Source organism: Streptomyces sp. NPDC002669 (assembly GCF_042889165.1).
In the GTDB taxonomy this organism is placed as follows: Bacteria; Actinomycetota; Actinomycetes; order Streptomycetales; family Streptomycetaceae; genus Streptomyces.
Genome location: NZ_JBIAQQ010000012.1, coordinates 141,342 through 234,376, shown reverse-complemented (window position 1 = coordinate 234,376; position 93,035 = coordinate 141,342). Strand labels below are relative to the sequence as shown.

At 72.5% G+C, this 93,035-nt stretch carries 67 protein-coding genes and 1 other RNA gene; 45 read left to right on the top strand and 23 right to left on the bottom strand.

What is annotated here, in order from left to right; all coding sequences use genetic code 11:
- Nucleotides 1-306: 306 nt before the first annotated feature.
- Both ACFYW1_RS20250 and ACFYW1_RS20245 read left to right on the top strand, forming a co-directional pair.
- Nucleotides 307-714: a YciI family protein gene (locus ACFYW1_RS20250; RefSeq protein WP_388994546.1), complete on the top strand. Its 408-nt coding sequence runs from the start codon at nucleotides 307-309 to the stop codon at nucleotides 712-714.
- A gap of 8 nt (nucleotides 715-722) precedes the next feature.
- Nucleotides 723-1,868, top strand: a complete 1,146-nt coding sequence (locus tag ACFYW1_RS20245) for an RNA polymerase sigma factor (RefSeq protein ID WP_388994594.1) — start codon at nucleotides 723-725, stop codon at nucleotides 1,866-1,868.
- 24 nt (nucleotides 1,869-1,892) lie between these two features.
- Here the strand turns inward: ACFYW1_RS20245 and ACFYW1_RS20240 are convergent, their stop codons facing one another.
- The 5 genes from ACFYW1_RS20240 to ACFYW1_RS20220 are packed head-to-tail and all read right to left on the bottom strand — an operon-like array spanning nucleotide 1,893 to nucleotide 7,316.
- Entirely contained in the window at nucleotides 1,893-3,203 is a 1,311-nt protein-coding gene (locus ACFYW1_RS20240) for a DUF58 domain-containing protein (protein ID WP_388994543.1), read from the bottom strand.
- Between the two features lie 10 nt (nucleotides 3,204-3,213).
- The gene (locus tag ACFYW1_RS20235; RefSeq protein WP_388994539.1) at nucleotides 3,214-4,215 is read right to left on the bottom strand and encodes an AAA family ATPase; all 1,002 of its coding nucleotides are present in this window, start codon (nucleotides 4,213-4,215) and stop codon (nucleotides 3,214-3,216) included.
- Entirely contained in the window at nucleotides 4,212-5,408 is a 1,197-nt protein-coding gene (locus ACFYW1_RS20230; RefSeq protein ID WP_388994536.1) for a DUF4350 domain-containing protein, read from the bottom strand. The genes ACFYW1_RS20235 and ACFYW1_RS20230 overlap by 4 nt, the downstream gene beginning before the upstream one ends.
- The gene (locus ACFYW1_RS20225; RefSeq protein WP_388994534.1) at nucleotides 5,405-6,094 is read right to left on the bottom strand and encodes a DUF4129 domain-containing protein; all 690 of its coding nucleotides are present in this window, start codon (nucleotides 6,092-6,094) and stop codon (nucleotides 5,405-5,407) included. The genes ACFYW1_RS20230 and ACFYW1_RS20225 overlap by 4 nt, the downstream gene beginning before the upstream one ends.
- 4 nt (nucleotides 6,095-6,098) lie before the next feature.
- A complete protein-coding gene (locus ACFYW1_RS20220; protein WP_388994532.1) occupies nucleotides 6,099-7,316 on the bottom strand; it encodes a hypothetical protein in 1,218 nt (405 codons plus the stop codon).
- A gap of 140 nt (nucleotides 7,317-7,456) precedes the next feature.
- Between ACFYW1_RS20220 and mtnA the strand changes: the two genes are divergently transcribed.
- From mtnA to ACFYW1_RS20185, 7 genes are all read left to right on the top strand, one after another.
- Nucleotides 7,457-8,605, top strand: a complete 1,149-nt coding sequence (mtnA, locus tag ACFYW1_RS20215) for an S-methyl-5-thioribose-1-phosphate isomerase (RefSeq protein WP_388994530.1) — start codon at nucleotides 7,457-7,459, stop codon at nucleotides 8,603-8,605.
- 4 nt (nucleotides 8,606-8,609) lie between these two features.
- Complete coding sequence (mtrA, locus tag ACFYW1_RS20210) at nucleotides 8,610-9,299, top strand: two-component system response regulator MtrA (protein ID WP_187438793.1); 690 nt, start codon at nucleotides 8,610-8,612, stop codon at nucleotides 9,297-9,299.
- A gap of 1 nt (nucleotide 9,300) precedes the next feature.
- The gene (gene mtrB, locus ACFYW1_RS20205) at nucleotides 9,301-11,307 is read left to right on the top strand and encodes an MtrAB system histidine kinase MtrB (RefSeq protein ID WP_388994527.1); all 2,007 of its coding nucleotides are present in this window, start codon (nucleotides 9,301-9,303) and stop codon (nucleotides 11,305-11,307) included.
- Nucleotides 11,308-11,406: 99 nt separating this feature from the next.
- Nucleotides 11,407-13,176: an LpqB family beta-propeller domain-containing protein gene (locus tag ACFYW1_RS20200; RefSeq protein WP_388994591.1), complete on the top strand. Its 1,770-nt coding sequence runs from the start codon at nucleotides 11,407-11,409 to the stop codon at nucleotides 13,174-13,176.
- Nucleotides 13,177-13,245: 69 nt separating this feature from the next.
- Entirely contained in the window at nucleotides 13,246-13,986 is a 741-nt protein-coding gene (locus ACFYW1_RS20195; protein ID WP_388994525.1) for a ComF family protein, read from the top strand.
- Between the two features lie 321 nt (nucleotides 13,987-14,307).
- Nucleotides 14,308-14,997, top strand: a complete 690-nt coding sequence (gene hpf / locus ACFYW1_RS20190) for a ribosome hibernation-promoting factor, HPF/YfiA family (RefSeq protein ID WP_388994522.1) — start codon at nucleotides 14,308-14,310, stop codon at nucleotides 14,995-14,997.
- A 185-nt stretch (nucleotides 14,998-15,182) separates the two neighbouring features.
- On the top strand, nucleotides 15,183-15,935 hold the full coding sequence (locus tag ACFYW1_RS20185; protein ID WP_148838266.1) for a response regulator transcription factor: 753 nt from the start codon (nucleotides 15,183-15,185) through the stop codon (nucleotides 15,933-15,935).
- Between the two features lie 179 nt (nucleotides 15,936-16,114).
- Here the strand turns inward: ACFYW1_RS20185 and ACFYW1_RS20180 are convergent, their stop codons facing one another.
- Together ACFYW1_RS20180 and ACFYW1_RS20175 are read right to left on the bottom strand one after the other, a co-directional pair.
- Nucleotides 16,115-17,290 carry a winged helix-turn-helix domain-containing protein gene (locus tag ACFYW1_RS20180; protein ID WP_388994518.1) on the bottom strand — a complete coding sequence of 392 codons (1,176 nt, stop codon included), beginning with the start codon at nucleotides 17,288-17,290 and terminating at the stop codon, nucleotides 16,115-16,117.
- Between the two features lie 78 nt (nucleotides 17,291-17,368).
- A complete protein-coding gene (locus ACFYW1_RS20175) occupies nucleotides 17,369-17,941 on the bottom strand; it encodes a GNAT family N-acetyltransferase (RefSeq protein ID WP_388994515.1) in 573 nt (190 codons plus the stop codon).
- Nucleotides 17,942-18,179: 238 nt separating this feature from the next.
- Between ACFYW1_RS20175 and secA the strand changes: the two genes are divergently transcribed.
- Nucleotides 18,180-20,996 (top strand): preprotein translocase subunit SecA, encoded by a 2,817-nt coding sequence (gene secA, locus ACFYW1_RS20170; RefSeq protein ID WP_388994512.1) that lies wholly within the window; start codon nucleotides 18,180-18,182, stop codon nucleotides 20,994-20,996.
- A 676-nt stretch (nucleotides 20,997-21,672) separates the two neighbouring features.
- On the opposite strand, the gene ACFYW1_RS20165 is transcribed toward secA, so the two are convergent.
- Nucleotides 21,673-22,101, bottom strand: coding sequence for an Rv3235 family protein (locus tag ACFYW1_RS20165; protein ID WP_388994509.1), 429 nt, complete (start codon nucleotides 22,099-22,101; stop codon nucleotides 21,673-21,675).
- Between the two features lie 291 nt (nucleotides 22,102-22,392).
- On the opposite strand from ACFYW1_RS20165, the gene ACFYW1_RS20160 reads away from it, so the two are divergent.
- Both ACFYW1_RS20160 and ACFYW1_RS20155 read left to right on the top strand, forming a co-directional pair.
- A complete protein-coding gene (locus ACFYW1_RS20160; RefSeq protein ID WP_388994506.1) occupies nucleotides 22,393-22,899 on the top strand; it encodes a DUF6912 family protein in 507 nt (168 codons plus the stop codon).
- 122 nt (nucleotides 22,900-23,021) lie between these two features.
- A complete protein-coding gene (locus tag ACFYW1_RS20155; RefSeq protein WP_388994503.1) occupies nucleotides 23,022-23,693 on the top strand; it encodes an HAD family hydrolase in 672 nt (223 codons plus the stop codon).
- Between the two features lie 64 nt (nucleotides 23,694-23,757).
- On the opposite strand, the gene ACFYW1_RS20150 is transcribed toward ACFYW1_RS20155, so the two are convergent.
- The gene (locus ACFYW1_RS20150) at nucleotides 23,758-24,327 is read right to left on the bottom strand and encodes a DJ-1/PfpI family protein (RefSeq protein WP_388994500.1); all 570 of its coding nucleotides are present in this window, start codon (nucleotides 24,325-24,327) and stop codon (nucleotides 23,758-23,760) included.
- 393 nt (nucleotides 24,328-24,720) lie between these two features.
- On the opposite strand from ACFYW1_RS20150, the gene ACFYW1_RS20145 reads away from it, so the two are divergent.
- Nucleotides 24,721-29,730, top strand: a complete 5,010-nt coding sequence (locus ACFYW1_RS20145) for an NAD-glutamate dehydrogenase (RefSeq protein ID WP_388994497.1) — start codon at nucleotides 24,721-24,723, stop codon at nucleotides 29,728-29,730.
- A gap of 133 nt (nucleotides 29,731-29,863) precedes the next feature.
- On the opposite strand, the gene ACFYW1_RS20140 is transcribed toward ACFYW1_RS20145, so the two are convergent.
- The 4 genes from ACFYW1_RS20140 to ACFYW1_RS20125 all read right to left on the bottom strand — a co-directional run bounded on the left by ACFYW1_RS20140 (nucleotide 29,864) and on the right by ACFYW1_RS20125 (nucleotide 34,563).
- Nucleotides 29,864-31,711 carry a protein kinase gene (locus ACFYW1_RS20140; protein ID WP_388994494.1) on the bottom strand — a complete coding sequence of 616 codons (1,848 nt, stop codon included), beginning with the start codon at nucleotides 31,709-31,711 and terminating at the stop codon, nucleotides 29,864-29,866.
- A gap of 88 nt (nucleotides 31,712-31,799) precedes the next feature.
- The gene (locus ACFYW1_RS20135) at nucleotides 31,800-32,822 is read right to left on the bottom strand and encodes a serine/threonine-protein kinase (protein WP_388994490.1); all 1,023 of its coding nucleotides are present in this window, start codon (nucleotides 32,820-32,822) and stop codon (nucleotides 31,800-31,802) included.
- Between the two features lie 78 nt (nucleotides 32,823-32,900).
- Nucleotides 32,901-33,680, bottom strand: coding sequence for an ABC transporter ATP-binding protein (locus ACFYW1_RS20130; RefSeq protein WP_388994487.1), 780 nt, complete (start codon nucleotides 33,678-33,680; stop codon nucleotides 32,901-32,903).
- Nucleotides 33,673-34,563, bottom strand: a complete 891-nt coding sequence (locus ACFYW1_RS20125; RefSeq protein ID WP_388994588.1) for an ABC transporter permease — start codon at nucleotides 34,561-34,563, stop codon at nucleotides 33,673-33,675. The genes ACFYW1_RS20130 and ACFYW1_RS20125 overlap by 8 nt, the downstream gene beginning before the upstream one ends.
- Before the next feature lie 181 nt (nucleotides 34,564-34,744).
- Between ACFYW1_RS20125 and ACFYW1_RS20120 the strand changes: the two genes are divergently transcribed.
- Entirely contained in the window at nucleotides 34,745-35,350 is a 606-nt protein-coding gene (locus tag ACFYW1_RS20120; protein ID WP_388994484.1) for a TetR/AcrR family transcriptional regulator, read from the top strand.
- A gap of 162 nt (nucleotides 35,351-35,512) precedes the next feature.
- Here ACFYW1_RS20120 and ACFYW1_RS20115 read toward each other — a convergent pair whose 3' ends face one another.
- The gene (locus ACFYW1_RS20115; protein ID WP_388994481.1) at nucleotides 35,513-39,058 is read right to left on the bottom strand and encodes a CDP-glycerol glycerophosphotransferase family protein; all 3,546 of its coding nucleotides are present in this window, start codon (nucleotides 39,056-39,058) and stop codon (nucleotides 35,513-35,515) included.
- Nucleotides 39,059-39,168: 110 nt separating this feature from the next.
- Here ACFYW1_RS20115 and ACFYW1_RS20110 point away from each other — a divergent pair, with 110 nt between their 5' ends.
- The 5 genes from ACFYW1_RS20110 to ACFYW1_RS20090 all read left to right on the top strand — a co-directional run bounded on the left by ACFYW1_RS20110 (nucleotide 39,169) and on the right by ACFYW1_RS20090 (nucleotide 48,548).
- Nucleotides 39,169-41,421, top strand: coding sequence for a CDP-glycerol glycerophosphotransferase family protein (locus tag ACFYW1_RS20110; RefSeq protein WP_388994478.1), 2,253 nt, complete (start codon nucleotides 39,169-39,171; stop codon nucleotides 41,419-41,421).
- 164 nt (nucleotides 41,422-41,585) lie between these two features.
- Complete coding sequence (locus ACFYW1_RS20105; protein WP_388994585.1) at nucleotides 41,586-45,143, top strand: CDP-glycerol glycerophosphotransferase family protein; 3,558 nt, start codon at nucleotides 41,586-41,588, stop codon at nucleotides 45,141-45,143.
- 162 nt (nucleotides 45,144-45,305) lie between these two features.
- A complete protein-coding gene (locus ACFYW1_RS20100; RefSeq protein WP_388994475.1) occupies nucleotides 45,306-46,535 on the top strand; it encodes a hypothetical protein in 1,230 nt (409 codons plus the stop codon).
- Between the two features lie 62 nt (nucleotides 46,536-46,597).
- Complete coding sequence (locus ACFYW1_RS20095; RefSeq protein WP_388994472.1) at nucleotides 46,598-48,112, top strand: methyltransferase domain-containing protein; 1,515 nt, start codon at nucleotides 46,598-46,600, stop codon at nucleotides 48,110-48,112.
- Between the two features lie 70 nt (nucleotides 48,113-48,182).
- Nucleotides 48,183-48,548, top strand: coding sequence for a hypothetical protein (locus ACFYW1_RS20090; RefSeq protein ID WP_388994469.1), 366 nt, complete (start codon nucleotides 48,183-48,185; stop codon nucleotides 48,546-48,548).
- A 77-nt stretch (nucleotides 48,549-48,625) separates the two neighbouring features.
- Here ACFYW1_RS20090 and ACFYW1_RS20085 read toward each other — a convergent pair whose 3' ends face one another.
- From ACFYW1_RS20085 to ACFYW1_RS20070, 4 genes are all read right to left on the bottom strand, one after another.
- The gene (locus ACFYW1_RS20085) at nucleotides 48,626-49,546 is read right to left on the bottom strand and encodes a carbohydrate ABC transporter permease (protein WP_388994466.1); all 921 of its coding nucleotides are present in this window, start codon (nucleotides 49,544-49,546) and stop codon (nucleotides 48,626-48,628) included.
- Nucleotides 49,543-50,937, bottom strand: a complete 1,395-nt coding sequence (locus ACFYW1_RS20080; RefSeq protein WP_388994463.1) for a carbohydrate ABC transporter permease — start codon at nucleotides 50,935-50,937, stop codon at nucleotides 49,543-49,545. Before ACFYW1_RS20080 ends, ACFYW1_RS20085 begins: the two co-directional genes overlap by 4 nt.
- Before the next feature lie 4 nt (nucleotides 50,938-50,941).
- The gene (locus ACFYW1_RS20075) at nucleotides 50,942-52,297 is read right to left on the bottom strand and encodes an ABC transporter substrate-binding protein (protein ID WP_388994460.1); all 1,356 of its coding nucleotides are present in this window, start codon (nucleotides 52,295-52,297) and stop codon (nucleotides 50,942-50,944) included.
- A 142-nt stretch (nucleotides 52,298-52,439) separates the two neighbouring features.
- Nucleotides 52,440-56,087, bottom strand: coding sequence for an FHA domain-containing protein (locus ACFYW1_RS20070; RefSeq protein ID WP_388994456.1), 3,648 nt, complete (start codon nucleotides 56,085-56,087; stop codon nucleotides 52,440-52,442).
- A gap of 501 nt (nucleotides 56,088-56,588) precedes the next feature.
- Here ACFYW1_RS20070 and ACFYW1_RS20065 point away from each other — a divergent pair.
- The 4 genes from ACFYW1_RS20065 (at nucleotide 56,589) to ACFYW1_RS20050 (ending at nucleotide 62,252) form a co-directional block, all read left to right on the top strand.
- Complete coding sequence (locus ACFYW1_RS20065; RefSeq protein ID WP_388994452.1) at nucleotides 56,589-58,253, top strand: serine/threonine-protein kinase; 1,665 nt, start codon at nucleotides 56,589-56,591, stop codon at nucleotides 58,251-58,253.
- Between the two features lie 217 nt (nucleotides 58,254-58,470).
- On the top strand, nucleotides 58,471-59,706 hold the full coding sequence (locus ACFYW1_RS20060) for a serine/threonine-protein kinase (RefSeq protein ID WP_388994449.1): 1,236 nt from the start codon (nucleotides 58,471-58,473) through the stop codon (nucleotides 59,704-59,706).
- A 148-nt stretch (nucleotides 59,707-59,854) separates the two neighbouring features.
- Entirely contained in the window at nucleotides 59,855-60,961 is a 1,107-nt protein-coding gene (prfB, locus tag ACFYW1_RS20055; protein ID WP_388994446.1) for a peptide chain release factor 2, read from the top strand.
- Nucleotides 60,962-61,364: 403 nt separating this feature from the next.
- Nucleotides 61,365-62,252, top strand: coding sequence for a hypothetical protein (locus ACFYW1_RS20050; protein ID WP_388994443.1), 888 nt, complete (start codon nucleotides 61,365-61,367; stop codon nucleotides 62,250-62,252).
- A gap of 139 nt (nucleotides 62,253-62,391) precedes the next feature.
- Here ACFYW1_RS20050 and ACFYW1_RS20045 read toward each other — a convergent pair whose 3' ends face one another.
- Nucleotides 62,392-62,592 (bottom strand): hypothetical protein, encoded by a 201-nt coding sequence (locus tag ACFYW1_RS20045; RefSeq protein ID WP_388994440.1) that lies wholly within the window; start codon nucleotides 62,590-62,592, stop codon nucleotides 62,392-62,394.
- Nucleotides 62,593-62,862: 270 nt separating this feature from the next.
- Here ACFYW1_RS20045 and ftsE point away from each other — a divergent pair, with 270 nt between their 5' ends.
- From ftsE to ssrA, 5 genes are all read left to right on the top strand, one after another.
- Nucleotides 62,863-63,552 (top strand): cell division ATP-binding protein FtsE, encoded by a 690-nt coding sequence (gene ftsE, locus ACFYW1_RS20040; RefSeq protein ID WP_148838248.1) that lies wholly within the window; start codon nucleotides 62,863-62,865, stop codon nucleotides 63,550-63,552.
- 23 nt (nucleotides 63,553-63,575) lie between these two features.
- Entirely contained in the window at nucleotides 63,576-64,493 is a 918-nt protein-coding gene (gene ftsX, locus ACFYW1_RS20035; RefSeq protein WP_388994435.1) for a permease-like cell division protein FtsX, read from the top strand.
- Nucleotides 64,494-64,561: 68 nt separating this feature from the next.
- Nucleotides 64,562-65,758, top strand: coding sequence for a S41 family peptidase (locus ACFYW1_RS20030; protein ID WP_388994432.1), 1,197 nt, complete (start codon nucleotides 64,562-64,564; stop codon nucleotides 65,756-65,758).
- A gap of 18 nt (nucleotides 65,759-65,776) precedes the next feature.
- Nucleotides 65,777-66,265 (top strand): SsrA-binding protein SmpB, encoded by a 489-nt coding sequence (gene smpB / locus ACFYW1_RS20025; protein ID WP_388994429.1) that lies wholly within the window; start codon nucleotides 65,777-65,779, stop codon nucleotides 66,263-66,265.
- 140 nt (nucleotides 66,266-66,405) lie between these two features.
- Nucleotides 66,406-66,775, top strand: a transfer-messenger RNA (tmRNA) gene (gene ssrA, locus ACFYW1_RS20020).
- An 82-nt stretch (nucleotides 66,776-66,857) separates the two neighbouring features.
- On the opposite strand, the gene ACFYW1_RS20015 is transcribed toward ssrA, so the two are convergent.
- The gene (locus ACFYW1_RS20015; RefSeq protein WP_388994426.1) at nucleotides 66,858-67,268 is read right to left on the bottom strand and encodes a GNAT family N-acetyltransferase; all 411 of its coding nucleotides are present in this window, start codon (nucleotides 67,266-67,268) and stop codon (nucleotides 66,858-66,860) included.
- A 158-nt stretch (nucleotides 67,269-67,426) separates the two neighbouring features.
- Nucleotides 67,427-68,707 carry an MFS transporter gene (locus ACFYW1_RS20010; protein ID WP_388994424.1) on the bottom strand — a complete coding sequence of 427 codons (1,281 nt, stop codon included), beginning with the start codon at nucleotides 68,705-68,707 and terminating at the stop codon, nucleotides 67,427-67,429.
- An 82-nt stretch (nucleotides 68,708-68,789) separates the two neighbouring features.
- On the opposite strand from ACFYW1_RS20010, the gene ACFYW1_RS20005 reads away from it, so the two are divergent.
- The 4 genes from ACFYW1_RS20005 to ACFYW1_RS19990 all read left to right on the top strand — a co-directional run bounded on the left by ACFYW1_RS20005 (nucleotide 68,790) and on the right by ACFYW1_RS19990 (nucleotide 72,335).
- The gene (locus tag ACFYW1_RS20005; protein ID WP_388994422.1) at nucleotides 68,790-69,794 is read left to right on the top strand and encodes a LysR family transcriptional regulator; all 1,005 of its coding nucleotides are present in this window, start codon (nucleotides 68,790-68,792) and stop codon (nucleotides 69,792-69,794) included.
- A 316-nt stretch (nucleotides 69,795-70,110) separates the two neighbouring features.
- Complete coding sequence (locus ACFYW1_RS20000) at nucleotides 70,111-71,229, top strand: uroporphyrinogen-III synthase (RefSeq protein WP_388994582.1); 1,119 nt, start codon at nucleotides 70,111-70,113, stop codon at nucleotides 71,227-71,229.
- A gap of 79 nt (nucleotides 71,230-71,308) precedes the next feature.
- Nucleotides 71,309-71,677 carry a DUF4259 domain-containing protein gene (locus tag ACFYW1_RS19995; protein ID WP_388994419.1) on the top strand — a complete coding sequence of 123 codons (369 nt, stop codon included), beginning with the start codon at nucleotides 71,309-71,311 and terminating at the stop codon, nucleotides 71,675-71,677.
- A gap of 73 nt (nucleotides 71,678-71,750) precedes the next feature.
- On the top strand, nucleotides 71,751-72,335 hold the full coding sequence (locus ACFYW1_RS19990) for a GNAT family N-acetyltransferase (protein WP_388994416.1): 585 nt from the start codon (nucleotides 71,751-71,753) through the stop codon (nucleotides 72,333-72,335).
- Between the two features lie 83 nt (nucleotides 72,336-72,418).
- Here ACFYW1_RS19990 and ACFYW1_RS19985 read toward each other — a convergent pair whose 3' ends face one another.
- On the bottom strand, nucleotides 72,419-72,985 hold the full coding sequence (locus ACFYW1_RS19985) for a GNAT family N-acetyltransferase (protein WP_388994413.1): 567 nt from the start codon (nucleotides 72,983-72,985) through the stop codon (nucleotides 72,419-72,421).
- A gap of 154 nt (nucleotides 72,986-73,139) precedes the next feature.
- On the opposite strand from ACFYW1_RS19985, the gene ACFYW1_RS19980 reads away from it, so the two are divergent.
- From ACFYW1_RS19980 to ACFYW1_RS19965, 4 genes are all read left to right on the top strand, one after another.
- Complete coding sequence (locus ACFYW1_RS19980) at nucleotides 73,140-73,751, top strand: CGNR zinc finger domain-containing protein (RefSeq protein WP_388994410.1); 612 nt, start codon at nucleotides 73,140-73,142, stop codon at nucleotides 73,749-73,751.
- Between the two features lie 149 nt (nucleotides 73,752-73,900).
- Nucleotides 73,901-76,297, top strand: coding sequence for a HelD family protein (locus tag ACFYW1_RS19975; RefSeq protein WP_388994407.1), 2,397 nt, complete (start codon nucleotides 73,901-73,903; stop codon nucleotides 76,295-76,297).
- A gap of 573 nt (nucleotides 76,298-76,870) precedes the next feature.
- On the top strand, nucleotides 76,871-78,307 hold the full coding sequence (locus ACFYW1_RS19970; protein WP_388994404.1) for an NAD-dependent malic enzyme: 1,437 nt from the start codon (nucleotides 76,871-76,873) through the stop codon (nucleotides 78,305-78,307).
- 451 nt (nucleotides 78,308-78,758) lie between these two features.
- A complete protein-coding gene (locus tag ACFYW1_RS19965; RefSeq protein WP_017237029.1) occupies nucleotides 78,759-79,040 on the top strand; it encodes an HU family DNA-binding protein in 282 nt (93 codons plus the stop codon).
- Between the two features lie 255 nt (nucleotides 79,041-79,295).
- On the opposite strand, the gene murA is transcribed toward ACFYW1_RS19965, so the two are convergent.
- Nucleotides 79,296-80,639, bottom strand: coding sequence for a UDP-N-acetylglucosamine 1-carboxyvinyltransferase (gene murA, locus ACFYW1_RS19960; protein WP_388994400.1), 1,344 nt, complete (start codon nucleotides 80,637-80,639; stop codon nucleotides 79,296-79,298).
- 276 nt (nucleotides 80,640-80,915) lie between these two features.
- Here murA and ACFYW1_RS19955 point away from each other — a divergent pair, with 276 nt between their 5' ends.
- The 9 genes from ACFYW1_RS19955 (at nucleotide 80,916) to ACFYW1_RS19915 (ending at nucleotide 92,887) form a co-directional block, all read left to right on the top strand.
- Complete coding sequence (locus ACFYW1_RS19955; protein ID WP_388994397.1) at nucleotides 80,916-81,476, top strand: YqgE/AlgH family protein; 561 nt, start codon at nucleotides 80,916-80,918, stop codon at nucleotides 81,474-81,476.
- A gap of 108 nt (nucleotides 81,477-81,584) precedes the next feature.
- Nucleotides 81,585-81,872, top strand: a complete 288-nt coding sequence (locus tag ACFYW1_RS19950; protein ID WP_148838236.1) for a DUF3039 domain-containing protein — start codon at nucleotides 81,585-81,587, stop codon at nucleotides 81,870-81,872.
- A 214-nt stretch (nucleotides 81,873-82,086) separates the two neighbouring features.
- Nucleotides 82,087-83,391: an extracellular solute-binding protein gene (locus ACFYW1_RS19945; RefSeq protein WP_388994393.1), complete on the top strand. Its 1,305-nt coding sequence runs from the start codon at nucleotides 82,087-82,089 to the stop codon at nucleotides 83,389-83,391.
- Between the two features lie 2 nt (nucleotides 83,392-83,393).
- Nucleotides 83,394-84,365, top strand: a complete 972-nt coding sequence (locus tag ACFYW1_RS19940) for a carbohydrate ABC transporter permease (protein ID WP_388994390.1) — start codon at nucleotides 83,394-83,396, stop codon at nucleotides 84,363-84,365.
- Nucleotides 84,362-85,210, top strand: coding sequence for a carbohydrate ABC transporter permease (locus tag ACFYW1_RS19935; protein WP_388994387.1), 849 nt, complete (start codon nucleotides 84,362-84,364; stop codon nucleotides 85,208-85,210). The genes ACFYW1_RS19940 and ACFYW1_RS19935 overlap by 4 nt, the downstream gene beginning before the upstream one ends.
- 4 nt (nucleotides 85,211-85,214) lie before the next feature.
- Nucleotides 85,215-86,849 carry a beta-N-acetylhexosaminidase gene (locus ACFYW1_RS19930; protein ID WP_388994384.1) on the top strand — a complete coding sequence of 545 codons (1,635 nt, stop codon included), beginning with the start codon at nucleotides 85,215-85,217 and terminating at the stop codon, nucleotides 86,847-86,849.
- A 436-nt stretch (nucleotides 86,850-87,285) separates the two neighbouring features.
- On the top strand, nucleotides 87,286-88,182 hold the full coding sequence (locus ACFYW1_RS19925) for an FAD binding domain-containing protein (protein ID WP_388994382.1): 897 nt from the start codon (nucleotides 87,286-87,288) through the stop codon (nucleotides 88,180-88,182).
- Nucleotides 88,179-90,554 carry a 2Fe-2S iron-sulfur cluster-binding protein gene (locus ACFYW1_RS19920; RefSeq protein WP_388994379.1) on the top strand — a complete coding sequence of 792 codons (2,376 nt, stop codon included), beginning with the start codon at nucleotides 88,179-88,181 and terminating at the stop codon, nucleotides 90,552-90,554. Before ACFYW1_RS19925 ends, ACFYW1_RS19920 begins: the two co-directional genes overlap by 4 nt.
- Entirely contained in the window at nucleotides 90,551-92,887 is a 2,337-nt protein-coding gene (locus ACFYW1_RS19915) for a xanthine dehydrogenase family protein molybdopterin-binding subunit (RefSeq protein ID WP_388994376.1), read from the top strand. The genes ACFYW1_RS19920 and ACFYW1_RS19915 overlap by 4 nt, the downstream gene beginning before the upstream one ends.
- The last annotated feature ends 148 nt before the right edge of the window (nucleotides 92,888-93,035 follow it).

The window sequence follows — 93,035 nt, the reverse complement described above, 5'->3', positions numbered from 1 at the left end:
GGAAGCTAAGCCTTTCAGCGCCGATGGTACTGCAGGGGGGACCCTGTGGGAGAGTAGGACGCCGCCGAACAATCATTCCGGGAAAGCCCCGCACCTGATGGTGCGGGGCTTTTCTGCGTTTGCACCCAGATTCAGGGCCCGGTCAGGTCGGCCGCAGCCGGTCCTCCCCGTCCTCGTGGGCCGGACAGGTGACATCGGATCCAAAAAATCTTGGGCAGTGATGTCGAGAACCCGTAGTTGACTCCGTCTTCGTAGTGAACGCGACCAAGATGGGTCGCAGCCGCATCAGTACCGAGGAGAGACACCATGGCCAAGTACCTGCTGCTCAAGCACTACCGAGGCGCCCCGACCCCGGTCAACGACGTATGCATGGACCAGTGGACGCCGGAGGAGATCTCGGCCCACATGCAGTACATGCACGACTTCGCGGCCCGGTTGGAAGAGACCGGCGAGTTCATCGACGGGCAGGCGCTCGCCCCCGAAGGGGCATGGGTTCGCTATGACGGGGAGGGACGGCCTCCGGTCACCGACGGCCCGTTCGCCGAGACCAAGGACCTCATCGCGGGCTGGATGGTGATCGACGTCGACAGCTACGAGCGTGCCGTCGAGCTGGCAGGGGAACTGTCGGCCGCTCCCGGGGCCGGCGGAAAGCCGATCCACGAGTGGCTCGAGGTGCGTCCGTTCCTGGCCGCGCCGCCCACCATCGCGGAGTGACCACATCGATGAACGAGGTCCTGCTCCGGAGCCTCACACCGAGCGTGCTCGGAATCCTCGTCCGCCGCGGAGCCGACTTCGCGGCGGCCGAGGACGCCGTACAGGATGCGTTGGTCGAAGCGGTCCGGGTCTGGCCGGCCGACCCGCCACGGGATCCGAAGGGCTGGCTGATCACCGTGGCCTGGCGCCGGTTCCTCGACGCGAGCCGGGCGGACGCGGCCCGCCGCCGACGTGAGGACCTGGTCGACGAGGAACCGGCGCCAGGCCCTGCCCCCGCGGTGGACGACACGCTCCAGCTCTACTTTCTGTGCGCCCACCCGTCGCTGACGCCGTCCTCCGCAGTCGCCCTCACCCTGCGCGCCGTCGGTGGACTGACCACCCGCCAGATCGCCCAGGCGTACCTGGTGCCCGAGGCAACCATGGCGCAGCGCATCAGCCGGGCCAAGCGCACCGTCTCCGGCGCACGGTTCGACCGGCCCGGCGACGTCGCCACCGTGCTGCGCGTCCTCTACCTGGTCTTCAACGAGGGCTACTCCGGCGACATCGACCTCGCCGCCGAGGCGATCCGGCTCACCAGGCAGCTCGCAGCCGCGATCGACCACCCCGAGGCGGCGGGGCTGCTCGCCCTCATGCTGCTCCACCACGCCAGACGCGCCGCCCGGACCGCGCCCGATGGCAGCCTGGTGCCGCTCGCCGAGCAGGACCGCAGCCGATGGGACACCGGGTTGATCGCCGAGGGCGTCGAGATCCTGCAGGCGGCCCTCGCCCGTGACCGGCTGGGCGAGTTCCAGGCCCAGGCCGCCATCGCGGCCCTCCACGCCGACGCGCCCAGGGCCGAGGAGACCGACTGGGTACAGATCGTCGAGTGGTACGACGAACTCGTACGCCTGACCGACAATCCGATCGTCAGGCTCAACCGTGCGGTGGCCGTCGGAGAGGCCGACGGACCGCGTGCGGGCCTGGCGGCTCTCGCGGCGCTGGACGACTCGCTGCCCCGCCATACGGCGGTGGCGGCGTACCTCCACGAGCGCGACGGCGATCCGGTGACGGCGGCACGGCTGTACGCCGAGGCCGCCCGGAAAGCCCCCAACCTCGCCGAACGGGACCACCTGACACGCCGGGCCGCCCGCCTCAACACCCATCAGCAGCGCTGATGGCCTCGCGTCGCGGGGCGCGGCTCAGAGCCGCCCGGCCCCCTTGAGGGCGAGATAGGCGTCGGCGAGGGCCGGGGCGAGATTGTCCGGAGTGGCGTCCACCACCACGGCGCCGTGGCGCTGCAGCCGCTCCGCGGTGCGCAGCCGCCCCGCCCTGTCCCGGGCGCCCGCGGCAGCCTCGTAGACCGCGTCCACCGTGCCCCTGGCCTTCGCCATCCGCTCGACATGGGGATCCGCCACGGAAGCCACCAGCACCGTGTGGCGCTGGGTCAGACGGCGCAGCACGGGAAGCAGGCCCTCTTCCACGGGGGCTGCGTCCAGGCCGGTCAGCAGCACCACCAGGGAGCGGCGGGGCGCGCCGGCGAGGACAGCGGCGCTGAGGCCCCGGGCATCGGTTTCCACGAGCGCGGGCTCGACGGGGGCCAGGGCGTTCACCATGGCCGACAGGACCTCGCCCGCAGACCGGCCCTGGACCTGCGCGCGGACCCGGCGGTCGTAGGCGAGCAGGTCCACGCGGTCGCCCGCGCGGGTGGCGAGCGCCGTGAGCAGCAGGGCCGCGTCCAAGGAAGCGTCGAGGCGGGGCACGTCACCGACCCGTCCCGCCGAAGTGCGGCCGGTGTCCAGGACGATGAGGATGTGGCGGTCCCGTTCGGGACGCCATGTGCGCACCGCCACGGCGGACTGACGCGCCGTGGCCCGCCAGTCGATGGACCGGGTGTCGTCGCCGGGCACGTACGCGCGCAGGCTGTCGAACTCCGTGCCCTCGCCGCGGGTGAGCACGCTGGTGCGGCCGTCGAGTTCACGGAGCCTGGAGAGCCGGGACGGCAGGTGCTTCCTGCTCGTGAAAGGAGGCAGCACCCGCACCGTCCAGGGGACCTGGTGATGTCCCTGGCGGGCGGCGAGCCCCAACGGGCCGAACGAGCGGACGGTGACGCGCTCGGCACGGCGATCGCCCCGCCGGGTGGGCTTCAGGAAGGTGGTCAGCCGACGGCGTTCCCCCGCCGGGACCGTCAGCCTGTGGCGGGAGGCGGCCTGCTCCGTCCCCGCGGACCAGCTGCTGGGGGGCCAGGCGTCGCGGAGGTGTGCCCGCAGTCGGCGAGGGGAAGGGTTGGTTACGGTGAGTTGCACCTCGGCGGCCTCGCCGAGTCGAACGTTCGTATCACCGGATCGGGTGAATTGGAGCGTTCGCACTGGTGCAGCCAGGATGTAGTCGCACAGAATTGCGAGAGAGAGCGGTGCGTTGACCGCGAGCAGGCCGGTCCAGCTCGGAGCCAGGATGCCTACGGGGAGTGACCCCAGGGCGGCCAGCAGGGCGGTACGTCCGGTGAGCGCCACGGTCACCGCCTCATCGGGGTACGGGGACGTGGGCGAGGACCGAGGTGATGACGGAGTCGGGGGTGACCCCCTCCATTTCCGCCTCGGGCCGCAGTTGAATGCGGTGGCGGAGCGTGGGGAGTGCCAGGGCCTTCACATCGTCCGGGATGACGTAGTCACGGCCGGTGAGCCAGGCCCAGGCGCGGGCGGTCGACAGCAGTGCGGTGGCACCTCGGGGGGAGACGCCGAGGGCGAGCGAGGGGGATTCACGCGTGGCACGACAGATATCGACGACATAGCCGGCGATCTCGGGAGAGACCTTGGTCCGGGCGACCGCGTCACGGGCGGCCTCGAGGTCGGCCGGACCCGCGACGGGGCGTATGCCCGCCGACTTGAGGTCGCGCGGATCGAAGCCGTCGGAATGCCGGATGAGGACGCTGACCTCGTCCTCCCGTGAGGGGAGCGGCACCGTCAGCTTGAGCAGGAAGCGGTCCAGCTGGGCTTCGGGAAGCGGGTAGGTGCCCTCGTACTCGACGGGGTTCTGCGTGGCGGCGACGAGGAAGGGGTCGGGCAGTCGCCGAGGGGTTCCGTCGACGGTGACCTGGCGCTCCTCCATGGCTTCCAGGAGGGAGGACTGCGTCTTGGGAGGGGTGCGGTTGATCTCGTCGGCGAGAAGCAGGTTGGTGAAGACGGGACCGGGCTGGAAGGAGAACTCCGCAGTGCGGGCGTCGTAGACCAGCGAGCCGGTGACGTCGCTGGGCATCAGGTCGGGGGTGAACTGGACGCGCTTGGTGTCGAGTTCGAGCGAGGCGGCGAGGGCCCGGACCAGGAGGGTCTTGGCCACGCCGGGCACCCCTTCGAGCAGGACGTGGCCCCGGCAGAGCAGGGCGACGACGAGCCCGGTGACCGCCGGGTCCTGGCCGACCACGGCCTTGGCGATCTCGGAGCGCAGCGCTTCCAGGGCTGCGCGGGCCGTGTCGCCGTTCCCGGTGGTCTCGGGGGTGCCGGCGGGCACCGGGGGCGGGGCGCTCATGACGTGCGTACCTCTCTTTCGAGGGTGTCGAGTTGGTCTGCCAGGCGGACGAGGGCGGCGTCGTCGGCCGGAACGGGGCCGAAGAGCAGTGCCTGGATGCTGTCCTCGGTGGTGCCGAGGCGGGTGGAGAGAACAGGGACGAGCACCGAGGGGGAGTGGGCGTCGCGGGAGGGGACGCCGATGAGCGGGGCGATACGGGCACGGGACGCGGCGCGCAGCGAGTCGGCGGCGCGGTCACGGGCATTCGCCCTGCGGTAGAGGCGGGCCCGGCCCTCGGTGGATTCGGAGGCGCGGATGGCCACGGGCAGCCGCTCGGCCACCAGGGGACCCAGACGGCGGGCGCGCCAGACGGCGGCGAGTACGGCGGCCAGGGCCAGCTGGAGCGTGCCCCACAGCCAGCCCTGCGGGATCAGGTCGGTGAAGCTGCTGCCGTCACCGGCTCCGTCGCCGCCGTCTCCGACGGCGGAGGTATCGGCGAGTGAGGGGAGGTACCAGACCAGATGAGGACGGGAACCGAGGAGTTGCAGGGCCAGGGAGGCGTTGCCCCGGTTGGCGAGCCGGTCGTTGCGAAGGAGGTCGGGGGAGCCGAGGAGCACGGTGTCGCCCGCGCCCCGCTCGACCAGGAGCAGGGTCGGAAGGCCGTTGCTCGGGAAACAGGAGGTGGTGGCGGCGGAACCGCCTGCGATGTAGCGGAAGCCCCCTGTCTCGGCATCGCCCGCGGCGCGGGCGGCAGGCAGGGAGCATTCGGGGTCGCGGGGGGCCACGGAGCCGGCGGACTCGGCGCCGACACCGGGCACCAGTGTGCTGACGGAGGAAGGGCCCGCCGCGAGGAGGACGGTGCGGCCCGCCGAGCCCTCGGCCGCAACGCGGAGCCTGTCCTGTTGCTCCGGGGCCAGCAGGTCGGGGGAGGTGACGAGCAGCGTGGTGTCGGGGCCCAGCCGGGCCGTGGCCTCCCGGAGCGTGGTGGCCACCTGGACGGAGACCCCGCGGTCCTTGAGGAGTTCGGCGACGGCCCGGCTGCCGTACCGGTCGGCGGAGCGGGGGTCGAGACGGCCGTGCTGGTCGCCGGAGCGCACGCTCGCCAGGACGATCGCGGCGACGACGAGCAGAAGGAGGGCGAGCAGGAGACCGCGGGCGCGGACCCAGACCTGGCGAGGGGTGAGGGAGGCCGAGGTGGCGGCGACCCGGGTCATTCGGCCGCTCCCCGGGCTGCGGCCGTCAGGACGGGCTTGGCGGTCTCGAGCGCGAGGTCCAGGTCCCGCACGTCCAGGTACGCCCGCTCGTCGGCGGTGCGTCCGCCGTACGTGACGTCGTCGAACTCCTTGGCGGCGGCACGGAGCCGCGTCGCGTGCGCGGGCAGTGAACGGCCCGCCTCGGCGGCGGCCTCGTCGGCGGTGCGTCCGGGGCGGGGGGTCAGCAGGGCGCGTTCCTCCAGGGAACGGACGAGGGCGCGCATGCGCTCCTGGACCGCCTCGTTCCAGCGTTGGGCGACCGCGTGCGCCTCGGCGGCCTTCCGGTGTTCGGCCGCGCTGCGGGGACCGTCGTCGAAGAGGGCCTCCGCGGAACGTACGACGGGACGCGGTGTCCCGAGCCGCCACCAGAGCGCGGCGAGCAGGCCGATGACGACCAGCACGAGCACGACGAGGCCGAGCGGGCCGCCCGGTGCGGCGCCGGATGCCTTGCCCAGGAGGTCGCCGATCCAGTCCCAGAGCCGGTCGAGGCCGCGCTGGAGGAGATTGGGATCGTTCTCGTGGTACATCGGCTTGGACAGTTCGCGCTCGGCGGCCTCCCGGGCGGGAACCCGTGGGGTGTCCACGGGTGTGTCGCCGCTCGCGCGGACCAGTGACCGTACTGCTGTGATGCCCCCCGCTCCCGTCACGGCATCAGTTTCCGGTGTCGTATCCGGGCAGGCCGGCCGCCCGGCCGAGTTCGAGGTCGAGTGCCTCGCGGCGGATGCGCTGATCGATGTAGAGCAGGGCCATCACACCGGCGGAGAGCGGATAGGTGATCGTCGAGATGACCACTTCGCCGATGCCGGAGACGATGAGGAAGGGCCAGCCGAAGTCCATGGACCCGTCCGTGAGGACGGAGCTGATTCCGCCGCCGTCCACGGCCATCGCGATGATGCCGAACGGGATGGCGACGATGAGGGACACGATGAACGTCAGCAGCCAGGTGAGGGCCAGAACGCCGAAGGTCCGCCACCAGGCACCCCCGACGAGCTTCGCGGAACGGCGCATGGAGGCGGCGATCGACTGCCGCTCCAGCATCAGGGCCGGGGAGGCGAGGCTGAAGCGGACCATCAGCCAGATGGTGACGGCGGACGAGGCCAGGAAACCGATGAGGGCCAGGGCCGCGCCGGCGGCGGAGCCGAGCAGGAGTCCCGGCAGGATGCCGACCGTCAGGATGGCGGCGCTGATCAGGGCCAGCAGCAGGGTCAGTCCCAGCAGCTGAGCGAGCCGGGGGCGGGCCTCCGCCCACGCCTCGGCGAGCGTCACCGGGCGCCCCAGCACCGAGCGGCTGATCACCACGGTCAGCACGGAGGTCGTGATCAGTGTGGCGATCATGCCGATCAGCACGGAGGGCAGGCTGCTGATCAGCGTCGACTGCGCCGAGTCGGCGGCCTGTCGCAGCGCCTCCGGGCCGGTGGCGTCCGGATCGATCTCCACGGGGTCCGGCAGCAGGAAGCGCTGTATGAGGATGATCGCGATCTGGGCGATCACGGACACGGTGAGGGTGATGCCGAGGACCGTGCGCCAGTGGGCGCGCATGGTGGAGACCGCGCCGTCGAGGATCTCGCCGACGCCGAGGGGGCGGAGCGGGATGACACCGGGCTTGGCCGCGGCGGGCGGCTGCCACCGGCCGGGGCCGTACGGTCCGGGACCCGGGCCTCCGGCGCCCCAGCTCGCGGCGGGAGGAGAGGTATGGGGACCTGCGCCGGGAGCACTCGGTGGGGACCACTGCCCTGCGGGCGGCTGGGCGGAGGACCAGTTGCCTCCCTGACCGTTGCCGTCGGCGGGCTCGGAAGGCCGTGGGACGTTCGCGCCCTGGCCCTCGGAGGGGGCGGATCCGGGCGAGGCCCAGCCCGGAGTGTCGTTCATTCTCGCTCCTTCACGGTCCTGACCGCTCATCGGGGCAGCAGGTTGGCAGCCATCGTGCCACGCGACGCCCTGCCGTGGACCGGGCGCTCCATCTCCTTCGTACCTTCATCCTCAGGGGCCTCACCGGGCAGACTGGGCGAATGGCTGATCAGGACGAGCAATCGGCGGCGGGCACCGAGTCCCCCGCACCTTCCGTACTCCGCTGGGCCGAGCCTCCGGAAGGACCTGCGCTGGTGCTCCTCGACCAGACCCGTCTGCCGGCGGAGGAGGTCGAGCTGGGCTGCACCGATGTGCCCGAGCTGGTGCGGGCGATCCGGACGCTGGCGGTGCGCGGCGCCCCGCTGCTGGGCATCGCGGGGGCCTACGGGGTCGCGCTCGCGGCCGCGCGGGGCGACGACGTCGCGCGGGCCGCGGAGCTGCTGGGGCGGGCGCGCCCCACCGCGGTGAACCTCGGGTACGGGGTGCGGAGGGCCGCCGGGGCGTACCGCAGGGCCGTCGAGAAGGGCGCGGACCGGGAGCGGGCCGCGGCGGCGGTGCTGGCCGAGGCCAGGGCGCTGCACCGGGAGGACGCCGAGGCCAGCGGGCGCATGGCCCGGTACGGCCTCGCCCTGCTGGACGAGCTGCTGCCAGGCGGGGACGGGCACCGGCTGCTGACGCACTGCAACACGGGGGCGCTCGTATCGGGCGGTGAGGGCACCGCCTTCGCCGTGGCGCTCGGGGCGCACCGGCAGGGGCGGCTGAGGCGGCTGTGGGTGGACGAGACGCGTCCGCTGCTGCAGGGGGCCAGACTGACCGCGTACGAGGCGGCGCGCAACGGCATGCCGTACGACCTGCTCACGGACAATGCCGCGGGTTCGCTGTTCGCCGCGGGGGAGGTGGACGCCGTGCTCATCGGGGCGGACCGCATCGCCGCGGACGGGTCGGTGGCGAACAAGGTGGGGAGCTATCCGCTGGCGGTCCTCGCCAAGTACCACCACGTGCCGTTCATCGTGGTGGCACCGACCACGACCGTCGACCTGCACACCCCGGACGGTGCGTCGATCGTCGTGGAGCAGCGGGCGGCGAGCGAAGTGACGGAGTTCACATTGCCGGGGACGCGAGGGGCGGACGGGAACGTCGGCGGAGTGCCCGTGGCGCCGGTGGGAACCCCTGCGTACAACCCCGCGTTCGACGTCACACCGCCGGAACTGGTCACGGCGATCGTCACGGAGGAGGGCGCCGTTTCCCCCGTGACGGGGGCCGGACTGGCGGAGCTGTGTGCCAGATCATCGCAGGTAACGATTAGCTAATGGGATGATGTCGATTATGAAGGGACGCGTCCTTGTCGTCGACGACGACACCGCACTGGCCGAGATGCTCGGGATTGTGCTGCGTGGTGAAGGGTTCGAGCCGTCGTTCGTAGCGGACGGCGACAAGGCACTTGCTGCATTTCGTGAGGCCAAGCCGGACCTGGTCCTGCTGGATCTCATGCTGCCCGGTAGGGACGGCATCGAGGTCTGCAGACTGATCAGGGCCGAGTCGGGTGTGCCGATCGTCATGCTCACGGCCAAGAGCGACACGGTCGATGTGGTGGTGGGCCTGGAGTCCGGGGCCGACGACTACATCGTCAAGCCGTTCAAGCCCAAGGAACTGGTCGCCCGGATCAGGGCGCGCCTGCGCAGGTCCGAGGAGCCTGCACCCGAGCAGCTCGCCATCGGTGACCTGGTCATCGACGTGGCGGGGCACTCGGTGAAGCGGGAGGGGCAGTCGATCGCCCTCACCCCGCTGGAGTTCGACCTGCTGGTCGCGCTCGCGCGCAAGCCGTGGCAGGTCTTCACCCGCGAGGTGCTGCTGGAGCAGGTGTGGGGATACCGCCACGCCGCCGACACCCGGCTGGTGAACGTGCACGTCCAGCGGCTGCGCTCCAAGGTCGAGAAGGACCCGGAGCGGCCGGAGATCGTGGTGACCGTCCGAGGGGTCGGCTACAAGGCCGGACCGAGCTGACATGACCCTGGGTAACGCTGCTCCGCAGCCCGGGGAGCCGGGAGCCCGTGCGGAGCGGGTTGCCGGCCCAGGAAACAAGGCGTCCCAGGTCGGACGCCTTCTGCAGGGCGGCCGGTTGTTCCACGACCGGGCGCCCGGCGGCCCCGTGCCGCGCCTGCTGATGCGCTGGGTGCGCCGTCCGCTGCTGCCCGTCATGCGGCTGTGGCGGCGCAACATCCAGCTGCGGGTGGTCGCGGGCACGCTGCTCATGTCGCTGGGCGTGGTGCTGCTCCTCGGCCTGGTCGTGATCGGGCAGGTGCGCAACGGCCTGCTCGAAGCCAAGGGCAAGGCCGCCCAGACCCAGGCCGCCGGCGGTTTCGCCGCGGCCCAGGAGAAGGCGAACGCCCCGCTCACCCCCGGCGGCCAGGGCGGCGGTACGGCGGACGGCAACACGGCCAACAACTCCTGGCGGACCGAGCTCGTCGACCAGCTCGCCAGCGGCGGGAAGAACGCCTTCCACGTGGTCGCGCTCAGCGCCGACGAGGACACCCGGGCGCCGCGCGGATCGGGGAGCGTGAACGCGGCGAGCATCCCGCAGAAACTGCGGGACTCCGTGAACAAGGGCCAGGGGGCGTTCCAGACGTACTCCCTGATCGAGTACGAGTCCGGCGAGCAGGAACCGCAGCCCGGCCTCATCATGGGCAAGCGGCTCTACGACATCGACCACAACCCGTACCAGCTCTACTACCTCTTCCCGCTCGCGCAGGAGGAGAAGTCGCTGACGCTGGTCAAGAGCACGCTGGCGACGGCGGGCCTGTTCGTGGTCGTACTGCTCGGGGCCATCGCCTGGTTCGTGGTGCGGCAGGTCGTCACGCCCGTGCGGATGGCGGCGGGTATCGCCGAGCGGCTCTCCGCGGGCCGGCTCCAGGAACGGATGAAGGTCACCGGCGAGGACGACATCGCCCGGCTCGGCGAGGCCTTCAACAAGATGGCGCAGAACCTCCAGCTGAAGATCCAGCAGCTGGAGGAGCTCTCCCGGATGCAGCGGCGCTTCGTCTCCGACGTCTCCCACGAACTGCGGACCCCGCTGACGACGGTACGGATGGCCGCCGATGTCATCCACGAGGCCCGGGTCGACTTCGACCCCGTGACGGCGCGCTCCGCGGAACTGCTCGGGGACCAGCTCGACCGGTTCGAGTCGCTGCTCTCCGACCTCCTGGAGATCAGCCGGTTCGACGCGGGCGCCGCGGCGCTGGAGGCCGAGCCGATAGACCTGCGTCAGGTGGTGCAGCGGGTGATCGGCGGGGCCGAGCCGCTGGCCGAGCGCAAGGGCACCCGGATCCGGGTGGTCGGCGACGAGCAGCCGGTGATAGCGGAGGCCGACGCGCGCCGGGTCGAGCGGGTGCTGCGCAACCTCGTGGTCAACGCCGTCGAGCACGGCGAGGGACGGGACGTCGTGGTGCGGATGGGGGCCGCCGGGGGAGCGGTCGCCGTGGCCGTCCGGGACTACGGGGTCGGGCTCAAGCCCGGCGAGGCGACCCGGGTGTTCAACCGGTTCTGGCGGGCCGACCCGGCCCGGGCCCGTACGACCGGCGGCACCGGCCTCGGGCTCTCCATCGCGGTGGAGGATGCCCGGCTGCACGGTGGCTGGCTGCAGGCGTGGGGCGAGCCCGGCGGCGGTTCGCAGTTCCGGCTGACGCTGCCGCGCACGGCGGACGAACCGCTGCGCGGCTCGCCGATACCGCTGGAACCCGAGGACTCCCGGCGCAACCGGGAGAACACCGGCCGGAACGGGGCCGGGGCGCAGGACGGGCACCGGCTGACGGCCGTGCCGGCCCAGCCCGGGAGCGGCGACCGGCCGGCTCTGTCCGTGCCGCCGAGGACTCCCGCGACGCCGCGGACGTCACCCGCCTCGGTGCATCCGGCGGCCCTTCCCGGCAGCGGCGCACGGGTGGTCGCGCGCCCCGCCGAGGGCCGGCCGGGCGGCGAATTGGACACGGTGGTGCAGGATCCGGAGCAAGGGGCATGAATCGTGGGCGCTGACCGTCGCAGGGACGGCCGTGGGCGTGTGCCGGGACTGCTCGTGCTGCTCGGATGCGGCGCGGTGCTGCTGTCCGCGTGCAGTTCGATGCCCGTCACCGGGGACGTCAAGGCCGTCGACGCCTCGCAGCCGGGCGACTCCCAGGTGCAGGTGTACGCCGTCGCGCCGCGTGACAACGCCACCACCGACGAAGTGGTCGACGGCTTCCTGGAGTCGATGACCAGCGACGACTCGGAGTTCAGGACGACCCGCAAGTACCTGACGAAGAGGGCGGCCAAGAACTGGGATCCGGGCGCGTTCACCACCGTGCTCACCAAGGCGCCGAATCGGAAGGACCGTCCCGTCCGTGACGGCGACCACAACATCACCGAGGTGACCTACACGCTGACCGGCAAGAGGGTGGCGACGGTCGACGCCCAGAGCGTCTACCAGCCGCTGGCCCCCGCCGACTACAGCCAGACCCTGCACGTGGTGAAGGAGGACGGCCCGGAGGGCAAGGAGTGGCGGATCGACCGCGTGCCGGACGGGCTCCTGCTCGGGCAGTCGGACTTCAAGCGCCTCTTCCGGTCCGTCAACAAGTACTACTTCGCGGCGGAACGGAAGACGGTGCCGTCGACCCTGGTGGCCGACCCCGTCTACCTCCGCAGCCGGATGGATCCCATCACGGGGATGGACACCGTGACCCAGTCCGTCCGCAGCCTGCTCGCGGGGCCGACCAACTGGCTGCGGCCCGTGGTCGAATCCCGGTTCCCCCGGGGCACGGAGCTGAAGAAGGGCGTCACCTCCCTGGCGCCCGACGACCGCAACGTACTGAAGGTGCCGCTGAACAAGAAGGCGGACGGGGTCGGGCAGCGGTCCTGCCGCATGATGGCCTCACAGGTCCTCTACACCCTGCGGGACCTGACGTCGGCTCGGGTCGAGCAGGTCGAGCTGCAGCGCTCGGACGGCTCCACGCTGTGCGCGCTCGGGACCGACCAGGCGGAGGAGTTCGCCCCCGACGGTTCGTCGAGTGGTCCGGACAGCCAGTACTTCGTCGACGACAAGGGGCATGTGGAACGGATCCCCGGCAGCACCAAGGGCAGTGGCACCCCGGAGGCCGTGGCCGGTCCGCTCGGCAACGGCCCGATGCCGATGAGCGTGATCGGTGTGGCCCGGGACGAGCAGTCGGCGGCGGCGGTCTCGCGCGACGGATCGGCGCTCTACGTCACGTCCATCATCTCGGACGAGGAACTCCCCGCCCCCTCGGTGACCAGCAGGGCCCACAGCCTCAAGAACCGTCTGTCGGCGCCGAGCTGGGACGGCAGCGGCGACCTCTGGGTGGCCGACCGGGACCCCGACAACCCCCGGCTGCTGCTGCTGGACGGGGGCACCGGCAAGCCCCAGGAGGTCGCCGTGCCCGACCTGGACGGCGGCCGGATCGAGGCACTGCGGATGTCCGCGGACGGGGTGCGGATCGCCCTGCTCGTGACCCAGGACGGCCACAACACCCTGAAGATCGGCCGGATCGAGCGGCGCGGACCGGCGACCGGGAAGCAGGTGTCGGTGGTGCAGCTGCGCCAGGCCGCACCCCAGCTGACGGACGTGACCGCGATGTCGTGGTCGGGCCGCAGCCGGCTCGTGGTGGTCGGCAAGGAGGAGGGCGGCGTGCAGCAGGTGCGCTACGTCCAGGCGGACGGTTCGACGTCCGCGTCGGGCGCCCTGCCCGGCGTGAACCAGGTCTCGTCGGTCGCGGCGGCGGACGACGAGCAGCTTCCGCTGATGGCGGCCACGTCGAGCGACGGGATCGTGAAGCTGTCGCCCGGAGACAACTGGCAGACGGTGGTCAAGAAGGGTTCCTCACTGGTCTACCCGGGCTGAGGTCCGCAAGCCTCCTCCGCGTTTTCCACAGGGGTGGCCGACTTCCCGCCCGGAAGGCACAGTGGAGTCATGCGGGGGTGGTGGCGGGAGATCTCCGGGCTGATCCTCCCGGTGTCCTGCGGTGGCTGCGGCAGGCCGCGCGCGGAGCTGTGCGAGGAGTGCCGTGCGGAACTCCTCGGCGGGGCCCCGCGCCGGGTGAGGCCCGTTCCGGAGCCCGCGGGCCTGCCGGTGGTGCATGCGGCGGCGGCGTACGAGAGAGCGGTGCGGGCGGTGCTCCTGGCCCACAAGGAGCGGGGCGCGCTGGGACTGGCCGGTGTGCTCGGCAAGGCGTTGGCGGGTGCCGTACGGGCCGGGGCGGGACGGGCGGACGGTGACGGCCCGTTGCTGCTGGTGCCCGTGCCCTCGGCGCGGCGGGCGGTGGCCGCGCGGGGGCATGACCCGACGCGCCGGATCGCGCTGGCCGCGGCGGGGGAGCTGAGACGCGGCGGCACCGGCGCACGGGTGGCCGCGGTGCTGCGCCAGCGGCGTCCGGTGGCCGATCAGGCGGGGCTGGGGGCCCGGCAGCGGCAGGCGAATCTGGCGGGGGCCCTGGAGGTCGTGGCCGGGGGCGAACGGCTGCTCGGGGCCGGAAGGGTGGTGCTGGTGGACGACCTTCTGACGACCGGGGCCTCGCTCGCCGAGGCGGCGCGGGCGATCGGCGCGGTGACCGGTGCCGCGGGCGGGCGCGCGACAGCCGTTTTCGGCGCCGGGCAGGCGGCTGTTGTCGCAGTATCTCCCGCGGCCTTCGAAATAAACCGGAACTCTCGGTGAACTTGCATCGTTGCAGGTAGTGAGTGAGTAAAAAACCCGGAACGGAGGTACGCGCGAGTAGCGGGTGCCGACAACCGGCAGAGCAGGCTATGTTCGGTTGTGAGGAATGGTGAATGCCGGACCTCGACGAATGCACCACCAGGTTTCGGGCAGGTAACTCACCAGTAGCCCAAGGCTGGGAATTCGGTGGGGTGGAGTCCCCGCCGTCGGGGGAGGAGGAGGTGGAAGTCACCGAGTCCGCGGCTCCGGTCGTCACCGGGGCCTGGTGCAAAAGGGAGATGCTCCGCCACTGAGCGGGGTTTTCCGGGAACGGAGTTCTGCGTGGACATCGTCGTCAAGGGCCGCAAGACCGAGGTGCCCGAGCGGTTCCGCAAGCACGTGGCCGAGAAGCTGAAGCTGGACAAGATCCAGAAGTTCGACGGCAAGGTGATCAGCCTCGACGTCGAGGTGTCCAAGGAGCCGAACCCCCGTCAGGCCGACCGTTCCGACCGGGTGGAGATCACGCTCCGCTCGCGCGGCCCGGTCATCCGGGCGGAAGCGGCCGCAGGCGACCCGTACGCAGCGCTGGACCTGGCCACCGGCAAGCTGGAGGCGCGGCTGCGCAAGCAGCACGACAAGCGCTACAGCCGCCGTGGCAACGGCCGCATTCCCGCTGCCGAGGTCGCCGAGAACGTGCCGGACGCGGCGTCGTTCAACGGCGAGGGCGACCTGATCGCCAGTGAGACGACCGAGTCCGTGCCCACCACCAGGTTCGGCTCGCTCGAGGTCCAGGGCGAGGGCCCGCTGGTGATGCGCGAGAAGACGCACGTCGCCGCACCGATGTCGCTCGATCAGGCGCTCTACGAAATGGAGTTGGTCGGGCACGACTTCTACCTGTTCGTCGACTCCGAGACCAAGGAACCCAGTGTCGTCTACCGGCGGCACGCCTATGACTACGGTGTCATCCATCTGAGGACCGACCCGCTGGCCGCCGACGAGGCCGGTGGCGCGGGCGGCGCGCTCGGCGGCTGACGCCACGCTTTCGCGGTGCCCCTGGAACGTCTGTGCGCTCCCAGGGGCACCGGTGCGCGGTCACAGGATCGCCGCTCCGACGTCCAGGCATGGAATCATGGCGTCCCAGGCCAACCGGTGCTCTGCGCACTGCCGTTGGCGGACTGCTTGTGAACTTCAGGCCATGGCCTTCAGGGGGAGGAACGATGGCGGACGCCTTCGGGCCCGTGCGTGACGCGAATGACGCCGACGACATCGCGAGGGCCTGCGGCCCGGACGCGGACAACGGTTTCCGCAAGGAGCCGATCCGGGTCCTCGTGGTGGACGACCACGCGCTCTTCCGCAGAGGCCTGGAGATCGTCCTCGCCCAGGAGGAGGACATCCAGGTCGTCGGCGAGGCCGGAGACGGGTCGGAAGCAGTCGACAAGGCCGCCGACCTGCTGCCCGACATCGTGCTGATGGACGTGCGGATGCCCAAGCGCGGCGGGATCGAGGCCTGCACGGCGATCAAGGAGGTGGCCCCGAGCGCGAAGATCATCATGCTGACGATCAGTGACGAGGAGGCCGACCTCTACGACGCGATCAAGGCCGGCGCCACCGGCTACCTCCTCAAGGAGATCTCCACGGACGAGGTGGCCACGGCGATTCGCGCGGTCGCCGACGGGCAGTCCCAGATCAGCCCCTCCATGGCGTCCAAACTGCTCACCGAGTTCAAGTCGATGATCCAGAAGACCGACGAACGCAGACTGGTTCCCGCGCCCCGGCTCACCGACCGGGAGCTCGAAGTCCTCAAACTCGTCGCCACGGGCATGAACAACCGCGATATCGCGAAGGAACTGTTCATTTCCGAGAACACCGTGAAGAACCACGTCCGCAACATTCTGGAGAAGCTCCAGCTGCACTCCAGGATGGAAGCCGTCGTCTACGCCATGCGGGAGAAGATCCTGGAGATCAGGTGACCCGTCCGCGGAGGGACGGGTCACGACGACGGGACCGGACGGAACTGCGCCGGGCCAAGGGTCGGGCACCGGCAGGAAGCACTACCGGCAAGGGGCAGCACCGGAAAGAAGCGCTGCTGGAAAGAAGCAGTGCCGGAAAGAGGTGAAGCACCGGGCAAGGAGCGGGGAGACGGTCGCGCTCACACCAGGGCGCGGGCGATTTCCCGGGTGAGCGGTTCCCGCAGTTCCGGCGCGTCGACCCGCTCCAGCCGGACGTCCGTGCAGCCGACCCAGGACGCGGCCTCCACCAGCGCCTCGGCCATCGGCACCACGGCCTTCCCGCTCTCCAGGGACACCTGCCGGGCGACCAGCGTGCTGCCCTCGCGCGCCGGGTCCACCCGGCCCTGCAGCCGTCCGCCCGCCAGCAGCGGCATCGCGAAGTAACCGTGGACCCGCTTGGGCTTGGGGACGTACGCCTCCAGGCGGTGGGTGAAACCGAAGATCCGCTCGGTGCGCGCCCGCTCCCAGATCAACGAGTCGAACGGCGACAACAGGGTCGTACGGTGCCGGCCGCGCGGCTCCGAGGCCAGCGCCGCCGGGTCCGCCCAGGCGGGCTTCGCCCAGCCCTGCACCGTCACCGGCACCAGACCGGAGTCCGCCACCACCGCGTCGAACTGCTCGCCCTTCAGCCGGTGGTAGTCCGCGATGTCCGCCCGGGTGCCCACCCCCAGGGACCGCCCCGCCAGCGCGACCAGCCGCCGCAGGCACTCCTTGTCGTCCAGGTCGTCGTGGAGCACGGCATCGGGCAGGGCCCGCTCGGCGAGGTCGTACACCCGCTTCCAGCCGCGCCGCTCGGTGCACACCACCTCGCCGTACATCAGGGCGCGCTCCACGGCGACCTTCGACCCCGACCAGTCCCACCACTCGCCGCCGTTCTTCGCGCCGCCCAGCTCCGTCGCCGTCAGCGGACCCTCGGCGCGCAACTGCTTGATCACCGTCTCGTACACGCCGTCCGGCAGGTCGTGGTGCCACTGCGGGCGCGAGCGGTAGGCGCGGCGACGGAACGCGAAGTGCGGCCACTCCTCGACCGGCAGGATGCACGCCGCGTGCGACCAGTACTCGAAGGCACGGCCGCCCGACCAGTACGCCTCCTCGATCGTGCGCCGGCCGACCGCACCGAGGCGGGCGTACGGAATCAGCTCGTGCGACCGGGCGAGCACCGAGATCGTGTCGAGCTGCACGGCGCCGAGATGCCGCAGCAGCCCCGGAATTCCGGCCCTGCGGTCCGGAGCGCCCAGGAAGCCCTGGGCGCGCAGGGCGATCCTGCGCGCCTGGTCGGCGGAGAGTTCGGCGGCGGGAGGCGGCACAGAGGTCATGCCCCGCACCCTAGAGGCAGGCACTGACAGTCGGTCCCGGTTCCGCCGGAACCGGGACCGGCCGACGGGGCCACTCGTTCAGGGGACGGGCAGATAGGGGTGGGTGCCCGGCAGACCGAGGTCGGAGGGGAGCAGCGCCCCCACCCAGGCATCGCGCCGCACCCCCTTGTTGAACAGCCCCGAACGCTGCTCGCCCTCCATCCGGAACCCCGCCCGCAGAGCCACGGCGCGCGAGGCGGTGTTGCCGACCTCGGCCCGCCACTCCAGCCGGTCGCAGCCCAGCTCCGTGAACGCCCAGCGGGCGGCGGCCAGCACCGCTTCCGTCGTGTGGCCGCGCCCCCGGTGCGCGGCAGCGGACCAGAACCCCACCTCGTACAGGCCCGGAAGGGCGCGGCGGGTGACGCCGAGCGCGCCCACCAGGGCCCCGCCGGTGCGCAGGACCACCGCGAAGTTGTACGCGGAGCCGTCGCGCCAGCCCTCGGGACACAGCTTCTCGGCGAAGAGCTCGGCGTCGGCGCGGCTGTAGGGGGAGGGCACGACCGTCCAGCGCCTGATGTCCGGATCCTGGCAGGCCGCGTGGATTTCGTCGACGTCCCCGCCGGTGAAGGGACGCAGCGACAGACGGTCGGTGGTGAGGGTGATCGGGTCCATGCACGGATTCTGGTGAGGCACCGGTCGAGAGGCGAACACTTTTCGTACTTCCCGGCACCTTCGGAGCCCCCCGGCCGTTGAGCCATGAGGGACGGTGGGGCCAACGCGGCGGCAGCCCTCCCGGCGCGGCCGGGTCCTCGCTTACGATGGCCGTTGCGGTGGGGCCCACCTGCCGTGCCCGCGCCAGAGTCCACACACGACCCAGTGCCAGGCCCGACCGGCAAGGAGACCAGCCTCAGTGTCCGTCTTCAACAAGCTCATGCGTGCAGGCGAAGGCAAGATCCTGCGCAAACTGCACCGCATCGCGGACCAGGTCAGCTCCATCGAAGAGGACTTCGTCAACCTCTCCGACGCCGAGCTGCGGGCGCTCACCGACGAGTACAAGGAACGGTACGCGGACGGCGAGAGCCTGGACGACCTGCTCCCCGAAGCATTCGCGACCGTCCGTGAGGCCGCCAAGCGAGTCCTCGGACAGCGCCACTACGACGTCCAGATGATGGGCGGCGCAGCCCTGCACCTCGGCTACGTGGCCGAGATGAAGACCGGCGAGGGCAAGACCCTGGTCGGCACCCTGCCGGCGTATCTCAACGCGCTCTCCGGCAAGGGCGTGCACCTGATCACGGTCAATGACTACCTGGCCGAGCGCGACTCCGAACTGACGGGGCGGGTCCACAAGTTCCTGGGCCTGACCGTCGGCTGCATCATCGCCAACATGACGCCGGCCCAGCGCCGTGAGCAGTACGCCTGCGACATCACGTACGGCACGAACAACGAGTTCGGCTTCGACTACCTCCGCGACAACATGGCGTGGTCCGCGGACGAGCTCGTCCAGCGCGGCCACAACTTCGCCGTGGTCGACGAGGTCGACTCGATCCTCGTCGACGAGGCCCGTACGCCGCTGATCATCTCCGGCCCGGCCGACCAGGCCACCAAGTGGTACGGCGACTTCGCCAAGCTGGTCACCCGCCTCACCAAGGGCGAGGCGGGCAACCCGCTCAAGGGCATCGAGGAGACCGGCGACTACGAGGTCGACGAGAAGAAGCGGACCGTCGCCATCCACGAGCCCGGCGTCTCGAAGGTCGAGGACTGGCTCGGCATCGAGAACCTCTACGAGTCGGTGAACACCCCTCTCGTCGGGTACCTCAACAACGCCATCAAGGCCAAGGAACTCTTCAAGAAGGACAAGGACTACGTCGTCATCGACGGCGAAGTCATGATCGTCGACGAGCACACCGGCCGTATCCTCGCCGGCCGCCGCTACAACGAGGGCATGCACCAGGCGATCGAGGCGAAGGAAGGGGTGGACATCAAGGACGAGAACCAGACCCTCGCCACGATCACCCTGCAGAACTTCTTCCGCCTCTACGACAAGCTCTCCGGCATGACCGGTACGGCGATGACCGAGGCCGCCGAGTTCCACCAGATCTACAAGCTCGGCGTGGTGCCGATCCCGACCAACCGGCCGATGGTCCGCGCCGACCAGTCGGACCTGATCTACCGCACCGAGGTCGCGAAGTTCGCCGCGGTCGTCGACGACATCGTCGAGAAGCACGAGAAGGGCCAGCCGATCCTGGTCGGCACCACCTCGGTCGAGAAGTCCGAGTACCTCTCGCAGCAGCTCTCCAAGCGCGGTGTCCAGCACGAGGTGCTCAACGCCAAGCAGCACGACCGGGAGGCGACGATCGTCGCCCAGGCGGGCCGCAAGGGCGCGGTCACGGTCGCGACGAACATGGCCGGCCGAGGCACCGACATCAAGCTCGGCGGCAACCCCGACGACCTCGCCGAGGCGGAGCTGCGCCAGCGCGGCCTCGACCCCGTCGAGCACGTCGAGGAGTGGGCGGCCGCGCTGCCCGCCGCGCTGGAGAAGGCCGAGCAGGCCGTGAAGGCGGAGTTCGAAGAGGTCAAGGAGCTCGGCGGCCTCTACGTCCTCGGTACCGAGCGGCACGAGTCGCGGCGCATCGACAACCAGCTGCGCGGTCGTTCCGGCCGTCAGGGCGACCCGGGCGAGTCCCGCTTCTACCTGTCGCTCGGCGACGACCTGATGCGGCTGTTCAAGGCGCAGATGGTCGAGCGGGTCATGTCGATGGCCAACGTGCCGGACGACGTGCCGATCGAGAACAAGATGGTGACGCGGGCGATCGCGTCGGCCCAGTCGCAGGTCGAGCAGCAGAACTTCGAGACGCGCAAGAACGTCCTGAAGTACGACGAGGTGCTCAACCGGCAGCGCGAGGTCATCTACGGCGAGCGCCGCCGCGTCCTGGAGGGCGAGGATCTGCAGGACCAGATCCGCCACTTCATGGACGACACGATCGACGACTACATCCGTCAGGAGACCGCCGAGGGCTTCGCCGAGGAATGGGACCTGGACCGGCTGTGGAGCGCGTTCAAGCAGCTCTACCCGGTGAAGGTCACCATCGAGGAGCTCGAGGACGCGGCCGGTGACCGGGCCGGGATCACGGCCGAGTTCATCGGCGAGTCGATCAAGGACGACATCCACGAGCAGTACGACGCGCGCGAGAAGCAGCTCGGCTCGGACATCATGCGTGAGCTGGAGCGGCGTGTGGTGCTGTCCGTCCTCGACCGCAAGTGGCGTGAGCACCTCTACGAGATGGACTACCTCCAGGAGGGCATCGGCCTGCGGGCCATGGCGCAGAAGGACCCGCTGGTCGAGTACCAGCGCGAGGGCTTCGACATGTTCAACGCCATGATGGAGGGCATCAAGGAGGAGTCCGTCGGCTACCTGTTCAACCTGGAGGTCCAGGTCGAGCAGCAGGTCGAGGAGGTTCCGGTGCAGGACGAGGCCGAGCGGACCTCGCTCGTCAAGGAGGACGCCGTACCGGCGGCGCGTCCGGAGATCCGGGCCAAGGGGCTCGACGCTCCGCAGCGTCCCGACCGGCTGCACTTCTCCGCCCCCACGGTGGACGGGGAGGGCGGCGTCGTCGAGGGCGACTTCTCCAGCGGCAGCGGCACGACCGGGTCCGAGTCGGACGGGCTGACCCGGGCGGAGCGGCGCAAGGCGCAGAAGAACGGCGGGGGCCGGCGCCGCAAGAAGTAGTGAGGTGAGGTGAGGAAGGGTCGGGGCGCCGGTTCCGCCGATGTTGTCGGTGGGACGGTGGTCGGTCCGGGGCCGGGGTCGGGCGCGTGAGGGTGGCGTCCGGCCCCGGCCTGTTTTGGGTTCGCTGTGGCTGTGGCTGTGGCTGTGGCTGTGGCTGTGGCTGTGGCGGGTGGCGAGGGCGGGGGCGGGGCGCGTTGTGCGGGGTGGCCGCTGCGCGGGGCTGTCCCCTACCCGCCCCTTCCCGTAACCGGGGCTCCGCCCCGGGCCCCGCTCCTCAATCGCCGGAGGGGCTGGATTCGCCCCGTCCCTCGAACGCGGAGAGGGGTGGATTGCACCCCGCTCCTCAATCGCCGGAGGGGCTGAGTTTCGCCCCGCTCCTCGAACGCGGAGGGGGCTGTTTCGCCCCGCCTGCCGAGGGCGGAGAGGGGCGGATTGCGCCCCGTCCCTCAATCGCCGGGGGGAAAGAGCGGGAGCGAGTCGGGTCGGCCGCTCGGAGTGGGGCTCCGGGGCGTCCTGGGTGGGGTCTGTGGGGCGTTGGAGCTCCTTTCCGGGTGGGGACGGGGCCTCGGCCCCGTTGTGTCCGTCTCGTCGCTTTCTGGTGCTCCTCCTCCGTTCCTCTGCTCCTGCGTTCCTCCGTTCCGGTTCCTGTCCCGGTGGTTCCGGCCCTCCCCGGAGGTCAGTGGGGCAGGGGGGTCTGGAGGCGTTCGCCGCCCAGTTCCACCGCTGCGCAGCGCCAGCGGAGGTCGGTGCCCTGTTCCAGGCGGAAGGCCATCGCCCGTACCTGTTCGCCCGCCGCGATGCTCGCGCATGCCTCCACCACGCCGGGCGCCGGCTGGGCGCCGTGGCACATGCGGATCACGGGGCGGGCGCCGCGGCTCCTGAGCGGGGTGCGCGGGGCCAGCTCGGCCAGCTGGTCGTACGCCTCGCCGATGGTGTGGCCGAGCATCCAGTGCACCGGACGTTGACCGCTGAGCACCGCGAGGAGGCGTTCGGCGAACCAGTGGTGGGGGCGCACGCGCCGGGGAACCCTCGTGCGCTGGGGTGGTACGGAGTGGGGCCCGCGCCGGTCGTGGCGTCCGGCGGGCCGGGTCCTGTTCGTGCTCATCGTTCATCGCCCCCGTGCTTCAGAGTCCCGGTTACATACCGGGCGGTAACTTCTGATGGGGATCTTCTACGGCGGCCGGGAACGGGCCGCAAGCGGTGGCGGGGCTCACGGAGCGGCCGGGGCGAATCACCTATCCGGGTGACGCGGACGTCGGTGGGCGGGGTGTGCGGCGGGCGGCGGGAGGGTGAGGGGCGGTCGCCGGGTGGACGGACCGGAGTCGGCGCAGGTGACCCCAAAGGGGGACGTCGCACGTATCCTGAGGGCGTTTCCGACTACGAAAGCGGCCCAGCCATGCGCGTGTACGTCCCCCTGACCCTCTCCGGTCTCGCAGCGGCGCACAAGGCGGGCGAGATCGGTCCCGGCCCGCTGACCGCGTACGCGGTGACGCCCGGACTGCGCGAGTGGTACGTCTCCGACGACATCGAGGAACTGGAGTACGCGGCGCTCAACCGGGCCGCCTCCGCCTCCCTGCGCATGATCGCCCGGGACCCCGGCGAGGTGTGCCGACGGGTCGTCGTCGCCGTCGACGTACCGGACGGCGCGGCCGTCGCCGATCCGGACCGCAGCCTCGACTCGTCCTCGCTCGGCGAGGTGCGGATCGCGTCCTCCGTGGCACTCGCCAGGGCCGCCGCCGTGCACGTCGACTCGGACGACGCGCGGGAGGACGTCACGGCCGCCGTCACGGCGCTGGGGGCCGCGGATCTCGGTGACGACGACGCGCAGTTCACCGTGGACGGCGCCGAGGACCACGAGCTGCTGTGGTTCGGCATCCAGGAGATCCCGAACCTGCTCGGCTGAGGGGCGGCCCGGGGGCCCGCCCGGACGCGACGGAGGGAAACCGGCCGGAGAGACCGGCCGGAGGCGTCCGGGGGAGCGGTTTCTCGAACGGGCTGTCGGACCTGGCGGGTACTTTCTTACGCATGGGGACGCATGGGAAGCACCGTACGCATCTGGTCTGGGACTGGAACGGCACACTGCTCGACGACAACGTCGCGGTCGTCGGCGCGACGAACGCCGCGTTCGGCGAGATCGGACTGGAACCGATCACGCTGGAGCAGTACCGGGAGATGTACTGCGTCCCGATACCCCGCTTCTACGAACGGCTGATGGGCCGGCTGCCCACGGAGGCCGAGTGGGAGCGGATGGACGGCGTGTTCCACCGGCACTACACCGAGCGGCGGGCCGCCTGCGGGCTCACCGAGGGGGCCGAGGAGCTCCTCGCGCAGTGGCGGCTGGCCGGACGCAGCCAGTCGCTGCTGAGCATGTACGGGCACGACGAGCTGGTCCCCGTGGTGCGGGGCTACGGCATCGAGCCGCATTTCGTACGGGTCGACGGGCGCACCGGGCCGTCCGGCGGCAGCAAGGCGCGGTACATGGAACGGCACCTGGCCGCGCTGGACGGGATATCCCCGCAGTACACGGTGGTCATCGGTGACGCGGTGGACGACGCCGTGGCCGCGGCCCACGTCGGCGCGAAGGCCGTGCTCTACACCGGCGGGTCGCACAGCAGGGCCAGTCTGGAGGCCGCCGGGGTGCCGGTGGTGGACAGCCTGGCCGAGGCCGCGCACCTCGCCGAGCAGCTGACCGGGTGACACACCTCACGCACGGGGCCCGGGCGGGCGCCGCGCCGGCCGGCTGAAGCACCGGGCCGGGAGGTCAGGCGTCGACCGGGGCCTTCTCGCGGAGGATCTTCAGGAACTCGCGCATCCACGCCGAGTGGTCCGGCCAGGCCCGGGCGGAGACCAGCGCGCCGTCGACCACCACCTCGTGGTCCTCGAAGGTGGCGCCCGCCGCCTGCATGTCCAGCTCCAGCGCGGGGTACGCCGTGACGTGCCGGCCGGTCAGCGCGCCGATCGCCGCGGTCATCAGCGGTCCGTGGCAGATCTGGGCCACGGGCCGGTCCGAGTCGAAGAACGCCTTGAGGATCTTGCGCAGCTCCGCGTCGTTGCGCAGGTACTCGGGGGCCCGGCCGCCCGGGATCACCAGGGCCGCGTAGTCCCCGGCGTCGACCTCGGAGAAGGCCAGGTCGGCGGGCCAGGTGTAGCCGGGCTTCTCGGTATAGGTGTCGAACCCGGGCACGAAGTCGTGGACCACGAAGCGCAGCGTCTTGCGGCTGGGAGCCGCGACGTGGACGTCGTACCCCTCCTCGCGCAGTCGCTGGTACGGGTAGAGGACCTCCAGGGACTCGGCGGCGTCGCCGGTGACGATCAGGATCTTCGGTGCCATGGTGGGGCTCCCACGGTTCGTCGGCCTGTTCGTTACCAGAGTGCGGCAATACGGACAGGCGCGCTGTCCAAGGTGTCAAATTCAGCGCCGTTTTTTGGACATATACAACTCATGACGACGAAGGGTCCGGGCGAGATAGCCTGGACCCCGTGATCAGCGCGATACGCCTCGGGGGCAGTGGAGCCCCCGGCCCGCACCCGGAGTGGCACACCCTCCGGGCCGTCGCCGATCCGCACCGCCCGGACCGACTCCCCGAAGGGGCCGAAACGGTCCCGGGCATCTCTCACAGCGGCAGAGCGGTAGCGTCGACCCGGACCGGAAGATCCGGGTCGTGGTGCTATGCCGCCTATTCCACCTACGTCACGCAACGGCGCGCGACAGGAGCCAGAGGACATGCAGACCAAGCTGGACGAAGCCAAGGCCGAGCTGCTCGCACGAGCCGCGAGGGTAGCTGACAACAGCCCGGGCGGTGGTGTCGGCGGGCCGGGCGGTACCTCCCGGGTCCGTGTCGCGGGCACCGGGGACGAGCAGGAACGTCCCGGGCAGGACGTACTCCTCTCCTATCTCCAGCGCTACTACCTGCACACCGCTCCCGAGGACATCACGGGCCGCGACCCCGTGGACGTCTTCGGGGCCGCCTCCTCCCACTACCGACTGGCCGAAACGCGCCCGCAGGGCACGGCCAACGTCCGGGTGCACACCCCGACCGTCGAGGAGAACGGCTGGACGTGCAGCCACACCGTCGTCGAGGTGGTCACCGACGACATGCCGTTCCTGGTCGACTCCGTCACCAACGAGCTGTCCCGGCAGGGGCGCGGCATCCACGTCGTGATCCACCCGCAGGTCGTCGTGCGCCGGGACGTCACCGGCCGGCTCATCGAGGTCCTCACCGAGGGCAACGGCCTCCAGGCGGGCCCGCAGGGCGGCAAGAGCGCAAAGGGCGGCACGAAGGACGGCAAGGCCGAGCTGCCGCACGACGCGCTCGTCGAGTCCTGGATCCACGTCGAGATCGACCGCGAGACCGACCGCGCCGACCTCCAGCAGATCACCGCCGACCTGCTGCGCGTCCTGTCCGACGTGCGGGAGACCGTCGAGGACTGGGAGAAGATGCGCGAGGCCGCGCTGCGCATCGCCGACGACCTGCCCGGCGAACCGCTCGACGACCTCGCCGACGAAGAGGTCAACGAGGCCAGGGAACTGCTGCGCTGGCTCGCCGCCGACCACTTCACCTTCCTCGGCTACCGCGAGTACGAGCTGAAGGACGGCGACTCGCTGGCCGCCGTCGCCGGCACCGGCCTCGGCATCCTGCGCTCCGACCCGCACCACAGCGTCGACGAGGCGCACCCGGTCAGCCCCTCCTTCGACCGGCTGCCCGCCGACGCCCGCGCCAAGGCCCGGGAGCGCAAGCTCCTCATCCTCACCAAGGCCAACAGCCGGTCGACCGTGCACCGCCCCAGCTACCTCGACTACGTCGGCGTGAAGAAGTTCGACGAGGCCGGCAACGTCATCGGCGAGCGCCGCTTCCTCGGCCTGTTCTCCTCCGCCGCCTACACCGAGTCCGTGCGCCGGGTGCCCGTCATCCGCCGCAAGGTCGCCGAGGTGCTGGAGGGCGCGGGCTTCTCGCCCAACAGCCACGACGGCCGCGACCTGCTCCAGATCCTGGAGACGTACCCGCGCGACGAGCTCTTCCAGACGCCCGTCGACCAGCTGCGCTCCGTGGTCACCTCCGTCCTCTACCTCCAGGAGCGCCGCCGGCTGCGGCTCTACCTGCGCCAGGACGAGTACGGGCGCTACTACTCCGCGATCGTCTACCTGCCGCGCGACCGCTACACCACCGGTGTGCGCCTGCGCCTGATCGACATCCTCAAGGAGGAACTGGGCGGCATCAGCGTCGACTTCACCGCCTGGAACACCGAGTCGATCCTCTCCCGGCTGCACTTCGTCGTCCGGGTCGCCCCCGGTACCGAACTGCCCGACCTCACCGACGCCGAGGCCGACCGCATCGAGGCCCGGCTCGTCGAGGCCGCCCGCTCCTGGGCGGACGGCTTCCAGGAGGCGCTGGGCGCCGAGTGCGGCGAGGAACGGGCCGCCGAACTGCTGCGCCAGTACGGCCACTCCTTCCCCGAGGGCTACAAGGCCGACCACACGCCGCGCGCCGCCGTGGCCGACCTGGTCCACCTCGAAGCGCTCAAGAAGGACGAGAAGGACTTCGCCCTCAGCCTGTACGAGCCGGTCGGCGCCGCCCCCGGCGAGCGCCGCTTCAAGATCTACCGGACCGGCGAGCAGGTCTCCCTGTCCGCCGTGCTCCCGGCCCTCCAGCGGCTCGGCGTCGAGGTCGTCGACGAGCGCCCGTACGAGCTGCGCTGCGCGGACCGTACGCACGCCTGGATCTACGACTTCGGGCTCCGGATGCCGCAGACCGGCGGCAACTACCTCGCCGACGACGCCCGCGACCGCTTCCAGGACGCCTTCGCCGCCGTGTGGACCGGGGAGGCCGAGAACGACGGCTTCAACTCGCTGGTCCTGGGCGCCGGGCTGACCTGGCGCCAGGCGATGGTGCTGCGTGCCTACGCCAAGTACCTGCGCCAGGCCGGATCGACGTTCAGCCAGGACTACATGGAGAGCACTCTCCGCAACAACGTCCACACCACCCGGCTGCTGGTCTCGCTCTTCGAGGCCCGGATGTCCCCGGAGCGGCAGAGCGCCGGCACCGAGCTGACCGACGGCCTCCTGGAGGAGCTGGACGGGGCCCTGGACCAGGTCGCCTCGCTCGACGAGGACCGCATCCTGCGCTCCTTCCTCACCGTCATCAAGGCCACCCTGCGCACCAACTTCTTCCAGATGGCCGACAGCGGCAAGCCGCACGGCTACGTCTCGATGAAGTTCGACCCGCAGTCCATCCCGGACCTGCCCGCGCCCCGGCCGGCCTTCGAGATCTGGGTCTACTCGCCGCGCGTCGAGGGCGTCCACCTGCGCTTCGGCAAGGTCGCCCGAGGCGGTCTGCGCTGGTCGGACCGGCGCGAGGACTTCCGCACGGAGATCCTCGGCCTGGTCAAGGCGCAGATGGTCAAGAACACCGTCATCGTGCCCGTCGGCGCCAAGGGCGGCTTCGTCGCCAAGCAGCTCCCGGACCCGGCCGTCGACCGCGACGCCTGGATGGCCGAGGGCATCGCCTCGTACCGCACCTTCATCTCGGCGCTGCTCGACATCACCGACAACATGGTGGCCGGCGAGGTCGTACCGCCCAAGGACGTCGTCCGGCACGACGAGGACGACACCTACCTGGTCGTCGCCGCCGACAAGGGCACCGCGAGCTTCTCCGACATCGCCAACGAGGTCGCCGTCGCGTACGGCTTCTGGCTCGGCGACGCCTTCGCCTCCGGCGGCTCCGCCGGTTACGACCACAAGGGCATGGGCATCACCGCCCGCGGCGCCTGGGAGTCCGTCAAGCGGCACTTCCGCGAGCTGGGCCACGACACCCAGACCCAGGACTTCACCGTCGTCGGCGTCGGCGACATGTCCGGTGACGTGTTCGGCAACGGCATGCTGCTCTCCGAGCACATCCGGCTCGTCGCCGCCTTCGACCACCGGCACATCTTCCTCGACCCGACCCCGGACGCCGCCACCTCCTACGCCGAGCGGCGTCGCCTGTTCGAGCTGCCGCGCAGCTCCTGGGCCGACTACGACAAGGAACTGCTCTCCGCGGGCGGCGGCGTCCACCCGCGCAGCGCCAAGTCCATCCCGATCAACGCGCACATCCGCGAGGCGCTCGGCATCGAGCCGGGAGTCACCAAGATGACGCCCGCCGACCTGATGCAGACCATCCTCAAGTCCCCCGTGGACCTGGTGTGGAACGGCGGCATCGGCACGTACATCAAGTCCTCCGCCGAGTCGAACGCGGACGTCGGCGACAAGGCCAACGACGCGATCCGGGTCAACGGCGAGGACCTGCGGGCCAAGGTCGTCGGCGAGGGCGGCAACCTCGGTGCCACCCAGCTCGGCCGGATCGAGTTCGCCCGCACCGGCGGCCGGATCAACACCGACGCGATCGACAACAGCGCCGGCGTGGACACCTCCGACCACGAGGTGAACATCAAGATCCTGCTCAACGGCCTGGTCCGGGACGGCGACATGACCGTCAAGCAGCGCAACAAGCTGCTCGCCGAGATGACCGACGAGATCGGCCGCCTGGTCCTGCGCAACAACTACGCGCAGAACGTGGCGCTCGCCAACGCCACGGCCCAGTCGTCCTCCCTGCTCCACGCCCACCAGCGCTTCATGCGCCGGCTGGGCCGTGACGGCGACCTCGACCGCGGTCTGGAGTTCCTGCCCAACGACCGGCAGATCCGCGAGCTGCTCAACTCCGGCAAGGGGCTCACCCAGCCCGAACTCGCCGTGCTGCTCGCCTACACGAAGATCACCGCCGCCCGGGAGCTGATCCGCACCAGCCTGCCGGACGACCCGCACCTGCAGACGCTGCTGCACGCCTACTTCCCGCACCAGCTGCGCGAGCGGTTCCCCGAGGCGGTCGACGGGCACGCGCTGCGCCGCGAGATCATCACCACCGTCCTGGTCAACGACACGGTGAACAGCGGTGGTTCGACCTTCCTGCACCGGCTGCGGGAGGAGACCGGCGCCTCGATCGAGGAGATCGTGCGGGCGCAGTTCGCGGCCCGTGAGATCTTCGGCCTCGGCCAGGTGTGGGACGCCGTGGAGGCGCTCGACAACGAGGTCGCCGCCGATGTCCAGACCCAGGTCCGGCTGCACTCGCGCCGGCTCGTCGAGCGCGGTTCCCGCTGGCTGCTCGGCAACCGGCCGCAGCCGCTGGAGATCGCCGAGACGGTCGACTTCTTCAAGGCCGGGGTCGAGCAGGTCTGGGCCGAGCTGCCCAAGATGCTGAAGGGCACCGACCTGGAGTGGTACCAGTCGATCCTGGACGAGCTCACCGAGGCGGGCGTCCCGGGCGAGCTGGCCCAGCGGGTTGCCGGATTCTCCTCCGCCTTCCCGGCGCTGGACATCGTGGCGATCGCGGAGCGCACCGGCAAGGAACCGCTCGCCGTCGCCGAGGTGTACTACGACCTCGCCGACCGGCTGGGCATCACCCGGCTGATGGACCGGATCATCGAGCTGCCGCGGGCCGACCGCTGGCAGTCCATGGCCCGCGCCTCCATCCGCGAGGACCTGTACGCGGCGCACGCCGCGCTCACCGCGGACGTGCTGTCGGTGGGCAACGGGAGCTCGACGCCGGAGGAGCGGTTCCAGGCATGGGAGGAGAAGAACGCGGCGATCCTCACGCGTTCGCGCTCCACGCTCGACGAGATCCAGGGCTCGGACGCCTTCGACCTGGCGAACCTGTCGGTGGCCATGCGGACGATGCGGACCCTGCTGCGCACGCACGCGTGACGCCCGAGGGGTGAGAGGCGGTCGCCGGGCCGGTCGGTCCGGCGACCGCCGCCGTCTTTTCCGGACGGCGGCGGACGGAGCCGCTGCGGGGCGCTTCCGCCGCCGTCCGGCGGGAACGCCCCGGAAACGACCCTCAGTCGATCTTCCAGAGGGTCAGCGTGCCCTCGTAGGTGGGGGTCTCCTTGTCCGCGTTGAACACCACGTTGGAGATCTTCCACTGGGCGAGGTTGCCCTCGGAGGTCACGCTGCACATCACGTCGCCCGCCACGATGGTCTTCTCCTTGTTCAGCGTCTCGCTGGAGACCGAACTGGGGAGGGGGTTCTGCTTGGCGGCGGTGTGGCACGCCTCGGGGGTTTCGCCGTTCGCCTTGCCCAGCGCCCGGTTGAACTCCAGCGTGTCGTACGAGGCGTTGAGTTCGCGGTCCTCCGAGTCGACCCCCCTGTTGGGGTCCACGATCGGGACGTCCATGTCGACGTAGGTGTTGTCCAGGCCCGACGGGGTGCGCAGGGTCAGCGGCTTGTCCTTGAAGATCTCTTTGTACGAGGCGGGCGGGGGGTTCTTCGACCCGGTGCCGGCCGGCTCGCCGGTGGAGCCGCCGGAGGAGTCGTCCGTGGTGGAGCCGCCGCCCGTGCCGGTCTTCCGGGGGCCCGGCGCGCTGCTGCCGGTGTCGCTCTTCTTCTCGTCGTCCGCGTCCTTGCCGAGCACCCAGAGCGTGCCGCCGATGCCGGTGGCGAACGCGACCACCACGGCGGCGATCAGCAGGACCGGCCGCTTGCGGCGGGGCGCGGCGGAGCCGGTCTCCGGCGGCTGCGGGGCCGGCTGATGCGCCGGGAACGGTCCGTTGCCGGGGCCCTGGGCGGGCGGCACCGCACCGGGGGGCTGCGTGAGCGGCGTCGTGCCGGGCCACGCGCCGCCCGCGCCCTGTCCCGTGCCCGGCGCGTACGACGGCGCGGAGGCGGCGGGCGGCACGGTGCCGGTGGCGTAGGGATTGGGCTCGGTGCCGGCGGTGGCGTAGGGGTTGGGGCCGGTCTGCGGCGCGTTCGGCGGGTACGCGGGCGGGGCCGCAGGGTCCGTCGGCTGCGGGGGCCGCTGCGCGGCCTGCTCGTGGTGGGCGATCCGGGCGGCGACCGGCGCGGGCAGCCAGTCGCCGGCCTCCCGCAGCGGCCGGCCCGCGGCCTGCTCGCACAGGGACGCCAGTTCGGCGGGGGTGATGCGGGTGCCCGGGTCGGCGGTCAGACAGCGTTCGAGCAGCGGGCGCAGCTCGGCCGGGTACTCGTCCAGCCGGGGCGGGCGGCTGGCGGTGTTGGCGATCTGGGTGGCCACGGTGAGGGCTCCGCCCGCCCCGTACGGGTGCCGTCCGGTCGCCGCGACGGCCGCGATCAGCCCCAGCGAGAACACGTCCGTGGCCGGCCCGACCTGCTCGCCGAGCGCGTGCTCCGGCGACATGTACTGCGGCGTCCCGATGACCCCGCTGCCGGTGAGCTGGGTGGCGTCGGTGGCACGGGCGATCCCGAAGTCGATGACGTACGGACCCGTCGCGCCGAGCAGGATGTTGCCGGGCTTCAGGTCCCGGTGGACGACCCCGGCGGCGTGGATGGCGCCCAGCGCCTGCGCGGTGCAGCCGACGAGCCGGAAGACCGCGGGCAGCGGCAGCGGGCCGTGGGACTCCAGGACCGTCTGGAGCGCGAGACCGGGGACGAACGCCGAGGCCAGCCAGGGGAGCGGGCCGGAGGTGTCGTGGTCGACGACCGGCACCAGGTGGTAGCCCTGCACGCGCCGGGCGGCCTGCACCTCCTGGTCGAACCGGCGGCGGAATTCCGGATCGTCGCCGAACTCGCGGCGGATCAGCTTCAGCGCGACGGCCTGGCCGCCCCGGGTGTGCGAGAGGTAGACGGTGCCCATGCCGCCCTCGCCGATCCGGGCGATCAGCCGGTACCCGGAGATCTCGCGCGGATCCTGGGGGCCGAGAGATGTGAGCACGTCACCGGTGCCGGTACTGATGGGAGCCTCCCCCGCTCATCACTGGAAGTGTGCCGGATGAGACTACGACACCTTCCGGCCCGTCAAGTCAGCTGCCCGGGAACGGGTTCCGGCGGACCCGGCGCTTCCATTCGGCGGCCAGCGGATCGCGCACGGTCGGCACGTACGTGGGCGTGTACGCGGCGGAGCGGGGCCGGGTCGCCGCCTCGATCCGGGCCACGGCCGAGGCCACCGGGTCCGGCAGCCAGCCGGTGAAGTCCCGCAGCCCCCGCACGTCGTCGGCGCCGAGCGCCCGCCGGCACAGTTCGGCGACCTCCGGGGCCGAGGGGCGGTCCTCGGGCCGGGCCGCGAGGCAGAGCCGGAGCAGCCGGCGCAGCGGTTCGGGGTGGTGGTCCAGCGCCGGGGGCTCGCGGTCGGTCTCCGCGATGCGGGCGGCCACCGCGAGACCGTGGCCCCGTCCGTACGGGTGCTCCCCGGTGGCGGCCTCGGCGGCCAGCAGCCCGAGCGCGAACACGTCGGACGCGGACGTCAGGGGCCTGCCCAGCGCGTGCTCGGGCGACATGTTCTTCGGGGTTCCGACCAGCCGGCCCACCGTGGTGAGGGTGCGCAGGTCCGACGTGCGCGCGATGCCGAAGTCGAGCAGCCAGGGGCCGCTCGCGGCGAGCAGCAGATTGCCGGGCTTGACGTCGCGGTGGATGACCCCGGCGGAGTGGACCGAGGCCAGCGCACCGGCCAGACAGCCGGCCAGCCGGAGCACGGTGGCCGTCGGCAGCGGCCCGTACCGGTCGACGACGGTGTCCAGCGGCAGGCCGGGGACGTAATGGGTGGCGAGCCAGGGCGTCTCCCCCTCGGCGTCGTGATCGACGACCGGCACCAGGTGGTAGCCGGAGACCCGGCGGGCGGTGGCCACCTCGCGGGCGAACCGCACCCGGAACGCCGCGTCCCGCGCGTACTCCCGGCGGACCGCCTTCAGCGCGACGGGCTGGCCGCCCCGGGTGTGCGAGAGGTAGACGGTGCCCATCCCGCCCTCGCCCACCCGGGCCCGCAGTACGTAACCGGAGATCTCGCGCGGATCGTCCGCCCGCAGCGGCCCCGGCACTCCGTCCTGCATGTGTCCCCCTGTTCGGACTCCTGTGCTCGAACCCCCTGGTGAGCCCCGGGAGTTTAGCTCGTACCGAGGGGGCGCGGCCTACTTCTTTCCGGAGGTGAACCGCTCGTAGGCGGCCACGACCTCCTGCGCGGGGCCGTCCATCCGGAGCGTGCCCGCCTCCAGCCAGATCGCCCGGTCGCAGGTCTCGGTGATCGACTTGTTGCTGTGGCTGACCAGGAAGACCGTGCCGGCCTCCTTGCGCAGCTCCTTGATCCGTTCCTTGCTGCGCCGCTGGAACCTGGCGTCGCCGGTGGACAGCGCCTCGTCGATCAGCAGGACGTCGTGGCTCCTGGCGGCGGCGATCGAGAAGCGCAGCCGGGCGCCCATGCCGGAGGAGTACGTCCTCATCGGCAGGGAGATGAAGTCGCCCTTGTCGTCGATGCCGGAGAAATCGACGATGTCCTGGTAGCGCTCGCGGATCTGAGCCCGCGTCATGCCCATCGCGAGACCGCCGAGCACCACGTTGCGCTCCCCGGTCAGATCGCCCATCAGCGCCGCGTTCACCCCGAGCAGCGAGGGCTGGCCGTGGGTGTGGACCCGGCCCCTCGTCGCGGGCAGCAGACCGGCGATGGCCTTGAGCAGGGTGGACTTCCCCGAGCCGTTGGAGCCGATCAGGCCGATGGCCTCGCCCTTGTACGCCGCGAAGCTCACCCCCTTCACCGCGTGCACCTCGCGCACCCCGGGGGGCCTGCGGCGCGAGACGATCCGGCTGAGCGCCGAGGTGGCGCTGCCCTTCCCGGTGCGGGCGCCGTTGACCCGGTACGTGATGTGGACGTCGTCCACGACGACGGTCGGCACCCGCTCGTCGGTGTCAGCCACGGCCGTACCTCTCCTCCGCCTGCCAGAACCACACGAATCCGCCCACGCCGCACACCAACGCCCAGCCCGCGGCGATCGCCCACACGTGCGGCGGCAGGTGGGACGTGCCGAAGCTGTCGATGAGGGCGAAGCGCATCAGGTCGATGAAGACGGCGGCCGGATTGCACTCCAGCATCACCTTCACGAAGTGCGGCACCCGGTCGCCCGCGAGCATCGTGTCCACGCTCCACATGACGCCCGAGGCGTACATCCAGGTGCGCAGGACGAACGGCATCAGCTGGGCGATGTCCGGGGTCCGGGCGGTCAGCCGCGCCACCGCCATGGAGACGCCGGTGTTGAACACGGCCTGGAGGAAGAGCGCCGGTACCGCCAGCAGCCAGGACGGCTTCGGGAACTGTCCGAAGCCGATCAGGATCAGCACCAGCGCCCCCAGCGAGAACAGCAGCTGCTGGAGCTGCTGGAGGGCCAGTGCGATCGGCAGCGAGGCGCGCGGGAAGTGCAGGGCCCGCACCAGGCCGATGTTGCCGCTGATCGCCCGGGTGCCCGCGGTGATCGAGCTGCTGGTGAAGGTCCAGATGAAGACGCCGGTGACGAGGAACGGTACGAAGTCCTCGACGTCGCGCCTGGTGTCCAGCAGGACGCCGAAGATGAAGTAGTAGACCGTCGCGTTCAGCAGCGGGGTCATGATCTGCCAGATCTGGCCGAGCTTTGCCCGGCTGTACTGGGCGGTCAGCTTGGCGGTGGCGAACGCCGTGATGAAGTGCCGCCGCCCCCACAGCTGCCGGACGTACGTGCCCAGCGGGGGCCGGGCCCCGCTCGTGGTCAGCCCGTGCCGGGCGGCCAGCGCGGCGAGCTCGCCCGGTGCGTACACCGGTGGGGACATCGGGCCGGCCGAGGGGCCGGCGGGGGCGGGTGGGGCTGCTGTCTGGCTCACCGCGATCGCTTTCGACGGGGGCGGGAAACGCGAAGAACGACGGAACGGAACCGTATCGTCGCAACGCCGAGGTTAGGACGTGCGTACGTCGCAACGCAACCGTTCCGTCGTCACGGACTATGCTTCGGCCATGACCACCGACCCCGGAACCCGCCGCCGCGCCCCCGCGGGGGCCGCCGTGCTGCGCGAGGACGTCACCGACGCGATCCGCAACGCCGTCTTCGAGGAACTGGCCGCGGTGGGCTTCGCCCGGATGTCGATGGAGGGCATCGCCCGGCGCGCGGGGGTCGGCAAGACCGCCGTGTACCGCCGCTGGAAGTCCAAGCTGGCCCTGGTCCTCGACCTGGTCTCCGCCGTCGCCGTCCAGGGCATGCCGGCCCCGGCCACCGGTTCGCTGCACGGGGACGTCCGCGCCGTGCTCGAACTCGCCGCCTACGCCCTGCGCCACCCGGTCGCCTCGCAGGTCATCCCGGACCTGCTGGTCGAGGCGGCCCGCAACCCGGAGATCTCCGACACGATCAAGGCCGCCCTGCTCGACCCGCAGCAGGGCATCGCCGCCGTGGTCGTACGGGACGCGGTGGCCCGCGGCGAACTGCCCGAGGACAGCGACCCGGACCGGGCGCTGGACCTGATCGTCGGCCCGCTCTACTGGCGGCTGGCCGTCGTGCGCGCCCCGCTGCCCGAGGGATACCTCGACGACCTGGCGATGGCCGCCGTCGCCGCGCTCAAGAGCTGACGGGGCCTTCGGCGGGCCGCTCGGCGGGGTGCGCGGCGGGCGTCCGGCAAGGCGTTCCGGCGGCCCCGGCCCAGTGCCCCGGGCCCCGCTCGTCGAGAAGCGTGCGGTCCGGCAGGGCGTGCCGCCGTCCCGGGGCCGGGCCCCGGTTCCGGCCCCCGGGTCTCAGCCCTCGGCCAGCAGCCGGTCCGCGACCCGGCCCGCCGCCCCGCCGTCGTCCAGGTCGCAGAAGTCCCGGCGGAAACTCTCGTACGCCGCCGCGTGCCGGGACGCCGACGCGGTCAGGTTGCCCGTGTCGCGCAGGAGCGCGGCGATCCGGTCCGTGTCGGCGAGCAGCGGCCCCGGCGCCCGGCCCTCGAAGTCCAGACAGAAACCGCGCACCGTGTCGCGGTAATGGGCCAGGTCGTGGGTGTGGAAGACCATCGGGCGGCCGGTGTGGGCGAAGTCGAACATCAGGCCCGCGTAGTCCGTGACCAGCACGTCGGCGATCAGCAGCAGCTCCGCGGCGTCCGGATGCCCCGACACGTCGCGCAGCCCCGGCCGCTCCGGCACGCTCCCGGTCACCCGCGGATGGCGGCGCACCAGCACCGTGTGGCCGCCGTCGGCCGCGCGGGCCAGCACGGCCGGATCGAGCGCCGGGGCCCAGCGGTAACGGGGCCGCTCGCCGTCGGCCGACGGATGGACCAGCTGGTCGCGGTAGGTCGGCGCGTACAGCACCACCCGGCGGCCGTCCGGGATGCCCAGCCGGCGCCGCACCCGCTCCGCGGTCTTGCCGCGGTCGGCCGAGAAGAGCAGGTCGTTGGCGGGGGAGCCGGCCTCCAGCACCTCGCCGTCGTAGCCGAGCGCGCGGCGCAGCAGCGGGGTGGAGTGGCTGCTGGGGGAGACCAGGACGGACCACTGGGCCGACCGGCGGGGCAGCGTGGCGAGTTCGTGGTGGTCGGCGTACAGGGTGCCCAGCAGGTCCGCGCCGAACCGGCCGAGCGGGGCGCCGTGCCAGGTCTGCACGACGGTCTGGCCGGGCCGCCGCTCGAACCACTCGGGCAGCTGGTCGTCGGTGACGATCCGGCGGGACCGGGCCAGCGCCTCGTACCAGGCGGCGCTGTGCTCGACGACGGGGAGGGCGGTGGACGGGACGTGACCGTGGAGCCCGTCGGTGACCCAGAGGTGCTCCGCCTCCACGCCCCGGCGCAGGAGTTCGGCGTGCACGGCGCGCGGGGAGTCGCCGCCCAGGTAGAGGACCGCGTCCCGCAGCGGCATCGCGCGCCGCGCCGGGTAGTACGTGCCGCGCAGTCCGGCCCGGCGGTACGCGCCGCGTTCGGCGGGCGCGAGCACCGAACCGGCCCACACGGCCAGCCGGTCGCCGAACCGGCGGTCCAGGGCGAATTCCCGGTCGGGCACCGGAGCCGAGGCGAACCGGCCCGTGCGGGGGAGCGGCAGCCGGCCGGCGAGCGCGGTCAGCACCCGGACCGGGCGGCCGCCCAGATACGCGTCCCAGTGGCCCTCGTGCAGCCCGGCGGTCACCGACGGCGCGAGGAACGCGGTGAACCGCCGCCCCCCGTACGCCTCCTCGTGCTCCTCCCGGCACGCGCCCTCCTCCGCGCCCTTCGGCGCCCCGGCGCACCGCACGTCGTGCGTGACCGGGACCGTCACCGTCTCGCGCAGCGTCTCGTGCCGCAGCAGCAGGTGGGCCGGGGCCCGGTCCGGCCAGGTCTCCGCCCCCGCGCCGGTCACCCCCTCCATCCGCAGCGCGCCCTCGGCCGTCCACGCCGCCCCGTCCACGAACGGCTGCCCGCTCAGGTCCAGCACCAGTTCGCCCGCCGCGTCCGCCACGACCGGCGGCGCCGTCTCCGGGGCCGCCGCGAGGGGCACCCGCGAACCGTCGGCCAGCACCAGCCGCGCCCGCCACCGCCCGCCGGGCTCCGCCTCGACCTCGCGCGGCGCCCGGTGCGGGGCCGACGGGGCGGCCGCCATCCCCGCGAGGTCGGCGAGCGGGATCCGTACCGTGAAACGGCCGTCCGCCCGGCACTCGACGGGATGGCCGAACTCCTGGTCCGCCACCCCCTCGCAGAACAGCACCAGGGCCTTCGGCAGAACGTTTCCGTACAGCCTGCCGGTCAGCTCCAGCGCCTTGCCGAAACGCCGCGCCTCGCACCGGGCGGGCAACTGGGCCAGGGTCAGCAGCAGCCGCCCGTCCCGGTAGTCGAGCACCGCCCGCCGCCCCTCGCCCAGGTCGTGGACGAGCGGCTGGGCGGCCCCCGGCTCCGCGGCGCGCACGGCCACCCGGCGGGCCGTGCCGTGCGCGGCCACCATCACCCCCACCAGCCAGCCGCCGGGCCGCAGCCGGCGCGGGTCGAGCGTCATCTCGAAACCGGCGTGGTCGTAACCGTGCAGCCGCTGACCGGAGTCGACGGTCGCCTCCGGCGCGGGCACCCCGCGCAGCGGCACCGTCCGCAGCTGCTGGCCGCGGGTGGCGCGCACCATGCCCACCCGCAGCGACTGCCGCGCGGACGGGGCCGGCAGATTGCGGATGTACGCGTAGCCGCGCAGCCGCAGCCGCCCGTCCTCGCCCCACCGCGCCCGGGTCAGCCGGGCCACGGCCGGCAGGTCGGCGCGGGCGGGGCGGGCGGTGTCCGGGAGGCCCGGGAAACCGGCCTGCCGCCGCCCCGGCACCCCGGTGACCATGAACGTCCCGGCGCCGTTGGACCGTTCGAAGGCGAGCACCTCCAGCAGTTCCGGCAGGCGGCGCTCCTTCACGAGCTGCCACTTGAGCCGCAGCTCCACCGGCAGCTCGTGCGCCACGGCCCGGTCCGCGCGGCCCGCCCCGTCCATCCGCTCCATCCTGTCCAGGAACGCTCCCGCGTCCCGCATGAACGCCTTCCGGTACGCGGGCCCGCCCCTCGTGAGCCCCTCCAGGAAGTACACGAAGTCGTCGCGCAGACAGGAGAGGTCGTAACGGCGCCGCGCCCCGGCGTTCGCCACCCCGCCCCGGCCTGCGAGGAACGCGCTGACCTGCTCGCACGCCGCGATCCGGTCCCGCATGCCCCGTACGTCGGTGCGCAGCCGGGCGATCGAGTCCTCCCGCACCCGTCGGTAGTAGACGTGCTCGTGCAGGACGTCCACGGCACCGGCCAGGTAGTGCGCCGGGATCATCACCGGACCGTCCCCGTGGAGCCTTCCCTCCGGGAAGGCGAAGGCGTGCCGGTCCCAGAAGGAGCGCCGGAACACCTTGTTCCAGGCGGCCCGGTCGGCGAGCAGCCGCGGATCGCGGCCGATGTGGGTACGGGGCCGGCTGCCGGTCAGCCAGCGGTACTGCCGGGCCTGCCGCCGCCCCTGCTCGTCCAGCCGCCACACGTTGCCGGTCGCGAAGTCGGAGCCGGTGGACTCCAGCGAGGCCAGCATCCTCCGATAGGCGTCGTGCACGACGACGTCGTCGCCGTCCACGAACGCCAGGTACGGCACGCCCGGGGTGGTGTGCCGCACGCCCGTGTTGCGGGCCGCGCCCGGCCCCGAGCCGGGGCCGCGGACGCAGCGGAAGCGGCGGTCGCGGGCGGCGAACGCCTCGGCGACGGCCGCGCTGCCGTCCGTCGAGCCGTCGTCCACGAGGACCACCTCGATGTCGGTGACCGACTGCTCGGCCACCGAGCGCAGGCAGTCCTCCAGACGGTCCTCGACGTTGTGGACCGGGACGACGACACTGAGGCGCGGCTTCATGCACGGACAACAGGGGCGGACGCCCCGGGTCACCGAGACTGCCCCGAACGGGTGAACACGGGATTTGACTCGGAGCCCCCGAGGTGACGGCGCGATTACGCTCGGCTGCCATGCTTCTCAGTGTTGTCGTGCCCGTCCACCGCGTTCAGGGCTACCTCAGGGCGACCCTGGATTCCGTCCTCGACCAGCTCCCCGGCGAACCGGAGCTGCTCGTCGTCGACGACGGGTCCCGGGACGGCAGCGCCGACATCGCCGCCGAGTTCGCGCGGCGCGATCCGCGCGTCAGAGTGATCACCCTTCCGGAGCACCGCGGCGCGGGACCGGCGCGCAACGCCGGGGCCGCCGCGGCGTGCGGCCGGTATCTGCTCTTCCTCGACGGCGACGGCCTGCTGCTGCCGGGCGCCCTGGAGGCGGTCGCGGGCCGGCTGGCCACGGGCGAGCCGGACGTGCTGCTCCTGGGCCACGACCGAGTCGACTGGTGGGGCGAGGTGTCGGCGCCGGTGCCCGCCCCGGCGGTTCCGGAACCGGTCGTTCCCGCCCCGGTCCCCGAACCGGCTCCCGCCGTCCTCGTACCGGAGCCGGTCCCGGCCGTCCTCGTGCCGATCCCGGACCCCGCACCGGCCGTCCTCGTACCGGCCCCGGTCGTCATGCCCCCGGTCGCCGTGCCGCCGGTGGGCGCGTCCGACGACGGGGCCGTACCGGCCCCGGCCCCCGTACCGGCCCCGGCGATCGAGGGGTTCTCCACCGCCGTACCCTGTCTCGTCCGCCGGGCCTTCTGGACCGGGCACGGCCTCCACTTCACCGACGGCCCCTACGCGGACGTCCTCCCCCTCCACCGGGCCGCCCTGCTGGCGGCCGACGCCGGCACGCTCGACTCCCTCGACCGGACCTGCGTCCGCCACCGCGTCCGCCGCTCCGGCACCCCCGCCACCACCCCGGGGCGCCACCACTTCGCGATCCTCGACGCGTACGCCCGGCTGCTCGCCGAGACCGGCGACGACCCGCGCGTCCGGGCGGCGCGCGCCCGCCACCTGCGCGCCGTCCTCGACGACCCCGGCCGGATCGCCCCCGAGGACCGGGCCGCCTTCCACCGCGCCGCCGCACTGCCCGGCAGCTACCCCGCCCACCGCGCCCGCCAGGTCGCCCGGGCCGCCCACGACCGCGCCCGGACCGCCCTGGGCCGCCGCAGGAAGGCGCTCGGGACCGGCTTCACCCGCGCCGTCTACCGCACCGACCTGCTCCGCCCCCTGGACCCGAACCTCGCGGTGTACGGGGCCTACTGGAACCGGGGCGTCGCCTGCAACCCGGCCGCGATCCACGCCAAGGCCCTCGAAATGGCCCCGCACGTCCAGGGCGTCTGGACCGTCTCCCCCCGGTACCTGGACCGGGTTCCGCCCGGCACCCCGCACGTCGTCGAGGGCTCCCTCGCCTACTGGCGGGTCATGGCCACCGCCACGTACCTGATCAACAACTCCGGCTTCCCCGGCGGCTTCACCAAACGCCCCGGCCAGCGCTACCTCCAGACCCACCACGGCACCCCGCTGAAGACCATGGGACTGGACCGGCGCGGCTACCCGGCCCACACCGACCGCGCCGGCCCCGAGCGGATCGTCGCCCACGCCGACCAGTGGGACTTCTCCCTCTCCGCCAACCCGCACACCACCGAGATCTGGGACCGGGTCTACCCGGCCGGGTACGAGCACCTGAACCTCGGCTACCCGCGCAACGACGTCTTCTTCACCGCCGGCCCGGAACGGACCGAGGAGATCCGGTGGGAGCTCGGCATCCCCCGGGGCCGGACCGTGCTCCTGTACGCGCCCACCCACCGCGACCACCCGGGGGGCCTCGTTCCCCACCCCGACCGCCGCAGGGGCCTCGTCCCCCACCTCGACCCGGAACGCGTGGCCCGCGCACTCGGCCCGCGCTACGTGGTGCTGGTCCGCGCGCACCACTTCCACGACCGCCCGGCCCGGCCGTCCGGCACCCGGGTGATCGACGTGACCGACCACCCGTCCGTCGAGGAACTCTGCCTGGCCTCCGACGCGTTGATCACCGACTACTCGTCGCTGATGTTCGACTACGCCTGCCTGGACCGCCCGATCGTCAGCCACGTCCCGGACTGGGACGTCTACCGGGCCTCCCGCGGCACCTACTTCGACCTGCTCTCGGGCCGCCCCGGCGACACCCCCGGCGCCGTCACCACCACCGAGGACGAACTGGTGGACCTCTTCAGGAGCGGCGAGTGGCGCTCGCCGCGCACGGACCGGCTGCGGACCGCTTTCCGGGAACGTTTCTGCCCGTACGACGACGGGCACGCGGCCGAACGCGTGGTGCGCCGGCTGTTCCTGAGCGACGAGGAGTAGGCCGCCCGCGGGGTACTCCGCACCCGGCCCGCCGGGCCCCGGGGCGGCAACCGCGCGGCGGCCGATCTCACCCGTTCGGGAGAGACCGCGACCGGTGACCCCCGGCGGCCCACGGGGTTGAGCCGTACGGACAGCCAGGCATCCGATGAACGGACGTGCTCACCATGTCGCCACGGCTCAGCGTCGTCGTACCCGTCCACAACGTGGAACTCCATCTGACGGACTGCCTGAAGTCCCTCGCGGAGCAGACCATGGCCGACCTGGAGGTGGTGATGGTCGACGACGGATCCACCGACGGCAGCGCGGACCTGGCCGCCGCCTTCGCCGGACGGGACGGCCGGTTCCGGCTGGTGGGCCAGGAGAATGGCGGGCCGGTGCACGCCCGCAACACCGGAGTCCGCCACTGCGACCCGGGCACCCGCCACCTCGCCTTCGCCGACGGCGGCGACGTGCTCCCGCCCCGCGCGTACGAACTCCTCGTCGGCGCCCTGGAGAGGACCGGCTCGGACCTCGCGACCGGCAACGTGCTGCGGCTGGGGGCCGACGGCCGGCTCCAGCAGTCGCCCGACCACCGCGGGCCCATGGCGACGACCCGGCTGCGCACCCACATCTCCCGGGACTGGGACCTGGCCGCGGACCGGCTCGCCTGCAACAAGGTCTTCCGCCGGTCCTTCTGGGACGAGCACGCCTTCGCCTTCCCGGTCGGCACCCTCCACGAGGACATCCCGGTCGTCCTGCCCGCCCACTTCCTGGCCCGCTCCGTCGACGTCATCGAGGACCCCGTCTGCCACCGGCGCGAACGGCCGGGCCCGGACACCACCCGGCGGGCCGCCGTCCGCGGCGTCCAGGACCGGGTCTCGCACCTGCTGGGGGTCTCCGCCTTCCTCGACGAGCACCGCGGCGGCGCCGACAAGCGGCGCTACGAGGCGCACGTGCTCGCCGACGACCTCTGGCACTTCATGGCGGCGCTGCCCCACGGCGACGAGGAGTACCGGCGCGCCTTCCTCACGTACGCCAACGAGTTCACCGACCAGGTCGACCCGGCCGTCCTGGACGGGCTGCCGCTGCGGCTGCGGCTGATGTGGCACCTCGCGCGCGAACGGCGCACCGGCGAACTGCTGGACCTGCTCGCCCTGGACCGGGCCGAACCGGGCGCGTTCGCGGTACGGGGCCTGCGCCGCCGCACCGCCTCCTACCCGGTCCTCACCGCGCCGGTGCCGCGCTCGGTGCTGCGGATCGGCGAACGGGACCTGCCGCTCACCGCCCGGCTGCGGACCGCCCACTGGCAGGACGGCCGGCTGCACCTCAAGGGGTACGCGTACGTCCGGAACCTGCCCGCCGGACCGCGCGGCGGCGAGCTCCGGGCCGGCTGGCTGCGCGCGGGGCGGCGCCGCGCGGTGCCGCTGCGGCTGCGCACGGTCGACGAGCCCGAGGCCACCGCCCGGTCCCGGCAGAGCCTGCACGACTACGACCGGTCCGGCTTCGAGACCGTCGTCGACCCGGCCGCGCTCCGCGTCGACGCGGCGGGCGGCCCCGAACGGCTCACCTGGCGGCTGGAGATCGGCATCGCCGGACACGGCGTGCTGCGCCGCTCCGCGCTCCCGGCCGACGAGGAGACCGCCCCGCCGCCCGTGCACCGCCCGGACGGCGACCACCGGATCGTGCCCGACCTCGACGACGGCGGGCTGGTGCTGCACGCCGAGCGGATCGACGCCCGCTTCGAGACGCACCGCGCGGGCGAGGGGGCCGCCACCGTGGTCATCGACGGAATGATCCGTGACCGGCTCGCCCGTGGGCCGTTGCGCCTCGCGCTCACCCACCGGCCCTCGGGCACCTCCTTCGACTGCCCGGTGACGGTGCACGAGGGGCCCGCGCCCTCGGTGGCGGGCTGGCGGCGGTTCACCGCCCACGTCCCGCTCGACGCCTTCGCCGCCGCCCGGCCGGACCCGGGGGAGCGGGAGGGCGAGGGGGAGCCGCACGCGCAACTGGCGTACGAACCGCGCCTGGTCGGCCCCGACGGGCGCCGGACACCGATCGACGTGCCGGGACCCGTGCCGCCGGGCCGCTACCCGCTGGCCGCGGAGGGAAACGGGCGCGCGGGCGCGGGCGGGCGGCGCGAGCTGGGTCTCACCGCGAGCTCCCGCGGCAATCTGCTGATCAGCGACCGCACCGTGCAGCCCGCCGTCGACCTGGTGACCTGGACCCGGGACGGCCGACTCCTGCTGGAGGGCACCTACCCGGCCCTCGCGGGGCGGCCCGTCGAGCTGGTCGCCCGGCACGGCGGGCACGGCGAGGAGGCCGTCTTCCCGCTGACCTTCTCCGGGGACGCCGGGGCCCGCCGCTTCAGGGCCGAACTCCGGCCGGACGCCGTCGACGGCCCCGGCGGGAAACTGCCCCTGGCCCAGGGCCGATGGCACCTCCTCCTGCGCGAACGGCACCCGGCGGGCGACGCGCGCACCGGCCGCGACACCCCGCTGCGCGTCCCGGCCGCCGCCCACCGCACCCTGCCCGCCGCCCGCACCCTCACGGGCCGGGAGTACCGCGTCGAGCGGCGGTGCCACGACCAGCTGCTGATCGACAGCGCCCCGGTGCTGACCGCCCGGGAACGCGGACCGCGCGGCAGACGGCTGCTGAGCGGGGCGTACCGGACCATGCGTACCGCCCCGCTGCGCGAAACCGTGCTGTACAGCAGTTTCGACGGCCGCCAGTACTCCGACTCGCCGCGCGCGATCCACGAGGAGATCGCCCGCCGGGGCGTCGGGGCGGAGCACCTCTGGGTGGTCCGCGACCAGCAGGCCCGCGTCCCCGCCGGTGCCGCGACCGTGGAACACGGCTCGACCGCCTGGCACGAGGCCCTGGCCCGCAGCCGGTACGTCGTCACCAACACCCAGCTGCCGCAGTGGTTCGAGCGGCGGAAGGGGCAGTACGTCGTCCAGACCTGGCACGGCTCCCCCCTCGCACGCTCCGGCCCGGACCTCGCGGACCCCGAACGGGCCGACCCCGTCCGCCTCGCCGCCATCGAGCGGCGCGCCCGGCAGTGGAGCCTCCTCGTCTCCCCGAACAGCTTCTCCACCCCCGTCCTGCGGCGCTCGTTCGGCTACCGGGGCGAGATCCTGGAGTGCGGCTCCCCGCGCAACGACCTGCTCCGCGCCGTCGACCGGACCAAGGTCGCCGCCGCGGTGCGCGAACGGCTCGGACTCCCCGCGGACAGACGGGTCGTGCTGTACGCGCCGGCCCGGCGCGACGACCACCACGCCCCGGACCTGCGGCTCGATCTGGCCGCCGTGGAACGCGAACTGGGCGCCGACACCGTCCTGCTGGTGCGCCGTCACCCGCTGGCCGACGGCCGCCTCCCGGGCGGCGGAAGCGGCTTCGTCCGGGACGTCTCGCGCCACGACGCCGGCGAGCTGATGCTGATCAGCGACGTCCTGGTCACCGACCACTCCTCGCTGATGTTCGACTTCGCCCCCACCGGCCGCCCGATCCTCTTCCACACCCACGACGCGGCGCACCACCGCGACATCTGGCGCGGCTTCCGCTTCGACTTCGAGGCCCGCGCCCCCGGCCCGCTCCTCGCCGGTTCCACCGAACTGATCGAGGCCCTGCGCGACCCGGTGCGGGCCACCGCGGGACACGCACGGGCGCACGAGGCGTTCCGCCGGGACTTCTGCGACCTCGACGACGGAAAAGCGGCGGCGAAAGTGGTCGACCGCATGCTGTGACGCCGAATTCCGCCCGACGGGCCCTGGGCCGTTCGAGTGATCGGCTCGTCCGGATGTCCGGGCGGAAAACGAAGCATTCAAGCAACGGCCCGTACAAGTGCAGTCATGGATGCGTCGCTCTGCGTCGTCTTGTTGCTACGTTCTGTTTTCATGGGTATCCGAATGCGATGCGAAACCTGGGACGTACGACGCGCGAGGGCGGCCGTGCTCGTCGTCGCGGCCGCGGGTCTCCTCACCCGAATGCTGATCGCGGCGAACATGCCGGGCCCGGCGGACGTACGGATCTTCCACGGTTTCGCCAAGGCGATCGTGCGCCACGGGCCCATTCGGATTTACGAACAGCCCCTGCCCGGACTGCCCGTCTACAACCACCCGCCCCTGGCCGGCTGGCTGCTCCTGGGGCTGAACGAACTCGAAGAACTCGGCATTCCCTTCGGAACGCTGATCAGATCGCCCGCGTCGATCGCCGATTTCTTCTGCGCACTCCTCGTGTTCGAGATCGTGCGCCGCCACCGCTCCGTCGGCGCGGCCCTCGCCTGCGGCATCGGCGTGGCCCTCAGCCCCGTCCTCATCGCCACCTCCGGCTACCACGGCAACACCGACGCGGTCGCCATCACCTTCGCCCTGGCCGCCGCCCACCTCCTCGTGGACCGGAAGGCCCCGCTGGCCGCCGGGGTGGCCGCCGCGCTCTCGATCAGCGTCAAGTTCATCCCGGTGGTGGTGCTCCCGGCCCTGTTCCTCGTCGCGCTGCGGTCCGGCCGGCCCGCCCTCGTCCGCTTCTGCGCGGGCTTCACCGCCCTGATCGCCCTGGTCTGGGGGCCGGTCCTGATGACGGTGCCGCAGAACCTCCGGGAGAACGTCCTGGAGTACGCGGGCGGCGGCTACCGCCTCTGGGGCCTCGTCAGGTTCGCCGAACTGTTCGGCCTGCCGGAGCCCGCCATCACCTACATCGAGGGCGACGGCCACTTCCTCTTCGTACTGGCCTGCATGGCGGCCGGTGCCTGGCTCGCCCTGCTGCGGCCCGCGCGACTGCCCGCCGTCGTCGCCGTCACGATGGGCCTGCTGCTGCTGCTCTCCACCGCCTCCGCCCTCCAGTACCTGACCTGGGCGGCGGCCGGACTGTTCGTCATCGGCTTCTGGGAGGGCGCCGCGTACGGCTGTCTGCTCGGCCTGACCGCGGTCCTCGGCTACCAGGGCCGCTCCGCCGTGCGCTGGAGCGAAACGGTGCTGCACCTCGGCGAGGCCGGCTGGGTCCTCCTCGCCGCCTGCCTCGCCGTCGGCATCCGCAAGATCCTCGCCGCGCCGCCCGGCACGCCTCCGGAAAACCCTGACGGGCGGGTCCCGGTCACGGCCCCCCGCACCGCGCGACCCGCCGACTCCGTCGTCAACTGACCGCCCCCGAGTACCGGGCCCCACCCGCCCACCGAGTACCGAGCACAACAGGAGAGCACCCCGTGAAGGAAAGCCCGAGGCCCAGGATCGGCATCCTGGTGGTCGCGTACAACGCCGAGACGACACTGGAGAAGACCCTCGACCGCATTCCGGAGGACTTCCGGGCCAAGGTCGACGAGATCCTCATCCTCGACGACGCGAGCCACGACGCGACCTTCACCGCGGGCTGCCGCTGGTCGCAGTCGGAGGGAATGCCGCGCACCGTGGTGATGCGGCACACCAAGAACCTCGGGTACGGCGGGAACCAGAAGGCCGGATACGCCCTGGCCGCCGAGCACGGACTCGACATCGTCGTGCTGCTGCACGGCGACGGTCAGTACGCCCCCGAATTCCTGCCCGACATGGTCGCCCCGATCGAACGCGGCGAATGCGAGGCGGTCTTCGGATCACGCATGATGAAATCCGGGTCGGCCCTCAAGGGCGGCATGCCGATGTACAAATGGCTCGGCAACCGCATTCTCACCCGGGTGGAGAACACCCTCCTCGGCTCGCGGCTCACCGAATTCCACTCCGGATACCGCGCCTACAGCGTCGCGGCGCTCAAGAAGCTGCCGATCCACCGGAACACCGACGCGTTCGACTTCGACACCCAGATCATCGTCCAGCTCCTCGACGCGGGAATGCGGATCAAGGAGATCCCGGTCCCCACCTACTACGGCGACGAGATCTGCTACGTCAACGGCATGAAATACGCAAAGGACGTCGTCAAGGACGTCCTCGAATACCGGCTCGCCGTCAAGGGATTCGGCACCTGCGGCTGGATCCCCAAGCCCGTCGAGTACGCGTTCAAGGAGGGCGACGGCTCCTCGCACGCCGTCATCCTGGACCGGATGCGCGGCCTGCCGCCCGGCCGGGTGCTCGACCTCGGCTGCTCCGGCGGCCTGTTCGCCGAGCGCCTCGAAGCGCTCGGGCACGAGGTGACGGGCGTGGACTACGTCGAGGTCCCCGGCGTGCGCGACAAGTGCACCCACTTCCACCTCGCCGACCTGGAGGAGGGGCTGCCGCTGGAGATCGGCACCGGCTACGACTACGTGGTCGCCGGGGACGTCATCGAGCACCTCTCCCGTCCCGACCGGGTGCTCGCCGAGATCGTCGAGGTGCTGCGGCCCGGCGGCCACGTGCTGCTCTCCGTGCCGAACTTCAGCCACTGGTACTCACGGCTGCGGGTCGCGTTCGGAGTCTTCGGCTACGACCGGCGCGGCATCCTCGACGAAACGCATCTGCGCTTCTTCACCCGCTCCAGCCTGCGCCGCACGGTCCGGGAAGCGGGCTACGACGTCCTCGACGTCACGTCCACCGGGGCCCCGTTCTGGGCGCTGCTCGGCGGCGGACCGCTCCCCGCGGTCCTCGGCGGGGCGTCGAAGCTGCTCACCCGCATCCGGCCGACGCTGTTCGGCTATCAGCACGTCGCACTGCTCACCCCGCATGCGGCCGAGACGATCATCGCTGGAGAGCACGTCGATGTACAGGACATCCTCAACCGACAGCACGTCCCCGCCGACCGGGTCGGCGTCTGACGCCACCGTTCCCCGTCCCACCCCCGCCCCGGCGCCCCCGCCCCCGGACGCCGCAGTCAGGAGCAAGGCGTTGAACCTGCCCAGTCTGATGCTGCTGCTGTTCGCCGTGTTCTCCTCGGCGGGCGGCCAGATCATGCTCAAGCACGGGATGCGGAGCGCCGCGGCCGCCGCGGGGCACGAGGGCTCCCTCGCCATGCGCGCCGCGACCAGCCCCTGGGTCGTCCTCGGGCTGATGGTCTTCGGGGTGTCCGCACTCGCCTGGATGATCACCCTGGCCACGGTGCCGCTGTCCATCGCCTACCCGTTCAACGCCCTCGGATATCTGCTGATCGTGCTGGCCGGGGCGACCGTGCTGCACGAGCGGACCTCGATGTGGACCTGGGGAGGATCGTTTCTGGTGGTGATCGGTCTCATCACCGTGATGGTGGGCCAGTAGGGCCGGGGCCGGGAACGCCGGACGGGCCCGTTGCCGGGCCCGTCCGGTTCTCCTCGTGCCCGACCGGGCGGAAGCGGTTACTTCACCGCGCCCGCCATCACGCCGGAGACGAACTGACGCTGGAAGGCGAAGAAGACCACCAGCGGAATCACCATCGACACGAAGGCGCCGGGCGCCAGCACGTCGATGTTGTTGCCGAACTGCCTGACCTGCTGCTGGAGGGCCACGGTGATCGGCGGTGAATCGGAGTCCGCGAAGATCAGCGCGACCAGCATGTCGTTCCACACCCAGAGGAACTGGAAGATCCCCAGCGAGGCGATCGCCGGTCCGCCCAGCGGCATCACGACCCGGGTGAAGAGCCGGATCTCGCCCGCCCCGTCGAGCCGGGCCGCCTCCAGCAGCTCCCTCGGGATCTCCGCGAAGAAGTTCCGCAGCAGGAAGATCGCGAAGGGCAGCCCGAAGGCGGTGTGGAAGAGGATCACGCCCAGGGTCGTCTCGAAGATCCCGACCGCGCCGAAGAGCTTGGACACCGGGACGAGGGCGACCTGCACCGGGACCACCAACAGCCCCACGACCACCAGGAACCACCAGTCGCGGCCGGGGAACTCCATCCAGGCGAAGGCGTATCCGGCCAGCGAACCGATCACGACGACCAGGACGGTCGCCGGGACGGTGATCATGATCGTGCTGAGGAGGGAGTTGGTGATGGTCGAGTTGTCCAGCAGCCGGGAGTAGTTGTCGAAGGTCAGCTGGGAGGGGGCCGTGAAGACCTTCCACCAGCCGGTCGACGCGATCTCGTCCGACCCCCGCAACGAGGACAGCAGCAGCCCGACGGTCGGCATCAGCCAGAACAGGGCCACCAGGACGAGGAAGACCCGCATCACGCCCCCGCCGACGCGGGCGGCCAGCCGCGAGCCGAGGGGCCGCCGGGCCCTCACCGGCCCGTCCCCGGCCGTCGTGCCCGTGGCCGCGGCCGAGGTCGTGGTCGACGTCGTCATCGGCGCCCCTCCTTCCTGATCCGGCGGATGTTGACGTACATCACCGGGAGTACCAGCAGCAGCAGGAGTACGGCGATGGCGCTGCCGATCCCGAGGTCCGCGTCCGTGCCGAACGAGGACCGGTAGAGCTGGAGCGCCAGCACGTTCGCGTCGTCCTGCGAGGAGCCCGGCGCGATGATGAAGACCAGGTCGAAGACCTTCAGCACGTTGATCATCAACGTCACCAGCACCACCACGAGCACGGGCGCGAGCATCGGCACGGTGATCCGGCGGAACACCTGCCACTCGTTCGCGCCGTCCACCCGGGCCGCTTCGAGGAGTTCCCGCGGCAGCCCCGCGAGCCCCGCCGCGATCAGCACCATCGCGAACCCGGCCCACATCCAGACGTAGGAACCGATGATCCCCGGTGTCACGAGCGTCGGGCCGAGCCATTCGACCCCGTTGTACGGCTCCCTGAAGTTCGAGGCGGGGAGCCGGAGTTCGGCGCCGTCGGCGGAGGCGGGCAGGGTGAACGTGCCGTCCGCCCCGGCCTTCGCCGTGGCGACCACCTTGCCGCCCTTGACCGCCTCGACCTCGATGCCCCTGAGCCCCAGCTCCTTGGGGTCGATGACGTTGGGCTTGCCGCCGCCGCCCCGGGTGAAGTCCAGCCACGCGGTACCGGTGATCTTCCCGTCGTCCGCGACGGCGGCCTTCGCCGGCTCCGCGTCCGAGGGCATCTTCGCCGGCGCCACACCGACCAGCGGCAACTGGACCGGCTGACCGGCCCGCACCGGGCTCTTCGTGACGAACGAGCCGCCACCTCCCGCCCTGAGGGGGTGGACGGGCAGTGGATGCGCCTTCGGGTAGCCGGCCGACTCGGAGAACGTGTCGTGCACGCCCACCCACACGGCGTTGGCGACCCCGCGCTCCGGCGCCTGGTCGTACACCAGCCGGAAGATGATGCCCGCCGCGAGCATGGAGATCGCCATCGGCATGAAGACGACCAGCTTGAACGCCGTGCCCCAGCGGATGCGTTCGGTCAGCACCGCGAAGATCAGCCCGAGGGCCGTGGCGACCGTCGGAGCGAACACCACCCAGACCGCGTTGTTCTTGACCGCCGTGCGGATGGTGTCGTCGGTGAACAGCGCCTTGTAGTTGTCGAGTCCGGCGAAGCCCGTGCCCGCCTGGTCGAAGAACGACCGGTAGACGGAGTAGGCGATCGGATAGACCACGAGCGCGCCCAGCAGGATCAGCGCGGGCGCCAGGAAGAGCCCCGCTATGAGCCGGCGGGTGCCGGTCACGCTCCTGCGGCTGCGGTCCGGCCTGCCGAGCGACCTGTGGGGGGAGGCCGGGGACGGATGCTTGTCGGCGGGAGGCGCCGCGTCGGCGCCCCCCGCTGCGGATGTCGTCATCGGGTCAGCTCTTGTACGCCTTGGCCGCGTCGGACTCCAGCTTCGCCTGGGTCCCCGCGATGTCCTTCGGGTTCTTCAGGAAGTCCTGGAGGATCTTCCACTCACCCTTGCCGGGCGTCCCGCCGAACGACTGCGGGGCCTGGTCGGACATGTCGAACCGGACGGAGTCGCCGGCCGTGATCAGCGCCTTCGCCATCGTGCGCTGCACCTCGTTCGGGTACGCGGCAGCGTCCAGGGACTTGTTCGGCGAGATGAAACCGCCCTGCTCGGCCATGATCTTCGCGGCGTCGGCCGAGGCCAGCCAGGTCAGCAGGGCCTGGGCGCCCTTGCCGTCCTTCAGCGCCACCGCGGCGTCGCCACCGGTCACGACGGGGGCCTCGGGGCCGACCGCCGGGAACGGGAACACCTTGGCGTCGGTACCGATCTTGGCCTTCGTCTGTGCGATGTTGACGCCCACGAAGTCGCCCTCGAAGACCATCGCGGCCTTGGGAGTGTCACCGCCGGTGAAGGTCTGGGTGACCGAGGCCGGGAACTCCGTCTGCAGCGCGCCGTCCGCACCGCCCGCGATCAGCGACGGCTTGCCGAAGAGCTGCGCGAGCGTGGTCAGCGCGTCCTTGACGGACCCGTCCGTCCACTTGATCTTGTGCTGCGCCAGCTGGTCGTACTTCTCCGGACCGGCCTGGGAGAGGTAGACGTTCTCGAACCAGTCGGTGAGGGTCCAGCCGTCCGCACCGCCGACCGAGACCGGGGTGACGCCCGAGGCGGAGACCGTCTCGGCCGTTGCCAGGAAGTCCTTCCAGGTCTTCGGCTCACTGGCGCCCGCGTTCTCGAACGCCTTGGTGTTGTACCAGATCAGGGACTTGTTGGCGGCCTTGAAGTAGACGCCGTACTGGGTGCCGTCCACCGCGCCGAGGTCCTGCCAGACCTTCGAGTAGTTCTTGGCGAGCTGGGCCTTGGCCTCGGGACCGACCGGCTTGGCCCACTTCTTCTCGGCGGCCTGCTTGATCGCGCCGACCTGCGGGATCATCGCGACGTCCGGCGGCTGACCTCCCGCGATCTTCGTACCGAGGAAGTTGACGATGGGGTCCTGCGCCGGGACGAAGGTGACCGTCGCCCCCGTGCGCTTCTCGAACTCCTTCAGCACCTTGACGAAGTTGGCCTGCTCGGCGCCGGTCCAGACCGCCGCGACCGAGAGCTTCTCGCCGTCCAGCTTCGGCAGCGCGACGGAGGGGCTCGCCTCGCTCCCGGACGCCTTGTCCGGTTCGTCCTTGCCCTCGTCGCCACTGCAGCCCGTGAGGGCCAGTGCGCCGACGGCGGTGAACACCGCGGCGGCCCTGCCGATCCGATGGGTTGTGCGCATTGCTTCCCCGTCTCTCACATCGATGTGTGCGCACAGTCCTACGCCGGGCGGGCGGACGCCGCAATACCGCTTCTCGCGTCGACTCCTTGATCGTGATGGGCTCGTGACGTAATGTCAGTCAATTCTCCGGATGCCGCGCAGCTCAGGAGGGAACGGGACCGAGCGGGATCATCGGCTCGGCGCCCACCGAGCGCGCCGCCCGCTCCAGGGCACTGGCCAGCAGAGCCAAGTCCGTCGGCCCGTTGCCCAGTTCGCGCACCGGACGCCGGGTCGGCGGATCGCCCATCCGCTCCCACTCCAGCGGGACGACGGTGGGGCGCAACGTCGCCGTACGGGGTATGCGCCCGGTCACCCGGCCGCCCTGGAACGGGGTCACCCGGCCGTCCGGATGCCCGAGCCTGCCGCGCCCGGGCGCCGGTTCGTCCGGCGACGGCGGCACCACGGGCGCGTCCAGCACGATGCGCAGCCGGGCCCCGTCGGCCAGGTCCGTGTCCTGCGTGCGGTCCGGGCGGGCGGACGTCGCGACCAGGTGGACGCCGAGTCGGCCGCCCTCCCGCGCCACGGCCTCCAGCGCCCGCACGACCGACCCCGCGGCGGGCCGCCCGGGGCTGCCGAGCGCCGGGGCGACCAGCGCGTCGAAGTCGTCGACCAGGACCACGAGCCGGGGCGGCGGAGGCGGCCCGGGCCGGGCGGCGGACCGGGCGGCCGGGCGCAGCCGGAGCGTCCCGCTCATCGGGGACTCCAGGTCGCCGCGCTGCTCGGCGGCGGTCGGCGGACGCTGCCCGACCAGGTGTTCCGCCGCCCCGTGCCGCCGGTGCCACTCGGTGAAGTCGTACGGTCCCAGCAGCTCGGCGCGCCGCTTCAGCTCGCCGCCCAGCGCCTGGGCGAACTCCCGCATCCGCACCGGGTCGTTGGCCACCAGGTGCATGAAGGCGTGGGGGAGTTCGGTGCACGGGCTCAGGCTCTCGCCCCGCTCGCCACCCGCGCCGTCGACCAGCAGGATGCCCAGCTGGTCGGGCCGGGCGGCGGCGGCCAGCGAGGCGGCGACGGCCCGCAGCAGTTCCGTGCGCCCGCTGCCGGCCGGGCCCTCGATGAGCAGGTGGGGACCCTCCTGCGCCAGGTCCACGCTGACCGGGCCCCGGGGGCCGGCCCCGAGCACCACCACGGGCCGACCGACGGTCGCGGGGGCGGGAGCGGCGTCGTCCGGATCCGCCCCGGCGGCGATCCGGGCGGTGGCGGCGCTTCCGGTTCCTGCACTTCCGGTTCCTGCACCCCGGGCGGCGATGCGGGGCGCATCGCCGCGCGGCCCGCCGACCCGGTTCGGGCCGGACCCGGCGGGACGGTGGCCGGTGGCCGGGGTCCCGTCCCCGTCGTCGTCGCCCCGGGCGGCGGTCCAGGGGCCGCTGCCGGACCCGGGCACCGTCCGGGAGGCCGGGGACGCCTGCCGCTGACTCCCTATGCGCGGGGTGCGGCCCGAACCGGGGGCGTCGTCGTCGGGAACGGGGACGTGATGCGTCGCGCTGCCGGGGTACGGGGCGCGCCCGGAGCCGAGGAAGAGGGTGGCGTCGTCCGGCGCGAGGGCGGGGCCCGGGGTGCCGATGTGGGTGGTGTTCTCGCTGCCGGGGTACGGGGTGCGGCCCGGGCCCGGGCCGTGGCCCTCGGACCCCGGCGTGCCGCCCGTGCGCTGGGCGCCCACGCGCGGGTACGCCGTACGGCCCGCACCGCGGACGTCCGCGTCACCGTTCGCGGGGCCGCCCGGCCGACGGCCCGCGGCGCCGGGCTGGTCGTCGGCCGTGGAGGCCCAGCGGGCCATCAGGGAGGCCGGGGTGGCGCGGGCCAGACCCAGCTCGTCCAGCAGGCGGGCGGTCGTCGGCAGGGCCGCCGAGGGCCTGCCGTGGGCCGTCGCCGAACCCTCCGCGCGCAGCGGGGCCAGGGCCCGGCCGAACCGCTCGGCCCAGTGCGCCGACACCGCGTCCACCGAGGCGACGGTGCCCCGGCCCGCCGCCCGGCCGTCCGCCGTCCGCAGCAGCCGCAGGGCCGTCGCCACGTCGCCGCTCAGCATCGCCACCGCCCCGCACTCGCGGAACGCGATCGAGGCGTGGCAGGCGGCCTCGTACGTCGCCGCGACCGGCGAGGTGGGCGTGGCCGACGGGGTCTCGGCCAGACAGATCAGGTGGATGCCCGCCGCGGACCCGGCGGCGGCCAGCCGGGCGGTGTTCTCGCGCAGCACCGCCGAACCGGGGTCGCCGTCGACGATCACTACCGTGTACGGCCCGGTGTACCGCTCGGCGGCCTCGGCGACCGTGCCCCGGTCCAGGCTCGCCCAGCCGGGCCCGAGCGGCCCGTCGTCCAGCCGGCGCACCAGCTCCGTCGTACGGGCGGTGGCCTGCTCGCGGTCGTACGCGAGGAGCAGCCGGCAGTCCTGGCCGTGCATCGGCCGCAGATGGGGCAGCCAGCCGAGCCAGGCCCACTCGCGCCTGCGCTCCTCCGCGCCGCGGGTGCGGTCGGCGCTGATCAGCACGATCTCCAGGTCGGCGGGGGAGTGCAGCGCGGCGAGCTGGGCCACCGCCGAGCGGGCGAGTCCGGCCAGCCGGGTCCGCGGCCCCGCGAGCCCGAGCGAGCCCGCCTCCCGCAGCCCCACCGTGACCGGCACGGCGGGCAGCTCGGCCCGGTCCGTCGTCCCCAGCCGCACCACCAGCGCCTCGGGATGGTCGGTGCCGCGCTCCCACAGCCGGGGGCCGGGGCCGAGCGCGGTCAGCAGCACGGCCGCGGGGTCGGGCCAGGTGCTCCGCCCGTCGGCCCCCGAGGCCGTCGCGGCCGGGTCGGGGGAGATCGGTCCGGCAGCACCGGAACCGTCGGGCACCGCCTCGTGCACGGGCTCGCCGCGGTTGCCCGCGAGGCGGCGGGCCCAGGCGCCTATCCCGCCCCGCCGGGGCGTCCCGGCGCTCGTCCCGTCGCCCGCTCCTCCGTCCGTCCCTCCGCCCGGGAGGGGGCCGGGGGCGGCGGACCGGTGCGGGTCGTCCCCGTCGCTCCCGCGGCCGTGCTCCGCGCCGGACGTCCCGTGGGGCGCGGGCGCGCCGGGGGCGGCCGGGGGGCGGTCGTGGCCGGCGTCGGGGCCCCCGTCGGCCCCGGCGCCGGCCGCCGTGCCGGAGACCCGCAGGTGCCCCTCGCCGTCCGGCGCCGTGGGCAGCGCCGGACCGGGCGCGCCGGGGGCCAGCCGGAGCGTGGACTCGCCGAGCCGCAGCAGCGCGCCGGGCTTCAGCCGGACCGGGCGGTCGCGGACCTCCGCGCCGTCGAGCAGGGTGCCGTTGGTGGAGCCGAGGTCCGCCACCGAGACCCGGCCGTCGGCGGAGACCGTCACCGCGCAGTGCAGCCGGGACACGTCGGGATCGTCGAGCGGCACGTCCGCGTCGACGGAGCGGCCGATCCGGATCCGGCCGCCGTGCAGCAGGTGGACCCCGCCCGCGTCGGGCCCCGCGACCACGTGCAGCCGGGCCGGGACGGCGTCGTCCACCGCCTCGTCCTCGCCCGGGACCTGGAGCGAGAGCACCGCTCCGTCCACCAGCGGGGGTTCGCCCAGCGCGCACCGCTGCGCGTCGAGCCGCTCGCGCCCGGCGAACAGCACCACCGCGCCGCCGCCGAGCGATCCGTCGGGGCCGAGGGCGGCCGCGGCCAGATCGGACGCCACGGTGGCCAGCGCCGTCCCGGGCGGGGCGGTGACCAGCACATCGCACGCGCGCGCCGGGGTCTGGCCGCTGCGCGGCGCGAGGACGGTCAGCCGGATCTGCATCGCCGTCGGCGGTCCCTTCTGCGCGGGGCGCCGGGCAGGGGAAACGCCCTGTGATTCCCCCCACCCGACACGGACGCGTCGTCCGTACAGGTTCGTCACGTGCCGCGGGGCTCCCGACCCCGCAGTTCCGTGCTGGAGGCATCCTCGCACCTGCCGCCGACAACACGCCCGGGGGTCACCGCTAAGTGATCTTGAAACGTCGGCTGTGCGCCCATAAGTGCCTGCTTGGCACCCCGGCCCCGAGGACGGAACCGTTCCGGAAAGCCGTCCGGGGCGATTCGTCGCACATGTGTGCGGCAACCATTCGCCCGGAGCGCGCGTCTTGTTCCGAAACCGGCCGGTGCCCCCTCGGGGCGGCATCCGGCCAACGACCGGACGGAGCGGCGGAAGCAACCGGACGGAGCTTCCTGGCCCCGCCGGTCACCCCACTAGAGTGGGCCGGAACTCCCGGGCGGAACCGGGAGCACCGCAAGCACCACGAATCTGCAGGGAGCGCATGACGTGCGGCCGGTAGGCAGCAAGTACCTCCTGGAGGAGCCGCTGGGACGCGGCGCCACGGGCACCGTCTGGCGTGCCCGCCAGCGGGAGACCGCGGGCGCCGAGGCGGCCGTCGCCGGCCAGCCCGGCGAGACCGTCGCGATCAAGGTCCTGAAGGAGGAACTCGCCAACGACGCCGACGTCGTGATGCGGTTCCTGCGCGAGCGCTCCGTGCTGCTCCGGCTCACCCACGAGAACATCGTGCGCACCCGCGACCTGGTCGTCGAGGGCGATCTCCTCGCCCTCGTCATGGACCTGATCGACGGTCCCGACCTGCACCGCTACCTCCGCGAGAACGGCCCGCTCACCCCGGTCGCCGCCGCGCTGCTCACCGCGCAGATCGCGGACGCCCTCGCCGCCAGCCACGCGGACGGCGTGGTCCATCGCGACCTGAAGCCCGCCAACGTCCTGCTGGACGAGAGCGGCGGCGGGATGCGCCCGATGCTCACCGACTTCGGCATCGCGCGCCTGGCCGACTCGCCGGGCCTCACCCGGACCCACGAGTTCGTCGGCACGCCCGCCTACGTGGCGCCCGAGTCCGCCGAGGGGCGCCCGCAGACCTCCGCCGTCGACATCTACGGCGCGGGCATCCTGCTGTACGAGCTGGTCACCGGTCGTCCGCCGTTCGCCGGCGGCACCGCCCTCGAAGTGCTGCACCGGCACCTCAGCGAGGAGCCCCGCCGCCCCAGCACCGTCCCGCAGCCCCTGTGGACGGTGATAGAGCGCTGCCTGAGCAAGGAGCCCGAGCGCCGCCCCAGCGCCGAGAACCTGGCCCGCGGCCTGCGCGTGGTCGCCGAGGGCATCGGCGTGCACGCCAGTTCCGCCCAGATCGCGGCGGCCGACGGCGTGGGCGCCCTCCTCGCCCCCGACCCGGCACCCGCGCCCGTCCCGGACGCCCCCGGCGCCGCGGACCCCACGCAGGTGCTGCCGAGCAACGCGGGCTCGTACGACCCCGCCGCCGCCACCAGCGTCCTGCCGCAGACCTCCGGCCAGGGCGGCGGGCACGCCGACCCGACCTCGGTCCTGCCGCCGGTGCCGCCCCGCCCGGACGGCCCGCCGCAGCCCGAGGACCCGCACCCCTGGCAGTCCCAGCTCCGGGCGGCCCGCGACCGCAACGAGCAGACCCAGGTCCAGTACCTCGACCCGAGCGAGGACCCGCTGCGCCGCCGCCCCCAGCGGCAGCCCCAGCCCCAGCCCCAGCGGCAGCAGCAACCGCCGCAGCGCCGGCAGCAGCAACCGCCGCCGCAGTACCAGCAGCCCCAGCAGTACCCCCAGCAGCAGCGGCAGCAGTACCAGCCGCAGCCCCAGCCCCCGCAGCAGTACGCGCCCCCGCAGCAACCGCAGCCGCAGCCCCAGCAGCCGGCCCCCCGGCCGCCCCGCGAGCCGCGGCAGCGCAGCGCCAACCCGATGCGGATCCCCGGCCTCGGCTGCCTCAAGGGCTGCCTGTTCACCCTGATCCTGCTCTTCGTCGCGGGCTGGCTGATCTGGGAGCTGACCCCGCTGCAGGACTGGATCGGCGAGGGCAAGAGCTACTGGAAGGCGATCACCGACACGGTCTCCACCATCACCGGATGGATCTCGGACCTGGGTGGCGGCGACAGCGGGACCGGCGGCACCGGCACCCCCTGAGAGCCTGTCCGGTCGAAGGCCACCCGGCAGGCTCCGAGCCGTCGGCACACCATCGAATCTGTAGCTATATCGACTTCTGCGGGCCGGTTTCCACGCATATCGCCCGCAGAAGTGAGGCTTGGCGCCAACCCGGCCACCCAACCCCCCGATCGACGCGTAACTTTGTCGACCGGGGGTCATGAGTGACGGTCCATCGCCAGCCGCTGAGGGAGCAGTCTTGGCACGGAATATCGGCAGCCGGTACACCGCCCACCAGATCCTGGGGCGCGGCAGCGCCGGCACGGTGTGGCTCGGCGACGGGCCCGAGGGCCCGGTGGCCATCAAGCTGCTCCGCGAGGACCTCGCGTCCGACCAGGAGCTCGTGGGCCGCTTCGTCCAGGAGCGCACCGCCCTGCTCGGGCTGGACCACCCGCACGTCGTCGCGGTCCGCGACCTCGTGGTGGACGGCAACGACCTGGCCCTGGTCATGGACCTCGTGCGCGGCACCGACCTGCGCACCCGGCTGGACCGCGAACGCCGGCTCGCCCCCGAGGCGGCCGTGGCGATCATCGCGGACGTGGCCGACGGCCTCGCCGCCGCGCACGCCGCGGGCATCGTCCACCGGGACGTCAAGCCGGAGAACATCCTGCTCGACATGGAGGGCCCGCTCGGCCCCGGCGGTTCGCACCCGGCGCTGCTCACCGACTTCGGCGTCGCCAAGCTGATCGACACCCCGCGCCGCACCAAGGCCACCAAGATCATCGGCACGCCGGACTACCTCGCCCCCGAGATAGTCGAGGGCCTTCCGCCCCGCGCCGCAGTCGACATCTACGCCCTCGCGACCGTCCTGTACGAACTCCTCGCCGGCTTCACGCCCTTCGGCGGCGGACACCCCGGCGCGGTCCTGCGCCGGCACGTCACCGAGACGGTCGTCCCCCTCCCCGGCATCCCCGAGGAGCTGTGGCAGCTTCTGGTCCAGTGCCTGGCCAAGGCCCCGGCCTCCCGGCTGCGCGCCTCCGAACTCGCCGCCCGGCTGCGCGAGCAGCTCCCGCAGCTGGCCGGCATCCCCCCGCTCGACGTCGACGAACCGGACGCCGAGGAACCGGAACCCCGGACGTACGAAGAGCAGCAGTACGCCCCCGCCCCCGAGGAGCCCCGCCGCCGCGGCGCGGTCCCGCTGGTCCCCGGCTCCTCCGCCGACTCCAACCGCGACACCCACACCAGCATGCGGGTCCCGGGCCCCGACGAGCTCTCCGGTGGCCCCCGCGGCACGGCCCGCGCCCCCCGTTCCCCCGGCACGCCCCGCCCCGGCTCGGCCCGCAACCGGTCCGCGGCCGTCCGCAAGCGCCGGCTGACCCTGGTCGCCGCCGCGCTGGTGCTGGTGGCGGCGGTGGGCGGCTGGCTGGCCCTGGGCGGCGACGACGGGGAAGCGGCCCCGCAGGAGACGGAGAACTCGGCCCCGGCCGCCCCCTGACCCCGGCCCCAAGGACCCGGGCGCGGCCCCGGTCCGGGCCCGGGAACCCGGCCGTCGCACGGCCCACGAGGGCCCCGCGGACCCGTCCGCGGGGCGGTGATCATGCGGTCCGAGGAATGTCCGCGCCGACAGCCGTTACGCTGGACCCGTGGCAGTCGTCGATATTTCCGAAGAGCTGAAGTCCCTCTCCTCGACCATGGCGTCGATCGAGGCCGTCCTGGACCTGGATGCGCTGAGGGCGGACATCGCCGCGCTCGAGGAGCAGGCGGCAGCGCCCTCCCTCTGGGACGACCCGGAGGCGGCACAGAAGATCACCAGCAAGCTTTCGCACCTCCAGGCCGAGGTCCGCAAGACCGAGGCCCTCCGCGGCCGGATCGATGATCTCGAAGTCCTCTTCGAGCTCGCGCAGGACGAGGGCGACGCCGACGCCCTGTCCGAGGCCGAGTCGGAGCTGGAGTCCGTCCGCAGGGCGCTGGACGAGATGGAGGTCCGCACCCTCCTGTCCGGCGAGTACGACGCGCGCGAGGCCCTGGTCAACATCAGGGCCGAGGCCGGTGGCGTGGACGCCGCCGACTTCGCCGAGAAGCTCCAGCGCATGTACCTGCGCTGGGCCGAGCAGCGCGGCTACAAGACCGAGGTCTACGAGACGTCGTACGCGGAGGAGGCCGGCATCAAGTCGACCACCTTCGCCGTCCAGGCCCCGTACGCCTACGGCACGCTCTCCGTCGAGCAGGGCACGCACCGGCTCGTCCGGATCTCGCCCTTCGACAACCAGGGTCGCCGCCAGACGTCCTTCGCGGGCGTCGAGGTGCTCCCGGTGGTCGAGCAGACCGACCACATCGAGATCGACGAGTCCGAGCTGCGCGTGGACGTGTACCGCTCCTCGGGCCCCGGCGGCCAGGGTGTCAACACCACGGACTCCGCGGTCCGCCTGACCCACCTCCCGACCGGCATCGTCGTCTCCTGCCAGAACGAGCGCTCGCAGATCCAGAACAAGGCCTCCGCGATGAACGTCCTCCAGGCGAAGCTCCTGGAGCGCCGCCGTCAGGAGGAGCAGGCCAAGATGGACGCCCTCAAGGGCGACGGCGGCAACTCCTGGGGCAACCAGATGCGGTCGTACGTCCTGCACCCGTACCAGATGGTCAAGGACCTGCGTACGGAGTTCGAGATGGGCAACCCCGAGGCGGTCTTCAACGGCGAGATCGACGGCTTCCTCGAAGCGGGCATCCGCTGGCGCAAGCAGCGCGAGAAGTAGATCGGACGGGCCCCGGGGCCCGCGTCCGAACGGTTCACGGCGGTGCCGGAATCCCCCTGGGGTTCCGGCACCGCCGTTCTCGTCGGGCCGGACACGGGCCGCTCCCGAACGGGAGTTGGGGTTCCGGTCGCGGTGGTGTCGTGGCGGGTGCGTCACAGTCGTGATGCTGAATGAGGATCAACTGCGGGCAAAACGGTCCAGATTGCATGGAACGGCCTTGACGTAGTCCTTAACTCTGGACAGGGTGCTAGGGCAGCATGCGTATGTCTGGGACGGGTGTGAACGGGGGCGGGCGGCTTGGCCACGGCGCTACGTGGGCCGGCGTTCGGAGCAAACCCCGCCGGGCCATCGCCCCGCATATGGCTGCTCCACTGACAAGAACAGCTACTGGGGGTAGCAGCACATGACGAAGAAGACGCGTGTACGCGTCGCGCGGATAGCCGCAGGTGCGGTGATCGCCGCGGGTGCCTCGCTCACCGCTGCCGGTGTGGCTTCGGCCGTCGGGGTCGACGTGGACCTCGGTGTCGTGTCCGCAAAGGCCGAGGTCGACGAGGGCGGTCTGGGCATCGACGCCGACATCAAGTCTCCTGGCGGCGGTGACCCGGGCGGTGTCGACGCGGGTACGGACGCCGGGACCGATGCCGGTACGGACGCCGGGACCGACGCGGGTACCGATGCCGGTACGGACGCGGGCACCGACGCGGGTACCGATGCCGGTACGGACGCCGGGACCGACGCGGGCACCGACGCCGGTACGGACGCGGGCACCGACGCGGGTACCGATGCCGGGACCGACGCGGGCACCGACGCCGGTACGGACGCAGGCACCGACGCGGGCACCGGGAACAACGGTGGCAACGGCAACAACGGTGGCAACGGCAACAACGGTGGCAACGGCAATGGTGGAAACCAGGCCGGTGGCAACGGCAACAACGGTGGCAACGGCAACGGTGGGAACCAGGCCGGTGGCAACGGCAACGGCGGTGGCGACAACGGCGGCAGCGGCAACGGTGGCGGCGACAACGGCGGCACCACCGGCAGCGGCACCTCCGGCACCACCGGCGGTGGCGACGGCTGCACCGTCGACCTCGACGGCGCGACCTGCGAGGACAACACCACCCCCGACTCGGTCGGCAACCAGCCGGTCGAGCAGGGCAAGGGCAAGGACGAGCTCGCCGAGACCGGTGCGGCCGAGACCACGTTCCTGCTCGTCGGCGCCGCGACGATGATCGCCGGAGGCATCGGCTTCCGCATCCTCCCGCGCCTGGTGAACGGCCGCACGGCCGCCTGAGGCCCGTAGCGGTACGGACACGCACACAGGAGGGGCCCGGGAAGCCGATCGGCTTCCCGGGCCCCTCCGCGTACACCTGCGCGCCCTCGCGGGGCCGCCCACCCGGAACGGGCGGGTCCGGCCCGCGTGTGCGGCTCCGCTACGCCGTCTGGTGCGCCAGCAGCGCCACCGCGCCGAGCAGCACCACCAGCAGCGCCACCAGCATCACCGGATTCAGCCCGGCGAACATTCCCTGCCCGTGCTCCTGCTGCAGTCGCTCGCGGCTCGCCCGGCACACGGGGCAGCGGCCCTCGCTCACGGGCGCCGCGCAGTTCGCGCACACCAGTCGGTCATAGGTCATGCGCTTTCCTCCTCCCGCGCGGCGGAGCCGCATACGCCTTCTCTCCGCACAACGCTCACGGAAACGCAACCGTTCCCTCTACCACTGTGCCAGCTCACGCGGATTTCGGCGCGGCCCGCCGGACATCGCCCGTTCCGTAGTACTTTCGGCGCCGATCACAGCCGGTACGGATCCGGCATAAAACGCCCATCCTCGGACGCTCGCCTGCATGCCTCGGCCCGGTTCGCGTATGGTCACGCACACCTACTCCCGGCCGACCGTGGTGCATCCGTGATCCGATTCGACAACGTCTCCAAGACCTACCCGAAGCAGAGCCGCCCCGCTCTACGGGATGTCTCCCTCGATATCGAGAAGGGCGAGTTCGTCTTCCTGGTGGGCTCGTCCGGCTCCGGCAAGTCCACCTTCATGCGGCTCATCCTCCGTGAGGAACGCGCCAGTCAGGGCGCAGTCCACGTCCTGGGCAAGGACCTCTCGCGCCTGTCCAACTGGAAGGTGCCGCACATGCGCCGCCAGCTGGGCACGGTGTTCCAGGACTTCAGGCTCCTGCCCAACAAGACCGTCGCGGAGAACGTGGCGTTCGCGCAGGAGGTCATCGGCAAGCCGCGCGGCGAGATCCGCAAGGCCGTGCCCCAGGTCCTCGATCTGGTCGGCCTCGGCGGCAAGGAGGACCGGATGCCCGGCGAGCTCTCCGGTGGTGAGCAGCAGCGCGTGGCGATCGCGCGGGCGTTCGTGAACCGCCCCATGCTGCTGATCGCGGACGAGCCGACCGGCAACCTCGACCCGCAGACCTCCGTCGGCATCATGAAGCTGCTGGACCGGATCAACCGGACCGGCACCACCGTGATCATGGCGACCCACGACCAGAACATCGTCGACCAGATGCGCAAGCGCGTCATCGAGCTGGAGAAGGGCCGTCTCGTACGCGACCAGGCGCGCGGCGTCTACGGCTACCAGCACTGAGCATCGAGCACTGAAAGGACGCCATGCGCGCCCAGTTCGTCCTGTCGGAGATCGGCGTCGGCCTCCGTCGCAACCTCACGATGACCTTCGCCGTCGTCGTCTCCGTCGCCCTCTCGCTCGCCCTGTTCGGCGGCGCGCTGCTCATGCGCGAGCAGGTCAGCACGATGAAGGACTACTGGTACGACAAGGTCAACGTCTCGATCTTCCTCTGCAGCAAGAGCGATGTGACCTCGACGCCCAAGTGCGCCAAGGGCGCCGTCACCAAGGAGCAGCGGGACCAGATCGAGCGCGACCTGAAGAACCTGGACGTCGTCGACACGGTCACGCACGAGACGGCCGACGAGGCGTACAAGCACTACCAGGACCAGTTCGGCGACTCGCCCATGGCGAGCAACATCACGCCGGACCAGATGCAGGAGTCGTTCCGGGTCAAGCTCCACGACCCGAAGAAGTACAAGGTCGTCGCCACCGCCTTCGCCGGCCGTGACGGGGTGCAGTCCGTCCAGGACCAGAGGAGCATCCTGGACAACCTCTTCGAGCTGATGAACGGCATGAACATGGCCGCGCTCTTCGTGATGGCGCTGATGCTGGTCATCGCGTTGATGCTGATCGTGAACACCGTCCGGGTGTCCGCGTTCAGCCGACGGCGCGAGACCGGGATCATGCGGCTCGTCGGGGCCTCCGGCTTCTACATCCAGATGCCGTTCATCATGGAGGCCGCGTTCGCCGGTCTCATCGGTGGCGTGCTGGCCTGCGTGATGCTGCTGGCCGGGCGGTACTTCCTGATCGACGGCGGCCTGGAACTCCAGAGCAAGCTGAACCTGATCGACTTCATCGGCTGGGACGCGGTGTTCACCAAGCTCCCCCTGGTGCTGGCAATCGGCCTGCTGATGCCCGCCGTTGCCGCGCTCTTCGCGCTCCGCAAGTACCTCAAGGTGTGACATGCGCCCCCTGGAACGCACGGCCGACGGGCCGTGCGGCCAGGGGGTGTTGTCCTAGACTCGGCGACATGTCCGACCCCGAGCAGTGTTCCGGGCCCCGCGGTGTGCGCCGCGGGGCGGCTCTGACATTGGTCTTCGCGAGCGTGCTGGCCACCGGGGTGGCCACCGGATCGTTGCCGCGCGGTGGTCCCAAGTCCTCGGAGATCGCCACCCGTTCCGTCGCCTCTGTCGCCTCCGTCGTCGACGGCGACGAGGTGGCCGCCGCCGCGGCCCGTGCCGAGGCCGAGGGCAAGTCCGGCAAGGAGGCGGCCGAGGAGGTCGTCAGCCGTAGCGGCGACCGCTGGGGCGCGGTCTATGACGAGCGGCAGTACGAGGAGTTCGAGCAGGCCCTGGACGGCGCGTACACCGGTGTCGGGCTCTCCGCGCGACGTTCCGCCGGCGGCCGGGTCGAGGTGGCCCGGGTGCAGCCCGGCGGCCCCGCCGATCTGGCCGGCATCCGCTCCGGCGACCTGCTGCGCACGATCGACGGCCGCCGCGTCGACCGGCGTCCCGTCGCCGAGGTCGTCGCCCTGCTGCGCGGGGACCGTACGGACGCCGCCGAGGGCAGCACCGTCGTCCTGGGGGTCGAACGCGACAGCACCCTGCGGACCGAGACGCTGCGCCGGGCCAGGCTCAGCACCGAGCCCGTCACCGTGCGACGGATAGGCCCGGAGCGCTCCGGGCCCTCCTCGGCCGTGATGATCGAGGTCGACTCGTTCACCAGGGGCTCGGGCACCCGGGTCCGTGACGCGGTCCAGGAGGCCCCGACGGGCGCCGGGGTCCTCCTCGACCTGCGCGGCAACTCCGGCGGACTGGTCACCGAGGCCGTCACCGCCGCCTCGGCCTTCCTGGACGGCGGCCTGGTCGCCACGTACGACGTGCGCGGCGAGCAGCGTGCCCTCTACGCGCAGCCGGGCGGCGACACGGACCGGCCCCTCGTCGTCCTGGTCGACGGCGGCACGATGAGCGCCGCGGAGCTCCTGACCGGCGCCCTCCAGGACCGGGGCCGCGCCGTCACCGTCGGCTCGCGCACCTTCGGCAAGGGCTCGGTCCAGATGCCCAGCAAGCTCCCGGACGGTTCGGTCGCCGAGCTGACCGTGGGCCACTACCGCACTCCGGCGGGGCGCAGCGTCGAGGAACGCGGCATCACCCCCGACCTCACGGTCGGCTCCCGGGCCGAGCAGCGGGCCGAGACGGTATTGAGTGGCCTCGGGGGTGGGTCGTAGTGCGAAAATGGCCGCACTATGGCTAAGGAAAAGGACACGGGGCGCAAGCTCATCGCGCAGAACAAGAAGGCGCGGCACGACTACCACATCCTCGACACCTACGAGTGCGGCCTCGTGCTCATGGGCACCGAGGTCAAGTCGCTGCGGCTGGGCCGGGCCTCCCTGGTGGACGGCTTCGTCCAGATCGACGGCGGCGAGGCGTGGCTGCACAACATCCACGTCCCCGAGTACGTGCAGGGGACCTGGACCAACCACTCCGCCAAGCGCAAGCGCAAGCTGCTGATGCACCGGACGGAGATCGACAAGCTGGAGTCGAAGGCGGGCGAGACGGGTCACACGATCGTGCCGCTCGCGCTGTACTTCAAGGGCAGCCGGGTCAAGGTCGAGATCGCGCTCGCCAAGGGCAAGAAGGAGTACGACAAGCGGCAGACCCTGCGCGAGAAGCAGGACCTGCGCGAGACCAACCGCGCGATCTCGGCGGCCCGCAGGCGCCAGCGCAGCGCCTGAGCCCCGGGGACGACCGGTCCCACCGGGCCCCCGCCCGGCTTCCGCCGGGCCCCGGCGGGAATAGGCTGGCATCGTCGCGCGTTGGTCACGTACGATGGCATCGCACCTCGCAGAAGGTGCACGCATTGAAAACACAACATGGGGATGATCGGTTTCGACAGCGGCTGTCGAAGCAGGGGAAGCGTGTCGAGGAAGCGGCAATGATCTCGTAAACCATATGTCGCAACCAATAATCGCCAACACCAAGCGCGATTCCTTCGCCCTCGCTGCCTAAGTAGCGACTTGCGAAGTGTCAGCCCGGGGGTGATCCCGACCCGGATCCTGGCATCATCAAGGGATCTAAACTTCTAGACCCGGTCACGGGGCCTGGAAGGAAATCAAACAGTGACTGAGCCCGTCGGAGACTTGTTCGCGTGATCTCCGGGGCCGAGAAAATCGCAGCGAACTGCACACGGAGAAGCCCTGATTCCGCACCGTTGGACGCGGGTTCGATTCCCGCCATCTCCACAATTCCCATGTGAACCTCTGCCCCGCGAGATCCCTCGCGGGGCAGAGGCTTTTTTCGTTCCCGACGGGCGTCCGTCCGCCGGACTCACGGCGTGAGCGGGTTCTTCACCGCCGACGGGCCGCCGAACTCCGACGCGAGCGCGTCCATGACGATCTCGTCGCAGACCCGGCCGAGCCAGTACCCGGCCCGGCGCAGCGTCCCGGCCTTCTGGAACCCCGCCTTCGCGTAGGCGTTGATCCCCGCGATGTCGGGGGCGAGGACCTTGAGCCACACCATGCGCAGGTTCGTCACGTGGAAGGCGTGATCGAGCGTGAGCCGGGTGGCCTCGCGGCCCGGCCCCCGGCCGCGTGCCTCGGGGGCGAGCATGATGACGAATTCGGCCGTCCGCACCCCGTGGTCCGGGAGCAGCGTGCTCACCCCGGCCGGCACCGGGCTGCCGCCCGTCAGGTCGTGGACCGTGAACCGGATGTTCCCGCCGCGCAACTGGTGCGCCATGCCCTCGGTCCGGGCTCCGCGACCGCGGCCCCGTCCCGAGCCCGTACCCAGGCGTGCAGACGCACCGGGTCGGCGGCGAAAGGGTGACGCGGCGCCCCGGTCGTCGCGGTGAAGCCCCGGTTCGAGGAGACGGGCCCCGGGCCGCGCCGCCGGGTTCGTCACCGGTCCCGGGAGGGCCGTACCCCGATCGCCGTGATGATCAGGGCCAGGGCCGCCGCGCAGATCGGGGCGGTGTAGCCCGTCGTCCCGGTGGTGTGTTCCGCCAGCCAGCCGCCGGTCGCCGAGCCTGCCGCGATGCCGCCCAGCAGGGCGGTCACGGCCAGGGTCATGCCCTCGTTCAACTGGCCCTCCGGGGTGAGGCGTTGTACCAGGGTCATGCCGGTGACCATGGTCGGGGCCGTCGCCGCGCCGGCCAGCAGGAGTGCGGCCGCGAGGGCGAGCAGGGAGGAGGTCGAGGAGGCGGCGAGCAGGGGCAGGGACATCAGTGCCGTCATCCCCGTCAGGCAGACCAGCAGCCGGCGCCGGATGTCCGCGGCCGGGCGCAGCGAGCCGTACAGGAGTCCCGCCACGCACGATCCGGCCGCCTGGAGGGCGAGGATCGCACCCCCGGCGTGGGCGATGGTGACGACCTCCATCGAGCCGAAGACCGCACCGGTGGCGAGGAAGGCGGCGAGCAGGGCCGGCATGCCCCGGGCGCGGAGGGGAGAGCCCGCGGAGGTGCGGGGGGACACGGGCGGCTCGGTGGCGCGCTGGGCGGCGAAGATCAGGATGCCGGTCATCAGCAGGATCGCCCCGACGAGCGTCCCGGCCTCCGGGAAGAGCGTCGCGCACAGCAGGGCGGCCAGGGCCGGGCCGAGCATGAAGCAGAGCTCGTCCACGGCCTGCTCGAAGGAGTTCGCGGTGTGCAGGGCGGCCGGGGCGCCCCGGTGCAGATGGGCCCAGCGGGCCCGGGACATCCCGCCGGTGTTGGGAGTGGTGGCGGTCGCGGCGTAGGAGGCGAAGAGGGTCCAGGACGGGGCGTCGTAGTGCACGCAGAGCAGCAGGGCCAGCGAGCCGAGCGCGGCGATGGCGGTGGCGGGCACCGCGACCCGGGCCTGTCCGTACCGGTCGACGAGCCGGGCCGTCCACGGGGCGACCACCGCCGTGGCGGCGAGGCCGGTCGCGGTGACGGCACCGGCCAGGGCGTACGAGCCCCGCGAACCGGCGATCATGATGACCGCGCTGACGCTGAACATCCCCATGGGCAGCCGGGCGAGGAGGTTGCCCGCGGTGAAGGCGCGGGCGCCCGGGGTGGCGAGCAGCCTGCGGTACGGGTTGCTGGAGGCCCGCCGGGCGGGAGCGGGGACGGGGGTGGAGGCGGCGGCGCGCGGGGCGACGACCAGCAGGTCTCCGGAGAGGGCGAGCACGGGGCCGGTGGCGGAGGTTCTCTCGTACGGCATGGAACAAGCCTCGGGGCGGGCGGTCACCGGGGTCCAACACCTTCTCCGGGCCGATTGACGCACCTGTGTTGTAAATTCTGGTGTGACTTCCTCCACCACCGGTCAGGGTTCCCGGGCGCGCGGCGCGCACACCGATCCCCGGCTGCTCCGTGCGTTCGTCGCGGTCGCCGAGGAGCTGCACTTCACCCGGGCCGCCGCCCGGCTCTACGTCGCCCAGCAGGCGCTGAGCCGGGACATCCGCCGGCTGGAGCGCGAGCTGGACGCGGAGCTGTTCGTACGGACCACCCGGCAGGTCGCCCTCTCCGCCGACGGCGAACGGCTCCTGCCGCACGCGCGACGGGTGCTGGACGCCCACGCCGATCTCACGGCGGCCTTCGCCGACCCGGCCGCACGGCCGCTCCTCGTGGACCTCAACACCGACGGCATGACGGCCGCCCGGGTGCTCGCCCGCGCCCGGGAACTGGCCCCGGAGTGCGAACTGATGGCGCGCTTCGAGAGCGGCCTGACCTGGGCGGCGGGCGAGATCCTCGCCGGGCGGCTCGACGTCTCCTTCGGCCGCGCCGCCGGGCTCGCCCCCGCGGTGCTGGCCCGGCTCGGGACGCAGCCGGTGCGGTACGAGCCGATGGCCGTCATGCTCCCCGCCGACCACCCCCTCGCCGGGCGGGAGGCGGTGGAGCCGGGCGAACTGGCCGGGGAGACGGTGTACGCGGGCGCCGGCAACCCGCGCACCGAGGAGTGGACGGACCTCGCCCGGACGCTCTTCGCCCGGTGGGGCATCGAACTGGCGCCCCCCGCCCCGCTCGCCGTGGGCGTCGCCGAGTTCCAGCGGGTCATGGCCAAGTCCCGGAACCCGGTGCTGGCCGTCGTCGACTTCCCCCCGATGCCGGGCACCGTGGTGCGCCCGCTGGTCCGGCCGGTGCCGCTCTCGCCGCTGCTGCTGGTCTGGCGCAAGGGGCTCGACCACCCCGGCCTCGACGCGCTGCGCGAGGCCGCGGCCCGGCTGGGGGCCGAGGAGGGCTGGATGGTCCGGCCGGACGGGGGCTGGATCCCGGAGGCCGACACGCTCCTCATGGCGGGGACCGGCTGACGGACCCGGCCCGGCCGCGGGGCATGTGCGCCGGTATACGTCCGGAGCGCCCGGAGCGCATGGTTCCGGCGTCCCGGCCCAGCCGTACCGGAGGCGATGGTGACCGTTCGACGTCATGTGACGTAACCGGCGGGAAATACGGGTGAACCAGATCCGTCACGTGCCGTTGGCAGGCTCGCGGATCGGCATCATCGGGCAGCAGCGGGACGAGAGCCGGGAAGACCACATGCACGAGGACGAGCGGTACGGGAACGAGCGGCCCGAGGGCGGGTCGTACGGGGACGGGCGGCGCGGGGACGGGCCGTACGAGCCCCTCATGGGCTTCACCGTGGGGGTCACCGCCGCCCGGCGCGCGGAGGAGTTCGGCGCGCTGCTGGAACGGCGGGGCGCCCGGGTGCTGCACGCGCCCGCCCTGCGGACCGTGCCGCTCGCCGACGACACCGAACTCCTCGCGGCCACCCGGGCGGTCGTCGGCTCCGCACCCGACGTGGTCGTCGCCACCACCGCGGTCGGCTTCCGGGGCTGGATCGAGGCCGCCGGGGGCTGGGGGCTCGGCGACCGGCTGACCGAGGTGCTGCGCGGCGTCGAACTGCTGGCCCGCGGCCCCAAGGCCAAGGGCGCCGTCCGGGCCGCCGGGCTGACCGAGACGTGGTCGCCCGCCTCCGAATCCATGGCCGAGGTGCTGGACCGGCTCCTGGCGGAGGGCGTGACGGGCCGCCGCATCGCCGTCCAGCTGCACGGCGAACCCGCCCCCGGCTTCGTCGAGGCGCTCCGAGGGGCGGGCGCCGAGGTGGTCGCCGTGCCCGTCTACCGCTGGGAGGACCCCGAGGACCTCGCCCCGCTCGACCGGCTGATCGACACCACCCTGGCCCGGGGGCTGGACGCCCTCACCTTCACCAGCGCCCCGGCCGCCGCCTCGCTGCTGCGCCGGGCCGAGAGGCGCGGGCTGCTCCCCGAACTCCTGGGCGCGCTGCGGGACGACGTCCTCGTGGCCTGCGTCGGCCCCGTCACCGCCCTGCCGTTGCAGGAGCGCGGCATCGGCACCCTCCAGCCCGAACGGTTCCGGCTCGCCCCGCTCGTCCAGCTGCTGTGCCGTGAACTGCCCGCCGGGGCAAGCGTGTTGACGGTGGCCGGGCACCGGGTCGAGGTCCGGGGCCACGCGGTGCTCGTGGACGGCGTGCCGCGCCCGGTGCCGCCCGCCGGGATGGCGCTGCTGCACGCCCTGGCCCGTCGTCCCGGCTGGGTGGTGTCCCGCGCCGACCTGCTACGCGCCCTGCCCGGCGGCAGCACGGACGAGCACGCGGTGGAGACGGCCGTGGCGCGGCTGCGCACGGCGCTGGGCGTGCCCCATCTCATCCGGACGGTCGTCAAGCGCGGCTACCGCCTGGCGCCGGACACATCGGGGGACGGGCCGGGCGACGCCTCCGCCAGCTGAGGGCCGTCCCGTGGAACACCCGTTGTCGGACCCGTCTGTTAGAACCGGAGGGGACGGGGGCGACGACACGGGAGGTCTTGTGGGTACCTGGGGTGCGGGCAACTTCGACAGCGACACGGCGGCCGACCACCTGTCGGACGTCACCGGGCGGCTCGTCTCGCGGATCGGGGAGGCGATGGCGGGCGACCCGGTCGCCCTGGAACCCGACGAGTACGACGGCGTCACGGTGCCGTGCGACATCGAGCTGCTGTGTCTGATCGCGGAGCAGGGGCACGTCGGTTCGACGGTGCCGGACGCGGCGGTGGTCGAGGGCTGGCGGAAGACGTTCATGGACGTGTGGGAGCGGACCATCGACGAACTGGAACCCGAGCCGGAGTACAAGGAGGACAGACGCGCGGAGCTGATCCGCACCTTCGACCGACTGGCGGCCCTGGCGGAGCGGAAGTAGCCGGGCCGGAGCGGGGAGGGCGCGCGGGCGGGGAGCCGGAGCGTGCGGGGGCGTGCCGGGATAGCGTGCGGGGATGATTTCTGACACTCACCGACTCGACGCGGAGATACGGCTCCGCCCCACCGTTCCGTCCGACGCGGCCTCCCTCGCCGTCTCGCTGGCCCGCAGCCGCGCGTACATGCAGCCCTGGGAGCCCATCCGGCCCGACGCCTTCTACACCGAGGAGGGGCAGTGGGAGCGGCTGGTCGCGCTGTTCGAGGACCGGGACGCCGGGCGGGCGGTGCCGTGGGTGCTCGCCGACGAACAGGACCGCGCGGTGGGCGGGTTCAACCTCTCCGGCATCGTGCTCGGTCCCTTCCGCAGCGGCACCCTCGGCTACTGGGTCGACGTCGAGCAGGCGGGCCGGGGCCTGGCCACGACCGCCGTGCGCCTGATCTGCGAGATGGCCCGGGACGAGCTGGGCCTGCACCGGATCGAGGCGGGGACGGTGCTCGACAACGCCGCGTCGCAGCGGGTGCTCGCCAAGTGCGGCTTCGAGGAGTACGGCACGGCCCCGCGGTTCCTGTACATCAACGGGCAGTGGCGCGACCACCGGCTCTTCCAGCGCATCCTGCACGACGGCCCGCCGAAGGACCTGTCGACGACCGGCAGGGGCTGAGGACCGACCGGCGACCGGAGCGGTGCGGCGCGTCCCGCGAACCGGCGTGCGCGCGGCGCGGGTGCCCCGGGACCGGTGCGGGGTCAGTGGCCGGCGCCGGCCGTCGCGCCGTTCCGCGGCCGGGTGTGCAGATGGCCGTCCAGCGGCCACGGCGGCCGTGCCGGGAGCACCTCCGCGAGGCCGTACCCGCTCTTCTCCGCGACCCGACAGGACGCCTCGTTGTCCACCTGGTGCAGCAGGTCGAGCCGGGTCAGCTCGTCCTCGGCGAACGCCTCGAAGGCCCAGTCGGTGAGTGCCCCGAGCGCCCGCGGGGCGACGCCGCGCCCGCGGGCCGGGGGCGTCGTCCAGTAGCCGACCTCCGCGTTGCCGGAGCCCGGCGCGGGGGCCGTGAGCGCCACGTTGCCGACCAGTTCGTCCCCGCGTTCGCGGTCCACCACCGCGAAGCCGAAGTAACTGCGGGACTCCCGGCCCTCCTGCCGTACCCGCAGCCACTGCCACGCCTCCGCCTCGTCCCTGACCTGCGACCGCAGCGCGGCGCGCATGCCGGGATCGCGGTACGCGTCGACCAGCGCCGGGACGTCCTCGGGCCGCCAGGGCCTGAGCAGGAACGGGCCGGTCGTGAGGGTGGCGGTGGCGAGGGCGTCGTTCATCCGGACACCGTACGGCCCCGTGCCCCGTGCCCATCCCCTGTTCCCCGGACACCGGCCGGGGAACGGAGCCGTGTGGCGACAGGGGTTCCGGGCGGGCACCTTGAGGAGCACTCTGGGAGAGGCCCATCGGAGACCCCGAGGTGGTGACATGCGCATGGCGGCAGGTAGGAGTACGCGCGACTGGCGGTTCGACTCGGGTCGGCCCTGCCTCGACCTGGTGGCGACGGGGGCCGGCACCTCCGGCGCCTGCGAGCTGCTCGACGGTGCCGAGCGGCTCGCGGACTGGCTGGTCGCCGCCGGAGTCGTACCGGGCGGCACCCGGCTCGACGCCGTGGACGACAGCTGGGTGGTGCGCTTCCGGCAGCTGCGGACGGGGGTGGACCGGCTGCTGAGCGCCGAGCTCGGCGGGCGCAGGGCCGACGCCGCGCTGGAACGGGTCAACGCGCTGGCCGCCGGGGCGCCGCCGGGACTGAGGGCCGTGCGCGGCGGGAGCGGCGCCCTGGTGCGGACCCTGAGCGCCGACCCCGACTGCGGGGCGCTCCTGGCCGCCGTCGCCCGCGACGCCGTGGAGCTGCTGACCGACCCCGTTGCACGGGCCGGGCTGCGCCGCTGCGAGGCCGACAGCTGCCGCCGCCTCTACCTGGACACCTCGCGCGGACACCGGCGCCGCTGGTGCTCCAGCGAGGTGTGCGGGAACCGGGAACGGGTGGCCCGGCACCGGCGCAGGGCGGCGGCCGTGACCGTACCGGCGGCGACGGCGCCCTGAGTCCCCGGCCGGTCCCGGAGGCCGTACCGGTACCGGCGGCGACGGCGCCGCGGGACCCCCGATCGGTGCGGCCGTACCTCGCAGGTGCGCGGCGGGCCCCCTTCGCATAGGGTTGACGGCTGCCCAATGCACGTCAGAAGGGGGCCTCGGTGGCCGCGCAGGATGCCGCTGTCGATTCGTTGCGGGACCGGGAAATCGGTGTCGAGCAGGAACATCTCGACCGTGTGTACCACCGCCTTGGGGAGAAGATCCACGAGGCGGAATTTCTCATGAGTGACGCCGTCAAGAGGGGTCAGGTCGGCACCCCGGGAGCGCTCGCCGAGCGCGACGCCCAGGTGTTCCGGGCCGGAATCCACCTCAACCGGCTGAACAGCGAGTTCGAGGACTTCCTCTTCGGGAGGATCGACCTGCTGCTCGGCAAGGACGGCGAACGCGGTCCCGACGGCGCCTACACCTCGGTCGAGCCCGCCGACGACGCCGTGCGCGACGACAACTCGGCCGACATCGCGGAGACCCTGCACATCGGCCGCATCGGGGTCCTCGACGCCGACTACGCGCCGCTGGTCATCGACTGGCGCGCCCCCGCCGCCGCGCCGTTCTACCGCTCGACTCCGAAGGAGCCGGGCCGGGTGGTGCGCCGCCGGGTCGTCCGCTCCAAGGGGCGCAAGGTCCTCGGCGTCGAGGACGACCTGATGCGCCCCGAGCTGACCGCGTACCTCGACGGCGCCGAGCTGCCCGTCATCGGCGACGGTGCCCTGATGGCGGCGCTCGGCCAGGCCCGCAGCCACACCATGCGGGACATCGTCTCCTCCATCCAGGCGGAGCAGGACCTGGTGATCAGGGCCCCCGCCGCCTCCGTCACCGAGGTCTCCGGCGGCCCCGGCACCGGCAAGACCGCCGTCGCCCTGCACCGGGCCGCGTACCTCCTCTACCAGGACCGCAGGCGGTACGCGGGCGGCATCCTCGTCGTCTCGCCGACCCCGCTCCTGGTCGCGTACACCGAAGGCGTGCTGCCCTCGCTCGGCGAGGAGGGGCAGGTCGCGATCCGCGCGGTCGGCTCGCTCTCCGACGAGGCGGCGGGCGTCGAGGGCGCCACCACCTACGACGAACCCGCCGTCGCCCGGATCAAGGGCTCCTCGCGGATGCTCGCGGTGCTGCGCAAGGCCGCCCGCGGCGCGCTGGAACAGCCCGGCACCCCTCGCGGCCCGAAGGACGGGGAGCAGCGGGACGGCCAGCTGGCCTTCGGCGAGGAGGAGGCGAAGGACGGCGCGGCCCCGGCCACCCCGACCCGGCTGCGCGTCGTCGCGTTCGGCGCCCGCATCGAGCTGGAGGCCGACGAGCTGCGCCGCATCCGGCAGTCCGTCCTCGGCGGCACCGCCCCCGTCAACCTGCTGCGCCCGCGCGCCCGCAGGATGCTCCTGGACGCCCTGTGGAACAAGTCCTCGGGCCGCGGCCGCTACACCGACCCCGAACTTGCCGCCGAACTGCGTTCCTCCTTCGACGAGGACGTGTCCACCGAGACGCCCTTCCTCGACTTCCTGAACGCCTGGTGGCCCGAACTCACCCCGCGCGGGGTGCTCGCCGCGATGGCCGACGAGAAGCGGCTCGGCCGCTGGGCGCGCCGGGTGCTCAACCAGGGCGAGGTGCGGCGCCTGGCCCGCTCCCTGAAGCGGCTCGACGAGGCGGGCGACGGCCCGCTCTCCGTGCACGACGTGGCGATCCTCGACGAGCTCCAGACGCTGCTGGGCACCCCCGCCCGGCCGAGGAAGAAGCGCGAGTTCGACCCGCTGGACCAGCTCACCGGCCTGGAGGAGCTGATGCCGCAACGCGAGGAGACCCAGCGCGAGCGGGCCGAACGGCTGGCGGCGGAGCGCACCGAGTACGCGCACGTCATCGTCGACGAGGCGCAGGACCTCACGCCCATGCAGTGGCGCATGGTCGGCCGCCGCGGCCGGCACGCCACCTGGACGATCGTCGGCGACCCGGCCCAGTCCTCCTGGTCCGACCCGGACGAGGCCGCCCGGGCCCGCGACGAGGCCCTCGGCAACCGGCCGCGCCGCCGCTTCACCCTCACGGTCAACTACCGCAACCCGGCGGAGATCGCCGAGCTGGCCGCCAAGGTCCTGGCGCTCGCGATGCCCGGGGCGGCGTCACCGGCCGCGGTCCGCTCCACCGGCGTACGGCCGCGCTTCGAGACCGTGCGGGACGGGGACCTGGCCGCCACGGTGCGCGAGGAGGCCCGGCGGCTGCTGGACGAGGTGGACGGCACAGTGGGCGTGGTCGTGGCGATGAACCGCCGGGGCCGGGCCCGGGAGTGGCTGGCCGAGCTCGGCGAACGGGTGGTGGCGCTGGGCAGCCTGGAGGCGAAGGGACTGGAGTACGACGCCACGGTGGTCGTCTCGCCCGCGGAGATCGCCGACGAGTCCCCGGCCGGCCTGCGGGTGCTGTACGTGGCGCTCACCCGGGCGACGCAGCAGCTCACGGTGGTCTCGGGGGAGCGGGACCTGCCCGACGAGAACGGCGTACCCGACCTGCTGAGGGACTGACACCCGCGGGCCGGTCCGCGTGGCCGGTCCGTACGGCCGGTCCGTACGGCCGGTCCGTACGGCGGGTCCACGTGGCCGGTCCGTACGGCCGGTCCACGGCGCGGGCCCATGTGCAGGATTGTTTTTGCAGTCAACCCGCACTGCGGGAATCACTTCTTCGGGGTCTTTGTTAGCCTGGTGTCGGCACCGGCTCGATCCAAGCCCCCGGGCCCAACCTTCGTCGCTACGAGCGACCACTTGCCGCGAGGCGAGCATGGCGGGTCGGTGCCGCTCAACTCAATGGAACAGACCCGCGTCACCTTCCGGTGGCGCGGGTCTGTTCTGGTTTACGGGCCCGTGCCCCACCGGGCCGCTCCCGGGCCAGGGCCGCTCCCGGGCCGGGAGCGGCCTCGGGCCTTCCGCCGGGACGGGTCTTCCACTGGGGCCACCTTTTCTCGTATGGTGGAAAAAACTTTCCGAAGAGTGGCAGTCATTACCGGCTACCAGCCGGTAGGTGCGACGATCGGGGAGCGTGTCCGGAGCGAGTGCCCCGGCCGCGCGGCAATGAAGCTAAGGAAAGCGAAGGACTCGGCCATGGCAACGGCGCCCAGCGTCTCGTACTCGATGACGGTCAGGCTGGAGGTGCCCGCGAGCGGTACAGCGGTCTCCCAGCTCACCACGGCCGTGGAGTCCTCCGGCGGTTCGGTCACCGGCCTCGACGTGACCGCCTCCGGCCACGAGAAGCTGCGCATCGACGTCACCATCGCGGCCACCTCCACCTCGCACGCCGACGAGATCGTCGAGGGGCTGCGCGGCATCGAGGGCGTCGTCCTGGGCAAGGTCTCCGACCGTACGTTCCTGATGCACCTCGGCGGCAAGATCGAGATGGCGTCCAAGCACCCCATCCGCAACCGTGACGACCTCTCGATGATCTACACCCCGGGTGTGGCCCGGGTGTGCATGGCGATCGCCGAGAACCCCGAGGACGCCCGCCGCCTCACCATCAAGCGCAACTCCGTCGCAGTCGTGACGGACGGCTCGGCCGTGCTGGGGCTCGGCAACATCGGCCCGAAGGCCGCGCTGCCCGTGATGGAGGGCAAGGCCGCCCTCTTCAAGCGGTTCGCCGGCATCGACGCCTGGCCGATCTGCCTGGACACCCAGGACACCGACGCCATCGTCGAGATCGTCAAGGCGATCGCCCCCGGCTTCGCGGGCATCAACCTGGAGGACATCTCCGCCCCCCGCTGCTTCGAGATCGAGGCCCGGCTGCGCGAGGCCCTGGACATCCCGGTCTTCCACGACGACCAGCACGGCACCGCGATCGTCGTCCTGGCCGCGCTGACCAACGCGCTGCGCGTGGTGGGCAAGGGGATCGGGGACGTACGGGTCGTCATGTCCGGCGCCGGGGCGGCCGGTACGGCCATCCTGAAGCTGCTCCTCGCGGCCGGCGTCAAGCACGCCGTCGTCGCCGACATCCACGGGGTGGTGCACGCCGGACGCGAGGACCTGGTCTCCGCCGACGCCGACTCGCCGCTGCGCTGGATCGCCGACAACACCAACCCGGAGTCCGTCACCGGCACCCTCAAGGAGGCCGTCGTCGGTGCCGATGTCTTCATCGGCGTCTCCGCCCCGAACGTGCTGGACGGCGTCGACGTCGCCGCCATGGCCGAGGGCGCGATCGTGTTCGCGCTCGCGAACCCGGACCCCGAGGTGGACCCGGCAATCGCCCGCCAGACGGCGGCGGTTGTCGCCACCGGCCGCTCCGACTTCCCGAACCAGATCAACAACGTGCTGGTCTTCCCCGGCGTCTTCCGCGGCCTGCTGGACGCCCAGTCCCGCACCGTCAACACGGAGATGATGCTCGCCGCCGCGGGCGCCCTCGCCGACGTGGTCGCCGAGGACGAGCTGAACGCGAACTACATCATCCCGTCGGTCTTCAACGACCGGGTCGCGGGCGCGGTCGCCGGTGCCGTCCGGGACGCGGCGAGGGCGGTCGGCAGCTCCGCCGCCGCGCAGGGGAACCGCGGCTGAGGTCCCGGCGCCCGGGTGCCCGAGGGCCCCGGCCGGTCCTGGTGGCTCCTCGGCCGGGTCCCGGCTGAGGTCCATGTCACAGCGTTCGCCGCGGGGCCCTTCGGGGCCCTGTGGCATGGGCCACGTCCCCGTGGCCGCACGTCGGCGCGTCGCGGGGCACGATGCCCCAAACGCCCCTTTAGGGTGGGCGGGCGGCGCGTCCCGTCGAGCCCCGCATCCGCTGCGGACCGCTTCCGGGGAGTCGACGGAACGTCACCACGACGAGGCGGTGGCGCTTTTCGTGTGACTCCGAGGGGTGCCGGATTGGCGTTACCGCCGCAGGTGGGGGCAGGATGCGTAATCGGGCGCGAGGGTCTGACGACAGACCCGGGTCCGGGGACTGTCCGAGGGCCCTGGCAGCATCGGCTTCGATCTCACGCCTCACAGGCAAGAAGAACACGGGAGTAACAACATGAACCGCAGTGAGCTGGTGGCCGCCCTGGCCGACCGCGCCGAGGTGACTCGCAAGGACGCCGACGCCGTGCTGGCCGCGCTCGCCGAGACCGTCGGTGAGGTCGTCGCCAAGGGCGACGAGAAGGTCACCATCCCCGGCTTCCTGACCTTCGAGCGCACCCACCGTGCCGCTCGCACCGCTCGTAACCCGCAGACCGGCGACCCGATCAACATCCCGGCCGGCTACAGCGTGAAGGTCTCCGCGGGCTCCAAGCTCAAGGAAGCCGCCAAGGGCAAGTAAGTCCCACAGCCCCACAGGCGCGACGGAGGGCGGTCACCCATCCAGGGTGACCGCCCTCCGGTGTACCGGCCGCCAGGGCCCCGTTCTGTGCCCCTGCGAAGCCCGGCACCCGGACAGCCCCGCCCCGGCCCGGCGCCCGGCGTCCCGGAACAGCGGTCCGAAGGCGCGGAACGGCGGCCCGGGAAACGCAGGACGGGGGCCCGGGGCACATGCCCCGAACCCCCGTCGGCAGCCCTTCGGCGACCGCGTCCGGCCTCAGACCAGCGGCGAGCCGTTCGGCAGCTCCACCTTCGCGCCGAGCTTCTCCAGCTTCTCCATGAAGTTCTCGTAGCCGCGGTTGATCAGGTCGATGCCGTGCACCCGCGAGGTGCCCTGCGCCGCCAGCGCCGCGATCAGGTACGAGAAACCGCCGCGCAGGTCGGGGATGACCAGATCCGCGCCCTGGAGCCGGGTCGGCCCGGACACGACCGCGGAGTGGAGGAAGTTGCGCTGCCCGAAGCGGCAGTCGGAGCCGCCCAGGCACTCCCGGTAGAGCTGGATGTGCGCGCCCATCTGGTTGAGCGCGGAGGTGAAGCCGAGCCGGGACTCGTACACCGTCTCGTGGACGATGGACAGCCCCGATGCCTGCGTCAGCGCCACCACCAGCGGCTGCTGCCAGTCGGTCTGGAAGCCGGGGTGCACGTCCGTCTCCAGGGCGATGGCGTTCAGCGCGCCGCCCGGGTGCCAGAAGCGGATGCCCTCGTCGTCGATCTCGAACGCGCCGCCGACCTTGCGGAAGGTGTTCAGGAAGGTCATCATCGAGCGCTGCTGCGCGCCCCGCACGTAGATGTTGCCCTCGGTGGCCAGCGCCGCGGACGCCCAGGAGGCCGCCTCCAGCCGGTCCGGGAGCGCCCGGTGCGTGTAACCGTCCAGCCGGTCGACACCCGTGATCCGGATCGTCCGGTCGGTGTCCATGGAGATGATCGCGCCCATCTTCTGCAGCACGCAGATGAGGTCCTCGATCTCCGGCTCCACGGCCGCGTTGGACAGCTCGGTGACGCCCTCGGCGAGCACCGCCGTCAGCAGCACCTGCTCGGTGGAGCCCACCGACGGGTACGGCAGCCGGATCTTCGTGCCGCGCAGCCGCTGCGGGGCCTCCAGATACTGGCCGTCCGCCCGCTTCTCGATGGTCGCGCCGAACTGCCGCAGCACGTCGAAGTGGAAGTCGATCGGCCGGCCGCCGATGTCGCAGCCGCCGAGCCCCGGGATGAACGCGTGGCCCAGCCGGTGCAGCAGCGGGCCGCAGAAGAGGATCGGGATGCGCGAGGAGCCCGCGTGGGCGTCGATGTCGGCGACGTTGGCGCTCTCCACGTGGGTCGGGTCCAGGATCAGCTCACCCGGTTCGTCACCGGGCCGGACCGTCACGCCGTGCAGCTGCAACAGCCCGCGCACCACCCGCACGTCGCGGATGTCGGGCACGTTGCGCAGCCGGCTGGGCCCGCTGCCGAGCAGCGCGGCGACCATCGCCTTCGGCACCAGGTTCTTGGCGCCTCTGACGCGGATCTCGCCCTCCAGCGGGGTTCCGCCGTGGACAAGCAGGACATCGTCTGTGCCGGTCATGAATCTCGCGTTCCGGAGTGGTCGGGCAGGGGGCCAAACGAAAGAGTAATGGCCGACCGCCCCCACTCCGTAAGGGAACGGGGGGTGTACGAACGTCATGAATCCGCCACAACACGCTCTGCTCCCCAGGTCTTGCGGAGGGTTACCGTCCGTATGGCTTCCCGGAATGCGCGCTCCCCGTGCATCCGTGCGCCCTGAGCTGCGCGGCGGCCCGTTCGGGGGGCGGGTGGCCCACTTGGCCCCCGTGGGAAGCGAAGATGCGGGATCATTTCTGCCATGACCGAGGTGTCCTCGCTCACAGGGCGACTGCTCGTGGCCACACCCGCGCTCGCGGATCCGAATTTCGACCGTGCGGTGGTGCTGCTCCTCGACCACGACGAGGAGGGCTCGCTCGGCGTGGTCCTGAACCGCCCGACCCCGGTCGGCGTCCGCGACATCCTCATGCCCTGGGCCGGTCTGGCCGGGGAGCCGGACGTCGTCTTCCAGGGCGGACCGGTCTCCCTCGACTCGGCGCTCGGGGTGGCCGTCATCCCCGGCGACGAGGGCCCGCTCGGCTGGCGCCGGGTGTACGGGGCGATCGGGCTGGTGGACCTGGAGGCGCCCCCGGAACTGCTGGCCGCCGCGCTCGGTTCGCTGCGGATCTTCGCCGGGTACGCCGGCTGGGGCCCCGGGCAGCTGGAGACGGAACTGTCCGAGGGTGCCTGGTACGTGGTCGAGTCCGAGCCCGGCGACGTCTCGTCCCCGCGGCCCGAGCACCTCTGGCGCGCGGTCCTGCGCCGCCAGCGCAGCGAACTGGCGATGATCGCCACGTACCCCGACGACCCCTCGCTCAACTGAGGGCGCGGGCGGCGGGCCCCGCCGCGGCGCGGGACGGGGGCGTGCTCCCACGCCCGCGCTTCCCGCCGGGCGCTCCGAAGCTCCGGGCTCCCAGTACCCTTGGCGGTTATGAGCACTCTTGAGCCCGAGCGCGGGGCAGGAACCGGCACCCTCGTGGAGCCGACACCACAGGTGTCGAACGGCGACGGCGACCACGAGCGCTTCGCCCATTACGTCCAGAAGGACAAGATCATGGCGAGTGCCCTGGAGGGCACCCCCGTGGTCGCACTGTGCGGCAAGGTCTGGGTACCGGGGCGCGACCCCAAGAAGTACCCGGTCTGCCCGATGTGCAAGGAGATCTACGAGTCCATGGGCGCCGGTGGCGACAAGGACAAGGGCGGCAAGGACAAGAAGTAGTCCCGAGCCCTCCGGCGGCATCGCTCCGGGCCCCCGGGGCACGCGTTTCGACGCGTGCCCCGGGGGCCCTTCGCGTTGCACGGGCTGCTCCCACGGGTCACAGAGTGGTTGAGACCACTTGTCGGCGTCCGCACGCGCACCTACTCTCCTGCCAGTTGTGCAGAACGAAACGCGCGTTGCGCATGTTGCAATGCTTGTCGGTAGGGGTTCCGATATGAAGCTTTCTGCCCGAATTGCCGCTCCGGTTGCGGCGCTTGTGCTGGCGGGGCTCACCGCCACCGCCTGCGCGCCGCAGACCTCCGACACCGCGGCCGAGGGGGACGAGAAGACCGGCACGCTGCGGGTCTGGCTGTTCCAGGAGGTCGGCAACAAGCCCAAGGAACAGGTCGTCGACGCGGCGGTCGCCGAGTTCGAGAAGTCCCACGAGGGCGCGGAGGTGGAGGTCGAGTACATCCCGGTCGACACCCGCGCGCAGCGCATCAAGGCGGCGTTCAACGACCCCGGGAGCGCCCCGGACCTCATCGAGTACGGGAACACCGACACCGCCGGATACGTCAAGGACGGCGGTCTCGCCGACGTGAGCGCCGAGTTCGCCGCCTGGGACGAGGCGAAGGACACCGACCCGACCGCCCGGCAGTCCGTGACGGTCGGCGGCAAGGTCTACGGGGCGCCGCTCTTCGTCGGCGTCCGCGCGCTGTACTACCGCACCGACGTCTTCGGCGAACTGGGCATCGAGGCCCCGAAGTCGCAGGCCGAACTGATCTCCACCGCGAAGAAGATCCACCAGAAGAAGCCCGACCTGTACGGACTGGCGGTCGGCGGCGCGTACACCTACGGCGCGATGCCGTTCATCTGGGCCCACGGCGGCGAACTCGCCGACGAGAAGGGCGGTACGTACACCTCGGCCATCAACGGCGACAAGGCCCGCAAGGGCATCGAGGCGTACACCTCGCTCTTCGGCGACGACAACTGCCCGGCCGCCAAGTGCGCCTCCATGGGCGGCAACGCGACCGTCACCGCCTTCGCCTCCGGCAAGGCCGCCATGGCGATCGGCGGCGACTTCAGTCACGCGGCCGTCGAGGCGGGCGCGGTGAAGGGCAAGTACGCGGTCGTCCCGCTGCCGGGCGTGGCGAAGGACTCCATAGCCCCGGCGTTCGCGGGCGGGAACAACATCGGCGTGCTGAAGAGCAGTTCGCACCGCACCCTGGCCGTGGACCTGATGAAGTCCCTCACCGGCAAGCGGACCCAGGCGAAGATGTTCGACGCGATGGGCTTCCTGCCGACGTACACGGACGTGCGGGCCGCCGCCGCGAAGAAGGAGCCGTTCGTCGAGCCGTTCGTCGAGACGCTCGGCGCGGGCGCCAAGTTCGTCCCGGCCTCGCCGGGCTGGGGCCAGATCGACGCCTCGCTGGTCCTGCCGACGATGTTCCAGGAGGTCGTCAGCGGCCGCAAGGACGTGGCGAAGGCCGCGGACGACGCGGCGAAGAAGATGGACGCCGCGTTCGCCGACGCGGGCTGACCATGACCGCGAACACCACGACGTACAAGGCACCCGGCGCGTCCGGGGCGGGCGGCACCTCCCCCCGCCCGCCCCGGCGGCGCCCGGCCCCGTCCACGCGCCGCTCCGGCTGGACCCCCTGGCTCTACCTCCTGCCCGCCCTCGTCCTCCTCGGCGGACTGCTCGTCTACCCGATCTACCAGCTCGGCCTGATCTCCTTCCTGGAGTACACCCAGGCCCAGGTCAGCGGCGGCGAACCGACCACCTTCCGGGGATTCGGCAACTACGCGACCCTCTTCGGCGACGGCCAGTTCTGGCAGGTGCTCCTGGCGACCGTGGTCTTCGCCGCCGCCTGCGTCCTGGCCACCCTGCTGGTCGGCTGCGCGCTCGCCGTCCTGCTGACCCGGATCCGGGCCGTGCCGCGGCTCGCCCTGATGCTGGCCGCGCTCGGCGCCTGGGCGACCCCCGCGATCACCGGTTCCACCGTCTGGGTGTTCCTCTTCGACCCCGACTTCGGCCCGGTCAACCGGGTCCTGGGACTCGGCGACTTCTCCTGGACGTACGGGCGCTACAGCGCCTTCGCCCTGGTGCTCCTGGAAGTCCTGTGGTGCTCGTTCCCGTTCGTGATGGTGACCGTGTACGCGGGCATCCGGGCCATCCCCGGCGAGGTGCTGGAGGCGGCGGCCCTGGACGGCGCCTCGCAGTGGCGGATCTGGCGCTCGGTCATGGCCCCGATGCTGCGGCCGATCCTCGTCGTCGTCACGATCCAGTCGATCATCTGGGACTTCAAGGTCTTCACCCAGATCTACGTCATGACCAACGGCGGCGGCATCGCGGGACAGAACCTGGTGCTCAACGTCTACGCCTACCAGAAGGCGTTCGCGTCCTCGCAGTACAGCCTCGGCTCGGCGATCGGCGTCGTGATGCTGCTGATCCTGCTGGTCGTCACGCTCGTCCATCTGCGTCTGGTGCGGCGTCAGGGGGAGGAACTGTGAACGCACGGAACGCACTGCGCATCCGCAGGCCCGGCCGACTGGCCGCCGAGGCAGCGGCCCTGCTGATCGCCGCCGCGGTCGCCTTCCCGCTCTACTGGATGGTGCTCTCCGCCTTCAAACCGGCAGGCGAGATCCAGTCCACCGACGCCCGCCCCTGGACGCTGTCGCCGTCCCTGGACTCGTTCCGCCGGGTCTTCGAACAGAACGACTTCGGCCGCTACTTCCTCAACAGCCTGATCGTCGCCGGCACCGTCGTCCTGGTCTCCGCACTGGTCGCCTTCCTGGCGGCGACGGCCGTGACCCGGTTCAGGTTCCGCTTCCGCACCACGCTGCTGATCATGTTCCTGATCGCACAGATGGTGCCGGTCGAGGCCCTGGCCATCCCGCTGTTCTTCCTGATGCGGGACTTCGGCCAGCTGAACACCCTCGGCTCGCTGATCCTGCCGCACCTCGCCCTCTCGCTGCCGTTCGCGATCTGGATGCTGCGCGGCTTCGTCAAGGCGGTGCCCGAGGCGCTGGAGGAGGCCGCGTACATCGACGGCGCGAGCCGCACCCGCTTCCTGTGGCAGATCCTCTTCCCGCTGGTCTTCCCCGGCCTCGTGGCCACCAGCGTCTTCTCGTTCATCTCCACCTGGAACGACTTCCTGTTCGCGAAGTCGTTCATCATCAGCGACACCTCCCAGTCGACGCTCCCGATGGCGCTGCTGGTCTTCTTCAAACCCGATGAGAACGACTGGGGAGGGATCATGGCCGCCTCGACGGTGATGACCGTTCCCGTGCTGGTCTTCTTCGTACTCGTACAGCGCCGCCTGGTCTCGGGGCTCGGCGGAGCGGTAAAGGACTGACGCCATGGACATGGACCTGATCCCGGCACCCGTGCGCACCGGTGACGACGGGCGGTGCGGCTTCCTGTTCGACCAGGCCACCACCATCACCGCGGCCCCCGGCACCCGGAGCACCGAACGCTGGCTGCGCACCACCCTCGGCGCCGCCTTCGGCCTGCCGCTCGCCCCCGGCGGCGAGGACGCCACGAACACCGTCCGGCTGGCCATCGACCCGGCTCTGGAACCCGAGGGCTACCGGCTGACCACCGGGACCGGGCAGCGCGTCGAGATCACCGGCGGCGGTCCCGCGGGCGTCTTCTGGGGCGCCCAGACCCTCCGTCAGCTCCTGGGACCGGAAGCCTTCCGCCGTGCGCCCGTCAACCCCGGCGCGCGCCCCGCCGTCCCCGCCGCGGACATCGAGGACCACCCCCGCTTCGGCTGGCGCGGCATGATGCTCGACGTGGCACGGCACTTCCTGCCCAAGGACGACGTGCTGCGCTACCTCGACCTCCTCGCGGCGCACAAACTGAACGTCTTCCACTTCCATCTGACCGACGACCAGGGCTGGCGCATCGAGATCAAGCGCCACCCCCGGCTCACCGAGGTCGGCTCCTGGCGGTCCCGCACCAAGCACGGCCACCGGGCGTCGGAGCTGTGGGACGAGACCCCGCACGGCGGCTTCTACACGCAGGACGACATCCGGGAGATCGTCGCGTACGCCGCCGAGCGGCACATCCGGGTCGTCCCCGAGATCGACATTCCCGGCCACTCGCAGGCCGCCATCGCCGCCTACCCCGAACTGGGCAACGCCGATGTCGTCGACACCACTGCCCTGACCGTCTGGGACACCTGGGGCATCAACGCCAACGTGCTCGCCCCCACCGACACCACCCTGCGCTTCTTCGAGGGCGTCCTCGAAGAGGTGCTCGACCTCTTCCCCGCCGCCACCTCGCCGTTCATCCACATCGGCGGCGACGAGTGCCGCAAGGAGCAGTGGAAGGAGTCCCCGACCGCCCAGGCCCGGATCGAGGAGTTCGGCCTGGCCAACGAGGACGAGCTCCAGTCCTGGATCATCCGGCACTTCGACACCTGGCTCACCGCGCGCGGACGCCGCCTCATCGGCTGGGACGAGATCCTGGAGGGCGGCCTCCCGGCGGGCGCGGCCGTCTCCTCCTGGCGCGGCTACGGCGGCGGCATCGCCGCCGCCGAGGCCGGCCACGACGTCGTCATGTGCCCCGAGCAGCACGTCTACCTGGACCACCGCCAGGACGGCGGCCCCGACGAGCCGATGCCCATCGGCTTCGTCCGCACCCTGGAGGACGTCTACCGCTTCGAGCCCGTGCCGCCGGGCCTCTCCGAGGAGGCGGCCCGTCACATCCTCGGCACCCAGGCCAACGTGTGGACCGAGGTGATGCAGAACCGGGCCCGCGTCGACTACCAGGTCTTCCCGCGCCTCGCGGCGTTCGCGGAGGTCGCCTGGTCGCCGCTGCCGCCCTCCGCCGAACGCGACCACGCCGGCTTCGAACGCCGGATGACCGCGCACTACGCCCGGCTCGACGCCCTGGGCGTCGACTACCGGCCGCCGGGCGGCCCGCTGCCCCGCCAGCAGCGCCCCGGCGTCCTGGGACGCCCGTTGGAGGGTCCGCCCCCGAACGTGTGATCCCGGTCGCATCCGGTACCCGGCCGGGGGGGGGGGGGGGGGGGGGGGGGGGGGGGGGGGGGGGGGGGGGGGGGGCGCGGGGGGGGGGGGCCCCCCCCCCCCGTGGGTTGCCCCCGGCCGCGCGGGCCCCCGGCGGGGCCCCCCCCCCGGGGGGGCCCCCCCCCGGCCGTCGTTTTTTGTCCGGAACTCGCCCCGCTCACAGGGAACCACCGGAACAGAACAACCGGTACAAGCCATCCTGAAGGGCAGCGATTCGCACTCCGTGCCGAAGCGGTCAAAACCGGAAGCATTTGCGCGACCTGGTACGAACACGTCCTTCGCGGACCCTCGCGTCGGTCCGATCCGAAGATGTGCCAGAGTTGCCACGTCCGGGCTTTGAGCACGTACCGTACGGCGAAACAGCCGGACGACCGGACACCGGGAAGGGGCAGCTGGGTTGACCACGCACGCACCGCAGGCGACGCAGTCCGTGACGCTGCCGGCCTCGCTCGACGAGGCCGTGGCGGCGCTCGGCGCCATGCCCGCCGCCGTCCCCGTGGCGGGCGGAACGGACCTGATGGCAGCCGTCAACAAGGGGCTGCTGCGCCCCTCGGGACTGGTCGGCCTCGGCCGGATCAGCGAGCTGCGCGGCTGGCACTACCAGGACGGCCACGCCCTGCTCGGCGCCGGCCTCACCCACGCGCGCATGGGACGGCCCGACTTCGCCGCCCTCATCCCGGCCCTGGCCGCGGCGGCCCGAGCCGCGGGCCCGCCCCAGATCCGCAACGCCGGGACGCTCGGCGGCAACATCGCCACCGCCGCCCCGACCGGTGACTCCCTGCCGGTGCTCGCCGCCCTGGAGGCCGAACTGGTCGTCGCGGGGCCGGGCGGCGCCCGCCGCGAGATCCCGGTCTCGCACCTGCTGGCCGGCCGCGCCATGCTCGAACCCGCCGAGCTGATCGGCTTCGTCCGGGTGCCGCTCCTGCACGCCCCGCAGGTCTTCCTGAAGGCCACCGGCCGCACCGGCCCCGGCCGCGCCACCGCGTCCGTCGCGATAGTCCTCGACCCGGCCCGGCGCGGGGTGCGCTGCGCGGTCGGCGCCATCGCGCCGATGCCGCTGCGGCCGCTGGAGGCCGAGCGCTGGATCGCCTCGCTGATCGACTGGGACGGGGAGCGGGGCCTGGCCCCCGACGCGCTGGCCGCCTTCGGCGAGTACGTCGCCGCGGCCTGCGTCCCGGACCAGGAACCGCCCGCCGACGGGGGAGAGGCGCCGCCGCTGCCCCCGGCCGTACTGCACCTGCGGCGCACCGTCGCCGCGCTCGCCCGACGCGCGCTGGGGAGGGCACTGTCGTGAGCAACGAGGACCACAACGATCAGCACGGGCAGCACGATCGGCATGATCAGCACGGACAGCAGGAATCGCTGCAGTACGGGGGCTGGCAGCCGACGCCGCAGGGCGGGGAGTACGACGACGGCGCGACCGCCTTCGTCCACCTGCCGCCGGAGGACCTGGCGAACGTCCCGCTGGCCGCGCCGGGCCAGGGCTTCGTGCCGCCGATGATCCTGCCGCTGACGCCCGCGGCCGGGTTCGACCCGGCGTCCACGGACAACTGGGTCGCGCGGACGCCGGACGGACAGGAGCCCGCGGCGGCGCCGGAGCAGCAGGCGCCCGAGGCGGTGCACTGGCCGGACCCGAACCAGCAGCAGTCGCCGTACGGGTACGGGTACCCGCAGTTCCAGGAGACCCAGCGGATCCCGCGGATCACGGAGACCGGACCCGCCCCGTACGCCGAGCAGGACCACCTGACCGGGCAGGCGGGACAGGCCGGGCAGACGGGGCTGCCGCACGGGCAGTACCCGGAGCCGGTGGCGACGGGCCAGTGGAACTTCACCGAGTCCACCGAGTACGGCATCCCCACGGGGCACGTCGAGCACGGCGGTCACGGTGAGCAGGGTGGCCACGGTGGTCACGTCGAGCACGGTGGTCACACGGAGCAGTTCGGCCACACGGAGCACGGTGGTCAGTACGACCACACGGGTCACACGGGCCACGCAGAGCAGATGGGCCACACGGGTCACACCGACCAGTTCGGTCACGTCGAGCACGACAACCGGCCCGGTCACGGCGGTCACGACGGACAGTCCGGTCACGGCGGCCCCAGCGGTCACACGGGACAGTGGACGATCCCGGTCGCCGAGGGCGACCTCCCGGAGGAGTCCGGCGAGTTCGCGGCCTCGGCCCTGGCCGCCCAGTGGTACGGCGACCGGACCCCGCCGGCCACGCTGCCGGGCGGCGCGCCCGCCCCGTGGGCGACGCAGCAGCCGGTACCGGAGCCCGCGCCCGGACCGGGAGCCGAGCCCGTGGCGGGACCGGCGCCCGAGGCGGGCGTCGAGCCGGAGCACGCGCCGAGCGCGGAATTCGCGCCGACGTCCACCGCGATGCCGCCCGCCGCCCCCGCCGAGTCCGTCGTGCCTGTGGCGACGCCTCCGACGGAGCCGGTGACGTCATCCATCACGTACGAGGACGCCCTGCGGGCCTCCGGCACGGCGCCGTTCCCGGAAGCGGCGCAGGAAGCGCCCGCCGCCGAGGAGGCCCCCGCCCCGGGCGCGGAGCCCGCGGGCATGGACCCCGTGCGGGAGACGCCCTCCGACGCGGCTCCCGCCCCCGCCGCCGCCCCGGAAGGACACCCGGCGGAGGCCGGCCCCGGCGACGAGCCGTCCGAGGCGGTCTCCGAAGCCGTCCCCGAGGCCCCGCACGCCCCCGAGCCCGCGCCCCCGGTCGACGAGGCCGAACCGACACCGCAGGCACGGACCCCCGAGGTCACCGAAGCCACCGATGCTCCCGAGCCCGAGGCGGAACCGGACCCGGAGCCCGGACCCGGGGCCGCAGAGGCCGTGGAGCCCGCAGAGACCGCGGAGTCGGCGGAGCCCGCGACCGACGAAGCCACCGGGACCGCTGAGCCCGAGCCCACGGACCCCACCGAGCCCGCCGATGCCACGGACTCCACGGCCCCCGCAGGACTCGTCGAGCCCCCGCCCCTCGGCGTACCCGACGAACGCCCCGCCATTTCGTACGTCCTGAGCGTGAACGGCACCGACCGCCCCGTCACCGACGCCTGGATCGGCGAGTCGCTCCTCTACGTGCTCCGCGAGCGCCTCGGCCTCGCCGGTGCCAAGGACGGCTGCTCGCAGGGCGAGTGCGGCGCGTGCAACGTCCAGGTGGACGGCCGGCTCGTCGCCTCCTGCCTGGTCCCCGCGGCGACCACGGCCGGCAGCGAGGTCCGTACGGTCGAGGGCCTGGCCGTGGACGGCGAACCGTCCGACGTCCAGCGCGCCCTCGCCAAGTGCGGGGCCGTCCAGTGCGGCTTCTGCATCCCGGGCATGGCGATGACCGTCCACGACCTGCTGGAGGGCAACCACGCCCCCAGCGAACTGGAGACGCGCAAGGCGCTCTGCGGCAACCTCTGCCGCTGCTCCGGCTACCGGGGCGTCCTCGACGCGGTGAACGAGGTCATCGCGGGCCGCGAGGCCGCCGCCGACCCCGCCACGCCGGACTCCCCGTTCCCGGAGGCCGACGAGAACCGCGTCCCGCCCCAGGCGGCCCCCGGCACCGAAGAGGTGTGGGACCCCCACGCCGGCTCACCGCATCCCGGACCCGTACCGGACGTGCCCCAGGGCGCCCCCGGTGACGCCCGGCCGCACTCGCAGGACGGAGGCATGGCGTGAGCAACGACGCGACCACCACTGCCAACGCGACCGGCGCCCGGATCACCACCCCGGGATTCGAGGGCCCCGAGGCCGAGCCGCCCGTGCTCGGCCTGGGCGTCTCCCTGCCGCCCGCCGACGCGCGCGCCAAGACCGAGGGCACCTTCCCGTACGCCGCCGACCTCTGGGCCGAGGGCCTGCTGTGGGCGGCCGTGCTGCGGTCCCCGCACCCGCACGCCCGCATCCTGTCCGTCGACACCTCGGCCGCGGTCGGGATGCCGGGGGTACGGGCGGTCATCACGCACGAGGACATCCCCGGGGAGCGCGCGTACGGGCGCAGGATCGTCGACCGTCCGGTCTTCGCCTCCGACCTGGTCCGCCACCACGGCGAACCGATCGCCGCGGTCGCCGCCGACCACCCCGACACGGCCCGGCTCGCCGCCGCCGCCATCGCCGTCGAGTACGAGGTCCTCGAACCGGTCACCGACCCGGAGAAGTCCTTCGCCGCCGAACCGCTGCACCCCGACGGCAATCTGATCCGCCACATCCCGCTGCGCTACGGCGACCCCGAGGCCACCGGCGAGGTCGTCGTCGAGGGCCTGTACCGCATCGGCCGCCAGGACCCGGCCCCGATCGGCGCCGAGGCCGGACTCGCCGTGCCCCGCCCCGACGGCGGCGTGGAGATCTACACCGCCTCCACCGACCCGCACACCGACCGCGACCTGGCCGCCGCCTGCTTCGGCCTCGAACCGGAACGGGTGAAGATCGTCGTCACCGGGGTGCCCGGAGCGACCGGCGACCGCGAGGACCCCGGCTTCCAGCTGCCGCTCGGGCTGCTCGCGCTGCGCACCGGCTGCCCCGTCAAGCTGACCGCCACCCGCGAGGAGTCCTTCCTCGGCCACTCCCACCGCCATCCGACCCTGCTGCGCTACCGCCACCACGCGGACGCCGAGGGCCGGTTGGTGAAGGTCGAGGCGCAGATCCTGCTCGACGCGGGCCCGTACGCCGACTCCTCGTCCGAGTCGCTGGCGGCTGCGGTCGCGTTCGCCTGCGGCCCCTACATCGTCCCGCACGCCTTCATCGAGGGCTGGGCGGTCCGCACGAACAACCCGCCGTCGGGCCATGTGCGGGGCGAGGGCGCGATGCAGGTCTGCGCGGCGTACGAGGGCCAGATGGACAAGCTGGCCGCCAGGCTCGGCATCGACCCGGCCGAACTGCGGCTGCGCAACGCCCTGGCCACCGGCGACATCCTGCCCACCGGCCAGACGGTGACCTGCCCCGCGCCGGTCTCCGAACTCCTCACCGCCGTACGGGACTTCCCGCTGCCCGACCTCCCCAAGGACACCCCCGAGGACGACTGGCTGCTGCCCGGCGGCCCGGAGGGCGCGGGCGAACCGGGCGCGGTGCGCCGCGGCGTCGGCTACGCGCTCGGCATGGTCCACATGCTCGGCGCGGAGGGGGCCGACGAGGTCTCCACGGCCACGGTCAGGGTCCACGACGGCGTCGCCACGGTCATCTGCGCCGCGGTCGAGACGGGCCAGGGCTTCTCGACCCTCGCCCGCCAGGTCGTCCAGGAGACCCTGGGCATCGAGGAGGTCCATGTGGCCTCCGTCGACACCGACCAGCCCCCGGCGGGCCCGGCGGCCCACGGCCGTCACACCTGGGTCTCGGCCGGAGCGGTGGAACGGGCCGCGAAGATGGTCCGCACCCAGCTGCTCCAGCCCCTGGCCCACAAGTTCGGCATGTCCACGGAGCTGCTGCAGATCGCCGACGGCAAGATCACCTCGTACGACGGGGTGCTCTCCACGACGGTCACGGAAGCCATGGACGGCAAGGAACTCTGGGCCACCGCCCAGTGCCGCCCGCACCCCACCGAGCCCCTCGACGAGTCCGGTCAGGGCGACGCCTTCGTCGGCCTCGCCTTCTGCGCGATCCGCGCGGTGGTGGACGTCGACATCGAGATCGGCTCCGTGCGGGTCGTGGAGATGGCCCTCGCCCAGGACGTCGGCCGGGTTCTCAACCCGGCCCAGCTGGCGATCCGCATCGAGGCCGGCGTCACCCAGGGCATCGGCGCGGCCCTCACCGAGAACCTCCGCAGCCCGCGTGGCCTGATCCGCCACCCCGACCTCACCGGCTACACCCTGCCGACCGCCCTGGACGCCCCGGACATCCGCATCGTCGAGCTCATCGAGGAACGCGACGTGGTCGCTCCCTTCGGCGCCAAACCCGCCTCGGCGGTCCCCGTGGTGACCTCCCCGGCAGCCGTGGCGGCAGCCGTACGCGCGGCGACCGGCCGCCCGATCAACCGCCTCCCCATCCGCCCCCAGGCCGCGGTGGCGTCGGCCGGGTCCTGAGCACCGTCCTCGATCCGGCAGGCGTCGACGACAGCCCGGTGGGGGGGGGGGGGGGGGGGGGGGGGGGGGGGGGGGGGGGGGGGGGGGGGGGGCCGGGGGGGGCGGGCGGGGGGGGGCGGGGGGGGGGCGGGGCGGCGGGGGCGGCGCG

What these genes read in the sequence shown, in the direction of transcription:
- ACFYW1_RS20250 (WP_388994546.1), top strand. Translation starts at nt 307, where the DNA reads ATGGCCAAGTACCTGCTGCTCAAGCACTACCGAGGCGCCCCGACCCCG.
- ACFYW1_RS20245 (WP_388994594.1), top strand. Translation starts at nt 723, where the DNA reads ATGAACGAGGTCCTGCTCCGGAGCCTCACACCGAGCGTGCTCGGAATC.
- ACFYW1_RS20235 (WP_388994539.1), bottom strand. Translation starts at nt 4,215, where the DNA reads ATGAGCGCCCCGCCCCCGGTGCCCGCCGGCACCCCCGAGACCACCGGG.
- ACFYW1_RS20230 (WP_388994536.1), bottom strand. Translation starts at nt 5,408, where the DNA reads ATGACCCGGGTCGCCGCCACCTCGGCCTCCCTCACCCCTCGCCAGGTC.
- ACFYW1_RS20220 (WP_388994532.1), bottom strand. Translation starts at nt 7,316, where the DNA reads ATGAACGACACTCCGGGCTGGGCCTCGCCCGGATCCGCCCCCTCCGAG.
- mtnA (WP_388994530.1), top strand. Translation starts at nt 7,457, where the DNA reads ATGGCTGATCAGGACGAGCAATCGGCGGCGGGCACCGAGTCCCCCGCA.
- mtrA (WP_187438793.1), top strand. Translation starts at nt 8,610, where the DNA reads ATGATGTCGATTATGAAGGGACGCGTCCTTGTCGTCGACGACGACACC.
- mtrB (WP_388994527.1), top strand. Translation starts at nt 9,301, where the DNA reads ATGACCCTGGGTAACGCTGCTCCGCAGCCCGGGGAGCCGGGAGCCCGT.
- ACFYW1_RS20200 (WP_388994591.1), top strand. Translation starts at nt 11,407, where the DNA reads ATGCCCGTCACCGGGGACGTCAAGGCCGTCGACGCCTCGCAGCCGGGC.
- ACFYW1_RS20195 (WP_388994525.1), top strand. Translation starts at nt 13,246, where the DNA reads ATGCGGGGGTGGTGGCGGGAGATCTCCGGGCTGATCCTCCCGGTGTCC.
- ACFYW1_RS20185 (WP_148838266.1), top strand. Translation starts at nt 15,183, where the DNA reads ATGGCGGACGCCTTCGGGCCCGTGCGTGACGCGAATGACGCCGACGAC.
- ACFYW1_RS20180 (WP_388994518.1), bottom strand. Translation starts at nt 17,290, where the DNA reads ATGACCTCTGTGCCGCCTCCCGCCGCCGAACTCTCCGCCGACCAGGCG.
- ACFYW1_RS20175 (WP_388994515.1), bottom strand. Translation starts at nt 17,941, where the DNA reads ATGGACCCGATCACCCTCACCACCGACCGTCTGTCGCTGCGTCCCTTC.
- ACFYW1_RS20165 (WP_388994509.1), bottom strand. Translation starts at nt 22,101, where the DNA reads ATGAGCACGAACAGGACCCGGCCCGCCGGACGCCACGACCGGCGCGGG.
- ACFYW1_RS20160 (WP_388994506.1), top strand. Translation starts at nt 22,393, where the DNA reads ATGCGCGTGTACGTCCCCCTGACCCTCTCCGGTCTCGCAGCGGCGCAC.
- ACFYW1_RS20155 (WP_388994503.1), top strand. Translation starts at nt 23,022, where the DNA reads ATGGGGACGCATGGGAAGCACCGTACGCATCTGGTCTGGGACTGGAAC.
- ACFYW1_RS20150 (WP_388994500.1), bottom strand. Translation starts at nt 24,327, where the DNA reads ATGGCACCGAAGATCCTGATCGTCACCGGCGACGCCGCCGAGTCCCTG.
- ACFYW1_RS20145 (WP_388994497.1), top strand. Translation starts at nt 24,721, where the DNA reads ATGCAGACCAAGCTGGACGAAGCCAAGGCCGAGCTGCTCGCACGAGCC.
- ACFYW1_RS20135 (WP_388994490.1), bottom strand. Translation starts at nt 32,822, where the DNA reads ATGCAGGACGGAGTGCCGGGGCCGCTGCGGGCGGACGATCCGCGCGAG.
- ACFYW1_RS20125 (WP_388994588.1), bottom strand. Translation starts at nt 34,563, where the DNA reads ATGTCCCCACCGGTGTACGCACCGGGCGAGCTCGCCGCGCTGGCCGCC.
- ACFYW1_RS20120 (WP_388994484.1), top strand. Translation starts at nt 34,745, where the DNA reads ATGACCACCGACCCCGGAACCCGCCGCCGCGCCCCCGCGGGGGCCGCC.
- ACFYW1_RS20115 (WP_388994481.1), bottom strand. Translation starts at nt 39,058, where the DNA reads ATGAAGCCGCGCCTCAGTGTCGTCGTCCCGGTCCACAACGTCGAGGAC.
- ACFYW1_RS20110 (WP_388994478.1), top strand. Translation starts at nt 39,169, where the DNA reads ATGCTTCTCAGTGTTGTCGTGCCCGTCCACCGCGTTCAGGGCTACCTC.
- ACFYW1_RS20105 (WP_388994585.1), top strand. Translation starts at nt 41,586, where the DNA reads ATGTCGCCACGGCTCAGCGTCGTCGTACCCGTCCACAACGTGGAACTC.
- ACFYW1_RS20100 (WP_388994475.1), top strand. Translation starts at nt 45,306, where the DNA reads ATGCGATGCGAAACCTGGGACGTACGACGCGCGAGGGCGGCCGTGCTC.
- ACFYW1_RS20085 (WP_388994466.1), bottom strand. Translation starts at nt 49,546, where the DNA reads ATGACGACGTCGACCACGACCTCGGCCGCGGCCACGGGCACGACGGCC.
- ACFYW1_RS20080 (WP_388994463.1), bottom strand. Translation starts at nt 50,937, where the DNA reads ATGACGACATCCGCAGCGGGGGGCGCCGACGCGGCGCCTCCCGCCGAC.
- ACFYW1_RS20075 (WP_388994460.1), bottom strand. Translation starts at nt 52,297, where the DNA reads ATGCGCACAACCCATCGGATCGGCAGGGCCGCCGCGGTGTTCACCGCC.
- ACFYW1_RS20070 (WP_388994456.1), bottom strand. Translation starts at nt 56,087, where the DNA reads ATGCAGATCCGGCTGACCGTCCTCGCGCCGCGCAGCGGCCAGACCCCG.
- ACFYW1_RS20050 (WP_388994443.1), top strand. Translation starts at nt 61,365, where the DNA reads ATGACGAAGAAGACGCGTGTACGCGTCGCGCGGATAGCCGCAGGTGCG.
- ACFYW1_RS20045 (WP_388994440.1), bottom strand. Translation starts at nt 62,592, where the DNA reads ATGACCTATGACCGACTGGTGTGCGCGAACTGCGCGGCGCCCGTGAGC.
- ftsX (WP_388994435.1), top strand. Translation starts at nt 63,576, where the DNA reads ATGCGCGCCCAGTTCGTCCTGTCGGAGATCGGCGTCGGCCTCCGTCGC.
- ACFYW1_RS20030 (WP_388994432.1), top strand. Translation starts at nt 64,562, where the DNA reads ATGTCCGACCCCGAGCAGTGTTCCGGGCCCCGCGGTGTGCGCCGCGGG.
- smpB (WP_388994429.1), top strand. Translation starts at nt 65,777, where the DNA reads ATGGCTAAGGAAAAGGACACGGGGCGCAAGCTCATCGCGCAGAACAAG.
- ACFYW1_RS20015 (WP_388994426.1), bottom strand. Translation starts at nt 67,268, where the DNA reads ATGGCGCACCAGTTGCGCGGCGGGAACATCCGGTTCACGGTCCACGAC.
- ACFYW1_RS20010 (WP_388994424.1), bottom strand. Translation starts at nt 68,707, where the DNA reads ATGCCGTACGAGAGAACCTCCGCCACCGGCCCCGTGCTCGCCCTCTCC.
- ACFYW1_RS20000 (WP_388994582.1), top strand. Translation starts at nt 70,111, where the DNA reads ATGGGCTTCACCGTGGGGGTCACCGCCGCCCGGCGCGCGGAGGAGTTC.
- ACFYW1_RS19990 (WP_388994416.1), top strand. Translation starts at nt 71,751, where the DNA reads ATGATTTCTGACACTCACCGACTCGACGCGGAGATACGGCTCCGCCCC.
- ACFYW1_RS19985 (WP_388994413.1), bottom strand. Translation starts at nt 72,985, where the DNA reads ATGAACGACGCCCTCGCCACCGCCACCCTCACGACCGGCCCGTTCCTG.
- ACFYW1_RS19980 (WP_388994410.1), top strand. Translation starts at nt 73,140, where the DNA reads ATGGCGGCAGGTAGGAGTACGCGCGACTGGCGGTTCGACTCGGGTCGG.
- ACFYW1_RS19970 (WP_388994404.1), top strand. Translation starts at nt 76,871, where the DNA reads ATGGCAACGGCGCCCAGCGTCTCGTACTCGATGACGGTCAGGCTGGAG.
- ACFYW1_RS19965 (WP_017237029.1), top strand. Translation starts at nt 78,759, where the DNA reads ATGAACCGCAGTGAGCTGGTGGCCGCCCTGGCCGACCGCGCCGAGGTG.
- murA (WP_388994400.1), bottom strand. Translation starts at nt 80,639, where the DNA reads ATGACCGGCACAGACGATGTCCTGCTTGTCCACGGCGGAACCCCGCTG.
- ACFYW1_RS19955 (WP_388994397.1), top strand. Translation starts at nt 80,916, where the DNA reads ATGACCGAGGTGTCCTCGCTCACAGGGCGACTGCTCGTGGCCACACCC.
- ACFYW1_RS19950 (WP_148838236.1), top strand. Translation starts at nt 81,585, where the DNA reads ATGAGCACTCTTGAGCCCGAGCGCGGGGCAGGAACCGGCACCCTCGTG.
- ACFYW1_RS19945 (WP_388994393.1), top strand. Translation starts at nt 82,087, where the DNA reads ATGAAGCTTTCTGCCCGAATTGCCGCTCCGGTTGCGGCGCTTGTGCTG.
- ACFYW1_RS19940 (WP_388994390.1), top strand. Translation starts at nt 83,394, where the DNA reads ATGACCGCGAACACCACGACGTACAAGGCACCCGGCGCGTCCGGGGCG.
- ACFYW1_RS19930 (WP_388994384.1), top strand. Translation starts at nt 85,215, where the DNA reads ATGGACATGGACCTGATCCCGGCACCCGTGCGCACCGGTGACGACGGG.